Source organism: Kribbella koreensis (assembly GCF_039525325.1).
Lineage (GTDB): Bacteria > Actinomycetota > Actinomycetes > Propionibacteriales > Kribbellaceae > Kribbella > Kribbella koreensis.
The window spans coordinates 227476-341612 of the sequence record NZ_BAAAHK010000013.1 but is presented as its reverse complement, the minus strand read 5'-3'; the positions used below and the strand labels follow the sequence as shown (position 1 = coordinate 341612).

At 68.5% G+C, this 114137-nt stretch carries 104 protein-coding genes and 1 riboswitch (1 of these 105 running past the window's edge); of the genes, 61 read left to right on the top strand and 43 right to left on the bottom strand.

Annotation, left to right across the window (positions count from 1 at the left end; all coding sequences use genetic code 11):
- Positions 1-635 carry the 3' portion of an SDR family oxidoreductase gene (locus ABD116_RS25810; protein WP_343975378.1) on the top strand. 109 nt of this gene lie to the left of the window's left edge, so only the last 635 of its 744 coding nucleotides appear in the window; the start codon falls outside the window, past its left edge; its stop codon occupies positions 633-635.
- Between the two features lie 15 nt (positions 636-650).
- Here ABD116_RS25810 and ABD116_RS25805 read toward each other — a convergent pair whose 3' ends face one another.
- From ABD116_RS25805 to ABD116_RS25795, 3 genes are read right to left on the bottom strand one after another with little or no spacing between them, the layout of a single operon-like run.
- Positions 651-950 carry a thiamine-binding protein gene (locus tag ABD116_RS25805; RefSeq protein ID WP_343975375.1) on the bottom strand — a complete coding sequence of 100 codons (300 nt, stop codon included), beginning with the start codon at positions 948-950 and terminating at the stop codon, positions 651-653.
- Positions 951-959: 9 nt separating this feature from the next.
- Positions 960-2567 (bottom strand): MDR family MFS transporter, encoded by a 1608-nt coding sequence (locus ABD116_RS25800; RefSeq protein WP_343975372.1) that lies wholly within the window; start codon positions 2565-2567, stop codon positions 960-962.
- The gene (locus ABD116_RS25795) at positions 2564-3226 is read right to left on the bottom strand and encodes a TetR/AcrR family transcriptional regulator (RefSeq protein WP_343975368.1); all 663 of its coding nucleotides are present in this window, start codon (positions 3224-3226) and stop codon (positions 2564-2566) included. The genes ABD116_RS25800 and ABD116_RS25795 overlap by 4 nt, the downstream gene beginning before the upstream one ends.
- A gap of 135 nt (positions 3227-3361) precedes the next feature.
- Between ABD116_RS25795 and ABD116_RS25790 the strand changes: the two genes are divergently transcribed.
- Positions 3362-4987 carry a GMC oxidoreductase gene (locus tag ABD116_RS25790; RefSeq protein WP_343975365.1) on the top strand — a complete coding sequence of 542 codons (1626 nt, stop codon included), beginning with the start codon at positions 3362-3364 and terminating at the stop codon, positions 4985-4987.
- A gap of 49 nt (positions 4988-5036) precedes the next feature.
- Positions 5037-5744, top strand: a complete 708-nt coding sequence (locus ABD116_RS25785; protein WP_343975362.1) for a transporter substrate-binding domain-containing protein — start codon at positions 5037-5039, stop codon at positions 5742-5744.
- Here the strand turns inward: ABD116_RS25785 and ABD116_RS25780 are convergent.
- Positions 5704-6189: a methyltransferase family protein gene (locus ABD116_RS25780; RefSeq protein WP_343975359.1), complete on the bottom strand. Its 486-nt coding sequence runs from the start codon at positions 6187-6189 to the stop codon at positions 5704-5706. The two genes, ABD116_RS25785 and ABD116_RS25780, sit on opposite strands and share 41 nt — an antisense overlap.
- Positions 6182-6661: a MarR family winged helix-turn-helix transcriptional regulator gene (locus tag ABD116_RS25775; RefSeq protein ID WP_343975356.1), complete on the bottom strand. Its 480-nt coding sequence runs from the start codon at positions 6659-6661 to the stop codon at positions 6182-6184. Before ABD116_RS25775 ends, ABD116_RS25780 begins: the two co-directional genes overlap by 8 nt.
- Positions 6662-6701: 40 nt before the next feature.
- Between ABD116_RS25775 and ABD116_RS25770 the strand changes: the two genes are divergently transcribed.
- The 4 genes from ABD116_RS25770 to ABD116_RS25755 are packed head-to-tail and all read left to right on the top strand — an operon-like array spanning position 6702 to position 11144.
- Positions 6702-7880 (top strand): glycosyltransferase, encoded by a 1179-nt coding sequence (locus ABD116_RS25770; RefSeq protein WP_343975354.1) that lies wholly within the window; start codon positions 6702-6704, stop codon positions 7878-7880.
- 40 nt (positions 7881-7920) lie between these two features.
- A complete protein-coding gene (locus ABD116_RS25765) occupies positions 7921-9441 on the top strand; it encodes an alpha/beta fold hydrolase (RefSeq protein WP_343975351.1) in 1521 nt (506 codons plus the stop codon).
- Positions 9442-9489: 48 nt separating this feature from the next.
- Complete coding sequence (locus tag ABD116_RS25760) at positions 9490-9933, top strand: MarR family winged helix-turn-helix transcriptional regulator (protein WP_343975348.1); 444 nt, start codon at positions 9490-9492, stop codon at positions 9931-9933.
- Complete coding sequence (locus ABD116_RS25755) at positions 9930-11144, top strand: MFS transporter (protein WP_343975345.1); 1215 nt, start codon at positions 9930-9932, stop codon at positions 11142-11144. The genes ABD116_RS25760 and ABD116_RS25755 overlap by 4 nt, the downstream gene beginning before the upstream one ends.
- On the opposite strand, the gene ABD116_RS25750 is transcribed toward ABD116_RS25755, so the two are convergent.
- The 3 genes from ABD116_RS25750 to ABD116_RS25740 form a co-directional block, all read right to left on the bottom strand.
- Entirely contained in the window at positions 11145-11915 is a 771-nt protein-coding gene (locus ABD116_RS25750; protein ID WP_343975342.1) for a GAF and ANTAR domain-containing protein, read from the bottom strand.
- A gap of 220 nt (positions 11916-12135) precedes the next feature.
- The gene (locus ABD116_RS25745; RefSeq protein ID WP_343975339.1) at positions 12136-13989 is read right to left on the bottom strand and encodes an FtsX-like permease family protein; all 1854 of its coding nucleotides are present in this window, start codon (positions 13987-13989) and stop codon (positions 12136-12138) included.
- 144 nt (positions 13990-14133) lie between these two features.
- Complete coding sequence (locus tag ABD116_RS25740) at positions 14134-14574, bottom strand: OsmC family peroxiredoxin (RefSeq protein ID WP_343975336.1); 441 nt, start codon at positions 14572-14574, stop codon at positions 14134-14136.
- Between the two features lie 102 nt (positions 14575-14676).
- On the opposite strand from ABD116_RS25740, the gene ABD116_RS25735 reads away from it, so the two are divergent.
- The 3 genes from ABD116_RS25735 (at position 14677) to ABD116_RS25725 (ending at position 16405) form a co-directional block, all read left to right on the top strand.
- The gene (locus tag ABD116_RS25735; protein WP_343975333.1) at positions 14677-15267 is read left to right on the top strand and encodes a TetR/AcrR family transcriptional regulator; all 591 of its coding nucleotides are present in this window, start codon (positions 14677-14679) and stop codon (positions 15265-15267) included.
- A gap of 72 nt (positions 15268-15339) precedes the next feature.
- A complete protein-coding gene (locus ABD116_RS25730; RefSeq protein WP_343975330.1) occupies positions 15340-15891 on the top strand; it encodes a TetR/AcrR family transcriptional regulator in 552 nt (183 codons plus the stop codon).
- Positions 15892-15904: 13 nt separating this feature from the next.
- The gene (locus ABD116_RS25725) at positions 15905-16405 is read left to right on the top strand and encodes a DUF2867 domain-containing protein (RefSeq protein ID WP_343975327.1); all 501 of its coding nucleotides are present in this window, start codon (positions 15905-15907) and stop codon (positions 16403-16405) included.
- On the opposite strand, the gene ABD116_RS25720 is transcribed toward ABD116_RS25725, so the two are convergent.
- The gene (locus tag ABD116_RS25720; RefSeq protein ID WP_343975324.1) at positions 16393-16944 is read right to left on the bottom strand and encodes a TetR/AcrR family transcriptional regulator; all 552 of its coding nucleotides are present in this window, start codon (positions 16942-16944) and stop codon (positions 16393-16395) included. The two genes, ABD116_RS25725 and ABD116_RS25720, sit on opposite strands and share 13 nt — an antisense overlap.
- A gap of 90 nt (positions 16945-17034) precedes the next feature.
- Here ABD116_RS25720 and ABD116_RS25715 point away from each other — a divergent pair, with 90 nt between their 5' ends.
- A complete protein-coding gene (locus ABD116_RS25715) occupies positions 17035-19608 on the top strand; it encodes a bifunctional FO biosynthesis protein CofGH (protein WP_425552143.1) in 2574 nt (857 codons plus the stop codon).
- A gap of 35 nt (positions 19609-19643) precedes the next feature.
- On the opposite strand, the gene ABD116_RS25710 is transcribed toward ABD116_RS25715, so the two are convergent.
- Positions 19644-19952 (bottom strand): hypothetical protein, encoded by a 309-nt coding sequence (locus ABD116_RS25710; protein WP_343975321.1) that lies wholly within the window; start codon positions 19950-19952, stop codon positions 19644-19646.
- A gap of 152 nt (positions 19953-20104) precedes the next feature.
- Here ABD116_RS25710 and ABD116_RS25705 point away from each other — a divergent pair, with 152 nt between their 5' ends.
- Together ABD116_RS25705 and ABD116_RS25700 are read left to right on the top strand one after the other, a co-directional pair.
- Positions 20105-22033, top strand: coding sequence for a sensor histidine kinase (locus ABD116_RS25705; RefSeq protein WP_343975318.1), 1929 nt, complete (start codon positions 20105-20107; stop codon positions 22031-22033).
- On the top strand, positions 22021-22659 hold the full coding sequence (locus tag ABD116_RS25700; protein WP_343975315.1) for a LuxR C-terminal-related transcriptional regulator: 639 nt from the start codon (positions 22021-22023) through the stop codon (positions 22657-22659). Before ABD116_RS25705 ends, ABD116_RS25700 begins: the two co-directional genes overlap by 13 nt.
- A gap of 467 nt (positions 22660-23126) precedes the next feature.
- On the opposite strand, the gene ABD116_RS25695 is transcribed toward ABD116_RS25700, so the two are convergent.
- Together ABD116_RS25695 and ABD116_RS25690 are read right to left on the bottom strand one after the other, a co-directional pair.
- Positions 23127-23744 (bottom strand): hypothetical protein, encoded by a 618-nt coding sequence (locus ABD116_RS25695; protein WP_343975312.1) that lies wholly within the window; start codon positions 23742-23744, stop codon positions 23127-23129.
- Entirely contained in the window at positions 23737-25662 is a 1926-nt protein-coding gene (locus ABD116_RS25690) for an acyl-CoA dehydrogenase family protein (protein ID WP_343975308.1), read from the bottom strand. The genes ABD116_RS25695 and ABD116_RS25690 overlap by 8 nt, the downstream gene beginning before the upstream one ends.
- A 102-nt stretch (positions 25663-25764) precedes the next feature.
- On the opposite strand from ABD116_RS25690, the gene ABD116_RS25685 reads away from it, so the two are divergent.
- Genes ABD116_RS25685 through ABD116_RS25670 form a run of 4 tightly spaced genes read left to right on the top strand, consistent with a single transcriptional unit; the run spans position 25765 to position 28847 of the window.
- Positions 25765-26169 (top strand): TOBE domain-containing protein, encoded by a 405-nt coding sequence (locus ABD116_RS25685; protein ID WP_425552142.1) that lies wholly within the window; start codon positions 25765-25767, stop codon positions 26167-26169.
- Positions 26169-26954: a molybdate ABC transporter substrate-binding protein gene (gene modA, locus ABD116_RS25680; protein WP_343975302.1), complete on the top strand. Its 786-nt coding sequence runs from the start codon at positions 26169-26171 to the stop codon at positions 26952-26954. The genes ABD116_RS25685 and modA overlap by 1 nt, the downstream gene beginning before the upstream one ends.
- A gap of 13 nt (positions 26955-26967) precedes the next feature.
- Complete coding sequence (modB, locus tag ABD116_RS25675; protein ID WP_343975299.1) at positions 26968-27774, top strand: molybdate ABC transporter permease subunit; 807 nt, start codon at positions 26968-26970, stop codon at positions 27772-27774.
- The gene (locus ABD116_RS25670; RefSeq protein WP_343975296.1) at positions 27771-28847 is read left to right on the top strand and encodes an ABC transporter ATP-binding protein; all 1077 of its coding nucleotides are present in this window, start codon (positions 27771-27773) and stop codon (positions 28845-28847) included. Before modB ends, ABD116_RS25670 begins: the two co-directional genes overlap by 4 nt.
- Before the next feature lie 17 nt (positions 28848-28864).
- Here ABD116_RS25670 and ABD116_RS25665 read toward each other — a convergent pair whose 3' ends face one another.
- Complete coding sequence (locus tag ABD116_RS25665; protein WP_343975293.1) at positions 28865-29140, bottom strand: hypothetical protein; 276 nt, start codon at positions 29138-29140, stop codon at positions 28865-28867.
- 9 nt (positions 29141-29149) lie between these two features.
- On the opposite strand from ABD116_RS25665, the gene ABD116_RS25660 reads away from it, so the two are divergent.
- The 6 genes from ABD116_RS25660 (at position 29150) to ABD116_RS25635 (ending at position 38724) form a co-directional block, all read left to right on the top strand.
- Positions 29150-30217, top strand: a complete 1068-nt coding sequence (locus tag ABD116_RS25660) for a catalase family protein (protein ID WP_343975290.1) — start codon at positions 29150-29152, stop codon at positions 30215-30217.
- A 238-nt stretch (positions 30218-30455) separates the two neighbouring features.
- Positions 30456-33053: a class III lanthionine synthetase LanKC gene (gene lanKC / locus ABD116_RS25655; protein WP_343975287.1), complete on the top strand. Its 2598-nt coding sequence runs from the start codon at positions 30456-30458 to the stop codon at positions 33051-33053.
- A gap of 4 nt (positions 33054-33057) precedes the next feature.
- Positions 33058-33195: a SapB/AmfS family lanthipeptide gene (locus tag ABD116_RS25650; protein WP_012924049.1), complete on the top strand. Its 138-nt coding sequence runs from the start codon at positions 33058-33060 to the stop codon at positions 33193-33195.
- Between the two features lie 150 nt (positions 33196-33345).
- Positions 33346-35313: a prolyl oligopeptidase family serine peptidase gene (locus ABD116_RS25645; protein ID WP_343975278.1), complete on the top strand. Its 1968-nt coding sequence runs from the start codon at positions 33346-33348 to the stop codon at positions 35311-35313.
- A gap of 28 nt (positions 35314-35341) precedes the next feature.
- Positions 35342-37039: an ABC transporter ATP-binding protein gene (locus tag ABD116_RS25640; protein ID WP_343975275.1), complete on the top strand. Its 1698-nt coding sequence runs from the start codon at positions 35342-35344 to the stop codon at positions 37037-37039.
- Positions 37036-38724: an ABC transporter ATP-binding protein gene (locus ABD116_RS25635; protein ID WP_343975272.1), complete on the top strand. Its 1689-nt coding sequence runs from the start codon at positions 37036-37038 to the stop codon at positions 38722-38724. Before ABD116_RS25640 ends, ABD116_RS25635 begins: the two co-directional genes overlap by 4 nt.
- Before the next feature lie 105 nt (positions 38725-38829).
- On the opposite strand, the gene ABD116_RS25630 is transcribed toward ABD116_RS25635, so the two are convergent.
- Positions 38830-39429 (bottom strand): response regulator transcription factor, encoded by a 600-nt coding sequence (locus ABD116_RS25630; protein WP_343975269.1) that lies wholly within the window; start codon positions 39427-39429, stop codon positions 38830-38832.
- Between the two features lie 999 nt (positions 39430-40428).
- On the opposite strand from ABD116_RS25630, the gene ABD116_RS25625 reads away from it, so the two are divergent.
- A complete protein-coding gene (locus ABD116_RS25625; protein WP_343975266.1) occupies positions 40429-41070 on the top strand; it encodes a transglycosylase family protein in 642 nt (213 codons plus the stop codon).
- A gap of 88 nt (positions 41071-41158) precedes the next feature.
- Here ABD116_RS25625 and ABD116_RS25620 read toward each other — a convergent pair whose 3' ends face one another.
- Genes ABD116_RS25620 through ABD116_RS25610 form a run of 3 tightly spaced genes read right to left on the bottom strand, consistent with a single transcriptional unit; the run spans position 41159 to position 43003 of the window.
- Positions 41159-41806, bottom strand: coding sequence for a class I SAM-dependent methyltransferase (locus ABD116_RS25620; RefSeq protein ID WP_343975263.1), 648 nt, complete (start codon positions 41804-41806; stop codon positions 41159-41161).
- A 7-nt stretch (positions 41807-41813) separates the two neighbouring features.
- The gene (locus ABD116_RS25615) at positions 41814-42452 is read right to left on the bottom strand and encodes a Pr6Pr family membrane protein (protein WP_343975260.1); all 639 of its coding nucleotides are present in this window, start codon (positions 42450-42452) and stop codon (positions 41814-41816) included.
- Complete coding sequence (locus ABD116_RS25610) at positions 42389-43003, bottom strand: 2TM domain-containing protein (RefSeq protein WP_343975253.1); 615 nt, start codon at positions 43001-43003, stop codon at positions 42389-42391. Before ABD116_RS25610 ends, ABD116_RS25615 begins: the two co-directional genes overlap by 64 nt.
- A gap of 78 nt (positions 43004-43081) precedes the next feature.
- Here ABD116_RS25610 and ABD116_RS25605 point away from each other — a divergent pair, with 78 nt between their 5' ends.
- The 4 genes from ABD116_RS25605 to ABD116_RS25590 all read left to right on the top strand — a co-directional run bounded on the left by ABD116_RS25605 (position 43082) and on the right by ABD116_RS25590 (position 47192).
- Positions 43082-43681, top strand: coding sequence for a TetR/AcrR family transcriptional regulator (locus tag ABD116_RS25605; RefSeq protein WP_343975250.1), 600 nt, complete (start codon positions 43082-43084; stop codon positions 43679-43681).
- Positions 43678-44466, top strand: a complete 789-nt coding sequence (locus ABD116_RS25600; protein WP_343975247.1) for an Imm49 family immunity protein — start codon at positions 43678-43680, stop codon at positions 44464-44466. The genes ABD116_RS25605 and ABD116_RS25600 overlap by 4 nt, the downstream gene beginning before the upstream one ends.
- A gap of 69 nt (positions 44467-44535) precedes the next feature.
- The gene (locus ABD116_RS25595; protein ID WP_343975244.1) at positions 44536-45054 is read left to right on the top strand and encodes a P-loop nucleotide/nucleoside kinase family protein; all 519 of its coding nucleotides are present in this window, start codon (positions 44536-44538) and stop codon (positions 45052-45054) included.
- Positions 45055-45086: 32 nt separating this feature from the next.
- Positions 45087-47192 carry a molybdopterin-dependent oxidoreductase gene (locus tag ABD116_RS25590; RefSeq protein WP_343975241.1) on the top strand — a complete coding sequence of 702 codons (2106 nt, stop codon included), beginning with the start codon at positions 45087-45089 and terminating at the stop codon, positions 47190-47192.
- A gap of 103 nt (positions 47193-47295) precedes the next feature.
- On the opposite strand, the gene ABD116_RS25585 is transcribed toward ABD116_RS25590, so the two are convergent.
- A complete protein-coding gene (locus tag ABD116_RS25585; protein WP_343975239.1) occupies positions 47296-48309 on the bottom strand; it encodes a LacI family DNA-binding transcriptional regulator in 1014 nt (337 codons plus the stop codon).
- A gap of 368 nt (positions 48310-48677) precedes the next feature.
- Here ABD116_RS25585 and ABD116_RS25580 point away from each other — a divergent pair, with 368 nt between their 5' ends.
- Genes ABD116_RS25580 through ABD116_RS25570 form a run of 3 tightly spaced genes read left to right on the top strand, consistent with a single transcriptional unit; the run spans position 48678 to position 51126 of the window.
- Entirely contained in the window at positions 48678-49424 is a 747-nt protein-coding gene (locus ABD116_RS25580) for a sugar phosphate isomerase/epimerase family protein (RefSeq protein ID WP_343975236.1), read from the top strand.
- On the top strand, positions 49421-50518 hold the full coding sequence (locus ABD116_RS25575) for a Gfo/Idh/MocA family protein (protein ID WP_343975233.1): 1098 nt from the start codon (positions 49421-49423) through the stop codon (positions 50516-50518). Before ABD116_RS25580 ends, ABD116_RS25575 begins: the two co-directional genes overlap by 4 nt.
- Entirely contained in the window at positions 50518-51126 is a 609-nt protein-coding gene (locus ABD116_RS25570) for an SGNH/GDSL hydrolase family protein (protein ID WP_343975230.1), read from the top strand. Before ABD116_RS25575 ends, ABD116_RS25570 begins: the two co-directional genes overlap by 1 nt.
- 96 nt (positions 51127-51222) lie before the next feature.
- On the opposite strand, the gene ABD116_RS25565 is transcribed toward ABD116_RS25570, so the two are convergent.
- Positions 51223-51804, bottom strand: a complete 582-nt coding sequence (locus ABD116_RS25565) for an adenylate kinase (RefSeq protein WP_343975227.1) — start codon at positions 51802-51804, stop codon at positions 51223-51225.
- 121 nt (positions 51805-51925) lie between these two features.
- Here ABD116_RS25565 and ABD116_RS25560 point away from each other — a divergent pair, with 121 nt between their 5' ends.
- Together ABD116_RS25560 and ABD116_RS25555 are read left to right on the top strand one after the other, a co-directional pair.
- Positions 51926-54427: a glycoside hydrolase family 2 protein gene (locus tag ABD116_RS25560; protein WP_486336013.1), complete on the top strand. Its 2502-nt coding sequence runs from the start codon at positions 51926-51928 to the stop codon at positions 54425-54427.
- A gap of 82 nt (positions 54428-54509) precedes the next feature.
- Positions 54510-55265 carry a 3D domain-containing protein gene (locus ABD116_RS25555; protein WP_343975222.1) on the top strand — a complete coding sequence of 252 codons (756 nt, stop codon included), beginning with the start codon at positions 54510-54512 and terminating at the stop codon, positions 55263-55265.
- Here ABD116_RS25555 and ABD116_RS25550 read toward each other — a convergent pair.
- A complete protein-coding gene (locus ABD116_RS25550) occupies positions 55246-55839 on the bottom strand; it encodes a TetR/AcrR family transcriptional regulator (RefSeq protein WP_343975219.1) in 594 nt (197 codons plus the stop codon). The genes ABD116_RS25555 and ABD116_RS25550 overlap by 20 nt on opposite strands.
- 49 nt (positions 55840-55888) lie before the next feature.
- On the opposite strand from ABD116_RS25550, the gene ABD116_RS25545 reads away from it, so the two are divergent.
- Genes ABD116_RS25545 through ABD116_RS25525 form a run of 5 tightly spaced genes read left to right on the top strand, consistent with a single transcriptional unit; the run spans position 55889 to position 60510 of the window.
- Positions 55889-56446, top strand: coding sequence for a GNAT family N-acetyltransferase (locus ABD116_RS25545; protein WP_343975216.1), 558 nt, complete (start codon positions 55889-55891; stop codon positions 56444-56446).
- A 31-nt stretch (positions 56447-56477) separates the two neighbouring features.
- Entirely contained in the window at positions 56478-57440 is a 963-nt protein-coding gene (locus tag ABD116_RS25540) for a polysaccharide deacetylase family protein (RefSeq protein ID WP_343975213.1), read from the top strand.
- A 51-nt stretch (positions 57441-57491) separates the two neighbouring features.
- Complete coding sequence (locus ABD116_RS25535) at positions 57492-58847, top strand: APC family permease (RefSeq protein WP_343975210.1); 1356 nt, start codon at positions 57492-57494, stop codon at positions 58845-58847.
- A complete protein-coding gene (locus ABD116_RS25530) occupies positions 58844-59284 on the top strand; it encodes a hypothetical protein (RefSeq protein WP_343975207.1) in 441 nt (146 codons plus the stop codon). Before ABD116_RS25535 ends, ABD116_RS25530 begins: the two co-directional genes overlap by 4 nt.
- Entirely contained in the window at positions 59284-60510 is a 1227-nt protein-coding gene (locus ABD116_RS25525) for a glutathionylspermidine synthase family protein (protein ID WP_343975203.1), read from the top strand. Before ABD116_RS25530 ends, ABD116_RS25525 begins: the two co-directional genes overlap by 1 nt.
- Here the strand turns inward: ABD116_RS25525 and ABD116_RS25520 are convergent, their stop codons facing one another.
- Together ABD116_RS25520 and ABD116_RS25515 are read right to left on the bottom strand one after the other, a co-directional pair.
- Positions 60511-61971 (bottom strand): NAD-dependent succinate-semialdehyde dehydrogenase, encoded by a 1461-nt coding sequence (locus ABD116_RS25520; protein ID WP_343975200.1) that lies wholly within the window; start codon positions 61969-61971, stop codon positions 60511-60513. It abuts the gene before it with no gap.
- Positions 61972-62018: 47 nt separating this feature from the next.
- On the bottom strand, positions 62019-63098 hold the full coding sequence (locus ABD116_RS25515; protein ID WP_343975197.1) for an MsnO8 family LLM class oxidoreductase: 1080 nt from the start codon (positions 63096-63098) through the stop codon (positions 62019-62021).
- Positions 63099-63501: 403 nt separating this feature from the next.
- On the opposite strand from ABD116_RS25515, the gene ABD116_RS25510 reads away from it, so the two are divergent.
- The 4 genes from ABD116_RS25510 (at position 63502) to ABD116_RS25495 (ending at position 71039) form a co-directional block, all read left to right on the top strand.
- Entirely contained in the window at positions 63502-66381 is a 2880-nt protein-coding gene (locus ABD116_RS25510; RefSeq protein ID WP_343975194.1) for a type 2 lanthipeptide synthetase LanM family protein, read from the top strand.
- Positions 66378-66584 (top strand): hypothetical protein, encoded by a 207-nt coding sequence (locus ABD116_RS25505; RefSeq protein ID WP_343975191.1) that lies wholly within the window; start codon positions 66378-66380, stop codon positions 66582-66584. Before ABD116_RS25510 ends, ABD116_RS25505 begins: the two co-directional genes overlap by 4 nt.
- A 109-nt stretch (positions 66585-66693) precedes the next feature.
- The gene (locus ABD116_RS25500; RefSeq protein WP_343975188.1) at positions 66694-69615 is read left to right on the top strand and encodes a helix-turn-helix transcriptional regulator; all 2922 of its coding nucleotides are present in this window, start codon (positions 66694-66696) and stop codon (positions 69613-69615) included.
- Between the two features lie 194 nt (positions 69616-69809).
- Positions 69810-71039, top strand: a complete 1230-nt coding sequence (locus ABD116_RS25495; protein WP_343975186.1) for an ROK family transcriptional regulator — start codon at positions 69810-69812, stop codon at positions 71037-71039.
- Here the strand turns inward: ABD116_RS25495 and ABD116_RS25490 are convergent.
- Together ABD116_RS25490 and ABD116_RS25485 are read right to left on the bottom strand one after the other, a co-directional pair.
- The gene (locus tag ABD116_RS25490) at positions 71036-71776 is read right to left on the bottom strand and encodes an alpha/beta fold hydrolase (protein ID WP_343975183.1); all 741 of its coding nucleotides are present in this window, start codon (positions 71774-71776) and stop codon (positions 71036-71038) included. The two genes, ABD116_RS25495 and ABD116_RS25490, sit on opposite strands and share 4 nt — an antisense overlap.
- Complete coding sequence (locus tag ABD116_RS25485) at positions 71773-72459, bottom strand: DUF998 domain-containing protein (RefSeq protein WP_343975180.1); 687 nt, start codon at positions 72457-72459, stop codon at positions 71773-71775. Before ABD116_RS25485 ends, ABD116_RS25490 begins: the two co-directional genes overlap by 4 nt.
- Positions 72460-72516: 57 nt before the next feature.
- Between ABD116_RS25485 and lysX the strand changes: the two genes are divergently transcribed.
- From lysX to ABD116_RS25470, 3 genes are all read left to right on the top strand, one after another.
- A complete protein-coding gene (gene lysX / locus ABD116_RS25480; protein ID WP_343975177.1) occupies positions 72517-75870 on the top strand; it encodes a bifunctional lysylphosphatidylglycerol synthetase/lysine--tRNA ligase LysX in 3354 nt (1117 codons plus the stop codon).
- Positions 75871-75986: 116 nt separating this feature from the next.
- Complete coding sequence (locus ABD116_RS25475) at positions 75987-76949, top strand: hypothetical protein (RefSeq protein ID WP_343975173.1); 963 nt, start codon at positions 75987-75989, stop codon at positions 76947-76949.
- 68 nt (positions 76950-77017) lie between these two features.
- Positions 77018-77899, top strand: coding sequence for an alpha/beta fold hydrolase (locus ABD116_RS25470; protein ID WP_343975170.1), 882 nt, complete (start codon positions 77018-77020; stop codon positions 77897-77899).
- Here ABD116_RS25470 and ABD116_RS25465 read toward each other — a convergent pair.
- Positions 77870-78712, bottom strand: a complete 843-nt coding sequence (locus ABD116_RS25465; RefSeq protein ID WP_343975167.1) for a helix-turn-helix transcriptional regulator — start codon at positions 78710-78712, stop codon at positions 77870-77872. The genes ABD116_RS25470 and ABD116_RS25465 overlap by 30 nt on opposite strands.
- A gap of 103 nt (positions 78713-78815) precedes the next feature.
- On the opposite strand from ABD116_RS25465, the gene ABD116_RS25460 reads away from it, so the two are divergent.
- Both ABD116_RS25460 and ABD116_RS25455 read left to right on the top strand, forming a co-directional pair.
- The gene (locus ABD116_RS25460) at positions 78816-79514 is read left to right on the top strand and encodes an SDR family NAD(P)-dependent oxidoreductase (RefSeq protein WP_343975164.1); all 699 of its coding nucleotides are present in this window, start codon (positions 78816-78818) and stop codon (positions 79512-79514) included.
- Positions 79515-79544: 30 nt separating this feature from the next.
- Positions 79545-80237: an alpha/beta fold hydrolase gene (locus ABD116_RS25455; protein WP_343975161.1), complete on the top strand. Its 693-nt coding sequence runs from the start codon at positions 79545-79547 to the stop codon at positions 80235-80237.
- On the opposite strand, the gene ABD116_RS25450 is transcribed toward ABD116_RS25455, so the two are convergent.
- Entirely contained in the window at positions 80199-81572 is a 1374-nt protein-coding gene (locus tag ABD116_RS25450; protein WP_343975158.1) for an L-serine ammonia-lyase, read from the bottom strand. The genes ABD116_RS25455 and ABD116_RS25450 overlap by 39 nt on opposite strands.
- Before the next feature lie 77 nt (positions 81573-81649).
- Positions 81650-81742: riboswitch (glycine riboswitch) on the bottom strand.
- A 76-nt stretch (positions 81743-81818) separates the two neighbouring features.
- Positions 81819-82151 (bottom strand): DUF3817 domain-containing protein, encoded by a 333-nt coding sequence (locus tag ABD116_RS25445; protein ID WP_343975154.1) that lies wholly within the window; start codon positions 82149-82151, stop codon positions 81819-81821.
- A 98-nt stretch (positions 82152-82249) separates the two neighbouring features.
- Between ABD116_RS25445 and ABD116_RS25440 the strand changes: the two genes are divergently transcribed.
- The gene (locus ABD116_RS25440) at positions 82250-83713 is read left to right on the top strand and encodes an alpha/beta hydrolase (protein ID WP_343975152.1); all 1464 of its coding nucleotides are present in this window, start codon (positions 82250-82252) and stop codon (positions 83711-83713) included.
- Positions 83714-83773: 60 nt separating this feature from the next.
- Here the strand turns inward: ABD116_RS25440 and ABD116_RS25435 are convergent, their stop codons facing one another.
- From ABD116_RS25435 to ABD116_RS25415, 5 genes are all read right to left on the bottom strand, one after another.
- Positions 83774-84010, bottom strand: a complete 237-nt coding sequence (locus tag ABD116_RS25435; RefSeq protein WP_343975149.1) for a hypothetical protein — start codon at positions 84008-84010, stop codon at positions 83774-83776.
- Between the two features lie 178 nt (positions 84011-84188).
- On the bottom strand, positions 84189-84752 hold the full coding sequence (locus ABD116_RS25430) for a hypothetical protein (RefSeq protein ID WP_343975146.1): 564 nt from the start codon (positions 84750-84752) through the stop codon (positions 84189-84191).
- A gap of 25 nt (positions 84753-84777) precedes the next feature.
- The gene (locus tag ABD116_RS25425; RefSeq protein WP_343975143.1) at positions 84778-86196 is read right to left on the bottom strand and encodes an aminopeptidase P family protein; all 1419 of its coding nucleotides are present in this window, start codon (positions 86194-86196) and stop codon (positions 84778-84780) included.
- Positions 86197-86209: 13 nt separating this feature from the next.
- The gene (locus ABD116_RS25420) at positions 86210-86980 is read right to left on the bottom strand and encodes a putative hydro-lyase (RefSeq protein WP_343975140.1); all 771 of its coding nucleotides are present in this window, start codon (positions 86978-86980) and stop codon (positions 86210-86212) included.
- Between the two features lie 3 nt (positions 86981-86983).
- Complete coding sequence (locus ABD116_RS25415) at positions 86984-87712, bottom strand: GntR family transcriptional regulator (RefSeq protein WP_343975137.1); 729 nt, start codon at positions 87710-87712, stop codon at positions 86984-86986.
- A gap of 171 nt (positions 87713-87883) precedes the next feature.
- On the opposite strand from ABD116_RS25415, the gene ABD116_RS25410 reads away from it, so the two are divergent.
- From ABD116_RS25410 to ABD116_RS25395, 4 genes are read left to right on the top strand one after another with little or no spacing between them, the layout of a single operon-like run.
- A complete protein-coding gene (locus ABD116_RS25410) occupies positions 87884-89197 on the top strand; it encodes an NRAMP family divalent metal transporter (protein WP_343975134.1) in 1314 nt (437 codons plus the stop codon).
- Between the two features lie 10 nt (positions 89198-89207).
- The gene (locus tag ABD116_RS25405; protein WP_343975131.1) at positions 89208-89960 is read left to right on the top strand and encodes a LamB/YcsF family protein; all 753 of its coding nucleotides are present in this window, start codon (positions 89208-89210) and stop codon (positions 89958-89960) included.
- Entirely contained in the window at positions 89960-90565 is a 606-nt protein-coding gene (locus ABD116_RS25400; protein ID WP_343975128.1) for a 5-oxoprolinase subunit B family protein, read from the top strand. The genes ABD116_RS25405 and ABD116_RS25400 overlap by 1 nt, the downstream gene beginning before the upstream one ends.
- Positions 90565-91428, top strand: a complete 864-nt coding sequence (locus ABD116_RS25395; RefSeq protein ID WP_343975125.1) for a 5-oxoprolinase subunit C family protein — start codon at positions 90565-90567, stop codon at positions 91426-91428. The genes ABD116_RS25400 and ABD116_RS25395 overlap by 1 nt, the downstream gene beginning before the upstream one ends.
- Here the strand turns inward: ABD116_RS25395 and ABD116_RS25390 are convergent.
- The 6 genes from ABD116_RS25390 to ABD116_RS25365 all read right to left on the bottom strand — a co-directional run bounded on the left by ABD116_RS25390 (position 91425) and on the right by ABD116_RS25365 (position 98678).
- Complete coding sequence (locus ABD116_RS25390; RefSeq protein ID WP_343975122.1) at positions 91425-92426, bottom strand: proline racemase family protein; 1002 nt, start codon at positions 92424-92426, stop codon at positions 91425-91427. The genes ABD116_RS25395 and ABD116_RS25390 overlap by 4 nt on opposite strands.
- Positions 92423-93325 carry a dihydrodipicolinate synthase family protein gene (locus ABD116_RS25385; protein WP_343975119.1) on the bottom strand — a complete coding sequence of 301 codons (903 nt, stop codon included), beginning with the start codon at positions 93323-93325 and terminating at the stop codon, positions 92423-92425. The genes ABD116_RS25390 and ABD116_RS25385 overlap by 4 nt, the downstream gene beginning before the upstream one ends.
- Positions 93322-95502 (bottom strand): 2Fe-2S iron-sulfur cluster-binding protein, encoded by a 2181-nt coding sequence (locus ABD116_RS25380; protein WP_343975116.1) that lies wholly within the window; start codon positions 95500-95502, stop codon positions 93322-93324. Before ABD116_RS25380 ends, ABD116_RS25385 begins: the two co-directional genes overlap by 4 nt.
- Complete coding sequence (locus ABD116_RS25375; protein WP_343975113.1) at positions 95499-96656, bottom strand: NAD(P)/FAD-dependent oxidoreductase; 1158 nt, start codon at positions 96654-96656, stop codon at positions 95499-95501. The genes ABD116_RS25380 and ABD116_RS25375 overlap by 4 nt, the downstream gene beginning before the upstream one ends.
- Before the next feature lie 98 nt (positions 96657-96754).
- Positions 96755-97306 carry a helix-turn-helix domain-containing protein gene (locus ABD116_RS25370; protein WP_343975110.1) on the bottom strand — a complete coding sequence of 184 codons (552 nt, stop codon included), beginning with the start codon at positions 97304-97306 and terminating at the stop codon, positions 96755-96757.
- 316 nt (positions 97307-97622) lie between these two features.
- On the bottom strand, positions 97623-98678 hold the full coding sequence (locus ABD116_RS25365; RefSeq protein ID WP_343975107.1) for an SDR family oxidoreductase: 1056 nt from the start codon (positions 98676-98678) through the stop codon (positions 97623-97625).
- 71 nt (positions 98679-98749) lie between these two features.
- Between ABD116_RS25365 and ABD116_RS25360 the strand changes: the two genes are divergently transcribed.
- Positions 98750-99619: a LysR family transcriptional regulator gene (locus tag ABD116_RS25360; RefSeq protein ID WP_343975104.1), complete on the top strand. Its 870-nt coding sequence runs from the start codon at positions 98750-98752 to the stop codon at positions 99617-99619.
- On the opposite strand, the gene ABD116_RS25355 is transcribed toward ABD116_RS25360, so the two are convergent.
- Positions 99620-99799 (bottom strand): hypothetical protein, encoded by a 180-nt coding sequence (locus ABD116_RS25355; RefSeq protein ID WP_343975101.1) that lies wholly within the window; start codon positions 99797-99799, stop codon positions 99620-99622.
- A gap of 97 nt (positions 99800-99896) precedes the next feature.
- Here ABD116_RS25355 and ABD116_RS25350 point away from each other — a divergent pair, with 97 nt between their 5' ends.
- Both ABD116_RS25350 and ABD116_RS25345 read left to right on the top strand, forming a co-directional pair.
- The gene (locus ABD116_RS25350) at positions 99897-100559 is read left to right on the top strand and encodes a response regulator transcription factor (RefSeq protein ID WP_343975098.1); all 663 of its coding nucleotides are present in this window, start codon (positions 99897-99899) and stop codon (positions 100557-100559) included.
- Entirely contained in the window at positions 100559-101860 is a 1302-nt protein-coding gene (locus ABD116_RS25345; protein ID WP_343975095.1) for a HAMP domain-containing sensor histidine kinase, read from the top strand. The genes ABD116_RS25350 and ABD116_RS25345 overlap by 1 nt, the downstream gene beginning before the upstream one ends.
- Here ABD116_RS25345 and ABD116_RS25340 read toward each other — a convergent pair.
- Both ABD116_RS25340 and ABD116_RS25335 read right to left on the bottom strand, forming a co-directional pair.
- Complete coding sequence (locus tag ABD116_RS25340; RefSeq protein ID WP_343975092.1) at positions 101850-103100, bottom strand: DUF1501 domain-containing protein; 1251 nt, start codon at positions 103098-103100, stop codon at positions 101850-101852. The genes ABD116_RS25345 and ABD116_RS25340 overlap by 11 nt on opposite strands.
- Before the next feature lie 8 nt (positions 103101-103108).
- Complete coding sequence (locus tag ABD116_RS25335) at positions 103109-104389, bottom strand: DUF1800 domain-containing protein (RefSeq protein WP_343975089.1); 1281 nt, start codon at positions 104387-104389, stop codon at positions 103109-103111.
- Between the two features lie 120 nt (positions 104390-104509).
- Between ABD116_RS25335 and ABD116_RS25330 the strand changes: the two genes are divergently transcribed.
- From ABD116_RS25330 to ABD116_RS25315, 4 genes are read left to right on the top strand one after another with little or no spacing between them, the layout of a single operon-like run.
- Positions 104510-105631, top strand: coding sequence for an AAA family ATPase (locus tag ABD116_RS25330; protein ID WP_343975086.1), 1122 nt, complete (start codon positions 104510-104512; stop codon positions 105629-105631).
- A complete protein-coding gene (locus ABD116_RS25325; protein WP_343975083.1) occupies positions 105628-106002 on the top strand; it encodes a bpX5 domain-containing protein in 375 nt (124 codons plus the stop codon). The genes ABD116_RS25330 and ABD116_RS25325 overlap by 4 nt, the downstream gene beginning before the upstream one ends.
- 3 nt (positions 106003-106005) lie before the next feature.
- The gene (locus ABD116_RS25320) at positions 106006-107685 is read left to right on the top strand and encodes a hypothetical protein (RefSeq protein ID WP_343975081.1); all 1680 of its coding nucleotides are present in this window, start codon (positions 106006-106008) and stop codon (positions 107683-107685) included.
- Positions 107682-110393, top strand: a complete 2712-nt coding sequence (locus ABD116_RS25315) for a bpX6 domain-containing protein (RefSeq protein ID WP_343975078.1) — start codon at positions 107682-107684, stop codon at positions 110391-110393. Before ABD116_RS25320 ends, ABD116_RS25315 begins: the two co-directional genes overlap by 4 nt.
- Positions 110394-110406: 13 nt before the next feature.
- On the opposite strand, the gene ABD116_RS25310 is transcribed toward ABD116_RS25315, so the two are convergent.
- The gene (locus ABD116_RS25310; RefSeq protein WP_343975075.1) at positions 110407-110865 is read right to left on the bottom strand and encodes a MarR family winged helix-turn-helix transcriptional regulator; all 459 of its coding nucleotides are present in this window, start codon (positions 110863-110865) and stop codon (positions 110407-110409) included.
- Between the two features lie 125 nt (positions 110866-110990).
- Between ABD116_RS25310 and ABD116_RS25305 the strand changes: the two genes are divergently transcribed.
- The gene (locus ABD116_RS25305; RefSeq protein ID WP_343975073.1) at positions 110991-112175 is read left to right on the top strand and encodes an MFS transporter; all 1185 of its coding nucleotides are present in this window, start codon (positions 110991-110993) and stop codon (positions 112173-112175) included.
- Between the two features lie 26 nt (positions 112176-112201).
- Positions 112202-113029 carry an aldo/keto reductase gene (locus ABD116_RS25300; protein WP_343975070.1) on the top strand — a complete coding sequence of 276 codons (828 nt, stop codon included), beginning with the start codon at positions 112202-112204 and terminating at the stop codon, positions 113027-113029.
- 6 nt (positions 113030-113035) lie between these two features.
- Here ABD116_RS25300 and ABD116_RS25295 read toward each other — a convergent pair.
- The coding region (locus tag ABD116_RS25295; RefSeq protein ID WP_343975066.1) for a glycoside hydrolase family 113 protein at positions 113036-114137 on the bottom strand (1102 nt) is incomplete at its 5' end.

Sequence of the window (114137 nt, the reverse complement as noted above, 5' to 3'; positions counted from 1 at the left end):
GCCGCAAGGAACTGCTCGACCAGATCGCGACGGAGCACCCCGGCATCGACACGGTCGTCCTCGACGTCGACGACCCGGCCTCGATCCAGACGGCGTACGACGAGGTCACCACCCGCTTCCCCGACCTCAACGCCCTGCTGACCATGTCGGGCATCATGCGCCCGGAGAACCTGCTCGACCCCGGCCATCTGGACACGGCCGAGGCGACCATCACCACGAACCTGCTCGGCACGATCCGCACGATCGCGGCCTTCACGCCGTACCTGGTAACGAGGCCGGACGCCACGATCCTCACGGTGTCGTCGGGCCTCGCGTTCACGCCGCTCGCGCTCACCGCGACGTACAACGCCACCAAGGCCGCCGTTCACAGCTACACGCAGAGCCTGCGACTGCAACTGGCCGGCACCGGAGTCCAGGTGATCGAACTGGTCCCGCCACACGTCGCGACCACCTTGATGGGCATGCAGGACGCGCCGTCGGCGATGCCGGTCGAGGACTTCCTGACCGAGACGATGGCCATCCTGCACGACCGGCCCGACGTCGAAGAGGTCACCGTCCAGCGAGTCGGTTTCCTCCGCGACGCCGAGCGTGAGAACCGCCTGCCGGAAGCGATCGCGGCCCTCAACAGCCACTGACCGAGCGGCTGCGTACTAGTCGGCGAGCGCCTGCTCGATCCGCTCCACCTTGGCGGTGAGCTGGCCGGTGTAGCCGGGGCGGATGTCGGCCTTCAACACCAGGCTGACCCGGGGCGAGACGGCGGTGACAGCCTCGACGGCCTGCTTCACCACCGCCATCACCTCGTCCCACTCCCCCTCGATGTTGGTGAACATCGCGTTGGTCTCGTTCGGCAGGCCGGAGGCGCGAACGATCCGGACCGCCTCGGCGACCGCCTCGCTCACGCCACCGGTCTCGTCCCCGGCAGCCGGGCTGATGCTGAATGCAACGATCATGCAGCCAGCCTAGATGTCGTCCTGCAACCTGCCTGCTGCTTCTTCCTCGGCCCGGCGCTCGGCGCCCGTCGTGGTCAGCAGCACCTTCTCCTTGATGAACAGGACGGCGATCAACGCGAGCACCGCGAACGGCACCGACATCATGAACAAATCGGCCGTCGCATCGCCGTACGCGTTCTCGACGACCGCCCGCGCCTGCTCGGGCAGGTCAGCGATGTTCGGCACCGTGCCGCTGCCACCGGATGACGAGCCGCCGGGGTTGAGGGTCTCGGTCACCTTGTTGGCCAGGATCGCGCCGAGCACGCTGACGCCGATCGTGCCGCCCATGCTGCGGAAGAAGCTCACCGCCGACGTCGCAGCGCCCAGCTCACGAGCCGGTACGTCGTTCTGCGCGGCGAGCACCAGGTTCTGCATCACCAGGCCGATGCCGACGCCGAGCACCACCATGAAGGCCCACAGCATGTACTTCGACGTGTGCGCCTCGATCGTGCCGAACAGCGCCAGCCCGATCGGCAACAGCACGCTGCCGATCACCAGGTAGATCTTCCACTTGCCGTACTTCGTGATCAGCCCACCGGCGATCGTCGAGGCGACCATCATGCCGAGAATCAACGGCAGGCTCATCAGCCCGGCCTTGGTGGGCGAATAGCCCTGCGCGATCTGGAAGTACTGCGCCAGGAACACCGACCCGCCGAACATCGCCAGACCGACCAGCGCGCTAGCGATGATCGACAGGGTCACCGTGCGGTTGCGGAACAGGTCCATCGGAATGATCGGCTCCGGGTGCCGGCGCTCGACCAGAACGGCCGCCACCAAGGCCGCGACCGCCGCACCCACCAGCAGGAAGCTCCAGCCGGAGGCCCACTCGAACTTGTTGCCGGCGAACGACGACCAGACCAGCAGCGTGCTCACGCCGGCCGTGATCAGGAACGCGCCCCACCAGTCGATCTTCACCTCACGCCGTACGGTCGGCAGCTTCAACGTCCTTTGCAGCAAGACGATCGCGGCCAGCACGAACGGCACGCCAACCAGGAAGCAGGCCCGCCAGCCCAGCGGCGAATCGACCAGGAAGCCACCCAGGAGCGGGCCGCCGACAGTCGCCGACGCGAAGATGGCGCCGAAGATTCCGGAGTACCGGCCGAGCTCACGCGGCGGGATGATCGCCGCCATCACGATCTGCACCAGCGCGGTCAGACCGCCGGCGCCGAGTCCCTGCAGCACCCGGCTGCCCAGCAGTACTTCGATGTTCGGCGCGAAGCCGGCCACCAGCGAGCCGACCACGAAGAAGCTCAGCGACAGCTGGACCAGCAGCTTGTTGTTGTAGAGGTCGGCGAGCTTGCCCCACAACGGCACGGTGGCCGTCATCGTCAGCAACTCGAGGGTGACCACCCACGTGTACGACGACTGGCTCGCGCCGAGGTCGTGGATGATCCGCGGCAGCGCGGTCGAGACGACCGTGCCGGCCAGGATCGCGACGAACATGCCCATCATCAGGCCGGAGATGGCCTGGATCGTCTGCCTCGGGGTGAGTTGAGCGGGTGCTTCGGTCGCGATGCCTACCCCAGCGGACTCAACCGTCCCCGCCGGCTCCGGCGAGGACGAAGAGGTCGTAGTCATGCTTGACCTTTCTGATCGGTACGGGATTCCAGGGTCGGGTCGTAGTGCGGATCGAGGCCGGTCGCCAGCAGGCTGAAGCCCTCGTCGACGAGGCTTCTGATCGAGCGGTCCGAGCCGGCCTTGCGCTGCTCGACCGCCACCCGGACGGCCATCGAGGTCGCGCTGACGATCAAGGCCGGGAGCGGCGAGCCGAGCGGCTCGCCCATCTGGTCGCCCAGGGCCGCCGCGAGGTCGCGCTCGTCCTCACTGCCGAGCACCACGAACTGGGCCAGCAGGTTGGGCGACTCGGTGATCAGCCGGATCCGCTGCGCCAGCGCGGTCTCCTGGTCCTCGATCGACTCCAGGTCGTCGAGCACCCGGGCCACGATCGCCCGCATCGTGGCGAACGGCGACTCACCGGCCGGCGCCTCGCGGATCCGGCGCAGGGCCAGCTCGAGGTCGTCCGGGTCGCGGCCGAGGATGGCGTGCTCCTTGTGCGAGAAGTAGTTGAAGAAGGTCCGCACCGAGACGTCGGCCGCCTCGCTGATCTCCTCGACCGTGACGTTGTCCGGCCCCTTCTCCAGCGCCAGCCGGAGCGCCGCGGCGGTCAGTGCCGCGCGGGTCTCCCGCTTCTTGCGCTCCCGCCGGCCAGGCGCGGCGGCGGTCTCCTCGATCTCCATCACGCCTCCACGGTACTAAAACTTGCAGTCAGTGCAAATTCTTATTGCTGCAACTTTGCAGAACTGCACGATGGGGCACGTGACGCTGATCACCTGGGTTGCTACCGAAGGCATCCGAGCGGCTACGGTGCGTCGATGCGCCTTTTGGAGACTGACCCGTCCGTTATGTCCCGCCGCCGGTTCGCCGGCCTGACCGCCTTCACCTCCGCGGCCGCCCTCGGCCTCACCCAGATCAGCACCGCCTCTGCTGTTCAGAAGCGAACCTTCGTCCCCGCCGTCGTGGTCGGCACCGGCTACGGGTCCGCCGTCACCGCCCTGCGCCTCGGCGAGGCCGGCATCACCACGACGATGCTCGAGCTGGGCCAGTTGTGGAACAAGCCCGGTAAGGACGGCAAGATCTTCTGCTCGACCCTGAACCCGGACTCCCGCTCGATGTGGTTCAGCCGCCGCACCAAGGCACCGCTCGACACGTTCCTGTGGCTCGACGTGGTCAACCGCGACATCGGTACGCCGTACGCCGGTGTGCTCGACCGGATCGACTTCCCCAACATGGGCGTCTACGTCGGCCGCGGCGTCGGCGGCGGCTCACTCGTCAACGGCGGCATGGCGCCGACCCCGAAGCGCGCGTACTTCGAGAAGATGCTGCCGCGCGTCGACGCCGACCAGATGTACCGGCGGTACTTCCCGCTCGCCAACAAGATGCTCGGCGTCAACACGATCGACCCGCGCTACCTCGAGCAGACCCCGGTCTACCGCTACGCGCGCGTGTCCCGCCGGCACGCGCATCAAGCCGGCTTCAAGACGACCGTGATCCCGAACGTCTACGACTTCCGTTATCTGCAACGGGAAGAGCGCAACCAGGTCCCTCGGTCAGCGCTGGCCGGTGAGGTCATCTACGGCAACAACCACGGCAAACAGAGCCTCGACAAGACCTATCTCGCAGATGCGGTCGGCACCGGCAAGGTGACGATCCAGACCCTCACCCGGGTCACCGCGATCCGCCAGGACAAGACCGGCTATGTGCTGACCCTCGAGAAGATCGATGCCTCAGGCAAAGTTCTCCGCCGCAGCGAGCTGGGCTGCGAACACCTCTTCCTCGGCGCCGGCAGTGTCGGTACCACCGAACTGTTGCTCAGGGCCCGCGAAACCGATGCCCTGCCCAACCTCTCCGCGGCGATCGGCACCGGCTGGGGCAGCAACGGCAACGTGATGACGTCGCGCGCCAACCATCTGTGGGACCCGACCGGTTTCCTTCAGTCGACGATCCCGACGCTGGCCATCGACAACTGGAACGACCCGATCCACCCGGCCTTCGCGGAGATCGCGCCGCTGCCGATCGGCATCGAGACCTGGGCCAGCCTCTACCTGGCGATCACGGCCAGCCCCGAGCGCGGCCGCTTCAGCTACAACCCGTCGACCGATCGAGCCGAACTCCATTGGGGCGCGACGCAGAGCAACCCGTCGATCGCGACCGCGCGGGCGCTTTTCGACCGGATCAACCGCGCGATCGGTACGACGTACCGGCACGATCTGTTCGGCGGCAACCGGGAGTTCGCGGCCGACTTCTGCTATCACCCGCTCGGTGGTTGCGTGCTGGGCAAGGCGACCGACGACTACGGCCGGGTCCGCGGCTACCGCAACCTCTATGTGACGGACGGTTCGCTCATCCCGGGCTCGATCGGCGTCAACCCGTTCGTCACCATCACGGCCCTTGCCGAACGCAACATCGCCCGCGTGCTCGCCACCGACCTGCGAACCTGACGAGATCGCCGCCGAGCGACGGCCCTGGCGGGTTATACGCTCGGGCCTCGTGACTTCTTCTTTCGCAACCGATCTGGCTCCCACCGGCGTCCTGCGTGCCTCGATCAACCTGGGCAATCCGGTGCTCGCCCAGGGCACCCCGGACGAGCCGACCGGCATCACGGTCGACCTCGCCCGGGAGATCGCGGCGCGCCTCGGCGTACCGGTGGAGTTCCTCTGCTTCGACGCGGCGCGGAAGTCGTTCGAGGCGATGACGTCGGGTGCGGCCGACCTCTGCTTCCTCGCCATCGATCCGGCGCGGGAGGCGGAGGTCGCCTTCACTGCCCCGTACGTCGTGATCGAAGGCGTCTACGCGGTGCCGCAGGACTCGCCGCTCACGACTGTCGCATCGGTGGACAGCCCGGGGGTGCGGATCGGCGTGAAGCAGGGGTCGGCGTACGACCTGTTCCTGACTCGCACGCTGCAGAACGCCACTGTGGTTCGGGGTGCTGAGGGCACGGATGCTTTCCGCGCGGAGTCGCTGGAGGCGGCCGCGGGTATTCGGCAGCCGATCACGGCCTTCGTCGCGGCGAATGACGATGTCCGGCTGATCGACGAGCGCTTCATGCAGATCCAGCAAGCGGTCGGTACGACGAAGGATCGGCAGCCGGAGACCGTTGAGTTCCTGCGTGAGGTGGTCGAGGAGTTGAAGGCGAGCGGGTTTGTGGCGGAATCGCTCAAGCGGGCGGGACAGTCCGACGCCACGGTCGCACCCTAGGGATCCACGCGGGGACGGCCTTGCGGTAGTCGTCGTATTGGCTGCCGTAGCGCTGGCGTAGTACTGGCTCTTCGTACCAGCGCACGAAGGACGCCATCACCGCCCACGCTCCGATGCCGTAGAGGAGTAGGGCTGGGTCGAGGAAGAGCAGGGCCTGGCCGAGGATGGTTGTCACGACGCCGACGTACATGGGGTTGCGGACGAAACGGAAGTCGCCGCCGATCACCAGGCGCTCGGTCGGGGCGATCGGCGCGGGGGTGCCGCGGCCCTCGCGGACGAAGCGGATGAAGGCGCGCACCACGACGAGCACACCGGCGATGATCAAGAACATTGCCGGCCAGAACCTCGGGTCGTCCCAGCCATTGATCCCCCACGGGATCAGCCCGGCGACCACGCAGGGTGCGGCGAAGAAGAAGACCGTGCTGCCGAGGGCTGCCTTAATCATTGGTGAGCCTCGCGATGACGCGATCGGACAGCTCGCAGAAGGTCTGCAGCTCGGCCGGGGTGAGATCGGCGAACCAGCCGGCGACCGCCGCGAAGTCGCCCGCGTCCCTTTCCTTCCAGAAGGCCGCGCTGTGATTCGTTGCTGAGAGCAACTTGCGGCGCTTGTCGGCCGGGTCGGGCTCGACCTGCAGGAGGTCCTTGCGGACCAGGGCGGCGACGATCTGGGCGACGTTCTGATGAGTGCTGCCGAGCGCGGCCGCGGCTTCGGCCAGGGACGGCTTGCCGGCTGCCACGACGACTGTGATCAACGCGGCCTGCTGGGTGGTCAGACCGTCCTCGCGCAGTCGCTCGTCCATCGCGTACCGCAGTCGCTGCGCCAGGGCGAGCGTGGTCCGGAAGGCCCGGATCGACGGCTCGAGCGCCGAGGCCGGGCCGATCCCGAGCAGGTCTTCGGTCTTGTCTCGCGGTGACATAGGCAATATATTACCTATCATCATCGAAGGGGGCAAGACCGTGATCTGTTTACTGCCACACTGCGCCTACCTGTCCGAGACCTCGCGGATGCTCGAGCTCCACCGCGCCCTGACCGAGCTCGGCGTCCCGGTCCGTGTCACCACCCATGGCGGCCCGCACGAACGCCTGCTCGCAGGGATCCCGTACGACGTACTGGGTCCTGGCCTGTCGCCGGCGCGGGCGGCGCGCTTCGTCGGATCGGCTGTGGGGCTTGGGGATCCGGGGCAGAGCATGTACGAGGATGACGAGATCCGGTCGTACGTGCAGTTGGAGGCTGAGTACTTCCGGGCACATGGGGTCAGCGTGGCGGTCACCGGCTTTACGCTGACCTCGTTGCTGTCGTCGCGGCTGGCCGGCGTACGGGTTGTGACGGAGCATGCGGGGAGCTTCGTACCGCCGGTGTTCGAGCGGTACCTTCCGCCGGACCGGAAGCCTGCCGAGATGGATGCCTACACCTCGGGCTTCAACCGGGTGGCCGATTCTCTCGGCGTACAAGGCATTCCGAGCCTCGCGGCGTTGCTGCTGGGCGATCTCTCGCTGGTACCGGAGGTCGCCGAAGTTCTAGGCGTCTCCGCCACCGAACTCGCCGGCTGGAATCCGGACGGCGACCCCGGCTACCGCCCCGGCTCGCGACTGGCCGCCGTAGGTCCTCTCTTCGCACACCTCGACGTCCCACTCCCCGACCGAGTCCAGAAGTTCCTCCACCAGCCCGGCCCGACCATCTACCTGGCGATGACCTCGACCCCGCCCGCCCAGGTCCGCGCCGCCATCGCTTCACTCAGCGCACTCGACGCCCGCATCCTCGTCGCCGGGACGATCCACGACATGGTCGACCTCGCGACCGACCGGATCCTGATCGAAGGCATCCTCCCCAGCCACCTCGTCATGCCCCAGGTCGACCTCGCCGTCACCACCGGCGGCCAAGGCAGCGTCCAAACCGCGATGGCCAGCGGCACACCCCTCCTCGGCATCCCACTGCATCCTGAACAGGCACTCAACCTGGCCCTGGTCGAACGCCTGGGCGCCGCCCGTGCCGCAACCCCAACCGACAACCTCGCCACCCTCGCAGCCCAACTACTCGGCAGCAACTCCCCCAAAGCCGCGGCCGAACACATCCAGAAGCTGTACGCCGCCGCCGACGGCCCAGCCGAGGCCGCCGAACTCATCGCCTCGTTCTGAGGAAACGGCAAGGAAACGCCGGGACCGGTCGGATGACCTTATGAGAATCCGACCCTTGCTCGCCGCCGCGACGATGGCCGTGGCGATGCCTGCCGCGCACTTGTCTCCGGCCGGAGCCGCGCCACCGCCTATCTCGTGGAAGGCGTGCCCCAGCTATTCCGACGACGTGATCCGGAACCTGGGCGTCGCTCCGGATCAGCTCGCGACGTTCCGTACTTTGATGGACCGCCTCGACTGCGGCACGGTCAGCGTGCCGCTGGACTACGCCGATCCCGGCGGACGGAAGATCGACATCGCGGTCACGCGGCTCGCCGCCACGGGTCATCGCAAGGGCAGCGTCGCGGTACTGCCCGGCGGTCCCGGTGGCAGCGGATACCTCGACCCGATCCTGCGCGTCATGCTCCGCAACCAGGAAATGGCTTCGCTGAACGAGCAGTACGACCTCATCGGCTTCGATCCCCGCGGCGTCGGCTACAGCACCAAGGTCGCCTGCGAGCTCCCGATGAACGGCCCGGACAAACCGGGTCCGCTGACCGAAGCCATGGCGCGCAAGATCTACGAGACCCAGGTGGCGGTCAATCAGCGCTGCGCGAACTCGGATCCGGAGTTCATCGGGCAACTCACCACCGACACCGTCGCGAAGGACGTCAACCAGGTACGGGCCGCGCTCGGCGATCACAGGCTGAACCTGCTCGGCCTCTCCTGGGGCACCTACCTCGGGGCGGCGTACAGGAGCTTGTTCCCGACGTACACCGGCCGGGTCTTCCTGGACAGCCCGGCACCGCCGTGGACCGATTTCGACCGGCACATCGAGGAGAGTGCGGCGGCGATGGAGCGGAACTTCGGGCGCTTCGCGGCATGGCTGGCCGATCGGCATACGGCGTACGACCTCGGCACTACTGCCCGCCAGGTACGTGAGCAGGTGCTGCAGCTGGTCAAGGCGTACGACACCAGCCCCAAGCTGTACTCCGACCTGCCGCGACCGATCGACGGCTCGGTGATCGCCAACTTGGCCGGCCGCACCTCGGCCGAGTGGACCCGCGTGGGCCAAGCCCTGTCCGAACTGGCCACCGCCACAGGTCCGACCGCACCGCGGGCCGTCAAGCAGCTACTCGGTGGGCCGCCGCCCGCACCGCTCCCCGGCGCACCCGAGATGCAGAGCATGACCATGAACCTGGCTGTCACCTGCAACGAGGACAGCAGCCGTCCGACCTTCGCGAAGGCTTGGCACGACTATCAGAAACTCCAGAAGCGCCTCCCGGTGACCGGCCGGGGCTGGGGCACCACCGCCCTCTGCTCCGGCTGGCCGCTCCCAGCACAGCAAGCCACCCTCCGCCCGACCAACGGCTCCTTGATCCTCGCCGCTCATCTCTACGAGTTCATGTCCGTCTACGACTGGGCCCGCCAAACCCGAAAGGCCATCGGCGGCACCATCTACACGGTCGCCGACGACGCCCACGTCTCCACCACGAGAGTCCCGGCCTGTGCGGCAGAGGTCGTCACCTACTTCGACACCGGCCGCATCGACCGGGGCTGCCCAGGGCTTCAGCCACCGATCTGACTCACCCGCTCTGGATATACATAGCATTCCTATGTATAGTTGTCTCACGTGATCGCTTCGACAGATCTTTCTCAGCTCGGGGTCGACGTCGTCGTCGCCTCGGCGCGGTTGACCCGGCTGGCCAGCCGGGATGTGAGCGCGTTGCCGCATGCGGCGATGCGGCTGATGGGCCGGCTCGACGAGCTCGGGCCGACCCGGATCAGCGAGCTCGCCAAGGCGGACCGGTGTTCGCAGCCGACGATGTCCAACCTGGTCCAGCGCCAGGAGGAGAACGGCTGGGTACGCCGTGAGCCCGACCCCGCCGACTCCCGCGCCAGCCTGATCAGCCTCACCCCGGCCGGCCGTGCCGAGCTCGACCGCGCCCGGCACGAAGCCGGTGAGGCCATCGCCGCCCGGCTGAAGCACCTGCCGCAATCCGACCTCGAAACCCTTCAGGCCGCGGTCACCGTCATGCACCGAATTCTCAAGCCTCTGGAGGAGAGCAACCGGTGAGCAGCAACTCGTTCCTGAAGCAACCCAAGTCCGTCTGGGCCGTCGCGTTCGCGTGCGTGATCGCGTTCATGGGCATCGGCCTGGTCGACCCGATCCTCAAGCCGATCGCCGAGCAACTGCACGCGAGCCCGTCCCAGGTGTCGCTGCTGTTCACCAGCTACATGGCCGTGATCGGCGTCGCGATGCTGATCACCGGCGCGGTCTCCAGCCGGATCGGCGCCAAGCGCACCCTGCTGATCGGTCTGGCCATCATCGTCGTCTTCAGCGCGCTGGCCGGCCTGTCCAACTCGATCGGCATGATCGTCGCCTTCCGGGCCGGCTGGGGTCTGGGCAACGCCCTCTTCATCGCCACCGCATTGGCGACGATCGTCAACTCCGCCAGCGGTTCCGTCGCCCAGGCGATCATCCTGTACGAAGCGGCGCTCGGCGTCGGCATCGCGGCCGGTCCGCTCGTCGGCGGTGAGCTCGGCACGATCTCCTGGCGCGGCCCGTTCTTCGGCGTCGCGGTCCTGATGACGATCGCGCTGGCCGCCACCGCGTTCCTGCTCCCCGCGTCGCCGCCCGCTCCCCGGCGTACGTCGATCATCGAACCCCTGAAGGCACTCCGGCACCGGTCGCTCGCCACCGTCGCCGTCACCGCCCTCCTCTACAACTTCGGCTTCTTCACCCTCCTCGCCTTCACCCCGTTCCCGCTGGGCATGTCGGCCCGCCAGATCGGCCTGATCTTCTTCGGCTGGGGCATCGGCCTCGCACTCACCTCGGTCTTCGCCGCCCCCCGCCTGCAACGCCGCTTCGGAACTCTCCCCGTCGTGATGACGTCCCTGCTCCTCTTCGCAGCAGACCTGGCCCTCATGGGCCTCTACGCCCACCACCCGCCGGTACTGGCCGTAGGCGTGATCGTCGCCGGCCTCTTCCTCGGCGTGAACAACACCCTCATCACCGAAGCCGTCATGGCCGCCGCCCCCGTAGAACGAGGCACCGCCTCCGCCGCCTACAGCTTCGTCCGCTTCTCCGGCGGCGCCGTCGCCCCCTGGCTCGCAGGCAAACTAGGCGAGGAGATCAACGTCCAGATCCCCTTCTGGGTAGGCGCTTTCGCAGTACTGCTGGCGGTCTGCGTACTGGCCACCGGATGGAAGCCCCTGGCCCACCTTCGTACCCCGGTCGTCCACTCCGAGACCGAAGCAACCGCCCTCACAGCAGCAGACGCCTAGTCAGCTGTCGCCATCCGCCGGCCCGTCCGGGAGTATGCGGGTGGCGACCAGCCGGGCAGCGACCACCCGGAGCTTGACGTTGCCGTCCTGGGAGTACCGGCGCAGTACTGCGAACGCCTGGTCGGCGTCGATCGCGAACCGTTCCATCAGCACTCCCTGCGCCTGGCCGATGCGATGCCGGGCCTCGACAGCCTTGGCCAGGTCCGCGATCTGCACCACGTTCGACAGCGCCACAGCAGCGTGCCTCGCCAGCAGCAGCGCCGCGGCCTCGTCGCCGGTCGTGAACTGGTTCGGCGCAACCGCGTAGACAGTCAGCGCACCCACAGCCGAGGCACTGGTCGCGAGTGGGACGGTGAGCACGCTTCGCAGCCCGAGGTCAGCCACCTGCCGGCTCCAACGTGGCCAGCGTTGATCGGTGGCGGTGTCGGCGATCAGCACGCTGCCGTGCGCGCCCCTCAGTGGCACGGACGGCCCGCTTCCCTGGTCCAGTTGCAGTTGATCGGCCAGCTCTGCCCGTGGATCGATCGCGCTCGCCGAGGCGAGTCCGTGGCGGCGGAGAATCACTCCTGCGCAGTCACCGCCGGCGATACGTAGTACAGAGTCTTGTACCAGTCCCAGCGTCTCGGTGATCCCGGCTGCGTCGTAGAGCTGGGCCCAGCGCGCCACCTCACCGGCCGACACCACTGCATCGCTGGATTCGGGACGCGGCCCTGCGATCGCCGTCGCGGAAGCAGTCACCGATCGCCGGAGGCGAGTACGGATGAGCGCCATCGGCCCAACTCCCTATGCAATTTCCACTCGAGCAGAGCGACGCCGGGGTCTTGGGCAGCCAGTCACACCGAACAGAATCGGCGTGATACCTCCACCGTACCGCCATCCCACCATCCAGGCGCGTTCTCAGCCAGACTCTTTCCTGCCGGCGACCGACGCATGGCCGTCTCAGCTGACGGAAGTCCACCACATCGTCGTCTGTATGAGCTGCCGCGCCGGGCTACTCGCGGCCGCTGAGCAAGGTGATGGGTTGCGGCTTGGTTGCTAGCCAGGCGGTGGTGGCTGCGGTGGATCCGACGACGATGAGGGAGCCTCCCAGGATCAGGGCGAGTAGGCGCCAAGGGATTGCTACGACTACGACGCCGTAGGTGCTCGCGGTGCCGGTGGCTATGCCGGCCAGGGCTGCGGCTGCCACGATGCAGCCGAGGAGGACGCCGACGAGGACGACGGTCAGGGACTCGAGTAGGGCTATCAGGAGGACCTGAGGTCTGGTGAGGCCGGCCATTCTGGCTTGGGCGAATTCTCGGCGGCGGTCGGCGGTGGACATGACGATCGCGTTGACTACGGCGACCGCGGCGTAGACACCGGACAAGCCCATCAGTACCGCGAAGATGGCCGTGTTGCCGCGCTGCTGCGCTTCGCCCCGGCTCTGCGCCCAGTCGGCCACCGTACGCCCAGCCAGCCGGTGTGCTGCCGCCGTCAGGTCGGCGCCGTCGGCGAGTTTCACCAGCGTCTCCGTCCGGCCGGCCGGCGTCAGCGCGCGCGGGACGAAGAAGTTGTCACCGACGTCCAGCGTCTCGGGCAGGATCGCAACCACCTTCAGCTTGACCGTCCGGCCGTCGATGGTTGCCGCCAGCACCGAATTGAGTTTGTAGCCCTCGGCACTCATTCCTGGGCCGATGGCGATCACCGCGCCGGTCAGGCGGGCCAGCGAGCCCTTGCGGGGGCGGAGTTTGTGGGTCTGCTGCCAGGCAGTCGGGTCGATGCCGATCGCCTCGGAGTACGTGGTCCGGCGGTTGTGGCGGATGGTGATCGGCACGATGGTCTGCGGTGAGGCGACGGCGATTCCTGCGGTGGAGGCGACTTCGCCGGGTACGACGAGGTCGGCGGTGATGAGTTGGCGCTGTTCCTCGCCGACGGCCTTGGCGAGTGAGCCGAAAGTGCCCCAGAGGCCGAGCAGCAAGCCGGCCAGGACGATCAGCGGGGCGGCGGTGGCGGCGCTTCGGCGTACCGCGTGGAGGACGTTGGCGCGGGCCAGGTCTGCGACGACGCTGCCGCGGAGTACGAGCGCGGGGAGGCGGCCGACCCACGGTACGACGACCGGGCTCAGTTGGCTCAGCGCGACTGAGCCGCTGACCATCACCAGCAAGGCGATAGTCAGTCCGGCGACCAGATCACCGGCTGCCTGCGCGATGGCGACCAGCGCGGCCGTCGACACTGCGGCCGACAACCCCCAGAACCAGCGCCAGCCGGTCATCACCGGTCGGCCCTCTGGGAGGTCCGACAAAGCCTCCAATGCGCTGATCCGCGATGCCCGCCAGGCTGCGGCGAAGACACCGACCACGGCGGTGCTCACGCCGACGATCGCGGCGGCGTACAGGGCGCCTGGATCCCAAGGCGCAGTGAACCACTGTGGCAGCATCCCCAAGGAAACAAGGAGTTTCGATTGCGCGAAGGTGCCGAGCAGGCCGACCGGTACGCCGACCGCCGTCCCCACCAGGCCGAGCAACACCGCCTCGCCGAGCAACATCAGTCGGAGGCTGCCGCGTTGCGCGCCGACCAGTCGCAGCAACGCGAGCTCTCGCCGCCGCTGTACGACGGTGAAGCCGAAGGTCGTACTGACGATGAACACGGTCAGGAAGACCGCCAGCATCACCGTCATCCCGAGCAACGTCGCCGCACCCGCGTACCCGTCGCGGATGTGCGCCCGCTCGATTCCCGTCAGCCCTGCCGGTAGTACGGGCCGGTCGGTCGCCGCCATCACCTGCAGCGCCGACTGCACCAGCCCCACCCCGAGCGCCACCGCAACCACCGCCCCGGCGAACAACTGCCACCGGTCCCGAACCGCACCCACCGAAATCCTCAGCACACCACCACTCAACCGCCCAGCGCGCTCGCACACCCTCCCCCAAACGCCCGTCCCCGGTAGCGCAAGCGCTACCGGGGACGGGGAAGACCGGAGCCCACGCAATACACGGGTGCGGTGCGCGGGTGTGAGCTACTGCTCGAGGGCGACGTCCAGGGTGATTTCGACGCCGGTCAGGGCCTTGCTGATGGGGCAGGTGGCCTTTGCGTCCGCGGCTGCCTTGGCGAAGCCGTCGGCGTCGAGGCCGTCGACCTCGCCGCGGACCGTGAGCTTGATGCCGGTCAGCTTGAAGCCGCCGTCCGGGTCCGGGCCGAGCGTGACGTCGTCCTGGATCTCCAGGGCGATCGGAGTGCCGCCGGCCTCCGCGATCAGCGCGGAGAACTGCATCGCGAAGCAGGCCGAGTGGGCCGCGGCGATCAGTTCCTCCGGGCTGGTGGTGCCGTTCGCGTCCTCGGCCGCCCGCTTGGGGAAGGAGACCTCGTAGGTGCCGATCTTGGAGCTGGTCAGCTCGACCTGGCCGGAACCGTCTTGCAGGGTGCCGTTCCAGGCGGTGCGAGCGGTACGAGTAGGCATATCTGTCTCCCTAGAAAGTCAACCGCGAATACAGGTAGACTAACTAGTCACTCTTGCAGTCGTCAACCAAGCGAGAGCGCCGAGGATGGGATAGTGACGGAGATGACAGAGCACACCAGCGCCCCCGACCGCACCGTCCCCGTGCGGGACCGGTTGATCGAGTGCGCCAGCGAACTGTTCTACGGCGAAGGCATCCGGGCGATCAGCGCCGACCGGATCATCGCGGCCGTCGGCACCACCAAGGCGACGTTCTACCGGCACTTCCCCACCAAGGACGACCTCGTTCTCGCGTACCTCGAGCGCCGGGCCGACTGGGAACGGATCGCGGTGACGACCGCCGCCCAGGACGACGACCCACGCCGGGCACTGCAAGCGGTCGCCAAACTGCTGGCCGACTCCAGTTGCCAGCCTGGCTTCCGCGGTTGCCCGTTCATCAACGCCGGCGCCGAGTACGCCGATCCCACGCATCCGATCCGCCGCCTGGTCGAGGATCAGCGCAGTTGGTGGTGGACCTTTTTCCGGGGCCTGGCGACCCGGCTGGGCACCCCGGCGGGCAAGCCGTCGTACGCCGTAGCGGACCAGATGATGATGCTCCGCGACGGCGCCCTGGTCGCCGGCTACCTGGGCGACCCCACCCGGGTCGGAGACCGGCTGACCACGGCCTTCAACGCGATCGTCGACGCCGCCCTCTGAGTCGGCCCCTGGCACCAGTCAGGCACCGCCATCCTTGCTGGCCATACCAAACAGTATGGTATGGTCAGCGGCATGGTGGCACAGAAGGACTGGCTCGAGGCCGGGTTGAAGGTGCTGGCGGCCGAGGGCTCGCCGGCGTTGACGATCGAGCGGCTCACCGGCGAACTGGGCTTGAGCAAAGGGTCGTATTACCACCATTTCAAAGGGGCAGGCGGATTCCGGACCGCCCTGCTCGAGTACTTCGAGAGGCGGTTCACCACGCGACTGATCGACACCGTCGAAGAGCACCCCGACGCTGATGCGGCGAGCAAGCTGACCCAGTTGATGGAGCTGGTGCTGGCCGATGCGGACCACGTCCGGCTCGAGATCGCAGTACGGGCATGGGCCCTGCAGGATCCCGAGGCGAGGGCCGCGCAGGAGCGGGTCGATCACGCCAGAACCGCTTATCTACAAGAGCTTTGCCGCGGGATCGATAGCGTCGAGGAGCCCGAGCACCTCGCCCGGTTGCTCTACCTGATCCTGATCGGCGCCGAGCAGGTCGTACCACCGGTACCGGCGACCGAGTTGCGCGCGCTGTACGCGACCACGCTGACCCTGGCGACCGGCAAACCGTTCCTCACCTGAGAAGGAGCCCGCCATGCCGACGTACACCGATCTCCCTGAGCTAGCCGAGCTCCTGCCCGAAGCCGACGTCATCGACGTGAAGACGGCGACCGGATCGGTGACGCTGCGCGAGTTCACCGCCGGCGCCCTGAGCCTCGAGTCCCGCGCCGGCCAGGCGCTCTTCGCGCTCCGCGTCCCCGTCGCCAAACTGCTCCGACTCGAGATGACCGGAATGCCTTCCAGAACAAGGCTCCGCCCCGAGGACGTCAGCTTCACCCCCGGCGACCAGCTCGCGTTCTTCACGGTCGATCGCGGCGAAGAAGAGCACTACCTCCTGCTGAAAGTCACCGACAACCACCTCTTCGCCTACCTGGCGATCATCGTCGACGACTCCGGCCCCGTCCGCGCGTTCAAGGTGGTAACCCTCGTCCACTACCTCCGCACCGCCGGCCGCCTCTACTTCAACCTGATCCGCCCCTTCCACCATGTCGCAATCCGCTTCATGTGCCGCTCGGGCGTCAACTATCGCAAGTGAGTCAGTAGGGCCGTGAAGTCGGCTTGGTTATAGGGGCGGGCGCCGATGAGGGACTGGAGCAGGATGCCGTCGAGGGCTGCTACCAGGAGGCTTGCCTTTTGGGGGTTCGTGGTGAAGTTGCGGGCGATCTGGGTCAGGGGCTCGAGCCAGGCAGCAGCGGCGTCGCGGAGCGCCGGGCGGCGGGCTGCGAGGAGGTACAGCTCGTACTCCGCCAGCGTGCGGCCTCGCCGATAGACCAGGCAGTGCTCGATCAGTCGCGCAAGCTCGTCGGCGGGGCGGGCACCCATTTCGTTGACGCGCTCGTGGAGCTCGGCTGCCAGGTCGTCGGCCGCCCAGGTCAGCGCTGCCACCAGCAAGTCGTCGAGCGAGGTGAAGTGGTACGTCGTCGAGGCCAGCGAGACCCCGGCCTCGGCGGCGACCGCCCGATGGCTGACCCCGGCAACGCCGTCCCGCTCGATCACCGCCAGCGTCGCCGTCAGCAACTCCACTCGCCGCGCTTGCCCGCGTACGCGGCGTCCATCAACGCTCCCGACCTGCACGAATCGCAAAGTACCAGGACAGACGTACTGATTGTTTTTGACCCCCGGAATCGGCTGGATCCGCTCCGGAGGCGGCCTACGCTTCTTGTCGTGACTGACCCCCAGCAGCCCACAGCCACTCCCCCGAACGCCCCGATCAGCACCGCCATGCGGCGTGCGCTGAAGCGGGCCGACGACGGCAAGACGCTCGACCCGGCAGAGGTCGAGGTACTGCTGTCCGCCTCCGGCCCCGCGCTCGAGCAGTTGATGTCGACCGCCGCGCGGGTACGTGACCAAGGACTGGCCGACGCGGGCCGGAGTGGGATCATCACCTACTCCAAGAAGGTGTTCATCCCGCTGACCCGGTTGTGCCGGGACCGGTGCCACTACTGCACGTTCGCGACGACGCCGGGGCGCGTTCATTCGCCGTACCTGAGTCCCGACGAGGTGCTGGAGATCGCCCGCCAAGGCGCGGAACTCGGTTGCAAGGAAGCGCTCTTCACGCTCGGCGACGCTCCCGAGGACCGCTGGGACGCCGCCAAGACCTGGCTCGAGGAGGCCGGCTACGACAGCACCCTCGACTACGTGCGGGCGATGTCGATCCGGGTGCTCGAGGAGACCGGCCTGCTGCCGCACCTCAACCCCGGTGTCATGTCGTGGCAGAACCTGCAGCGGCTGAAGCCGGTCGCGCCGAGCATGGGGATGATGCTCGAGACCACCTCGCGGCGGCTGTTCGAGGAGAAGGGTCAGCCGCACTTCGGGTCGCCCGACAAGGACCCGGCGATCCGGCTGCGGGTGCTGGAGGATGCCGGTCGTTCGAACGTACCGTTCACCACCGGGCTGCTGATCGGCATCGGGGAGAACCTCGAGGAGCGGGCCGACTCGATCTTCGCGCTGCGCAAGATCGCCCGGCAGTACGGCGGGATCCAGGAGGTCATCATCCAGGGGTTCCGGGTGAAGCCGGATACGGCGATGCGCAACGACGCCGACGTACCGCTGGACGAGTGGCTGGCGGCGATCGCGGCCACCCGGATCGTGCTCGGGCCGCGGATGCGGGTCCAGGCGCCGCCGAACCTGGTCGACCTGGCCGAGGCGCGGTTGCTCCTCGACGCGGGTGTCGACGACTTCGGTGGTGTTTCGCCGCTGACCCCCGATCACGTGAACCCCGAGCGTCCCTGGCCGCAGATCGACGACCTGGCCAAGGTCACCGCCGACGCCGGTTTCACCTTGCGCGAGAGGCTCACCGCGCACCCGGAGTACCTGCGTGAACCTTGGCTCGACCCGCGCTTGATCTCCCATGTCGAAGCACTGGTCGACCCCGAGACCGGCCTGGCCAACGAGGACGCCTTCCCCAAGGGCCTCCCGTGGCAGGAGCCCGACGGCGGCTGGGACAGTGTCGGCCGTACCGACCTCCACACCGCCATCGACACCGAAGGCCGCCGCACCGAAACCCGTTCCGACTTCGACGCCGCCTACGGCGACTGGGACGTACTCCGTGAAGACGTCGCAGCCCGTCGGGCCGGTGAATCCGCGAGCGGTGTGAGTGCACCGGAGCGGATTGCAGCTGAGACGAAAGCGGCGCTTGCTGCTGCTGAGCGGGATCCGGCGGGGTTGTCCGATGCGCAGGCTCTGACGTTGATGACTGCGACCGGGCCGGCGTTGGATCAGCTGGCGAAGATTGCGGATGATCTGCGGAAGGCTGTGGTCGGGGACGATGTCACCTACGTGGTGAACCGGAACATCAACTTCACCAACGTTTGCTACACCGGCTGCCGGTTCTGCGCGTTCGCTCAGCGGCGGACGGATGCCGACGCCTACTCACTCTCGATGGACGAGGTCGCCCAGCGCGCCGAAGAGGCCTGGGTGATCGGCGCGACCGAGGTCTGCATGCAGGGCGGCATCCACCCCGACCTGCCCGGTACGGCGTACGCGGACCTCGTGAAGGCCGTCAAGGACCGTGTCCCCGAGATGCACGTGCACGCCTACTCCCCGATGGAGATCGTCAACGGCTCGGTCCGTACCGGCCTGTCGATCGAGGACTTCCTGATCTCCGTCAAGGAGGCCGGCCTGGGCAGCATCCCCGGCACCGCCGCCGAGATCCTCGACGACGACGTGCGCTGGATCCTCACCAAGGGAAAGTTGCCGACGGCAAGCTGGATCGAGGTGATCAGCACCGCGCACAAGGTCGGCCTGCCGTCCAGCTCGACGATGATGTACGGCCACGTCGACGCCCCGCACCACTGGGTCCAGCACCTGCGGACGATCGCGGCGGTCCAGGACCAGACCGGTGGCTTCACCGAGTTCGTGCTGCTGCCGTTCATCCACACCAACTCGCCGATCTACCTGGCCGGCGTGGCGCGTCCCGGTCCGACGTACGACGAGAACCGCGCGGTGCACGCGATGGCGCGGATCATGCTGCACGGCCGGATCGACAACATCCAGTGCTCCTGGGTGAAGCTCGGCACCGACGGCTGCGTCGACGTGCTGAACGGCGGCGTCAACGACATCGGCGGCACCCTGATGGAGGAGACCATCAGCCGGATGGCCGGCTCCAAGCACGGCTCCCGCAAGTCCATCGAGGAGCTGACCCAGATGGCCACCGCCGCCGGCCGCCCCGCCCGCCAGCGCACCACCACCTACGGCGAGGTCCCCCAGACCTCGCACACGGCGCTCGAACTGGCCTGAAGAGACTTGGCCTGACAGCTTGCGGTAGCTCCCGCTCATCGGGCGGCGTCGAGATCGACGGCGGTACGGTTCCGTCGCTTGGCGCCGACCCGATGGCCGAGAGTGATCAGCCCGAAGCCGATCAGGTAGATACCGGCCGTCACAGCCAGGTAGTCGAGCGGCACCTTGTCCGGATCGGCCGAGAAGGCCGCGGTGTTGTCGCCCACCCACGATCTGAGCAGGTACAGGGTCTGGAACGTGAACGAGTAGCCGAAGATCGCGATGTAGGCGACGTACGCCGCCAGCCGGTTCTTCACGAAGAAGCCGAGCGGGAACGCGAACAGAACGGTGACGATGGCAACCATGGGGATCCCCCTCCAAAGCGTTGTGCTGACTCCCTCAAGGTGCCGCCCGGACCACCCTCACCACATCGGTGCCATCGCCGGACTCCGCTCGTCCCGGGCCCTTAAGTGCTGGCACGGGTGCGCTCGCGACCAGCCGCCGCCATCATGAAGAGGTGTCCCGCGCCAGACGGCTAGTAGTGCTCGCGACGATCCTGTACGCCGCAGCGCTGGTCCTGCGCGAGCTGCTGGCCCTCGGTCCCGCCTCGGTCGGTACTACGGAAGTACTGGCCACGACGGCACTACTGCTCCCGTCGCTGGCCCTCGGCTGGCTGGTGGCCATCAGGGCACCCGGCAACCCGCTCGGCCCGGCCCTGGCCCTGACCTCCGCCATACCGGCGCTCGTCTTCGCCGTCGAGGACTGGGGCGCGACCTACACCACGAGCAACCCTTGGCCGGGCGCCCGACTCGTCTCGGTCGTCGGCGCCGGCGCGTGGACCTGGCTGTTCATCGGGTTCGCCGCAGTGGTGCTGCTCTTTCCGGACGGACTGCTGCCAGGCCGCTGGTGGCGAGCGGTGGCCGTCGCAGTACCAGTGACCGCCTTGCTGGTGAACTTCACCGTCTCCACTGACAGCGGGACGTTCAGCGAGGCCAACCTGGGCAAGCCGCCGTTCGTCCTGCCCGGGCCGCTGCGAGTCGCCTTGATCGTCGTGGCGTTCAGCTCGTTCCTGGCCGTTCTGCTGGCAGCGGCGTCAGGGTTGGTGGTGCGCTTCCGGCGTGGCGACGAGGTCACCCGGCTCCGGTTGCGATGGCTGATGCTGGCGGCCCTGAGCGTGCCGCTGCTGCTCGGCGGGAGCTGGGCCGCCATCGCCCTGGGCGCTCCGGACACGTTCGCCTACACGTTCTTCCTGGTCGCGATGCTGATCCTCATCCCCGCGGCGATCGCGCTGGCCATCCTGCGGCACGATCTGTTCGATATCGATCGGCTGCTGGGCAGTACGGTCAGCTGGCTGATCACCACGATCACCTCAGCGGTGATCTTCGCCGGCATCGTCGTTGCCGTGGACAACTTGTTTCCGGGGCGACAGCGCGCGGGAATCGCCGGCGCCGCCTTCGTCACGGCGCTGGTCCTGGTACCGCTGCACCAGTGGCTGCACCGGGCGGTCGGGCGGCTCGTCGATCCTGACCGCTCCGTCGCGTTGGCCCAGATCCGGGACTTCGTCCGCCAGGTCCGGGACGGTCAGGCCGAGCCGGAGCAGGTCGAGCAGGTGCTCCGCAAAGCCCTTGACGACCCTTCGCTCCAGCTCCTGCTGCAGCGACCCGGGGATCAGCTCCCCCTCCCAGAGACCGCGATTCCCTTGCAGACAGGCGATTCGACCGTCGGAGCGCTCGTCCTGGGGAGCACCTCGGCCCGCCGCGTACGCCGGGCCCGCGAGGCGGCCGTCGAGGCGCGGCTGCCGATCGAGGTGAGCCGGTTGCGGCTGGAACTGCAGGACGCGCTGGCCGAAGTGCGGGCCAGCCGGTCGCGGTTGATGTCCGAGGTGAACGCCGAGCGCCAGCGCCTCGAGCGGGATCTGCATGACGGCGCCCAGCAGCAATTGATTGCCCTGGGCATGCGTTTGCGGTCGTTGCAGCATCGGCTCGGCGGGACCCATGACGACGAGATCGACGAGCTGGTCGGGACACTGGAGCAGACGGTGGGTGAGTTGCGGCGGATCGCGCACGGGGTCCGGCCGAGTCGGCTTGACGACGGGCTGGCGGTGGCGTTGCGGCGGTTGGTACAGGAGAGTTCGGTGCCGGTCGATCTCGTAGTACCGGAGCTGGAGGTCGGCGAAGGGGTGGCGACGGCGGTGTACTTCACGGTCGGCGAGGCGATCGCCAACGCGCTCAAGCATGCTGAAGCGACGAGGATCTCGATCGAGGTCGCCGTCGCCGCGCAGCGGTTGTGCGTCGTCGTGCGAGACGACGGCATCGGCGGCGCGAGGGAAGGATTCGGGCTGACCTCGTTGCGGGACCGGGTGGCATCGGTCGGTGGCTCGCTGACGCTGGACAGTCCGCCGGGTGCGGGCACGTCGATCAGGGCGGAGATCCCGTGCGCGTCGTGATCGGTGAGGATTCCGCCTTGTTTCGTGAGGGTCTGCGCGGGTTGCTGACCGAGAACGGGCACCAGGTGGTGAGCGCCGTGGCGACCGCGGACGAGCTGGTCGAGGCAGTCCGGGCGGACGAGCCCGACCTCACGATCATCGACGTCCGGATGCCGCCGACGATGACGGACGACGGCGCCCGCGCGGCCGGCGTACTGCGATCCGAGGCGCCCGACCGGCCGATCCTGATGCTGTCGCAGCACATCGAGACCAGGCACGTGGTCGATCTGGTCGCCACCGCCGGCTTCGGCTACCTGCTCAAGGACCGCGTACTACGAGTCGCCGACTTCCTCGACGCGATGCGACGCGTCGCCGACGGCGGCTCAGCACTCGACCCCGCGATCGTGGCCGCCCTGATGACGCCGACCCGCGCGAACGACCCACTCGCCGCTTTGTCGGCCCGCGAACGCGAAGTCCTCACCCTGGTGGCCGAAGGCCTCTCCAACGCCGCCATCGCCGCCCGGCTGGTCCTCGCCGAGCGCACGGTCGAAACCCACATGCGCAGCATCTTCCAGAAGCTCCGCATCGACGACCATCCCGACAGCCATCGTCGGGTGCTCGCGGTCCTCACCCATCTCACCGCCTGAAGCTTTTCCCGAAGTACTGGTCCCCAGTTCTCAACCAGTACTTCGGGAAAAAGAAACGCCGACCGTGTCGGGCGTCGGTCACCACCTCACTGGCGACCGGCGCCCCGGCGACACGGCCGGCGTCCTGCTTTGCCCCGAGAGGGCGGTTCGGCCCGAAGGAGGGAGGACCGCTGACTCATTCCGTGACCGGCAGGGGAGGTACAGTCCGGTCGCGGACGGGAATCGCGGTACCGCCTGAGCCTTTCGCCAGCGACCCGTCCGTCGCCGACAACTGAACGTTGTCACGGGGTAGCTGACCGCCGCCATGAGCGCGGTCAAACATTTGCATTGATCTAGCGCAGAGCGACGCTCCGTATACCCGCCGTCGCTTTCCGTACCCGCCAGTAGACAAGTTGCCTACCGCAACAACAATCCAACGCTCAACCACTCCCGACCGGTCCAGTCCGGTTAGGGGGTGGGAGCAACGATCAGTACGGGTAGGTGTCGTCGCGGCGGGTTGGGTCCAGGTCCCAGAGGGAGAACTGGACCACCTTGTGGGATTCTTCGCCGCCGGCGGGGGTGAGGCCGAAGTTGTCGTAGTCCTTGGAGCCGAGGCCGTCGAGGTAGCCGAGGAGTTCGAAGGCTGAACGAGCGTCCTCGATGTCGTCGATCACCTCGTCGTTCTGGGCCTCGTCCGCGCGGCTGCGGACGTAGGCGACGAACGCCTCGGGATCGGTCACCACGAAGTCGTAGCGGGCCTGGTAGCTGAGCCGGATCCCGTTCTCCGGGACGATCGCCTCGTCCAGGTCGTCCAGGTCGCCGCGCTCGACCATCTCGCGGTAGTCGTCGGGGTCGTCGAAGTCGTCCGGCCCCAGCGGCAGGTCGTCGAGCTCGTCGGGGTCGTAGGAGTCGATGCCGAGGAAGATGTCTCCCCAGCCGCGCTCGTGGACCGCGTCGGCGAGGACCCGGGCCTGGACCCGGACGTTCTCGATCGCCGTGGTGGCCCGCAGGTCGTGCAGGTCCAGGGCGTCGGCTTGCGCCAGCAGCACCTTCGCCAGTTCGCGGGCGGCCTCGGCGGCCGATGCGGGCTCAATCGGCTCACTCATGCTGAGACGGTACAACCATCGGCACATCGACCGCCGCGCCCGGTACGCCGAAAGCGTCCACCAGCTCCCCGGCGTACGGCCGGACGACCGCGCAAAGTTCGTTCACCAGGGCCGTGATCGCCTTCGACCGGGCCCCCGACAACCGCCCGTGCTCGATGTACCAGGCCCGCTCCGACTCGATCGTCACCAGCGCGTGCAGATCGTAGAGATCCCGCAGCCGTTCCCGCGCGGCACCTTCCGGCGCAGCCTGTACTGCGGCCAGGAACGCCTCCGCCACCACCCGCTCCACATGCGCCCGGCCGGCCGCGATGACGTGATCCTGGCACCGGTTGAACGCCTCGAACGGTTCGACTCCATCATCGATCCCGCGCTTGAGCCGGCGAGCCACCCCCGCCAGCATGTGCTCCTCCCGGAAGCGCAGCATGCCGGAGTGGTAGGCATCGTCCCGCAGCCCGGCGTCGGGGTCGGCCGCGTCGTTGCGATTCGGCACCACGTCGCGCAGCCGCTCGATCAGCGTCCGCAGCGCCGTCTTCTCCACCGCGATCTCGACCGCCTGCGCCGCGATGAACCGAGCCGTCCCGAGCGGGTCGAGCTTGCCGAACGACTCCCGGTAGTTGGTCAGCAGCCCCTTGGCAACGAGCTGCATCAACACCGTGTTGTCGCCCTCGAAGGTGGTGAACACATCGGTGTCCGCCTTGAGCGTCGCCAGCCGGTTCTCCGCCAGGTATCCCGCGCCACCGCACGCCTCGCGGCACATCTGGATCGTCTCGGTCGCGTGCCAGGTGCCCAGCGCCTTCGTACCGGCCGCCTGCGCCTCCAGCGCGCGCTGGTCGTGGTCGTCCTTCACACCGTCGCCACCGAACAGCCGGACGAACTCCTCCACCAGCTCGGCCTGCGCGAAATGCAGCGCGTACGTCCGCGCGAGCAGCGGCAGGAGCCGGCGCTGATGCATGCGGTAATCGAGGAGCAACGCCTCGTCCGCACTGCCGGGCGCGCCGAACTGGCGGCGGCGGTCGGCGTACCGGATGGCGATCGTCAGCGCGACCTTGCTCGCGTTGATCGCGGCGCCGCCGACCGAGACGCGGCCCTGGACGAGGGTGCCGAGCATGGTGAAGAAGCGCCGGTCCGGGTTCTCGATCTCGCTGCTGTAGTTGCCTTCCGCATCGACCTGCGCGTAGCGGTCGAGCAGGGCGGTCCGCGGGACCCGGACCTGGTCGAAGACGATCCGGCCGTTGTCGACGCCGTTCAGGCCCAGCTTGGCGCCGCAGTCGGAGAGGGTGACGCCGGGGAGCGGGTCGCCGTCCTTGGTCCTGATCGGGACGAGCAGGCAGTGCACGCCATGGGTCTCGCCGCCGACGACGAGTTGGGCGAAGACGGCGGCCATCCGGCCGTGGCGCGCCGCGTTGCCGATGTAGTCCTTGCGGGCGGCGGGGGTTGGGGTGTGGATGACGAATTCTTCGGTGGCCGGGTCGTACGTCGCCGTCGTACCGAGTGCCTGGACGTTGGAGCCGTGGCCGGTCTCGGTCATCGCGAAGCAGCCGAGCAGGCGGCCCTCGATCGCGTCGGTGAGGTACTCGTCGTGATGCCGGCTCGTGCCGAGGTGCAGGATCGCGCCGGCGAACAGGCCGAACTGGACGCCCGCCTTCACCATCAAGGACAGGTCGCCGAACGCGAGCGTCTCGAAGCCGGCGATGAAACCGCCCAGGTCGCCCTGGCCGCCGAACTCCTTGGGGAAGCCGCGGCCGGTGTGCCCCTCGGCGGTGATCTGCTGCATCACCTCGAGCACCTTGTCTCGGTACTCCGCTCTGCTCAGCTCCAGTCCGGCGTCGAGCAGACCGGCGTTCGCCGCCAGCCCGTCGCGGACCAGATCCCGTGCCGCTTTGTGCGGTCCGTCCAGATACTCGCGCAACCCCGTCATAGACCAAACGTATGCCGGTCGCGCTGCAGGGTCCGTAACGACGCTCACGTTGGCAGGCGGTAAGCGAAAATGGCACACAGACTGCGCAGATGCGGCGATAAGATGCGGTTCGTGCCGAATTTGCGGATCAGTGAGGCTGCTGCGCTGCTCGGAGTCAGTGATGACACCTTGCGCCGGTGGGTCGATCAGGGGCGGTTGCCGGTAGTACAGGAGAGCGGCCGGATGGCTGTCGAAGGGGCGGCGCTCGCGGCCTTCGCGCAGGAGCTGGCCGAGTCGCCGGAGCCGGGCAACACCACGGCCGCGTCGGCCCGCAATCGCCTGCGCGGCATCGTCACGCGCGTCGTCAAGGACGGCGTGATGGCTCAGGTGGAGCTGCAGGCCGGTCCGTTCCGGGTCGTCTCGCTGATGAGCCGGGAGGCGGCGGACGAGCTCGGCCTGGAGCCGGGCGTGATCGCCGTCGCGTCGATCAAGTCCACCCATGTCGTCGTCGAGATCCCGGAGGCCTGATGTTCCGCCGTACCCTTGCAACCGCCGTCACCGCCATAGCCGCCCTGACCGTGGTGAGCTGCGGTGACGACACCCCGGCGGCCTCGTCTCCGAGCAGCAGCTCCAGCAGTACCGCGAACCTCTCGGGCACGATCAACGTGTTCGCGGCGGCGTCGCTGACCGGTACCTTCACCCAGCTCGGCAAGGACTTCGAGGCCGCGCACCCCGGCGTCAAGGTCGTCTTCAACTTCGCCGGCAGCTCCGCCCTCGCCGAGCAGATCAACCAGGGCGCCCCCGCCGACGTCTTCGCCTCGGCCGCCCCCAAGAACATGGACCAGGTCACCGACAAGGGCACCCCCACCACCTTCGTGAAGAACGAGTTGGAGATCGCCGTCCCCAAGGGCAATCCCGGCAGGATCACCGGCCTCAAGGACTTCACCGACAAGAACCGCAAGATCGCCCTCTGCGCCGCCGAGGTCCCCTGCGGCGCCGCCGCCGGCAAGGTCTTCGAGGCCGCCGACCTGACCCCCGCCCCCGACACCCTCGAAAAGGATGTCAAGGCAGCCCTCACCAAGGTCAGCCTCGGCGAGGTGGACGCCGCCCTCGTCTACAAAACAGACGTCCTCTCCGCCAAGGACAAGGTAGAAGGCATCGAATTCCCCGAAGCCTCCGCAGCAATCAACGACTACCCCATCGCCACCCTGACGAAGGCAAAGAACGCCGACGGAGCCAAGGCGTTCGTCGACTACGTCCTCTCACCCGCCGGCACCGAGGTCCTCACCGACGCCGGCTTCGAAGGTCCGTAATAGCTTGACCCAGGTGAAGAGGCGGCGGCAGCGGGTCGGCGGGCGGTTGCCTGCTGTACTGCTGCTGCCCGCCCTCCTCGGGCTCGCCTTCCTGCTCGTCCCGCTCATCGGGCTGTTGGCTCAGGCGCCCTGGTCGACCTTGCCGGAGCGGTTGTTCAGTGTTGCTGTTGGGGAGGCGTTGAAGCTTTCGCTGATTTGTGCGACGTCGGCGACGGTGATCTGTCTGGTGCTCGGGGTGCCGTTGGCTTGGTTGCTGGCGCGGGCGGAGCTGCCTGGGCGGGGGATCATCCGCGCGTTGGTCACCGTGCCGCTCGTGCTGCCGCCGGTGGTGGGTGGGGTGGCGTTGCTGCTGGTGTTGGGGCGGCGGGGGCTGGTGGGTGAGCAGCTGGATCTTTGGTTCGGGTTCAGTTTGCCGTTCACGACGGCGGGGGTGATCGTGGCTGAGGCGTTTGTGGCTATGCCGTTCTTGGTGATCTCGGTGGAGGGCGCACTGAGAGCAGCGGATCCTCGGTATGAGGAAGCGGCCGCGACGCTGGGAGCTGGGCGGTGGTTGACGTTCAGGCGGGTGACCTTGCCTTCGATCGCGCCGGGGATCGTGGCGGGCGCAGTACTGTGCTGGGCCCGGGCGCTGGGTGAGTTCGGGGCGACGATCACCTTCGCGGGCAACCTTCCGGGGCGTACTACGACGATGCCGCTCGCCGTCTATCTCGCGTTGGAGTCCGACCCGGACGTCGCCGTAGTACTCAGCATCGTTCTCCTCGCCGTGTCGGTCGTCGTGCTCGCCTGCCTGCGTGAGCGTTGGATCAGCGGGCTCCGATGACCCTGTACGCCGACCTGCACGTGACCCGTGACGCCTTCCGGCTCGACCTCGACCTCACCGTCGAGCCAGGCGAGGTAGTCGCCCTGCTCGGCCCGAACGGCGCCGGCAAGACCACCGCCCTCCGAGCCATCGCCGGCCTCCTCCCGATCACCGACGGCAGCATCCGCCTCGGCGACATCCTCTGGGACGAGCCACCGAAAACCTTCCGCTCGGCCGACCATCGCCCGATCGGAGTCGTCTTCCAGGACTACCTGCTCTTCGACCACCTGAGCGCCCTCGAGAACGTCGCCTTCGGCCTCCGCGCCCGCGGCACCGACAAACGCACGGCCCGCGCCACCGCCGCCCGCTGGCTCGAAACAGTCGGCCTGGCGGAGTACGCGAGAACCCGCCCCCGCTCCCTCTCCGGCGGCCAAGCCCAACGCGTCGCACTGGCCCGCGCCCTGGCCACCTCCCCCGACCTACTCCTACTCGACGAGCCCCTAGCCGCCCTCGACGCGAGCACCACCCTCCACATCCGCGCCGAACTCGGCCAGCATCTCCAGCGGTACGACGGCCGCACCCTCCTCGTCACCCACGACCCACTGGACGCGATGGTCCTCGCCGACCGGCTGGTCATCGTCGAAAACGGCAAGGTCGTCCAGGAGGGCCCGCCCACCGAGATCGCCCGCCGCCCGCGCACGGAGTACGTCGCCCAACTGGTAGGCCTCAACCTGTACCGAGGCACCGCTACCGGCACGACCGTCAACCTCACAGACGGCGGCAAGCTGACCATCGCCACCCCGTCAGAAGGCAAGGTCTTCGTAGCCTTCCCACCCTCAGCCGTCAGCCTCTACCCCGAGCCCCCCACCGGCACCCCACGCAACACCTGGCCGATGCAGGTAGCCGGCATCGAACAACACGCCCACACAGTCCGGGTCCGCCTGACCCCCGGCCGCTCCCCCGGCCGCTCCCCCGCCCCCGCAACGCTCCTGGCCGACATCACCACCGCAGCAGTAGCCGACCTCCACCTCACCCCCGGCCAAAACCTCCACGCCACCCTCAAAGCCACCGAGGTCCAGACGTACCCCGCCTGACGCACGGGTAGTGGGCATCACCCCCGCAGGTCGGCGACGTACTCCTTGGCAGACGCCAGGATCTCGACGATCTTGGCCCGCTCGCCGGTCGAGAAGCGGCGGACCTGAAGGTCGAGAACTGCCTGGGCCTGGATCTCGTCCAGGCCGAGGTGCCGGGACAGCGCCTGCAGCGCGACGTCCGTCGAGGCGGCGTTCGCCACGATGTCGAGCAGTTCGACGCGGCGATCGACCGCCACCAGGATGCCCTCGAAGATTCGTACCCGCTGTTCAGCCGCTTCCAGCTCCGCTGTCATCCTCCGATCATGCCGGGCCCACGGAGCACGGGCCGGGCCAAGGGGCGGTCGGTTGCCTGGCGCAACGGTTGGGAGGGCGGATACTGGGTCCGACCGCTGGATCCGGTGATGGGAGACGTCGTGGCCGAGCCGAGTACCGAATGGCGTGAAGTGATCGAGGCCGGGGAGGCTGAGCGGCACGAGGCGCAGGGGAAGGCCTTTGCCGAGATGCAGGGGCGGAAGGACGAGAAGTTCGGGACCGGGCGGGCGTTGCACCGCAAGCAGGTGGCGGCGTTGCGGGCGACGTTGGACGTACCGGGCGACCTGCCGGCGCACGCCAAGCAGGGCATCTTCGCGATCCCGAACAAGTACGACACCTGGCTCCGGCTCTCCAACGGCGGCTTCAACCGGGCGCCGGACAGTACTCCGGACATCCGCGGCTTCTCCATCAAGGTGCTCGGCGTCAGCGGCAAGGGCGCGCTCGGCGGCGAGGCGGCCTCGCAGGACTTCGCGCTGATCAACCACGAACGGTTCAGCTCGGCGACCAGCGAGGACTTCGCCAAGGTCGTCACCACCGGCGGCAGCACACCGGGCAAGCTGCTGCTGCGGGTGCTCAAGAACCCGGGAATGATCCCCCAGCTCAAACTCGTGCAGGCCGCGCTCAAGGAGCCCTTCAGCGGCTTCGCCACGCACGACTTCTTCAGCGCCGCCCCGGTCGCCTTCGGCCCGTACGCCGTCCGCGTGAAGCTCGCAGCCGCTTCCGACCAGGTCGATGCCAAGGCGAGCGAGGACTGGGCCGCCGACATCTACCGACGACTCGACCAAGGCCCGCTCGTCTACGACTTCCAGGTGCAGTTCTTCACCGACGAGGAGCGGACCCCGATCGAGGACGCCGCCCGGATCTGGGACGCGCCGTACCTGACCGTCGGCAAGCTGACCGTCCCCCGTCAGCACCCCGAGCCGGCCTTCGACAAGGAGGTCGAGTCGGCCAAGTTCGACCCCTGGAACGCGCTCGTCGAGCACCGCCCGCTGGGTGAGGTGATGCGCGCCCGCAAGGTCGCCTACTTCGCCAGCCAGCAGCACCGCTCGGCCGAATAGTGGTCCTACGAGGATTGCGCCGACAAGTTACGCCCTGTTACGTCACCGCCACGAACTGGCATGATGTAACAGGAGTTTCACCGCTCAAAGTGATCGCGACGTAACAAAGAGTGGTTATATACCCATCCGTAGGATGTGAGTTCTTCACGGCCTAGTCGTGACGTCATGCACTACGCCAGCCCTCCTCCCGTTGCCCAAGATGTGCCGGGCACACCGATGAGAGGGGGGACGAATCGCCATGGAAAGTTACGAGCTCTACTGCCTGGCCGACCGGCGGTTCTACGACTCCCCGACCAACCGCGGTGCCGAGCACCCGGACTTCGCGCTCTGTTCGCGACCGGTCCCGGACGGCTGGAGCCACGTCCCCGGCGAGACCTGGATGCACTACGCGCCGGACGGTCTCGAGCTGCCGGCCCAGGGCTGGAAGATCCATGTCTCCTCCGGGCTCGAGGACGCGGAGAAGACGCTGGCCGTGGTGTGGGACTACTGCGTCCCCCGCGGCATCGCGTTCAAGTTCCTGCGCAACGAGCCCGTGATGCTGATGGTCAACTCGAAGTCCGCCCCGCGCGGTTCGAGCGGCAAGCTCGTCACCATCTACCCGGCCGACGAGGCCCAGCTGGAGCTCGTCCTCAAGGAGCTCGACGATCTCCTGCAAGGGGTCCGCGGGCCGTACATCCTCAGCGACCTCCGGTACGCCGAAGGCCCGCTCTTCGTCCGGTACGGCGCCTTCATCAGCCGGTACTGCCTCAACGAAGGTGGCGAGCGCGTGCTCGCCCTCGCCGACGACAGCGGCCGGCTCGTTCCGGACCATCGCGGCCCGACCTTCTCGATGCCGCCGTGGATCGCCCTGCCGCCTTTCCTGCAAGAGCATCTGGACGCCCGCAACGCGGTCACCACGAACGAGCTGGCCTACACGATCGAAGGCGTCATCCAGTTCTCCAACGGCGGCGGCGTGTACCTCGGCCACCACAACGAGACCGGCGCCAAGGTCGTCCTGAAGGAAGGCCGGCCGCTCGCCGGGCTGGACATGAGCGGCCGCGACGCGGTCGCCCGGGTCGGCCACGAACGCGACATCCTGCAGCGCCTCGACGGCCTCGACGTGGTCCCGAAGGTGCACGACTACTTCGAGCTGGGCGAACACCACTTCCTGGTCCAGGAGTTCGTCGACGCGAATCCGCTCCAGCGCGAACTCGTCAGCCGCTACCCGCTGACCCACCCGGACGCGACCGAGGCCGAGCTGGCCGAGTACGCCGAATGGGCCGCGCGGATGGTCACCGACGTACAGGCAGCGGTGGCTCAGCTGCATGGCCGAGGTGTGGTCTTCTGCGACCTTCATCCGGATAACGTGCTGCTCAGCAGTGCAATTGCCGACCCCCACCCCACCGCCCCGGTCGGGGGTGACCGGATGGTGCTGATCGACTTCGAGGTCGCGACACTCGTCGAGGACCAGGCGCGATCGGCCCTCGCGCACCCCGGATACGCCGCTCCCGGCGACCGGCAAGGCCCGGACGTCGACCTCTACGCGCTGGCCTGCATCACCCTCGGCCTGTTCGCGCCGCAGACGACGATGTTGCTGAATCTCCACCCCGGCAAGGCTTTCCAGCTCGCCGACATGATCGCCGAGACCTTCCCGGTACCGCGCCAGACGCTCGACCAGGCAGTCCGCACGATCGTCGGGCCCGAGCTGACCAGCGACCCGGAGATGGAGTCGCTCGCGCTGCCGGGGCAGGCGGAGTGGACCGACGTACGAGCGGCGCTCACCAAGGCGATCGTGGCCAGCGCGACTCCCGAGCGCGACGACCGGCTGTTCCCCGGCGACATCGCCCAGTTCCAGCCCGGCGGTGGCACCAACTTCGCGACCGGCGCGGCCGGCGTCCTTTACGCCCTCGACCAAACCGGAGCCGGGCGCTTCCCGGAGTACGAGGACTGGCTGCGCAAGCACGCCCTCACCAGCGAGATCGGCCCCGGCCTGTACGACGGGCTGCACGGCGTCTCGCATGTCCTCAACAGTCTGGGTCATGAGCAGGACGCCCTGGACCTCGTCGAGCGAACGCTGTCCGACCAGCTCGAGACGCGTGAGCTCGGCCTGCACAGCGGCCTGGCCGGCATCGGCCTCAACCTGCTGCACTTCACCGGCGAGCCAGTACTGCGGGCGAAGGCGATCCACGTGGTCGACCTGGTCGCAGACCGGCTCGGCGAGGTCGCCGACGTACCGGAGACCAGTGGCGGCGACAAGCCTCGGGCCGGGCTGATGTACGGCTCGTCCGGACCGGCCCTGCTCTTCCTCGAGGCCTACGAGCTGACCGGTGACACCGGCCTCCTCGACCTCGCGGAGATCGCCCTCGGGCAGGACCTCCGGCGCTGTGTTCAGACTCCCGACGGAACCGTCCAGGTGAACCAGGGCTGGCGCACTCTTCCTTATCTGGAGGAGGGTTCGGCCGGTATCGCGCTCGTCCTGCGAAGGTTCCTCGAGCTCCGGCCCGAGTCGGAGCTGGCCGCGCAGCTCGATCCTCTGCGGCGGGTCACCCGCTGCTCCTACTACGTCCAGCCAGGCCTGTTCATGGGTCGCGCCGGTCTTCTCCTCGCCGCTCCGGCGCTCGGGGTCGAGACCACCGACCTAGTGCGCGGACTCGGCTGGCACGCGATGCCGTTCGAAGGCGGTCTCGCGTTCCCCGGCAACCAGTTGCTCCGTCTCTCGATGGACCTGGCGACCGGATCGGCCGGCGTCCTGCTGGCCCTGGGTGCGGCGCTGCACGAGCAGCGCGTCACCCTCCCGTTCCTCGGACCTCCCCAGTGGTCCGAGTCCCCATCCCTACTCACCTCGAAGGAGGTGTAAACAAATGGCACTTCTCGACCTTCAGGGTCTGGAGACCCCCGGCTACGGCCACGGCGGCCACCACCACGGTGGTTCCACGCTGACCGTTCTCGGCTGCGGTTCCCAGCGTCCGAGCAACCTGAGCCTTCTGCTCTGCCACTGATTCGGGCAACGAGGCAGCGCCGCCGGACGTCGGTGAGTGATGACCAAGGCGGCGTGAACCTCAGGTTCCGGGGGCCCTGGGTGGGCAGCATTCCCACCCAGGGCCGAACCTGCGTTACCCCCAGGTCTGCCCGCGACGGGAGGAGGCACCGTGCACGACCTCGACCTCAGCTACCCCGATGCCGAGCGGCTGCCGCTCGTCGATCACCTGCACGGCCACGCGATCCCTGATCCGTATCGCTGGCTGGAGGACGCCGCTACGCCGCAAACCAAGGCCTGGCAGGCGATCCAGGACCAGCTCTGGCTGAACCACGCGACCACGCTCCCCGGGCGGTACAAGCTCCGCAACCGGGTCCGAGCCCTGTCCAGCGTCGGTTCCGTCTCCACTCCTGTCTGGCGAGGCGACCACTGCTTCGTCGTTCGCCGCTCCGCCGCGCAGGAACATCCGGTCCTGTACGTCGATGACGCGGTCCTGCTCGACCCGCAGCAGCTCGACCCGACCGGCCGCACCACGCTGGACAGCTGGCAGCCGTCTCCTGACGGATCCCTCCTCGCTTTCCAGATCTCCCAAGGTGGCGACGAACAGTCGATTCTGCACGTCCTCGACGTCGCCACCGGCATGGTCGTCGACGGTCCGATCGATGGCTGCCGCTACTCCCCTGTCGCTTGGCTGCCGGATGGGAAGTCCTTCTACTACGTACGATTCCGGCAGGTACTACGGCGTGAGGTCGGCCGGTCCGACGACGAGCGGGTACTTCCCGGCGAAGCGGCGTACGGGCTGGATCTGAGTGCCGATGGGCGATGGCTGACGATCTCGGCCGCGCGTGGGACCGCGAACGATCTCTGGCTCGCCGACCTCACCACGGACCGTCCTCCGGCGGTCGTCCAGCAGGGCGTCGACGCGATCACCGTGATGTCGGTGGGCCGCGAGGGGCGCTTGTACGTCGTGACGACCCGCGATGCGCCGACCGGGAAGATCTGCGTCGGCGATCCCGAGGATCCGGCCGTCTGGCACGACTTCGTCCCCGCCGATCCGGACGCGCCGTTGAGCAGTCTGGCCATCCTCGACAAGGTGGTGCTGGTCGGGCGGACCCGGAACGCCATTGGTGAGATCGCGATCCACGACCTGGTCACCGGGCGGTACCTGGATGATGTCCCGTTGCCCGGCGTCGGCTCGGTCGGCTCGCTGGCCAGCCGTCCGGAGGGCGACAACCAGGTCTGGTTCTCCTACACCGACAGCGTCACGCCGTCAGCCGTCTACCAGTACGACGCGACCTCGCACCAGACGACTCTCTGGTCGCCACCGCCCGGTGCGATCGGTGTCGCCGACGCGGACTCGCGGCAGGTCGACTTCACTTCACCGGACGGTACCGAGCTGCAGATGCTCATCGTCGGCAAGCCTGGCGAGCACGGCCCACGGCCCGCAATCCTCTACGGATATGGCGGTTTCGGGCAGTCGTTGACCCCGACGTACTCGGCCTTCGCGCTCGCCTGGGTGGCGGCCGGTGGCATCTTCGTCACGGCGACGCTGCGCGGGGGCGGCGAACGCGGCGATGACTGGCACAAGGCCGGCATGCTCGACCAGAAGCAGAACGTCTTCGACGACTACCTCGCCGCTGCCGAGACGCTGATTGCCGAAGGCTGGACCACTCCCGATCAACTGGCCCTCTGCGGCGAGTCCAACGGCGGTCTCCTGGTCGGCGCCGCCATCACCCAGCGCCCAGAACTCTTCGCCGCCGCGGTCCTCTCTGCCCCCTTGCTCGACATGGTCCGCTACGAACACTCCGGCCTCGGCGCAAGTTGGGTGCCGGAGTTCGGCTCAGCCGCCGATCCCGCGGCGCTGGCGAACCTGCTGTCCTACTCGCCGTACCACCGAGTGCGGCCCGGCGTGAAGTACCCCGCCGTCCTCTTCACCGTCTTCGGCGGCGACACCCGCGTAGATCCCTTGCATGCAAGGAAGATGTGCGCCGCCCTCCAACACGCCACCGAAGGCACCCACCCCGTCCTCCTCCGCTTCGAACAGGACACCGGCCACGCCGGGGGCTCCGCCTCCAAGGGCATAGGCCTAGCCGCAGACATGCTCGCTTTCCTAGGCCACCACACCGGGCTGACCCGATGATCGCCACCCACCCCAGCGGACTGCTCCGATGACCACGTCACTCCGCAGTGGCCCCGTGGCATATGGGAACGGCCCCGCCAGCTTTGGTGCTGTCGCCCGGCACGCGCGGGGGTGGTTGCCGCTGATCGGCCTGACGGCTCTCGCTGGTAGCGGCGTGGCGCTTGCTTTGCCTTCTGTGCTTGGGCATTCGGTGGACGCGATCGTTGCTGGCGACAACTACGGCAAGTGGTTCACTATCGCCGCCGCGCTCATCACCACCGGCATCTTCTGCAGCTTGATCGACGCCTTCGCCGGTACCGCCTGCGTCGCCGGTACCACCGCCTGGCTCCGGCACAGACTCGTCAGCCAGGTCGTCAACGGCGGCCCCGAAGGCACCCGCGAATTCGACCCCGGCGACCTCGTCAGCCGCGTCTCCGGCAATGCCTCCGACGCCGCCCAAGCAGGCCCGGCCGCCGTCACCACGGTCGCCGCAATGGCACCCCCGATCGGCAGCCTCGTCCTCCTCGCCCTCATCGACCCCTGGCTGGCCGTGGCCTTCTTCGGTGGCGTCATCCTCGTCATCGGCGTCCTCTTCGTCTTCGCCCGCCGTACCGCCGAGCTCAGCCTCGCCTACCAGGAAACCCAGGGCCGCATCTCCGCACTCCTCACCGAAGCAGTAGCCGGCCTTCGCACCATCAGCTCCGCCGGCACCACAGCCCGCGAAGAACGCCGCATCCTCGGTTTCCTCCCTGATCTCCACAAGCACGGCCTCGAGACCTGGAAGGTCCTCGCCCGCTCCGGCGCCCAAGCCGCCATCGTCGGCCCGCTCGTCCTGGTCGCCGTCCTAGCCGTCGGTGGCCTCCAACTCGTCGACGGCCACATCACCGCAGGCGAACTCTTCGCCGCCAGCCAGTACGCCGTACTCGGCGCCGGACTCGGCAGCCTCACCGGCGTGATCGGCGAGATCGCCCGAGCCCGCGCGGGCATCCAGCGCGCAGCCGAGGTCTTCGCCATCACCCCCGTCACCCACGGGCTACTCCAACTACCGCCCGGCCCCGGCCGCCTGACCTTCGACGGCGTCACCGTCTTCGGCGAAGAGTCAGCCCTCTTGCAGGATGTCCACCTCGACCTCCCCGGCGGCGCGACCGTCGCAGTGGTCGGCCCCAGCGGCGCAGGCAAGTCCATCCTGGCCGGGCTGGCCGCCCGCCTGCGCGACCCCCATTTCGGTCAGGTCCTGCTGGACGGCGTACCGATCCAGGCCCTCAACCGGCAAGCCCTCCGTACTGCCGTCGGCTGCGCCTTCGAGCGGCCGACCCTGGTCGGCACGACCGTCGGGGATGCCATCTCGCACGACGCCGTCGGCCCGGTCCGGACCTTGGCCGCGGCCCGCGCCACCCATGCGCACGACTTCGTCAGCCGCCTCCCCGAGGGCTACTTCACTCCGTTGCCCAAGGCCCCTATGTCCGGCGGTGAACGCCAACGCCTCGGCCTTGCCCGGGCCTGGCCCGCAAGCCGCCTACTGGTGCTCGACGACGCGACCTCGAGCCTCGACACCGCGACCGAGATGCAGATCAGCAAGACCCTCACCGAGGACCGCCACCGCCGAACCCGCCTGATCGTCACCCACCGCACAGCGACCGCCGCCCGTGCCGACCTCGTCGTCTGGCTCGAGAACGGTCGAGTCCGCGCGGTCGACACCCACCAGGAGCTGTGGCAGCACGCCGACTATCGCGAGGTCTTCGGATGAACCGAGAGCTCCGCTACGGCGCCGCGGCCCTCCGCAAGCGGTCCACGATCAAGCTCGCACTCTGGTCGATCCCCGACATCCTCCCGACGGCCGTCTACGGTGTCGCGGTCGCCCACGCCACCGACAACTTCCTCGACGGCCGTGCCTGGCAAGGGATCGCCTGGCTCGGCGGCCTGATCGCAGCGGCCTGCTTCGGCGCCGCCGGCTCCCACCAGGTCTACGGCCGCCTCGGCCACCTCGTCGAGCCGCTCCGAGACGACCTCGTATGCCGCGTCGTCGGCGGCGCCCTGCGAACCGGTGACGAGGCAGCGGTGGCCCGGCTCAACCGCCAGGTCGAGATCGTCCGCGACACCTTCGCCGGCCTGGTGCTGGTGATCCGCAACTTCGCCGTCACGCTGCTCGGAGTACTGGTCGGGCTGCTGTCTTTGGCGCCATTGGTCGCGGCGTTCGTCGTACCGCCGTTCCTGATCGGTTTTGCGTTGTCGCTGGCGGTGCTCGGGATGGCGGCCGATCGGGTGCGGGCGTCGTTGCAGGCCGATGAGGAGTTGGCGACGGCGGCGGGGATGGCGTTCAGCGGCGTACGGGACATCACTGCCACGGGGGCTGAAGAGTTCGCCGAAGCCCTTGTAGGGAAGCCGATCGAGGCACAGGCGGCTGCCGAGCGGTCCCTTGCGAAGGTGGCCGCGCTGCGGACCTTGTGCTTCGCGGTCGGCGGTTGGGCACCGCTGCTGATCCTGATGGCCGCAGGTCCTTGGCTGGTCGGCCGCGGGATCAGTACCGGCACGCTGCTCGGTGGGCTCACCTACGTGCTCGTCGGCCTGCAACCCGCGTTGAGCACCGTGATGGGTGCGCTTGGCGAGAGCGGGCTGCGGTATGTCATCACGCTCGGCCGCATCCTCGATTCGGCGGCGCCGACGCCCGAGCCGCGGCCAGTCGATGAGGTGAACGGGTACCAGCTTCGCCTGCGTGGTTTGACCTTCGCGTACGGACCGTCGGCGGATCCCGTGCTCGAAGAGCTCGACCTGACCGTGGCCGAGGGAGAGCATCTGGCCGTGGTGGGGCCGAGCGGCATCGGCAAGTCGACTCTGGCCGGACTCGTCTGCGGGATGCTCGCGCCGACGAGTGGCCGGGTGTCGCTCGGCGACGTACCGCCCAGCGAAGTACCGGTGGGGCGGCTGGCGGCGACGCGGGTACTGATTCCGCAAGAGGCGTACGTCTTCAGCGGACCGTTGATGGAGAACCTCACCTACCTGCTGCCCGACGCGACGATCTCCGAGGTCATGCAGGCCGTCGAGGCCGTCGGCGCCGGGCGGCTGGTCGATCGGCTCGGCGGCTTCGGCGCCCGGGTACGACCGGGCGAACTGTCGCCGGGCGAACGGCAGTTGATCGCGCTCGCTCGCGCCTACCTCTCGCCCGCGCCGTTGGTCGTCCTCGACGAGGCGACGTGTTTCCTCGATCCGGAGGCCGAGCGGCGTGCGGAAGAGGCTTTCGCCAAGCGGGGTGGCACGTTGATCGTGATCGCGCACCGGATCAGTTCCGCGTTGCGCGCTCGCCGCATCCTCGTCCTGGACGGTAACAAGGCCGCGATCGGCACCCACCAGACGCTGCTGCGGACCTCACCGCTCTACCGCGAACTCCTCGGCCACTGGCAGCCCGCTTCCGACCAGATCCAGCCGGCATCCTGAGCCGCCAAATCCAGCCGACGTCTCGAGCCGCCAGATCCAGCCTGCGTCCTGAGCCGTCAAATCCAGCCGGCGTCGAGCCGCCAGATCCAGCCTGCGTCTTGGGTGTCAGATCCAGCCGGCGTCCTGGGCCTTGCGGATCGCCTCGATCCGGCTGCGCGCGCCCGTCTTGGCGAGGATGCGGGACAAGTAGTTCCGCACGGTGCCGGCGCTCAGGCTGAGCGTCCGCGCGATCTCCTGCGCGGTCGCGCCGGTCGTCACCTGCCGGAGCACTTCGCACTCGCGGTCGGTGAGCGGATTGTCACCCGCCTTCAGCGCGGCGACCGCCAGCCGGACATCGACCACCGGCAACCCCTTGGCCACATCGCGAACCGCCTCGGCCAGCTGGTCGGTCGACGAGTCCGTCGCGATCAGCCCGATCCGCGGCGCCTGCTTGACCAGCGCGAGGCTGGTCGCGGCGATCGCCTCGTGGTCGATCAGCACCAGCACGCCGGGCCCGGTCAGCTTGCGGCACAAGTCCTCGATCCCGAGCTTGCCGGGCAGTTGCGGATCGAGCAGCACCACATGCGGTCGCCGTCCGATCGCGACCATCACCTCGTCCGAGGACTCCACCTCGGCCACCACGTCCAGGTCGTTCTCTCGGGCCAACACCGCGGCCAGTGCACCTCGCACCATCGTGCCGCGGTGGCCGAGGACTACTCGGATCACCGCACGCCCCCATCACGTCGATTGCCTCAGCACGGCACCGCCCAGGCGTCGGCCCGGTCCCGTCCCTGGGTCAACGAGCGAACACGGCAGAGGGCACGCACAAATCCGCCCCCACCCCCAAAGCAAGCGCTTGTCCACCCACCGAGAACGCCCCTCACAACCCGCCCACCCCCACCACCGGCACCCTCACCCCAACCGGCAACCTCGCCCCCCCCAACCGGCGACTTTGAACCCCAACCGGCGACCTTGAACACCAAGCGGCAGCCTCGCCCCCCAAGCGGCGACCTTGAACACCAAGCGGCGACCTTGAACAAGAAATAGCGTGTTCAAGCCCACCAACTCCTGTTCACAGTCGCCGGATGCCGAGCAAGCCCACCACTGGTGGGCTCGAACACCCGGCGGTGGGCTTGAACAGCCGGCGGTGGGCTTGAACAGCCGGCGGTGGGCTTGAACAGCCGGCGGTGGGCTTGGACAGCCGGCGGTGGGCTTGGACAGCTGGCGGTGGGCTTGGACAAGAAATAGCGTGTTCAAGGTCACCGGATGGTGTTCAAGGTCGCCGCTCGGGGGCGGGCAGGTTGCTGAAACAGGTCGTTCTCCGGCGGGAAACCGTTCTGTTGTTGGGTTTTCGGGATCTTCGAAGTCTGCGAAATCTTCTGCGGAAATGCTGATCCCTCTTGCGCTCCGGCGCTGCTTCGAGCACGATGGGCCGATCACCGTTACCGATGCGTGATCATTCGGACGCTGTCTCGTGATCTGCCCGGATGCCCGTCCCCTGCACCCCCGAAGGGAGTGGTACCTCACCAGACTGCGGAGCCCGGTACGGCCGTAGCTGTTCGAGCGGCCGGCGATCCGAGCCTCACGCACCCAGGTGACGTCCACCTTCACCTCACTCCGGCCGCACTTGCCCGGAGCGCTGGTTCTCGGGGCAAGTGCGCAACGCGGCTGAATCATCCGGGCTGAGAAATCCACCATGCCCAGCTCATGAGGAGCAGAACCCTGATGTCCAAAGCACGACATGCCCGCCCCCGGCGAAGTACCCGCCGGGTAGTCCGGACCCTCTCGATCGCCGGCCTCGGCGCCGGGATCACCGCCGCAGGAGCGGGTGGCGCGTTCGCCGCCGACTACAAGGTGAAGGCCGGTGACACGCTGTCGGAGATCGCCCAGGCCAACGGCGCCGACTGGCACCAGCTCGCCAAGCTCAACAATCTGAAGAACCCGGACCTGATCCTGATCGGTCAGACCCTCAAGCTCGACGGCGTGACCGCGACCGCCGTCCGGCAGACCGAGAAGAAGCGGGTCGTGCACAAGACCCGGACGGTCAAGAAGTCCACGATCCACAAGAAGAAGTACAAGGCTCGCCCGACCCGCTCGAACGATCGCCCCTCGACCGGCAGCGGCAATGCGAACCTCAGTGGCGCCTGGGCCAAGGTGGCCAACTGCGAGTCCAGCGGCAACCCCAAGGCCGTGAACCCGGCGGGCTACTACGGCCTGTTCCAGTTCGACCTGCAGACCTGGCGCAGCGTCGGCGGCACCGGCAACCCGACCAAGGCGTCGGCGGCCGAGCAGCTGATGCGTGCCAAGAAGCTCTACGCCCAGCGTGGCGCCTCCCCGTGGCCGGTCTGCGGGAAGTACCTGCGCTGACCCTCTGAGCTACTGCGGCCCGCGGGCAGACCCCAACCCTCGCCCGCGGCCGCAGTCCTCTCAGCGGTTCGGAACCAGCGGTTCGGAATCAGCGGTTCAGGACCAGCATCTGGTCCGCGCCGACCTGGAACTCGTACGGCACCTTGCGGATCTCCGATCGCACCGGCCGCAAGTCGTCCAGCAGGTCGGGCAAGTACGGGACCGCATCGCCGGCACCCTGCTGGACGAGCGGGAAGATCCGTACTTCGGAACGGCTGACCCGGACGAGTTCCTTCAACGCGGCGAGATGCCAGTCGCGGTCGTACTTGTCGGCCCAGGTGAAGAGCAGGTGCGAGCACAGCACCAGATCGAACCGCCCGTCCTCGAACGGCAACTCCGGCAAGCTGCCCGCGACGTACCGCTCGGGCGCCGTGGTCACGTCCTGCAGGAACCGGTCCGCGGCCTCGATCCGCAGATCGTCCTTGCGGCCCGGATCGCCGTACCAATGCCAGACGAAGCTGGCCGCGTGCTGGTCGACGATCTGCGCGCCCTGCGGCAGGCTGCGGCGTACCGTGTCGACGAGCTCCGGCGTCGGCAGCTCGTAGGCCTGATCGACCGCGACGGCGTCGACGCCCCGGGCGGCCGCCTCGGCGGTGAAACTCGAACCGCCCGCGCAACAGTCCAGGATCGAATCGGGTAACTCGGTCAAATCGAACATCGCCTCGTACTCGGCGTACGAGCGAGATGTCACCAACACGTGGGCACTACCTCTCGACGGATTGCCTGCTGAGCCGGCGGTCGAGAAGGGTGGCCCCGGCTGCCAGAGCGAGGAACAGTAGCGCGACGAACAGACAGTTCAGCAGGACCCTGCCGTAGCCGTGCAGGCCGACGTCGATGAACGGGTACGGATAGAAGCCCGTCCCCTCGCCGCGGATCAGCGTGAACGCCACCCAGAGCAGCGGATAGACGATCGACCACGCCACGATCCGGCCGTCGGTCTGCCCGCGCGGGCCGGTCAGCAACCACCCCAGTACGCCGAGCAGCGGAGTGGCCGTATGGACCAGCAGGTTCGCGACCCACGCCCAGCCGGACAAGCTGTCGCTGCCGGCGAGCACCAGGTGGTACACGATCCCGGTCACCGCGATGCAGAGCACGCCGTTGAGCCGCAGCGTCTTGAACAGCGTGCCGTCGCCGCCGCGGCCGAGCGCGAGCAGCAGGCACGTCCCGCCGAGCAACAGGTTGGACTGGATCGTGAAGTAGGCGAAGACATTCAGAACCCGCTCGGGATTCTCTTTGTAGAAGCCGTCCCCGCTCGAAGTCGCGGTGACCAGCAACTGGATCAGGACACCGAGGAAGACGATGAGTGCCGTGACTCCGGACCAGATCCGTCCTTGCTTTCGCATGGTGGCAATGTACGGCTTGCAGGTGGGTCAGACGGGGAGGTCGCACCGCTGTAGCTGAACGAGACGAAGCCGTCGATCACCAGCACGATCGTCCAGGTCCAGGCCGGGCCGAGCAGCGCGTCGAACCCCTTGCCGGACAGCAGGCCGAGCGCGATCATCACGCCGACTCCGACAACGTACGCGAGCAGGTGGTGGTACCAGCCGGAACGCTCGTGTCGCGCCTTCTCGCGGGTCCCCTTCTTCGGCTTGAGCGGCCGCGGCCCGCCGGCGAACTTGTACGCCGCCCAGCCGTCCGCCCACTTCAGGCTCCGATGACCGAAGCCGACGCTGACCCCGATGAAGATCGCGGCCAGCGAGTGCTTGAACGCCGGCTCCCCACCGGACCGGATGTCGATCACGCTCGCGACCAGCATCACCACGTCCACCAGCGGGACCATCGCGAGCAGCACCATGCCCAGCCGCGGCAGGCGCAGCAGATAGCGCGACGTCATCCCGGCGGCGAGCAGGACCCAGAAGCCGATCTCACAGCCGGCGATCACAGCGAGCAGCACAAGGATTCACCCCTCCGTTTATTTCGTACGCTTGTGTTTATATGATCGACTCTAACACGGCTGTGCTAAAAAGGGCAGATGCCGAAGATCGTCGACCACGACACCCGCCGCGAGGAGATCGCCCAGGCGCTCTGGCGGGTGGTCCGCCGCGACGGGATCCGCGCGGCGTCGGTGCGCTCCGTCGCCGCCGAGGCCGGCTGGTCCGCCGGCGCGGTCCGCTACTACTTCCCCGACCAGGCCGGCCTGATCGCGTTCGCGATGGACCTGGTCTCCCGCCGGGTCGGCGACCGGATCAGGGCGCTCGACACGACCGGCCCGCTGACCGACGTCGTACTGCGCTTCCTGGAGGAGGTGATCCCGCTCGACCCCGAACGGCAGGCCGAGTTCGACATCTGGCTCTCCTTCATCGCCCAGGCCCAAGCCGAGTCCGGCGCCGGCGGCCTGCGCGAAGTACTGGCCCCGGTCCACCAAGGCCTCCGCGACCTCTGCGCCTCTCTACTGACTTCCCTGTCCCAGGCCGGCGTCCTGCGCCCCGACCTCCACGTCGACCTGGAGACCGACCGCCTCCACGCCCTGATCGACGGCCTCTCCCTGCACGCAGCGGTCGACCCCACCGCCAGCACCCCCGACCGCATCCGGGAGATCCTCCGCAGACACCTGATAGAACTCCAGCCGTGACCGCCACCATCGACCGCCACGGCCCACGCGACGACCTAACCTGGTTCCAGGAGTACCTGGACGACCTGGACCCACTCGAGTGGCAGATCGAAGCATTGGGCACCCGGCCCCAGCACGTGAAGCTCGTCATGACCGACGCCGCCAAGGAGCTGGGCTTGCGCCAGCTGCTCACCCCGAACGACGAGCGGCTGACTGATCTCTTCGAGCTGTACGTCCGTAGCGGTGCCGCCACCCTGGCCAGACAAGCGGCCGGACCCGGCACCTTCACGGTCACTCTCGCCGGCCAGGAGATGGAGCTCGGCCGCGCAACCGAACGACGCGATCCCGGCTTCCTGGAGAAGCTCGCGGCGCTGGGAGCAGCAGCATTCGACGATCAGCAGTCGCTGGAGCTGACCGCCGCCGGCCTCGGCCACTCGACGGCGCTGCACGCCTTTCATGCGCTGGTCACCGGCGACCCGCATGCGGGTGAGCTGCTGCGGTCGGCGATCGAGGAGCTCGACCTCAGCCACTGTCTGCTCGGTCCGTGGAACGAGCACATCGAGTTGCCGCTGCTGAAACTCGCCCAGGCAGTGCTCGACGGAGGGTTCGAGGAGCAGCTCGTCGCGACACTTGGGTCGCACCGGCATTGGTACGAGAACTGCGAGGCCAACCCGGGTGAATCCAACGCGCGGGACCCGCTCGGGTTCGTCGCGTTCGGGCCGGTCTGCCTGGCGGCCATCGCGCGGCAACGTGGGATCGCCTTCGCCGTCAGGTCGGAGTACCTGCCGGAGTGTCTCGTTCGGTGATCGGCCGGGTGCCGAGAAGATTCGCTGAACCCTGACTAAAAGGTTGTCCTGCGTGGCACGATCCCCTACATGGAGACCGAGGGGGTGATCGTCGTCAGCGGGATCATGGCGGCAGGGAAATCCACTGTCTCCCAACTGCTCGCCGAACGATTCCAGTACGGCGTCCATCTGCACGGTGATGTCTTCCGCCGGATGATCGTCAGCGGCCGGGCCTCGGCCGCGACCGACAACGGCGAGGAAGCGCAGAAGCAACTCAAGCTGCGCTACCGGATCGCCTGCCAAGTCGCCGACAGCTATGCGCAGGGCGGCTTCACGGTGGTACTCGAGGATGTCGTGATCGGCGAGCTGCTGCGCGAGTTCCTCGACGGTATCGAGACCCGGCCGCGCTATCTGGTCGTCCTCACTCCGCGCCCCGACGTGATCCACGACCGGCTCGGCTACGGGCACGAGCATTCGGTCGACGAGCTCGACTACGAACTGCACGCCTTCAGCCCGCGCCGCGGCCTCTGGCTGGACAACTCCGACCTCTCTCCGCACGAGACCGTCGATGCCATCCTTGGACGGCTCGACGAGGCCAAGTTCGAGTAGTCGGCGACGCTACCCGGGGGTAGTTTGGCTGGATGGCGACCGTCCGGCGTACTTCGTGCAACCTGTGTGAGGCCATCTGCGGTGTGCTCGTGACCGTCGAGAGCGGCCGTGTCACCGACATCCGCGGCGACGAGGCGGATCCGCTGTCCCGCGGACACATCTGCCCGAAGGCCGTCGCGCTGCGCGACCTCCAGGACGACCCCGACCGCCTCACCCAGCCGGTACGCCGGACCGCCACCGGCTGGCAAGAGCTCAGCTGGGACGAGGCGTACACGCTCGTCGCGACCCGGCTGCGAGAGGTCCAGCAGGAATCCGGCCGGAACTCGATCGGCGTCTATCTCGGCAACCCGAACGTGCACAGCGTCGGCGCGATGACCCACATGCCGACCGTGGTCCGGCTGCTGAAGACGCGCAACCGGTTCAGCGCGACGTCGGTCGACCAACTGCCGCACATGCTCGCGGTCCATCTGCTCTACGGGCATCAACTGATGGTCCCGGTCGCCGACATCGACCGGACGTCGTACCTGCTGATGCTCGGCGCGAATCCGCTCGCGTCCAACGGCAGCATGATGACGGCGCCCGGCTTCGGGCGGCGGCTCAAGGAGGTACAGAAGCGGGGCGGGCGGGTCGTGGTGATCGATCCACGACGGACCGAGACGGCGGCGGTGGCCGATGAACATCAGTTCGTCCGGCCGGGTACGGATGCTGCTTTTCTGCTGGCGTTGATTCACGTCATCCTGGCCGACGGGGTTACTGAGGTGGCTCCGTACGTCGATGGTCTCGAGACCGTCGAAGAGGTGACGCGGGAGTGGACGCCGGAGCGGGCAGCTGGGGTGACGGGGATTGCGGCGGAGGATATCCGGCGGCTGGCACGGGAGTTCGCGGCCGCTGACAAGGCTGCTTGTTACGGGCGCCTCGGGGTGTCGACGCAGCAGTTCGGGGCGATCTGTCAGTGGGCCGTGCAGGTGCTCAACATCATCACCGGCAACCTCGATCGGCCGGGTGGGTCGATGTTCCCGCGGCCGGCGGTCGATACGTTGCGTGGGATCGGGCGCGGGCACATTGGTGTCTGGAGGAGCCGGGTGCGGTCGCTGCCGGAGTTCGGTGGCGAGCTGCCGGCGTCGGCGATGGCCGAGGAGATCCTGACGCCGGGCGACGGGCAGATCCGCGCGATGGTGACGATCGCCGGCAACCCGGTGCTGTCGACTCCCAACGGACGGCGGCTGGACGAGGCGTTGCCGACGCTGGACTTCATGGTGTCGATCGATCCGTACATCAACGAGACGACACGGCACGCCGACGTGATCCTGCCGCCGACGCCGCCACTCGAGCGGGAGCAATACGACTTGGCGTTCCACCAACTCGCAGTACGGAACACTGCGCGGTGGAACGACGCCGTGCTGCCGCGGCCGTCGGAGTCCCGGCACGACTGGGAGATCTTCCGGGGGCTGGGGCTTGCGTTGCTGGGTCCCCCCGGGCTCAACCGGCAGAAGCTGCTCGCGGCCGCGCGACTGCGCCTGTCGCCGCGGCGCATCGTCGATCTTGGATTGCGGATCGGGCCTTACCGGTTGTCCGTACGCAAGCTGCGAAAGTCCGTCGGCGGGGTGGATCTCGGGCCGCTGCAACCGGCGCTGCCTGGTCGGCTCTATACGAAGACCAAACGCATCGACCTGGCCCCGGCGATGATCCTCGATGATCTGCCACGCGCTTTCACCGCGCTGTTCTCGGATGCCCTGGACGACGGGCTGCTGCTGATCGGGCGGCGGCACCTGCGCAGCAACAACTCCTGGATGCACAACTCGGCCCGCCTGGTGAAGGGCAAGCCGCGCCACCAACTGCTGATGAACCCGTCGGATCTGAAGGCCCGCCAACTGTCGGACGGGCAGCTGGTGGACATCACCTCGGCCGCCGGCACCATCTCGGTCGAAGTTGCCTCTAGCAACGACATGATGCCGGGCGTGGTCAGCCTTCCGCACGGCTTCGGGCATGGCCGGAAGGGCGCGCAGCTGTCCGTCGCCAACCAGGTCGCCGGCGCGAGCGTCAACGACATCACGGACAGCGCGCTCACTGACCCCGTTGCGGGAACCGCTGCCCTGAACGGCGTACCGGTCAAGGTGACGGCCGCCCCACCCAACTGACCCACTCCGGCGACCTTGAACACCATCCGGTGACCTCGGACATGAAATGCGATGTCCGCGGTCACCACTTCGTGTTCAAGGTCACCACTTCCGTACCGGAACTTCAGGCGGGTGGCGGCCCCGAGCTGCCGCGCACGACCAGCGCGGGGGTGGAGTAGAGGTGCGACTGCGGCATCGCGCCGTCCAGCAGGTCGAACAGGCGATGGGCGACCTCGGCACCGTAGGCAACGATGTTGTGGCTCATCGCGGTCAGCGTCGGATGGGTCAGCCGGCACAGGGTCGAGTCGTCCCAGGCGACCAGCGTGACATCGGCCGGCGAACGCAGCCCGAGCTCGTTCACCACCGACAGACCGGCCACGGCCATCAGGTCGTTGTCGTAGATGATCGCCGTCGGACGGTCCTTGCCGGCCACCAGCTCCCGCGTCGCGGCAGCGCCTCCCTCACCGGAGAAGTCGGTGTGTACGACGTGCTCCTCCAGCCCGAGTCGCCGGCTCACCGCGGCGAACGCCTGGTCGCGGATCCAGACGTGACCGTGTTCGGGCGGCCCGGCCACCCGGGCGATCGACCGGTGGCCGAGCGATGCGACGTGTTCGACGGCGGCGTACATCGCCGTCGTACCGTCGGTCCACACGCACGCCAACCCGTCCGCGAGTGCTGGGTCCCCGACCAGCACCGCGGGCAGTTCGAGCTTGCGCAGCAACGGAATCCGCGGATCGTCGACCCGCAGATCGACGACGAGCACTCCGTCGACCCGGCGCTCGGCGGCCCACTTGCGGTAGGTCGCCATCTCGTCAGCCAGGTCCGGTACGACCTGGAGAGCGAGCGCGTACGACCGGTCGCTCAGCACGGACTCCACGCCACCGACGAAGCCCATGTAGAACGGCTCCTCACTCAGGGTCTTGGCGGTGCGGGCCAGCACCAGTCCGAACGTCTCACTGCGCGCGGCCGACAACTGCCGCGCCGCCCGGTTGGGCACCCACTCCAGTTCCTCGGCGACCTTGAGCACACGAGCCCGGGTGGCCTCACTGACCCCCGGCTGGTTGTTCAGCGCGTACGACACCGCGCCTTTGGAGACGCCGGCCCGTCGGGCAATCTCCTTGATCGTGATTCGGGGCACGATGGCCTCCTTCGAACGGGCGGTCCGAACCGTGACGGGCGGTCCGGTAAGCCCCCATTCTGCGACCACCGTGTACTCCCTGTCTCCAGGTAAACGCTCTCCACCACCCTCCGCAATCATTTGATCAAACATCCGCGGTCTGGACACGAAACGTAGTCAACCGGCTACCGGGCCTGTGGATCCGCTCGGCGACGCCATTCGGCAAACGCTTGCCTTCAGCGGGTGAAGGCGGCTCGACTGGTGGTTATGGGGTGGTCCGGGGGTGGCTGGCTGGGATAGGCTGCGGCGAGTTACTTAACCGGTTCGGCTAGTCCAGTCCGGGAGCTCTCATGGGCAGCGGGAGACCCCGAAGACGAGGAGAGAAAAACATGGTCGCAGTGGACAATCTGTCCCTACAGCTCTACACGGTCCGATTCAAGCTGGAGGAGGACTTCGACGCCACGCTCGCCCGGATCGCTGAGATCGGGTATCGCAAGGTCGAGCCCTTCGGTGTCGTCGGCCTGGCCGACCAGCTGGCCGAGGCGCTGCCCAAGTACGGTCTGTCGGCCCCCACCACGCACGCCGGCCTGCTCCGCGACGAGAGCGGCCCGATCTTCGAGGTGGCCAAGAAGCTCGGCATCGGCACCGTCATCGACCCGTACGTCGATCCCGCCCGGTGGCAGTCCGCGGACGACATCCTGGCGACGGCCGCGGCGCTGAACGAGGCCGCCAAGGTCGCGGCCGACCACGGCATCACGGTCGGGTACCACAACCACCACTTCGAGCTGGAGTCGGTGATCGACGGGGTGCACGGCCTGGAGATCCTGGCCGACAACCTGTCCGACGACGTCGTCCTCGAGCTCGACACCTACTGGGCCGCGGTCGGCGGCGCCGACGTACCGGCGCTGCTCGGCCGGCTCGGCGACCGGGTGAAGGCACTGCACATCAAGGACGGCGACGGCACCCTGAACAACAAGGCGCAGGTCGCGGTCGGCGCCGGCTCCATCGCGGTCAACGACATCCTGAAGGCGTCGCCGGGCACGCTGCGCGTCGTCGAGCTCGACGACTTCGAGGGCGACATCTTCGACGCGGTCGAGGGCAGCTTCGCCTACCTCACCGGAGAGGACGTCGAATGAGCGCTGTCGGCGTAGGCGTGATCGGCGCCGGAGTGATCTCCGACGCCTACATCAAGAGCATGCAGAGCTTCCCCGACCTCAAGGTGGTCGCGATCGGCGACCTGCGCCCGGAGGCCGCGGCGGCGAAGGCAGCGGAGTACGGGATCGAGGCGCACGGCGGCCCCGAGGCCGTGCTCGGCCACCCGGACGTGGAGATCGTGGTCAACCTGACCATCCCGATCGCGCACGTCGAGGTCGCCCTGGCAGCCATTGCCGCAGGCAAGCACGTGTGGAGTGAGAAGCCGTTCTCGCTCGACCAGGAGAGCGGCCTCAAGCTGCTCGCGACCGCGTCCGACGCGGGCCTTCGGCTGGGCTGTGCGCCCGACACGATCCTCGGGCCGGGGCTGCAGCAGTCGCGCCGGATCATCGAGCGCGGCGACATCGGCCAGCCGCTCACCGCGCTGACCCTGATGCAGTCCCCCGGTCCGGAGTCCTGGCACCCGAACCCGGCTTTCCTTTTCCAGGAAGGCGCGGGGCCGCTGTGGGACATCGGTCCGTACTACCTCACGACGCTCGTGCAGCTCTTCGGGCCGGTCGCGGCGGTCGCCGGGATCGGGTCGAAGTCGCGGGACAAGCGCACGATCGGGTCCGGGCCGCTGGAGGGTCAGCAGTTCGACGTGACCGTGCCGACCCACGTCAGCGCGATCGCGCGGTTCGAGTCGGGACAGTCGTCGCAGAGCATCTTCAGCTTCGACTCGCCGCTGCCGCGGGGCGGGTTCGTGGAGATCACCGGCGCCGACGCGACGCTGGCGCTGCCGGATCCGAACCAGTTCGACGGTGAGATCAAGATCCGTCGCCGGGGCGCCGAGGACTGGGAGGTCCTCGAGACCACCAAGGCGACGGCCGAGCGCGGCACCGGCGTACTGGAGATGGCGCGCGCGATCCGCGAGGACCGCCCGCACCGGGCCACCGGAGCGCTCGCGTTCCACGTCGTCGACGTGATGTCGTCCATCACGCAGTCGATCGACACCGGCTCCTTCGTCGACGTCACCAGCACCGTCGAGGTCCCGCCCGTCCTGCCGGACGACTGGGACGTACAGGCCTCGACCATCTGATGACAGCACTCCTGGATCCCCGGCGGACCATCGTGTTCGCCGGGGACTCCGTCACCGACTGCGGCCGCCGGGACGACCCGGCCGGCCTCGGCGACGGCTACGTGAAGAACCTGTACGACGAGTTGGGCCAGGACCGCCCAAGGATCGTCAACGCCGGCATCTCCGGTCACCGGGCGGCCGATCTGGCCGCCCGCTGGCAGACGGACGTCCTCGCGTACGAGCCGGATGTCGTCTCGATCCTGGTTGGGATCAACGACACCTGGCGCCGGTACGACGAGGACGACCCGACGTCGGCCGAGTCGTTCGAGCACTCGTACCGCGCACTGCTGGAGCCGCTCCGGAGCACGCAACTCGTCCTGATCGAGCCGTTTCTCCTGGCGGTGAAGGAAGAACAGCATGCCTGGCGCGAAGACCTCGACCCCAAGATCGAGGTCGTCCGCCGCCTCGCGACGGAGTACGACGCCCTTCTCGTCCCCGCGGACGTGGAGTTCAACCGGCAGGCCGCGGTCGTCGGCGCAACCAGTCTGGCCGACGACGGAGTGCATCCGACCGCGGCTGGGCATGCGCTGCTGGCCGAGCTCTGGCACCGGACGGTCCGGGATCGCTAGCCGCCACGGCCGTCAGCAGGCAGGACCGGCCCCCGGACGGCGTCAAGCCTCAGGACAGTGCGCCGAGGCCGACCGGGGGCAGGCGGCTGGGCGTGGTCAGGCGGCTGGGCGGAGCAGGTCGGCGACCTGGCGGATGCGTTCGCGGACCGTGTCGATCTCCGCGGACGCGTCGACCTCGTGGCGGATGCCGCGGCCGGCGTACAGGGCGAGCAACGGAGCAGTCTGGTCGTCGTACACCTGGAAGCGGCGGCGGATGACCTCCTCGGTGTCGTCCGAGCGGTGCTCGATCTCGGCCCGCCGGAGCAGACGATGAAGCAGGTCCTCGGGGTCGACCTGCAGGATGACGGCCGCGTCGAGCGATCGGCCCTGCGCGGCCAGGATCTCGTCCAGTACTGCGGCCTGGTCGAGCGTCCGCGGGTAGCCGTCGAGGAGGAAGCCGCCGCGGGCGTCGCCGGCAGCCAGCCGCTCGCGAACCATCGCGTTGGTCACCTCGTCGGGGACGTACTCACCGGCATCGAGGAAGCGTTTCGCGGTCCGGCCGAGCTCGGTCGCGGCGGCGACCTGGGCGCGGAAGATGTCGCCGGTGGAGACCACGGGCACACCGAGCCTCTCGGCGAGGTGGCCGGCGTGCGTTCCCTTGCCGGCTCCCGGCGGGCCCATCAGGACGACAGTCGTCACGGCGGTCTCCCAACCATCGGTAGCCCTCCAGATTAGGGAACCTTCGGCCTTTGCGGTACGGCGTAGGTCACTCCGTTCCGTGCACGTAGGATTTCTTCAGTCCGTCAAGTAATCGTTCCGAATGTCCCGAAAGAGAGAACCGGCTGTGACATCGACGCTCAGGACTGTTTTGCTGACCACCGCGGGCGGGGTGGCATGGACCGTGCGGGCAGTGGAGGGGCCGGTGCCCGATGGGAACAGCGCGTTGTTCGCCGCGCCGGTCGCGGCGAACGTTCCCGGGGAGGTCTACAGCGATCTGCTGGCGGCCGGGGTGATTCCCGATCCGTTCGACGGAGACAACGAGGGCAAGCTGCACTGGATCGGGAAGACCAGCTGGAGCTATCGGACGGACTTCGACTGGGAGCCGGACGAGCACGCGGTGCAGGAGATCGTTGCCGAAGGGCTGGACACGGCGGCGCGGGTGGTGCTCAACGGGACCGTGATCGGGTCGACCTGCAACCAGCACCGGTCGTACCGGTTCGATGTCACCGGGTTGCTGATTGCCGGGCACAACGAGCTGGTCGTCGAGTTCGCCTCGCCGGTGGCGACGGCGAACCGGCTGCGGGAAGAGTCGGGGATGTGGCCGCACACGAATCTTCATCCCTACAACGCGATTCGCAAGATGGCGAGCAACTTCGGCTGGGACTGGGGCATCGACGTCGCGACGGCCGGCATCTGGCGGCCGCTGCGGATCGAGTCCTGGACGGGCGTACGGATCGACGCGGTCCGCCCGCTCGCCGGGCTCGATCGCGACCGCGGCGTCCTGGACAGCAAGGTTTCGCTCGCCTGGTCTCCGGGCGCTGAGGGCGACGCCACGATCACCGTCGAGGTCGGTGGCACCACCACCGAGATGACCGTTGCCGCGGGCACCGAAGAGGTCGGCGTCACGTCGACCATCGACGCGGTCGACCGGTGGTGGCCCCGTGGGCACGGCCAGCAGCCCTTGTACGACGTGACGATCTCGGTTGCTGCAGGCAACCACGCCGACGCTTGGCGAGCTCGCGTCGGCTTCCGGACCGTCACGATGGACGTCGCCCCGGACAAGGACGGCGGCCCGTTCGTCTTGTCGGTCAACGGCAAGCCGATCTACATCCACGGCGCCAACTGGATCCCCGACGACGCCCTGTTCACCCGGCAGACCCGGGAGACCTACGCGCGCAGCATCCAGGACGCCGTCGACGCCAACATGAACCTGCTCCGGGTCTGGGGTGGCGGTCTCTACGAGAGCGAAGACTTCTACGACCTCTGCGACGAGCTGGGCGTGCTCGTCTGGCAGGACTTCCTCTTCGCCTGCGCGGCGTACTCCGAGGAGGAACCCCTGTGGAGCGAGGTCGAGGCGGAGGCCCGCGAGGCTGTCACCCGGCTCAGCAGCCACGCCAGCCTCGCGCTCTGGAACGGCAACAACGAGAACATCTGGGGGTACGTCGAGTGGGGCTGGCGCGAGCCGCTCGGCGGTCGGTCGTGGGGCGAGGGCTACTACATGGAGCTCCTCCCCCGGATCGTCGCCGAACTCGACCCGCGGACGCCGTACTCGGCCGGCAGCCCGTTCTCGTACGACCGCTACATCCATCCGAACGACGAGCGCAACGGCACGATGCACATCTGGGATGTGTGGAACCAGGTCGACTACTCCTACTACCGCAAGTACAAGCCGCGTTTCGTCTCCGAGTTCGGGTTCCAGGGACCGCCGGCCTGGTCGACGCTGACGAGTGTGGTGCACGACGAGCCGCTCGACCCGTACGGCGAGCAGATGCTCGTGCACCAGAAGGCTTTCGAGGGCAACCTCAAGCTGGAGAAGGGGCTCGGCGATCATCTGCCGATGTGGAAGACGATGGATGACTGGCACTGGACGACGCAGCTCAACCAGGCGCGGGCGATCGCCTATGGCGTCGAGCACTTCCGCAGTCTGTTCCCGCTGAACACGGGCGCGATCGTCTGGCAGCTCAACGACAACTGGCCGGTCGTTTCATGGGCCGCCGTTGACGGCCACGGGGTGCGGAAGCCCTTGTGGCACACGTTGAAGCGGGTGTACTCCGATCGGCTGCTGTCGGTGCAGCCGCGGGAAGACGGGTTGGTTGTTGCCGCGCACAACGATACGGATGTTGCGTGGAGCACCGAGGTGACAGTCCGGCGTCGCAGCACGGCGAAGGGTGGCGAGGTGCTCGCCAGCGAGACCTTCGTCCTCGAGGTCGGGGCGCGGGACGGGGTGCTGAATTCACTGCCCGAGTCGGTTGCGGTGGCGGGTGATGCGGCCGCCGAGTATGTGGAGGTGCGGGCGGCTGGTGGCGGTACGGCGTACTGGTACTTCGTGGAGGACACGCAGCTGCAGGTGGTCGGCGACGCCTACACGGCCGAGGTGGCGGCGACTGCTGACGGGTATGACGTGACCGTGACGGCGACCGCGCTGGCGAAGGATCTCGCGCTGTTCCCGGACCGGCTGGAGAAGGATGCCAAGGTCGACAGTTGCCTGGTGACGCTGAACGCGGGTGAGTCGCACACCTTCCACGTCACCAACGCGTCAGCTCCTGTGACGCCGATCGGCAAGCCGGTACTGCGCTCGGCCAACGACCTGATTGCTTTATGACGAGATCTTGACTAAGTGATCGACAGACCTCCTACTGGGTGCTGACAGCTCTGCTTCCGCCCCCACTGGAGGTCTGTCCGTCATGCCCAAAACCCATGCATTCAAGGCGATTTCGGTCGCCTTCCTCAGTGTCGCGGCCTTGCTGGCCGCCCCGGCGACGGCCTCGGCCGCGCTTCCCGCCTGTCAGCACTTCTACACCGGTACGATCCCTGACCGGCCCGTGTCGGGTGGCCATGGCAACGGGACCACGGCACCGGCGTACAGCCTCGCCGGGCGGTTGCCGGCGCCGACCGGGATCAACGGCGGACTCGGCACGGACGGCAAGGTGACGTTCACCTTCAACCGGGTGACGGGCGCCAAGGCGTACCGGGCGTTCAAGAACGGTCAGGCGCTCCAGTGGATCAGCGACTGGGGTCAGGCGACGCTGCAGGTCACCGACTCGTCGCCCTGCAACGGCGCGCACTACCAGGTCTACGCGATGTCGCAGGAGGACACAGCGGCGTCGTCGATCGGCCAGATCACCACATCGTTCCGGCTCAACTCGGCCAACCGGCTCGCGGCGTACACGATCCCTGTCGGCACCACGTTCAACTACCGCGTCTCGGCGTACAACGACGTCGCCCAGACAGCCCTCGGCTACAACGCCGGCACCGGCATCTGCGCCGTCGACGCCCGCATCATCCCCTGGGGCACCCGCCTCTACGTCCCCGGCTACGGCCACTGCTACGCCGCCGACATCGGTAGCTGGATCAAGGACGACATAGTCGACGTCTGGTTCCCCCCAGGCCCATCAGCCGACAACTGGGGAATCCAACGCCTCAACCTCGTCGTGGAGTAAGCGCCTCGAGATGCGCGTCCAGCAACTGCCGTAGCCGTTTGTGCGGGAACGCTCTGGGATCGAAGAGGGCTTGTACTACGAGGCCGTGGGTGAAGGCGGCCAGGCCTGCCACCAGATCGTTGGGGTTGCCTGGTGGTAGGTCGCCGTCTTGCTGGGCCTGGAGTACGAGGGGTTTGAGGCGGGCTCGCCAGCGGGTGTAGCGGGACATTTCCATGATGCGGAGTTCGGGGTCGGCCAGGGCCGCGTCCCAGGAGCTGACCCAGACTCGGTTGAGTTCGGTGGCTTCGGGGGTCAGGGGTAGTACCGCGGCCAAGGCTTGTTTGAGGGCTTCCAGGCCGCGAGCGTTTTCGGTCGGGGGGACCAGGGCCCGGGTGCGGGCTTCGGCCAGTTCCAGGGCGTGGACGATCAGGGCCTGCTTGGAGGGGAAGTAGTGGGTGACCAGGCCTGTGGTCGCGTTCAGCTCCGCGGCGACGGCCCGGAGAGTCAGGCCACCGAAGCCTTCGGTGGCCAGGACTCGCCAGACGGCGGCGGAGACGTCTCGTCGTCGGGCCTCGTGATCCAGCTTTGCCGGCATCGTCCTATAGTAGGTACATAACAGTTGATATGTACGCCGGGGAGGCAGCATGTTGTTCGGTTCGAGGCTTGCTGAGGGTGCCGAGTTGCGGGGACTCGAGCCGTGGCAGGCGGCGGAGTTTCTGGCGCATATCGATGAGGCGCGGGCGAATATCGAGCCTTACGTGTCGTTCGTCGATGTGGTGGTCGATGAGCAGGGGGCGCGGGAGTTTCTGCAGCGGTATGCGGAGCGGCAGGCCGCGGACAGCGGGCGGCTCTACGGGATCTGGCTGGAGGGGAAGCTGGTCGGCGGGCTGCTGTTCCGGACCTTCGAGGTGCGGACGGGCTGTTGTGAGATCGGCGCCTGGTTGTCCGCGGAGGCGGAGGGACGAGGGCTGATCACCCGGGCGGTGCAGCAGTTGATCGACTGGGCGATCGAGGTCCGCGGGATGAACCGGATCGAGTGGCGGTGTTTCACCACCAACGAGCGCAGCGCGGCGGTCGCCAAGCGGCTCGGGATGACGCTCGAGGGGACCCTGCGGCAGGACTTCCCGTACCGCGGCGAGGTCCACGACAGCCAGGTCTGGGCGATGATCCGCGACGACTGGGAACACCGCCCCTGGAAGTGACGACCCGGCGCGCGAGGCATACTCGGGCATCGTGACTGTTCACTGGGGGATCAGGATCGCCGCGCTCGCCGCCGCCGCGTCCGTCGTACTGGCCGGTTGTGGCGACACCGCGGCACCGCGGGGCACAGCAGCCGGTACGCCGACGCTGGGCGGCCCCAGCCACCAGACCCCGAGCAGCACACCACCCAGTACGCCCGGTACTCCGAGTACGCCGACCACCGCCGCGAGCACCCCGCCCAAAGCCAGCCAGCCGACCCAGCCCAGCGGACCGGCGACCACACCCGGCGCGACGGGACGGCCTGGTGAGTCGCACGAGACCAACCTGATGCCGGTGATCCAGCACGGGCCGCGCGACAAGAAGTGGGTCGCCCTGACCTTCGACGCCGACCTCACCGCGCTCATGCGCAAGCGCCTACAGCACGGCAAGGTGAAGTCGTACTACAACGAAGCCCTGATCACGAAGCTCCGCCAGCAGCACGTCCCGGCCACGCTGTTCCTCACTGGCATGTGGATGGAGCAGTACCCCGACCGTGTCCGCGAACTGGCCGCAGACCCCCTCTTCGAGCTCGGCACCCACACCTACGACCACAAGGGCTTCACCAAGCACTGCTACACACTCGGCACCGTCGACCGCAAAGACATGCTCAGCGACGTACGCAAAGCGGTCACCATGCTCGACCAGCTGGACAGCCACGCCACCAGATGGTTCCGCTTCCCCGGCGGCTGCTACGACGGCACCGCCCTGCATGAGCTCGCCCCAGCCGGCGTCACCGCTGTAGGCCTCGACGTACCGGGCGCCGACGGCTTCGCCAAGTCCCCGAAGCCGATCGTCAACCAGGTGCTCACCCACTGCCAGAACGGCTCGATCGTCGTCCTCCACATGCACGGCGGTGACAACGCGCCGTACACCGACGAAGCGATCACCCCGATCATCGCCGGGCTGCGGGCCAAAGGCTTCCGGTTCGTCACGGTGACCCAACTGATGAACGGCTGACAACAGCGCCTGACGGACAGCGGACCACTGGGGTGGCACTCTGGGGGGACGATGACGACGACAGCTGATTCGCGGTCCCGTGGGCGGAGCCTGCGACGGGATGCGCTGGGGTTGGGCACGTCCACCGCGATCGGGATCTCCTCCTCCGCACCGGCGTACTCGCTGGCCGTGGCGGTCGGACTACTGGTCGCGTACGTCGGTACGGCGGCTCCCATGGTCCTGGCACTCGCGGCGGTGCCGGTCGTCCTGGTCACGCTCTGCTTCCGCGAGCTGAACAGGGCCGAGCCGGACTGCGGTACGACGTTCCCCTGGACCGAGAAGGCGTTCGGGCTGGGTGTCGGCCGCATGGTCGGCTGGACCACGGTCATGGCCTGCGTACTGGTCATGAGCAACCTGGCCCAGGTCGCCTCGATCTACACCTACGTGCTGCTCGGCCTGGACGGCGCTGCCGGCTCCCGTGGCGCACAGGCCGGTCTGGGCGCCGTGTTCATCGTGGTGATGGCAGTGCTCGCCTACCGCGGTATCCAGATCGCAGCGTGGACCCAGGCGATCCTGCTGACGGTAGAGGTCGTCGCGCTGCTCTGGTTCGCCATCAACGCGTTCTACGAGGCCGGCACCCTCAGCCTCCCCACGGACACCGGCCAGGGTAAGTGGGCTACCGGCGTACTGGTCGCAGTGTTCCTCTACTGGGGCTGGGACTCGTCCTTCAGCGTCAATGAGGAGACCCGTGACCCCCGGCGTACCCCTGCCATCGCAGCACTCATCGCCAACGGCTTCCTGGTCCTCCTGTACGTCGTAGTCGCCTGGTCAGCCATCGCCTACGCAGGGGTAGGCCCGCTGGCCGACATAGCCGACGACGACTTCTTCTCCGTGCTGAGCAACGACCTACTCGGTACTGCGGGCGGCAAGCTCCTCATCGGCGCAGTACTCGTCTCAGCGCTCGCCTCCACCCAGACGACCATCCTGCCGACCGCGCGGACGATGCTGTCGATGGCCAGGCGCGACGCGTTCCCGGGGCGGTTCGCCCGGATCTCCACTCGCTTCCACACCCCCAGCGTCTCCACCTTCGTCTTCGCCGTCGCCAGCCTGGTCATCTACGTGACGCTGGTGCTCACCTCGGACGCAGTACTGGCTGACGCCGTCGGGGCCGTCTCGGTGCTCGTGTCGATCTACTATCTGGCCACTGCGATCGCGGTACCGGTGTACTTCACCGGGGCGATCGAAGGCCGAGTACTGCAGCGGGTAGTCGTCCCCCTACTCGCGGCGGCGTCGTTCGTCGTAGTACTCGTCCTGGCTGTCTCTGACGTCGGTACCGGGCCTCTGGTTGTGGTGGGTGTAACGATGGTGGTCGGCGCGCTGATCATGTTCTCGATGAAGCCGCCGGCCGAGGGGGAAGGCAGGGCATGACGCAACCACCAGCAGACAAGGCGCGGCGCAGGATGCGCAGCGCGGGCATAACGCTCGGGCTGACGGCCCTGGTCGCCGCGTCGCTGACCGGCTGCAGCAGCGGGGACGACGAGAAGGCGGACTACGCCGCGATCTGCGTCGACCCGGAGACCCAGCAGCGCACCGACGACGACAAGTGCAAGGACGACCGCGAGTACCACGGCTCCGGCGCCGGCTTCTTCTGGTTCTACATGGCCACCCGGGGCGGCTTCCTGGTGCCACCGGTCGGCGGGCGCTACAACGCCGGGGACGGCAGCTACACCAGCTCCAACCTGCGCAACTCCTCCGGTGGTACGGCGACCATCCAGCGCGGCGGGCTGTCCACCAAGGGCGGCAACATCGGCACCATCGCCCGCGGCGGCTTCGGCAAGGCGAGCAAAGGGAGTCACGGCGGCTGATGTGGCGGCACTCGATCAAGCCCCGCCCGGGCTGGAAGGACAAGGTCGTCGAGCAGGGGCTGGTCTTCCCGATGACGGACCTGCCGGACGGCACCCAGACGCCGTACTGGAACGAGAGCGCCTGGTACGAGGTGACCATGGACGAGGTGCTGCACCTCGAGCGGGTCACCGAGGAGCTCTACGAGATGTGCAAGCACGCCGCCTCGGTGATGGCGTCGGGTGACCGCTTCAGCGACGCCCAGCTCGGCCTGGCGTCCGGCACGCTGCCGATGGTCCGCGAGTCACTGAAGCGCGACGACCCGTCGGTGTACGCCCGGTTCGACCTGGTCTGGAACGGGGTCGAGCCGAAGATGCTGGAGATCAACGGCGACACCCCGACCGGGCTGGTGGAGTCGGCGGTGATCCAGTGGAACTGGCTGGAGGACGTCTTCCCCGACGCCGACCAGTGGAACTCGGTGCACGACCGGCTGGTCAAGTGGTGGAGCGATCAGCGCGCGGCCGGTACGTTCCCCGGCAACGAGGCACACTTCTTCAACTCGGCGGCCGAGACGACCGGCGAGGAGGCGATGACGGTCGCGTACATGCGCGACACCGCGGCGATGGCCGGCCTGGCGACGTACGGGCATGAGATCGAGGACCTCGGCTGGGAGTCGGAGCAGCGCGCGTTCGTCGACTACGGCGCGCGGAAGATCCGGACGGCGTTCAAGCTCTACCCGTGGGAGGACATGCTCGACGAGGAGTTCGGCAAGTACATCCTGTCCGGGCTGGAGCGTGAGCCGGTGCGCTGGATCGAGCCGATCTGGAAGACGATGCTGTCCACCAAGGCGATCCTCCCGGTCCTCTGGGAGCTCTACCCCGACCACCCGAACCTGCTGCCCGCGTACTTCGGTACGCCAGGCGACCTGCTCGAGTGGGTGGCCAAGCCGCTGCACGGCCGGGAGGGCAGCAACATCCGGATCCACACCATCACCTCCACCGAGGACGATGTGCACGACGGGCCGTACGACACCGACACGATGGTCTACCAGGAGTGGAGTCCGCTCCCGTCGTACGAGGGCAACCGGGCGGTGATCGGCAGCTGGGTCGTCGACGGCGTCGCGGCAGGCATGATGGTCCGCGAGTCCGACGGGCCCGTCACCGACTACTACGCGCGGTTCGTCCCGCACGCGATCGGCACCGAGGCTCGTCCGGACGAGGAGACCATCCAGAAGTGGCTCGCGGAGTAGTCAGTCCACCGCGACCGCGACGTACTTGATCTCCAGGTACTCGTCGATGCCGACCGTGCCGCCCTCGCGGCCGAGGCCGGACTGCTTGACGCCGCCGAAGGGCGCCGCCGGGTTGGAGACGATGCCCTGGTTGAGGCCGATCATGCCGGTCTCAAGTCGTTCGCTGACCCGCAGCGCCCGGCCGATGTCGTTGGTGAACAGGTAGGAGACCAGCCCGAAGTCGGTGTCGTTGGCCATCGCGACCGCTTCGTCCTCGGTCTCGAACGCGGTCAGCGGCGCGACCGGGCCGAAGATCTCCTCCTTCTGCAGCCGGGCGGACTTCGGTACGCCGGTGAGCACGGTCGGCGGATAGAAATATCCCTTGCCCTCGGCAACCGTTCCCCCGGTCAGCACCTCGGCGCCCTGCTCGATGGCGTCGTCGACCAGATCCTTCACCTTGTCGCGTTGCCTGGCGTCGATCAGCGGGCCGAGGTCGACCCCGTCCTCGGTCCCCCGCCCCACCTTCAGCCCGGCCATCCGCGCGGTCAGCCTGGTGGCGAACTCGTCGAGCACCGACGAGTGCACGTAGATCCGGTTGGCCGCCGTGCAGGCCTCGCCGCCGTTGCGCATCTTGGCCAGCATCGCGCCGTCGACCGCCTTGTCCAGGTCGGCGTCCTCGAAGACCAGGAACGGCGCGTTGCCGCCGAGCTCCATGCTGGTCTTCAGCACCTTCTCGGCCGCCTGCTCGATGAGCTTCACGCCGATCCCGGTCGAGCCGGTGAAGGACAGCTTGCGGGCGCGGCCGTCGCGGATCAGCGGCTCCATCACGCCACCGGCGTCGTGGGTGGTGACGACGTTCAGTACGCCGGGCGGCAGGCCCGCCTCGGTCATCAACTCGGCCAGCTTCAGCATCGACAGGGGTGTCTGCGAGGCGGGCTTGATCACCATCGTGCAGCCGGCGGCGACGGCCGGCCCGATCTTGCGGGCGCCCATCGCGGCCGGGAAGTTCCAGGGGGTGATCAGCAGGCAGGGCCCGACCGGCTGGCGCATCACCAGCAGCCGGCCCTTGCCGTTCGGGGCGACCTGGTAGCCGCCCTCGATCCGGACGGCCTCCTCGGCGAACCAGCGGAAGAATTCGGCGGCGTAGGCGATCTCGCCCTTCGACTCCGCGACCGGCTTGCCCATCTCGAGGGTCATCAGCAGGGCCAGTTCGTCGACCCGCTCGGTCATCAGCTCATAGGTCCGGCGGAGGATCTCGCCGCGCTCCCTGGGGGCCGTGGCCGCCCATTCGGCCTGCGCGGTGACGGCGGCGTCCAGGGCGGCCAGTCCGTCGGCAGGGCTTGCGTCTGAGACCTGGCACAGCGTCGTACCGGTGGCTGGGTCTTCCACGGCGAGGGTCTTACCGCCCTCGGCCGGTCGCCACTTGCCTGCGATGAAGAGTTCGGTCGGACAAGCCTCGACGACTTCCTGCTCCCGCGACATCGGCACGCCTTTCGCTAGTGGACATCGCCCACTTTAGGCCGGTGTGCTCAGGCAGTCGCGACGAAGTGCGGGGTGTGCCGGGGGACGCTGCGGATGGCCCGGGTCAGGCCTGCGGCGACAGTACGGAGGATGGCCGACCGGACGAGGCTGTCGAAGGCCAGCGGGACCAGCATGAGCTCGTCGGCGCCCGTACTGGCCGCAACCGATGCCAGACCGGCTGCAACACCAGCGCGGGTCCCCACGACGTACCCGGGCTCGTCGAGCAGCCGCTCGGCCTTGCTCCGCTCGCGACCGGTGATCGGCGGCTCCAGCAACTCCATGAGCTCCGCCGGCGTCGCCCTGTTGGCTGCGGTCCTCAGACGCGACTTCACCCGCACGTACTCCCCCAGCCGGATGACTGCCTCCTCATCGGTGTCAGCGGCAACCACTGCCACGGTCACCCCGACGTACGACTTCCCCGTCGGCCCTGTCGGCTCGAAGTTGTCCCTGTACGCCGCAGCCGACGCCAGCGTCCCTGCCGGCGCAGTGTGATGCCCCAAGAACAACGGCAGCCCCCGTACTGCGGCCACCTGCGCGCTGGCCGGGTTATCCGTCATCACGAACACAGGCGGCGGCAACCCAGCCAAAGCCAGCCGCACGTCGCCAACCGGTGCACGTCCCGGCAACCCATCCCTCAGGAACCGGCACAACTCGTCCAGCCTCTGGGGGAACGTGTCCCACCCCTTCTCGCTAAGCCCAAGCGCCGCGGCCGTACTAGGCGGCACAGCCGGCGCTTTCCCCACCCCCAGGTCGATCCGGCTCGGGTACGCCGCAGCCAGCGCCGCGAACTGTTCCGCGACCACCAGCGGCCGGTGATTCGTCAGCAGCACACTCCCCGACCCCAGCCGGATCCGGTCCGTCCTGGCCGCCAGTACAGCCGCCAACACGGCAGGGCTTGCGCCACCGGCCCCTCGGACGCCATGCTGCTCTGCAACCCAGAACCTCCGGTAGCCAAGATCATCGGCGGTCTGAGCCACCTCCACGGTCTCCCGAAGCGCAGCCGCCGCAGACTGCCCAGGCAACTGCGGCACCACATCGAGCACCGAGTGGGCTGACACCGGAAGTCCGGGCGACGCGAGGCTGTACACCCGCTCACCGTCGCAGCCCCGAAGATATTGCACATGGGGGCTGAGCCCCCATGTTTCCGCCGGCCCCCACCCACGGTCGAGGCCAACGGAAAGCCCGCGAAATTGGGTACCGGCAGCCCTTCCAGACCCGGCCGGCCGTCCGGCATCGTTCATGGCGTCGGGAATTCGGCACCACCCAGTGACCGAATGACCGACAAGATCCACCGATTCCTGTGCCGTACGGCCTTCCACCAGAGGACGTCCGGCCCAGGCGATGCTGGACCGCGGGATGGCTACCCCCAGTCGACATCCCGCGGTACAGCACACCTCCGTCCAGCCGTCACCAACTCGTTACCGCGCTCGTACGGAATATGGGGGATCCGTACCCATGGCAGGGCCGGTCCCTCGATGGCACTCTGAGCGCGTGCTCAACTCCGCAACCGCCGGGACCTCCCGGACCGACCAGTCGACAGCCTGGTGGTCTGCCGGGATGGGCCCGCACGAGCAGGGCCTGTCCATGCCCGCCTGGGCGGAGTACGTCGAACGCAGTACGGCCATGCCGGTCAGTAGGGAATCGATGACACAGGGTTGGCAGCAAGCCCTGGTCCGCTGCCTCGAACCTCTGCTGGCAACGGCTCGGCAGGACCTTACCGCGGCCGGGCAGGACGGCGTACTGACCGAGGAGTTCCTGGACCGGCTGGGGCTGCGCCTGGTGCGGCTGGCATCGCGGACCCTGGTGCTGGAACTCTCCCGCGCCCGCAACCGCGGCGAACTGGCCGGCGACACCCCGGCCGAGCGTTTCCTCGACTTCACCCACCGGCTCGTCGGAGGGAGCGAGCTGGCGGAGTTCCTGGCCGCATACCCGGTGCTGGCCCGGGTCCTGGGCGAGGCGTGCCGACAGTCGGTCGAGGGCCACCTCGAACTGCTGGCCCGCCTCGCCGAGGACCGCGAGCAACTGATCACCGACCTCCTCGACGGCGAGGACCCCGGCGCCCTGGTCTGCATCGAGCCCAGCGGCGACCCCCACCGAGGCGGCCGCTGCACAGCCACCCTCACCTTCGCCGACGGCACCAGGCTCGTCTACAAGCCCCGCCCGCTGGACCTCCACCAGCACTTCAACGAGATCGTCGGCTGGCTGAACGACAAGACCACGCTGGATCTGCAGACGGCCCAGGTACTACGGCGTCCCGGCTACGGCTGGCTCGAGTTCATCTCCCACACACCTTGCTCCGACCTGGCCGCAGTACGCCGCTTCTACCACCGTCAGGGCGCCCTACTGGCGTTGCTGTACGTGCTCGACGGCACCGACATGCACTACGAGAACCTCATCGCCAGTGGCGACCAGCCGGTTCTGGTGGATATCGAGACACTGTTCCACCCAAGCGCTGCAATGAGTGGCGTACGCAAGCAAGATCCGGCCCAGACCGCCTTGCTCAGTTCGGTTTCCCGGACCGCGCTACTGCCCATGTTGATCACCGGCGAGCACGGTGTGGTCGACCTGTCGGGCATGGGTGGCGATGCGGACGGCCTGACTCCCAACAACGTCGTCGACTGGGAGGACACCGGCCTGGACTCCATGCACCTCGTCCGCCGCCCCCGCCCGACCCGCGTCAGCCACAACCGTCCCCACCTGGACGGCGTCCCGACGGAGCCCCGCGACCACGAGGTAGCTCTGCTGACCGGTTTCCGGACCGCGTATGAGGCGATCGCCCGGAACCGCGATGACCTGCTTGGCGCAGCCGGCCTCCTGTCTCGCTGCGCGTCGGACGAGATCCGATACGTGGCACGGCCGACGCAGCTTTATGCGACGCTGCTCGACGAGTCGACGCATCCGGATGCTCTGCGGGATGCGGGCGGACGCGGGCGCCTCCTGGACCTGCTGTGGGAAGCCGACGAGAACCTGCGTCGGCTGGTGCCCTACGAGCTGGCCGAGTTGTGGTCAGGCAACGTTCCCTTGTTCACCGCGAGGCCGGACAGCCGGACCGTCTGGGCCTCGGACGGCGCCAGCGTGCCGGACCACCTTGCCGACAAGGGAATTGCGGCAGTAGAACGCAAGATCCAGGCGATGGGCGAGATCGACCAGCACCGCCAGCAATGGATGATCTCCGCCTGCTTGGCTACTCGCCCCGAGCCGGTCGTCCACGTCAGTACCACCAGCGGGCGTGGGCTGGGCTCCGCGGAAGCCGACCCGGACCAACTGCTCGCTGCAGCCACCGACATCGCGGACGAGATCATGGCGCAGGTCCACAGCGACCACGGCGGCCCTGCGAACTGGCTCGGCCTCGAACTGCTCGACGACCACCACTGGTCCGTCCTGCCGATGGGCGCCGGCCTGTCCAACGGCTATACCGGTACCGCCTTGTTCCTGGCGCAGATCGGGGCACTCACCGGCGCCGAGAAGTACTGCGAACTGGCCCGTGACGCGGTCCGTCAACTCCCCATGGTGCTGGAGGTCCTCGCCGCGAACCCCGATGCCGCGCAAGCCGTCGGGCCAGGACTCCATGGCCTGGGTGGCATCAGCTACGGGCTGAAGCGGCTCAGTGTTCTGCTCGACGATTCCGATCTGGCCAAGTGGCTCATCACCTCGCTACAGCTGATGGAGCGAATCACCCCGGAGGCTGGGGACTTCCCTTCTTACGGTGAAGGAGCCGCGGGCGGGTTGACCGCAGTACAGGGAATACCTGAGGCTGCGCGACTTGCGGCTCGCTATGCCGACGAGCTTGTTGCCGCCGTGGATCACGGAGCACGAGGAGCAAGTGGCTTTGCCCGCGGCTATGGGGGAGTCGCGTGGGCGCTGGCGCGGTACGGGAACACCGAGGGGGCCCGAGCCGCGATCGACCTCGAACTGGACGACACCGCGGCCGGCGCCGGATGGTGTTCCGGCCAGGCGGGCGCAGTACTGGCTCGACTCGCTGCTGGGGCTCCGGCAGATCTCGAGGCCTACCTGCGCCGAACCACCCAACGACCGGTGCTCGCCGACATGAGTCTTTGTCATGGCGAGCTCGGAGCGATTGAGCCACTTCTGTGGCTGAACGAAAGCGAACACCCAGCCATTGAGGCGGTCCGGCGTCGCCGGACCGGGCTGGTGCTCGCCGCAGTACAGCAGCACGGGCCGCAATGTGGCACGCCGCGAGCCGTTCCCTCACCCGGTCTGCTGACCGGCCTGGCAGGTATCGGCTACGGCTTGCTCCGCCTCGGCTTCCACGGGCAGATCCCGTCCGTACTGCTGCAAGAACCAGCGGCCGCAGATCCGGCGCCCAGCACAGCACCGGCTCGGCCATCATTCGACAGGGGAACATCATGACCGCCCAGCACCAGAACCCGAACCACGAGAACCCGATCCCGACCGACGCCGAGCACACCGACCCACTCGGACCGATCAACCTTCCGAAGCAGGGCAAGGTCGGAGCCCGCGCGCTTGCTCTGATCGGCACAGCCAGCATTGCCACGCTGGCCGTCTACGGCGCCGTCGACACCTGCGGCACGTTCACGACGATCCAGGGCTGACCCGCTTCCGGCCGACCGATTCAACCAAGCGTTTGACTTTACCGGCCGGTCGGCCGGGACGGGCCGGTTTCACTGCGGTCGCATCGCCGCCCGATTAGAGTTTGCTGGCATGCAGACCCATGCGCCCGGAGTGGTCGGCAGGGACGGGGAGATCGCACAACTCACCCGCCTGCTGATCGCGACACGCGACGGTCGCGGCGGTGCGGTCTTCGTGATCGGTGAGCCCGGAATCGGCAAGAGCCGGCTGGCCGCGGTGGGGACGACGACCGCTCTCGACCACGGCATGGTCACCCTGCGCGGACGAGCCGGCGCGATGGGCAGCACGGTCGCCTTCCGGCCCTTCGCGGAAGCACTGCTGTCCCTCATCCGCCGAGGCGGAATGCCCGCGCCTGAGCTTCTCGGACCGTACCGGCGGGTGCTCGGACGCCTGGTTCCGGACTGGGACTACGGCGACAGCGCCGAGACCGCGACCTCGGCCGTACTGCTCGGAGAAGCACTGCTCCGGCTGCTCGAACTGGTAGGTCGCGACCGCGGCTGCCTACTGGTGCTCGAGGATCTGCACGGTGCGGATCCGGAGACCTTGGCCGTGATCGAGTACCTGCTCGACCATCTCGAGGACCTGCCCGTCATGGTGGTCGCCACCGTCCGGGCAGAGCGTTGTGCTGCCCGCGAACTGGCTCAACTCGCCGCCCAGCGCGGTACGGCGACTGTGATCGAGCTCGGACCGCTGAACCGCGAGAACGTTCGCGACCTGGCCGCCGACCGGCTGGCCGTCAAGCCGGACAGCGTTCCCGATCAGCTCGCCGAGCGACTGTGGGCCGACAGCGCCGGAATCCCTTTCATCGTTGAGGAACTGCTGCAGGAAGCCAGCAGGTCTGGGCAACTCCTGTCCGGCACGGACGGCACTGTCCAGGTGGTCGACCACCTGGAGATGACCGTGCCGGCCGCTGTCGTGCGCAGTATCAGCAGCCGCACTGACCAGCTCGGACCGCAGTCACGGGAGCTCCTGCTGCTGGCCGCAGTCATCGGTCATCGCTTTCCGCTGAGTGTTGTCCGGCGTGCCAGTGGGATCGACGAGCGGTTGCTGCTGGCCACGTTGCGAGCCGGACTGGCGGCCCAATTGGTCGGGCCGGACGAACCGGTGCCCGACTGGTACGCGTTCCGGCATCCGTTGACCGCCGAAGCACTGCTGTCCACCCTGAGCCCGACCGAACGCGCGACCCTGGCGCGTCGGTGCGCCGAGGCGATCGAGTCCCTCCATCCCGGGCTTCCCGGGGAATGGTCCCCGATCGTGGCGGAGCTGTGCCAGACCGGTGGCGATCTGGTCCGGGCCGGTCGGCTGTTCGCCGAGACCGGACGCAAGTCGTTCGACGAGGGCTCGATGGGGACCGCGGTCAAGCTGCTGGAGCGCGCTTACCACCTGCTGGCCGACGACGACGACATCGGCTACCGGTCCGAGGTGCTCTGTTCGCTACTTCTGGCCCTTGGCGAGACCGGCCAGTTCGAGCACCCGATGAGCCGGCCGGAGATGATCGACGAGCTGGCCGACCACGGGCTGGAAAGCCGCAAGGTGGCCGCGCTGCACGTTCGGCTGGCCGAGTTCGAGCACACGGCCGGACGCTGGTCGGCCGCGATGGCCCACGTGGCCACGGCGCGCTCCTTCCTCGGACCGGATGCGGGCGACGCCGACCTCGCTCCGGTGGACGCGATCGCCGCCGCCATCGAGATGACCCAGACGAGTCCCGGCCGGCTCAAGTCCGCGGCCACGCTCGGCACCCGGGCTGCGGAGGCAGCACAACGAGCGAACCTGCCGGCCGTCGAGGTCGACGCCTGGCTGCTCCTCGGCATCCTGGCCCGCGAGCACGACCTGGCTCAGTCGATCCGCTACTTCGAGCGCGCCCGGCAGGTCGCCACCGACAACAACATGGGCCTGCAGCGCGTCAGCGCCCACATCTTCCAGGCCGGCTCGATCTGCCTGGCCGACGGGAGCGTCGCCGAACTGGAGCGGGCCAGACACCAGGCCCTGCGGATCGGCGCGATCCCGAACGCCTACGAGGTCGACGGCGTACTGGCGCAGCAGGCCGTACTCCGGGGCGAGTACGACCGGGCCGCGGTGATGATCGAGGAGTGCCTGGAGGTGACCCGGCGACTCAAGCTCGGCCGCGGCGCGCCGTACGTGCTGGTGACCAAGGCTGTTCTTGCAGGCCACCAGGGCCGACGATCCGAGATGGAACAGACTCTCGGCGAGCTCGCGGCCTACGGCGAACGGGCGTCTCACGAGCTACCGCTGTCCTACGGGCTGGCCCGCACCTTCTGCGCGCTGCTGGAGGAGAACCACAGCCTGGCCGAATCCGAGATGGCCCAGGCCCTCGCCTACGACGCCCAGAACCCGACCATGTTCCACATGGCCGGCAAGAACGGCCTCGGCCTGCTGCTCGGGGTCATGGCCGGCCGAAACGGATGGGCGCACTTCGAGGCCGTTACGGCCACAGCCGTGAGCGGGATGCGGTGGAACCGGCAGTTCGTGCAGTGGGCTCACGCCATCCTGCTCGGGCGCGATGGGGAGCTCGGGAAGGCGAACGAGATGGCCGAGCTCGCCTTGGAGACCTCGGCGCTCTATCCGATGGCCCAACATCTCGGTCTGCGGTTGGTGGCCGAGCCGGCGGCTGCTGATGGGTGGGGCGAGCCGGTGGTCTGGCTTCGGCAGGCTGAGGACTACTTTCATAATGCTGAGGTGCCGGCGGTGGCGAGTGCGTGCCGGAGCATGTTGCGGCAGCTCGGGGCGACGGTGTCGCAGCGGCGTACCGGGTCTGATCAGGTGCCGGCTCATCTGCGGCAACTGGGGATCACTACGCGTGAGTTCGAGGTTGTGCAGTTGCTGGTGGACCGGATCGGGAACAAGTCGATCGCGTCGCGGTTGCACATCTCGCCGCGGACGGTGGAGAAGCATGTCGCGAGCTTGATGACGAAGACTCAGCAGCCGGATCGGGAGGCGTTGAGCAGCTTTGCGCGGACGGTGCTGCAAGACTGAAGTTGCAGGACTGATCCCGGGGCCCGTGCGTGTGCTGGGCGCCCGGAGGGCGTTCGGGTGATAGTTGTCGACTCACGGAAATTCCGGGCGACCGCCCGCCTTGGAGCTCCGGCGGCACGCGCGCAACTGGCCGGATAATTTATGAACGCTCGCTTTATATATAGGATGGGCGAGTGGCAGGCAAGGGGTCGGACATGAGCAAGGGAACGGTCGGCGGCGGCGGTACGACGATGCTGCGGCGGATCAACGTCGCTGCTGTGCTGGACGCGGTCCGCCGCTCGGCACCGGCACCGCTGCGAGTCGCCGAACTGGTCGAACGCACCGGACTGGCCAGGCCGACGGTGGCCCAGGCCGTCGACGAGCTGCTGGACGCCGGCTGGCTGCAGCAACACGGCCCTGATTCCGCGGACCGTTCGCTGGGTCGCCCGGCCATCCGGGTCTCTCTGCGCGGGCGCGCGGCGCCGGTGCTCGGGCTCGACGTCGGCCCGCACCGCGTCACCGTCGGGGTCTCCGACCTGGCCGGCCGCAAGCTTTCTCTGGTACGCCGGTCCGGCCCGGGCTGGACGGCCCAGGAGCTGCTCGGCGTCATCAGCGAGGTGATCACCGAGGCACTGGCCGAGGCTGAGGTCCCCGCCGAGGACATCGCTGCAGCCGTCGCCGCCAGCCCCGGCATCGTGGACGAGCACACCGGACGGGTCCAGCTGGTCCCGTCCGTACCGGGCTGGTCCGCGATCGACCTGACCAAGCATGTCCGCAGCCTGCTCGACTGCCCGGTAATGCTCGACAACGACGCCAACCTGGCCGCCCTGGCCATCGCGGCGGCCCGCGGCGGTACGGGCACTCTCCTGGCCGTCCAGTGGGGTGAGCGGCTCGGTGCCGGCATCGTGATCGACGGCCGGCTCCACCGCGGTACGGGCGCGGCCGGTGAGATCGGCTTCATCGCCACCGCTCCGGACGACGTGATCAACCCCGAGGACAGCCGAGGCCCCCTGGAGCGCGCAGTCGGCTCCGAGGCGATCGCCGAGCTGGGCCGTCAGGCCGCGCTCGCCAACCCGGACTCCCGCCTAGCGGAGCTCGGTGCAGACCAACTCGGCACAGCTGACGTGTTCGCCGCAGCGGCTGAGCGCGACCCGGTTGCCCAGGCAGTCGTCCAGCAGGTCGCCCGCGACTTCGCCAGAGCGCTGGCGCCCGCAGTACTGGTCCTGGACCCCACTGCCGTCGTCATCGGTGGTGGTGTCGCCCGGGCCGGCGCAGTGCTGCTGGACGCCATCTCAGACCAGCTCCGGCTGCTCACCCTCAACCACCCCAAGCTGGAGCTCTCTGCCCTGGCCGAGGACGCCGTAGTCACCGGTGCGATGCGGATGGCCCTCGACGAGGTCTGGCAGCGCAAGCTCCCCACCCCCGCACTCACGACACCCGCCTAGAACCCAGCGAGCGCCTTGGCGATGGCGTCAGGGCGGTCCAGGTGGATCAGGTGGGCAGAGTCGGGCAGTACTTCGACAGTGGCATTCAACCTGTCAGCAAGTGCTCGCTGCCCGGCTAGCCACCCCTGAGCGGTGAAGCGAGAGCTGCCGCCGGTCGCCACCAGGACGACAGTGGGCGGCAGTACGGCCGGTGGGGACTCCAGTAGCCGGGCAACCTCGGCCGCGAGCTCCCAGCTGCCGGTCAGCTCGTCCCAGAACAGCAGCCACGAGCCGGCAGCGCCGTACCGGCGTCGAGCTGTCGCCCTGGACAGCAGGTCGTTGTTCCGCATGCTGCCGACCCGGATGAGCAGCCGCCGGGCCGTAGTACCGATCAGCTGCGGTACGCCGAACCGCCCCAGCCCCCGCAACACCGCCCTCACCAAGCGGTCCCCCACCGTCCCTGGGTAAAGCCACCGCCATCCGGTCTCCGACGTGAGGCTCGTGTCGATCAGCACCAGCCGCTCGACCTCCTCCGGATGAGTGAGCGTCCACCGCAGCACCGCCAGCCCGCCGATCGAGTGCCCGAGCAACCCGACCGGCAGCGTCAGCCCCCGGCGCAGCTCCGACACCGGCGCCGTGATCGGCGTCAGCCACGGGTCCAGCACCTGGATGTCCCTGTCGGGCAGCAACGAGAGGACCTCGCCGAACTCCTCCGGAGCCTCGGCCAGACCCGGCACCATCACCCAGCTGCTGGTCATCGGCGGAGCGCCTGTTTCAGACCGGGCATCACCGTCGCCAGCATCAGGCAGACCAGTACCACCGACGCGCGCTGGAGGATGCCGGGCGGGTGCGCGTCATCGCCGCGCAGCTCCTGGATGCCGATCGCGACAGTGAGCCAGATCTGGCTGGCGAGGGCCGCCCCGGCGGCCACTCCGGCCGTCCAGCCCCATCGCCCGCCCGGGCCGACACGCCGCAGTACGAGGAGGATGAAGACCGCCATCGCGACGCAGCCGATCCCGGCGATGGTCGACAACGTCGCATGGAGGAACAAGGCGAGACCGGCCCGGCCGCTGTCCTCCGACTCCAGGCAGGCCTGGCTCAGCGACGGCGCACAGTCGAGCGGGAGGAACACGGTGAACATCGTCCCGACACCGAACAGCGCGGTGCTGACCAGCAACCCGGCGACGTCGCGGTGCATCCGGGCGGCCGAGCGGGCCAGCACGGCCGCGACCACCAGCAGGATCCCGGTGGCGAGGTCCATCGCCCGGGCATAGCTGCTGGTCGGCTGGTCCAGCGCCGCCAGTTCGCTGAGCATCGAATTCCGCAGATCGAGCGGAAACCCGGCCGCCAGCTCGAGCAGCAGGCTGCAGTAGAGCACTCCCGCGGCGACCATCAGGCCCCGGACCAACCGGTACGGGAACAGGGCGGGGACGACCATCATGACCGAAGAGTTGCATATGAGACCAAAGTCAACACCTGAGGATGGGATGATCGCTGGGTGTCGTCGGAACAGGTCATCCCGCAGTGGCAACAGCGCGCGGCCGTCTGGGTCGGGCGGGTCGTCATATTCGCGTCGATCTGGTCGTTCCTCGCCATCCCGTTGCACCTGTTCGCACCGGCCTATGTGAAGCGCGTCGACCAGGCCTTCGACTTCTTCGGTATCCCCGCCGGGCACACGTTCTTCTCGGCCGTCTACCTGGCCGTCGTCGGCAGCGCGCTGCTGCGCGGCAAGCGGGCCGCACTGCTCTGGGTCCTGTGGGTCTTCGAGGCGCTCTGGCTGCTGACCTCGATGGCCGCGGTCGGACTGGCCAGCGTCCGGCTGGCCAATCCGCGCGACCAGGACCTGATCCAGGAGTTCGGCGAGGCCAAGCCACAGGATCTCGAGTTGGCCATCGCCCGGGTGATCGTGGTGGCCGCGCTGGTCCTGCTGCTGTGGAAGATCCGCGCCTCGTTCCCGGCCCGGCTGGCACCCGGTACTCGCAGGCTCGCGGTCGGCGCCCTGATCGGCGGCCTGCTGATCTCGATCACGGTCAGCATCATGCTGACCCAGGCCTTCCCCCGGACGCTGACCGGCCAGAAGGAGAAGATCGGCTGGGCGGTGATCGCCGCCCTCGGTCAGAGCCGCAGCAAGATGGGCGAGGGACACGAGGGCCACGGCTGGGTCGGGCTGACCGTCGGCGCCATCTCGGCGGCCTCGCTGGTGGTCGCCTTCGCGATCTTCCTCCGCTCGGTCCGCCGGGTCCGGTACCTCAGCCAGGCCGAGGAGCTCCAGGTCCGCCGGCTGCTGCTCGAGTACGGCGAACGCGACTCGCTCGGCTACTTCGCCACCCGGCGCGACAAGGCCGTCGTCTTCGCGCCCGACAACCAGGCGGCGATCGCCTACCGGGTCGTCAACGGCGTCAGTCTCGCCAGCGGCGACCCGATCGGCGATCCGGCGGCCTGGCCCGGCGCGATCCAGCGCTGGCTGGCCGAGGCGCAGAACTACGGCTGGTCCCCTGCTGTGCTGTCGGCGAGCGAAGAGGCCGCGCACGCGTACGTCGACGCCGGTCTGCGCGCGCTCGCGATGGGCGACGAGGCGATCATCGACGTCGCCGACTTCACCCTCGAGGGCCGGACCATGCGACCGGTGCGGCAAGCCGTCACCAGGGCCCAGCGAGCCGGGTACCACGCCGAAGTCGTCCGGCATGGCGACCTCTCGCCCGAGGCGCTCTCGGAGTACGTGAAGCTCGCCGAGAAGTGGCGGGGCGCGCAGACCGAGCGGGGCTTCTCGATGGCGCTCGGCCGGCTCGGCGACCCCGCCGACGCACGGTGCGTGATGGTCATCGCGCGCGACTCCGACGGCGCGGTACGGGGTCTGCTCTCGTTCGCTCCCTGGGGTGTGCGCGGCGTCTCGCTGGACCTGATGCGGCGCGATCCCGAGTCCGTGAACGGCCTGATGGAGTTCATGGTCAACGCGCTGGTCGAGGCCTGCGGCGATCTCGGCGTACACCACATCTCGCTGAACTTCGCGATGTTCCGGGAGATCTTCAGCGACGCCGAGCGGGTCGGCGCCGGGCCGGTGCTGCGACTCACCAACGCGCTGCTGACCGCCGCGTCGAGGTTCTGGCAGCTGGAGAGCCTGTACCAGTCCAACGAGAAGTACTTGCCGCGCTGGTCCCCGCGGTTGATCTGCTACTCCCGCGGCGCGTCGCTGGCCCAAGTACTGCTGGCCGCCGGTACCGCGGAAGGCTTCCTCCCGGCGCCTCGGCCATGGACCCGCGTCGACAGCGCGGAGACCGCCGAGCGGCACGCGATCATGGCTGCCGACGGCGGACAGTTCGCTGCGGCCGTACGGGAGCAGGAGCAGGAGCTGCTCAGGCCGGTGCTGCCGGATCGCAGGCTGACCGAGCAGGAACAGATCCGGCGCTGCAAACTCGCCGAACTCGTTGCCAAGGGCATCGATCCGTATCCGGTCACGGTACCGCGAACCGAAACCCTGGAACGGATCCGCGCGCTCCACCAGAACCTGCCACCCGATCACCACACCGGCCACGAGGTCTCCGTCACCGGCCGGGTGATGCGGATGCGCAACCATGGCGCGCTCTCCTTCGCCTTGCTGCAGGACGGTCTGTCCAGCCTGCAGGTGATGCTGTCGGCCGGCGCGACCGGTGAGGAATCCGTCGACAACTGGCGGCGCCTGGTCGACATCGGCGACCACGTCAGCGTCACCGGCGAGGTCGTCACCAGCCGCCGGGGCGAGCTGTCGGTCGCCGCTACCGAGTGGGTGATGGCAGCCAAGTGCCTGCATCCCCTGCCGGACAAGCGAAAGGGCTTCACCGACCCGGAGGCGCGGGTCCGGCAACGGCACCTCGACCTGGTGATGAACCCCGAGTCGCTGCAGATGATGCAGCATCGCAGTACCGCCGTCCGGGCGTTGCGGAACGGGTTCGAGTCGCGTGGCTTCATCGAGGTCGAGACGCCGATGCTGCAGGCGGTGCACGGCGGGGCCAACGCGCGGCCGTTCGTCACCCACATCAACGCCTACGACACCGACCTGTTCCTGCGGATCGCGCCGGAGCTGTTCCTCAAGCGGCTCAGCGTCGGCGGGATGGGCAAGGTCTTCGAGCTGAATCGCAACTTCCGCAACGAGGGCGCGGACGCCACCCACAACCCGGAGTTCACCTCGGTCGAGGCGTACCAGCCGTACGCCGACTACAACGTGATGCGCGAGCTCACCCGCGAGCTGCTGATCGAGGCCGCGACGGCGGTCCACGGCAAGCCGATCGTGAAGCGCCCCGACGGCGAGCTCGACATCTCGGGCGACTGGCCGGTGATCACCGTGCACGACGCGGTCGGTCGCGCTACCGGCGTACCGATCGACTCCGGTACCTCGATCGAGCGTTTGCGTGAACTGTGCGCGGAGCACGGCGTGCATGCCGGCTTCGACCTGACAGCGGGCGAACTCGTGCTCGAGCTGTACGACGAACTGGTCGAGCCGACGACCACCCTGCCGACCTTCTACACCGACTTCCCGCTCGAGACGTCGCCGCTGACCCGCACCCATCGCAACGACCCGCGGCTGGCCGAGCGCTGGGACCTGGTCGCCTTCGGCGCGGAGATCGGTACGGCGTACTCCGAGCTCGTCGACCCCGTCGAGCAACGGCGACGGCTCACCGAGCAGTCGCTGAAGGCTGCGTCGGGCGACCCCGAGGCGATGTCGCTGGACGAGGACTTCCTCAGCGCGCTCGAGTACGCGATGCCGCCGACCGGTGGGCTCGGCATCGGCGTCGACCGGGTGATGATGATGCTGACCGGCCAGAACATCCGGGCCACCCTCGCCTTCCCGTTCGTCCGGCCGGCGCCCCGAATCTGATCGGAACCGCCCGGACCTCTGCTGCGTCTGACAGGTTCTGGCCTCGGGGTCGCGGGGAATCCCTTTGCCACTTAGGGTTTGCTGACAAGGGGAACATCGAGGACCTGGGGGCATTCATGCGCAGAACTCTGTCCATTTCCGTCGGCATCGCCATGCTGGCGCTGGTGGCGGGCTGTGGCGATTCCGACGACGACAAGACATTGTCGAGCGTCGAACCGACGACCAGTACGTCGTCGACCGACCCGACGACCGCGCCGACCTCGGCGCCCACTTCGGCACCGACGCCGACAGTGCCGCCGAAGCCCGCGGGGCCGTTGACGCAAGCGCAGTACCAGGGCGTGCTGCTCGAGCTCGACAAGCGGCTGGACAGCGAGATCGGCGCGCTGGGACGGGTCAAGACCGAAGACAGCCTGGACACCGCGCTGGACAACCTGACCCAGGCGCTGAACGCCGAGTCGCTCAAGCTGGGATCGATCAAGCCACCGGCCCGGGCGATCCCCGCGAACCGGGTCCTTCAACTGCGCTTGAGGAATGCGGCCACCGCGATGAGCAACGGTGACACCAGCGACATCGGCTGCGGCGGGCTCGCGTACGTCTCGCAGGCACTCCAGCGCCAGCTCACCGCGACGCTGAACCCGGCGGTGGTCCAGCTGCGGACCATCGGGCTGATCGTCGGCCGGACGCTGCCGGACCTCGGCCCCGAGCCGACCGACAACCGCCCGTCGAACGGTGACGTCATCGTGCGTACCGGCAACGGCGGGTCCGGCGCGCTGCGGGTCAAGAACGGCTCGTCCAGCGACGTGGCCGTCTCGATCGTCCCCACCGGCAAGGCCCCGGGCAAGCCGCACATCATGATGTACGTCCAGGCCAAGAAGACCGCCACGGTCCGCCGGATCGGCGGCGGCTACCAGCTGTACATCAAGAGCGGCAAGGACTGGAACCCGAAGCGGCGCCAGTTCAGCTCGGACTGCTCGTTCAAGAAGTTCGACCAGCCGTTCGGCAAGAACCAGGGCTGGGAGGTCCAGCTCCAGGCCTCGGTCCTCGGAAATGCCTCGTCGAGCGAGGTCGATCCGTACTGATCTTCTCAGGTATGTGACATCGGCCATGTCACGATGACAGGAGGCCACCCCGGGGTGACCATGAGTTCATGAGCGCTACTGCGACCGTGACCGTGGCCGGTGTCCCCGGGGTGGAGATCGCGTACGACCGCAAGGGCGCGGGTCCGCCGCTGGTACTCCTGCACGGCATCGGTCACCACCGGCAGGCATGGGACCCGGTGATCGAGCAGCTGGCCGAGTCGCGCGACGTGATCTCGCTCGACTTCCCCGGTTTCGGCGAGTCTCCCGACGTACCGGCCGGCATCCCCGACGAGGTCGACTCCTTCGCCCACGCCGTCGAAGCCTTCTGTACTGCGCTCGATCTCGGCAAACCCGACGTCGCCGGCAACTCGATGGGCGGCCTGGTCGCCCTGCGCCTCGGCCAACTCGGCTCGGTCCGCTCGGTCACCGCACTGTCCCCGGCCGGCTTCTGGTCTCCTCGCGAACGTTCCTGGGCCCTCAATGTCCTGGCCAACATGCGCCGGGTGGCTCAACGCACCCCCGACTCAACCATCCGCCGGATGGCCCGCACCGCCGCCGGCCGCCGCGTGATGACCGGCATGATCTACAACCACCCCGCCCAGCGCGCCCCCGAGGCAGTGGTCGCCGAAACCTTCGCCCTCCGCACCGCCACCGCCTTCGACCGGGTGGCCCGCCTGGGCAAATCCGGAGTCACCTTCGACGGCGACGTACCGGACCTCCCCGTCACCATCGCCTGGGGCACCCACGACCGAATCCTCCTCCCCCGCCAGGCGGCCCGGGCCCACCTCCAGATCCCCGAGGCCCGGATCATCCCGCTCTACAGCTGCGGCCACGTCCCCATGAACGACGCCCCCGACCTAGTAGCCCGAACCATCCTCAACACCTCGGCGTCAGCCTCAACGTCGGCCTCGGCCTCGGCATCAGCTGAGGGCTTGCAGGCCGAGGACTGAGAGCAGGCGGAGTTTTTCGGCGGCTTCTGTGTCGGGGGCGGCCGTGTAGATGACCAGGCGGAGGTCACTGCCAGGGGCGGTGAGGACGTCGCAGTCGAGGAGCATCTCGCCGAGTTCCGGGTGGTTGATGGTTTTGACGTTGGACTCATGAAAGCCGACGACGTGGTCGTCCCATAGCGCCGCGAAACGGGGGCTACCGGTGCGCAGTTCCTTGATGAGGTCGCGGAGGTCGGCGTCGTTGGGGTAGCGGGCGGTGGCGGCGCGGAGGTCGGTGACCATGGCCCGGGTGAAGGCGGCCGCCTGCTCCGGGGTTTGCGCCACGCGGTCGAAGCCCGCGATTCCGGGCCGCATGAAGTGCCGCCAGATGATGTTGCGCTCGCGGCCCCGGAAGACGGACGGGTCGCCGATCAGCGCCGACCAGAGCGGGTTCCAGCTGATCATCGTCCAGGAGGCGGCGCACACGCAGATGGGCGCACCCTCGAGCTGGCCGATCAGCCGTTGCACCCCGGGCGGGATGTACGTCGAGATCGCCCCGGGCCGCGGTGGCGTCTGACCGGCCAGCACGAACAGGTGGTCCCGCTCGGAATCAGTCAACCGCAGCGCCCGGGCCAACGCGGTCAGTACCTGGGCCGACGGCGCGGACGACCGCCCCTGCTCGAGCCGGAGGATGTAGTCGACCGACAGCCCGGCCAGTAGCGCCAGCTCCTCACGCCGGAGCCCCGGCGCCCGCCGCCGCCCGCCCGCGGGCAGGCCCGCCTCGGCGGGAGTCACCCGATCCCGCCACGCGTGGAGCGTCTTGCCTAGTTCAGCCACCCGTCCAGTATCTCCCGCAACCCGCGCTTCAGCCTGGGTACTGCCAATCCCCAGGACAAAGCGTGCACTACCTGCACCGTCGCGAAGCGACGAGATTGGAGCCATGACAACAACACTCATCACCGGGGCCAACAAGAGCCTCGGCTACGAAACAGCCCGTCAACTCGTTGCCCTCGGCCACACCGTGTACGTCGGTGCGCGCGACCCCGAGCGTGGACGCAAGGCGGCCGACGAGCTCGGTGCCCGCTTCGTCCAGCTGGAGGTGACCGACGACGAGTCGGTCCAGAACGCCGTCAAGCAGGTGCAGGAAGAGGCCGGCCACCTCGACGTACTCGTCAACAACGCCGGCATCCCCGGCCCCTTCAAGCCCGCCGACCAGCTCACCGCCGACGACTTCCAGACCGTCTACAACGTCAACGTCTTCGGCGCCTTCCGCGTCCTGAACGCCTTCCTGCCGTTGCTCAAGGCAAGCGACAACCCCGTAGTCGTCAACGTCAGCAGCGGCCTGGGCTCCATCGGTATGGCCACCGACCCCACGGTCCGCGAGGCCGCCTGGATCCCCGCCCCGATCTACAGCTCCTCCAAGGCCGCCCTCAACATGCTCACCGCCCAGTACGCCCACCTCAACCCCGAAATGCGCATCAACGCCGTGGACCCCGGCTACACCGCCACCGACTTCAACGGCCACCGAGGCCACCAGTCCATCCCCGAAGGCGCCGCCAGCATCGTCCGCCTGGCCACCATCGACAAAACCGGCCCCACAGCCACCTACCAACGCAACACAGGCCTCGTCCCCTGGTGACAGCGGCCCGGGTCTGAGAGCCTGGCCCGCATGTCATCTCTCGTGTTGCTGCATGGACTAGGAGCTACCGGCCGGGTTTGGGACGGGTGGCCGCAGCCGCGGATCGCGCCGGACCTGCCCGGGCACGGGAGTGCACCTACGCTCCCGCGGTACACCTTCGAGTCGATGGCGGGCGCGGTTGCGGAGGCGCTGCCGGTGCGGGAGGGGTTGGTGGTCGTCGGGCATTCGCTCGGTGGGGTGATTGGGCTGGAGTTGGCCAGTGGGCGGTACGGCGTGCAGGTGGATCGGGTGGTGGCGTTGGGGGTGAAGGTGAGCTGGTCGGCGGATGATCTGGGGCGGGCGGGGGCGCTGGCGCAGAAACCGATCGGGTGGTTCGAGAGTCGGGACGAGGCGGCTGCCCGGTTTCTCAAGGTGTCTGGGTTACAAGGGCTGGTCGAGCCGGACAGCGGCGCGGTTGAGCATGGGATCAAGCAGGTCGATGGGCGGTGGCGGCTGGCGATGGATCCGGGGACCTGGGCGGTGGGTGCGCCGGGTATGGAGAAGCTGATCGCGGCTAGTCAGGCGGAGGTCGTGCTGGCGCGCGGTGAGCTTGATCCGATGAACACGGATGCCGAGCTGACCGCGCTGGGCGGGCACGTCGTCACGCTGGCCGGGTTGGGGCACAACGCGCACGTGGAGGATCCGTCAGCACTCGATCACGTTCACGGCCAGGCCGCCACGTGAGGTCTCCTTGTACTTGATCTTCATGTCGGCGCCGGTCTCGCGCATCGTCTTGATCACCTTGTCGAGCGAGACGACATGGACGCCGTCGCCGTGCATCGCCATCCGGGCGGCGTTGATCGCCTTCATCGACGCCATCGCGTTGCGCTCGATACAGGGGATCTGAACCAGCCCGCCGACCGGGTCGCAGGTCAGGCCGAGGTTGTGCTCCATCGCGATCTCGGCCGCGTTCTCGACCTGCTCCGGAGTACCACCCAGTACTTCGCACAGCCCGGCGGCCGCCATCGAGCAGGCCGAGCCGACCTCGCCCTGACATCCGACCTCGGCGCCGGAGATCGACGCGTTCTCCTTGTACAGAACGCCGATCGCCGCGGCCGCCAGCAGGAACCGGACCACGCCGTCCTCCGATGCCCCCGGCACGAAGCGACGGTAGTAGTGCAGCACGGCCGGAATGATCCCCGCGGCACCGTTCGTCGGCGCCGTGACGATCCGGCCGCCGGACGCGTTCTGCTCGTTCACCGCGAGCGCGAACAGGTTGACCCAGTCCATCACCTTCAGCGGATCGACCGACCACTTGTCGCCGCTGAGCTTCTTGTGCAGCGCGGCCGCCCGGCGCGGGACCTTGAGACCGCCCGGCAGCGTGCCCTCGGTCTCACAGCCCTCGTCGACGCAGTCCTGCATCACCTGCCAGATGTGCAGCAGGCCCTCGCGGATCTCGGGCTCGGTCCGCCAGGCCAGCTCGTTGGCGAGCATCACCTCGCTGATCGGCAGGCCCGACTCCTGGCAGCGGACGAGCAGCTCGTTGCCGGACAGGAACGGGTACTTGAGCGGAGTACGGTCCGCGACGATCCGGTCACCGGCCGCCGCGTTCTCGTCGACGACGAAACCGCCGCCGACCGAGTAGTACGTCCGCTCCCGCAGACAGGTGCCGTCAGCGGCCCGGGCCACGAAGGTCATCCCGTTCGGGTGGTACGGCAGCGCCTTGCGCCGGTGCATGATCAGCTGGTTGTTCTCGTCGAAGACGATCTCCCGCTGACCGGCGAGCCGGAGCCGGCCGGCCGCGCGGATCGCGGCGACCCGGCTCTCCACCGAGCGGGTGTCGACCGTCTCCGGGTCCTCACCCTCCAGCCCGAGGATGACCGCCTTGTTGCTGCCGTGCCCGTGGCCGGTGGCGCCGAGGGAGCCGAAGAGTTGCGACTCGACGGCCGTTGTACGGTCGAGTAACCCGTCCGCGGCCAGGCCGAGCGCGAAGGTGCGGGCGGCTCGCATCGGTCCCACGGTGTGGGAGCTCGACGGGCCGATCCCGATACTGAACAGGTCGAACACGCTGATCGCCATGCTGGAGGCCTCCTGGTCGCCATTGACCGATTGGTATGCCTCCCCGCTCTGTCAGGCAGTGTGCCTTCCAGAGGTGCCTCGCCCGCACGGTGAAGGTGCCTGAGAGATTCTTGGGGAGAGTTGCTCCTACGGCGCCCGGGTCAGGCCCGGGTCTCTCCCGCACGGGTTCATGCGGCTGCTGATTTCACTACTCGCCGCGACGGTACGGCGGACCGGCCGCGCGCGTCAATCCGGCAGCGGGTGAACTCAGGACAACCGGTTGGTGCGCTGCGCCCAGAGCTCGAAGAACCAGGTGAACAGTGGCGGGATGCTGGCGGCCAGAGCGGCCAGCGTGACCGGGACCGTCCAGCGCAGCTGCTTGCGGACCGCGAGCACCGTGATCACGTAGGCGATGAAGATCGTGCCGTGCACCGGCCCGAAGATCTTCACGCCGATCTCGTTGTCGGACAGCACGTACTTGAACAGCATCCCGATCAGCAGCCCGGTCCAGGAGATCGCCTCGGCGATCGCCACGGCACGGAACACCGTCGCGTGCTTCGATCCGGCCGGAGTCTCAACAGCGGTCGTCGTCTCAGTCATCAGATCAGTGACCCTAACAAGTCCCCCAAGGCGAGCCGGGGGTTCGGGCCGGGTCTGTCCCCGATGCGCACGGGAAGGCGTTTGCCCAGGATCGGGGGATGAAGCTCATCACGTGGGGTGCGATCGCCGGCGTCGTCATCGCCGGCCTGGTCGCGCCACCGGCAACCGCCGTACAACCGAAGTCCTTGCAGTGGACCGACTGCGAGGTCAAACCCAAAGAGGATCCCAAGCTCGTCGCCGGCTCCGAATGCGCGACCCTCCAGGTCCCGGTGGACTGGAACCACCCGGACGGACCCACCTTCGGCCTGGCGATAGCCCGCCGTACTGCGAAAGACCCGTCAACCCGCATCGGCACCCTGGTGTTCGGCCCGGGCGGCCCCGGCGACTCCGGGGTCGACCGGATCCGGACCGGTATGACCCGCTTCAGCGACGCCCTGGAGGACAGGTTCGACATCGTCAGCTTCGACCCCCGTGGGATCGCCCGCAGCAACCCGGTCGTCTGCTCGGCCGCGTTGCTCGCCAAGCAGCCCTCGCCGCAGATCAGCAGCCGCGCGCAGTTCGACCAGACCATCCGCTACAACCGCGAACTGGACCAGGACTGCCGCACCCACACCGGGCCGGTCTACGACCACATCGACACCCTGCAGACGGTTCGCGATGTCGACGCGATCCGCGCGGCGCTGGGTGAGACCAAGATCAGTTTCCACGGCAGCTCGTACGGGACCATGCTCGGTGAGCTGTACGCCGAGAGGTACCCGCACCGGCTGCGCGCGCTCGTCCTGGAGAGCGTCTTCGACCACGGCGACTCGACAACCGGTGAGTTCCTCGACGCGCAGGCCGCGACGGCGCAGGACTCGTTCACCGAGTTCGTGAACTGGTGCGAAGAGGCGACCGCCTGCTCGCTACACGGGCGCGACATCCACGCGCTGTGGGCGGAACTGCTCGCCCGGGCCGGTCGTGGCGAGCTGCCGGATCCACGGCAGGCGAGCGTGAAGGCGACGCCGTTCACGCTGACCTTCGGGGTGTTCCGGATGCTCTACGAGCCGCAGTGGGCCGCGCTGGCCGACCTGTTGAAGCGGCTGGAGACGAGCGCCCCACCGACGGGCGAACCCCCGGTACCGACCGGGCTGGCCCCGAACACGCTCGCACCGTTCTGCCGGGACCTCAGCCTGCCGGTCCGCACGTATGGTGAGTTCTCAGCGCACGTACGACGGCTCGCGCGGAACAACCAGGACCTGAAGATCCCGCCGACGCTGCTCGCGGTGACCAACTGCCTCGGGCTGCCGAAGGCCGTGAATCCCCAACAGGACTTGAAGATTCGCGGCCTCAAGACCCCCGCGCTACTCGCGAACGCGCTTCACGATCCGGCCACCGGCTACAGCTGGGCGACCAGTGTCGCGCGCCAGCTCGGCGAGCAGGGGGTGCTGCTCACGTACGAGGGCTGGGGACACGGCAGCTATACCAAGAGTCCTTGCGTAGGGCAAGCAATCGACAGCTACCTGATCTCACTGACCGTTCCGCGACGCGGCACGACCTGTCCGGCGGTACCGCCGGCGTCCTGATGACGATGGGGCTCCTCGCCGGGCATGGCGAGGAGCCCCATCATTGTTCCCAACCGGCTGTCAGACGGAGACGAGGTGCGCTTCCTGGACACGGGTGAGCGATCCGCTGCGGAGCACCTCGCTGGACAGCTCGAGGAGCCGGGCGCACGCGCGCTCGAGAGCCTCGGCCTGGGACCTGCAGCGGTCGACGAACCAGTACGGATCGTCGGGCTGCGGATCATCGGTGTCGTCGATGTCGGCGAACCAGTGCTGGTCGCCGGCGCAGGTGCAGTGCACCACCCGCACTCGCAGGTTCATCACGAAAATCCCCCCGTGCCGTAAATCCCTGGGATCCCCCCCGGGTTCCCAGCCGGGGCCAGCTCGGCCGGTGCGCAGCCGCGGCCCCCCACTACCGCGCACCGGGCCGAGATTGACCCTCCCCCGCTCCTTACATCGTGCTGGACGGCCCGGTGTTACTACTTGTGACCGAATTATTTTAAGTGATTGCTTGACTACGCTCAGTCGTTGCCGCGACCACGTTCTGCGAGAACACCAGCAGCACGAACCAGAGCACCGCCACGAACGCCAGCCCGGCCGACAACAGGCCCAGCAGGCCCACGACGTCTCCCATCCGATCGCCGCCCGAGACGACGAGCTGCCGCGGCCCGATCAGCAGACTCATCACGATCGAGACCGCCTCGGTACCCCGCAACCAGCGGGCCCGCTGCTCCAGTGAGCGGTCGCCGGCCCGGTCGGCCAGCCGCATCAGTCCGGTGCAGGTCAGGACGATCACCATCCCGCCGATGACGATCAGCGACGCCAGCCGGAGCTCGCCACCGACGATCGCGCGACCACCCAGCAGCGGGAGCAGCTCAGGCAGAGACGCCAGAGCGCCGACGAAGGCGAAGCCGGCGGCCAGGCGGAAGGCGTTGTCGAGTTTCCGGAGGCGGCACAGCCCGAAGTACAGCATCAGCCAGCCGGCCAGATCGACCACGACATCGAAGTTGTCGTAGCGGAAGTCCAGGAGGACGACGATCATGCCCCAGCCGATCAGCTTCATGCTCTGACGGTACGCACCGGGTAGGTCACCGTGGGAGATGACTGCGGGTCCACGCCTCCAGTCCGTCGGTGGTGATCGGGAGGGCTTCGGTGAGGATCTCGAGGCGGTCGGAGTGGACGACCACGTTGTCCTCGATCCGGATGCCGATGCCGCGGAGTTCGGGTGGGATGGTTTCGTCGTTGGGGTGGAAGTACAGGCCTGGTTCGACGGCCAGGGCCATGCCGACGTCGAGGTCGGCGGCGAAGTAGGTCTCGGGGCGGGCCGCGTCGCAGTCGTGGACGTCGAGGCCGATGTAGTGGCCGAGCCCGCAGACGACGTACCGGCGGTGCTGTTGCCCGTCCGGGCCGAGCGCCTCGTCGAGCGAGACGTCGAGGACGCCCCAGTCCTGCAGGCCCTCGATCAGCACCCGCATCGCCTCGTACTGGAAGGCCCGGTACGGCGCACCCGGGCGAACCTCTGCCAGCGCGGCGACCTGAGCCTTGTGCACCAGGTCGTGCACCTGCCGCTGAGCCGGCGTGTACTCACCAGTCACCGGGAAGGTCCGCGTCACGTCAGCGGTGTAGAGCGTCCGCGTCTCCACCCCGGCGTCGAGCAGGATGACGTCACCCTCGCGGACGGCACCGTCGTTGCGGACCCAGTGCAGCACCGGACCGTGGTTGCCAGCAGCAACGATTGAGGCGTAGCCCGGCCCGTTACCCGCAGTACGCGCGCGCCGGTCGAAGGTGCCTTCGAGCCACCGCTCGCCGCCGCCACGCACAGCCTCGGGCAACTCACTCGCCACATCGCCGAACGCCTGCACACTCGCTGCAACCGCCTCGCGCAGCTGGTCGAGCTCCCAGTCGTCCTTGATCCGCCGCAGCTCGGCCAGCACCTGCCGAAGCTCCTGCGCGCCGCTACCTCCGACGAACGCGTCCAGCAACGGCTCCACGCCGTACGTCGTGAGCATCGCCGGTACTGCGCCGCGCACGGCCGAAGGCAGCTCCTCAATGGGCCGGCACGGCAGCTGCAACGCGTCGGACCAGTCCTTCAACCCTGGTACCGGCCCGATCCACAGCTCGCCGTCGCGCGCGTTGGCGAAGAAGTCCGCCTCGCCCGGCCCAGCCGTCTCGCGCAGATAAAGGGTCGCGTCGCCATCACCGGAGATGACCAGGACCGAGCCTTCGGCCTGACAACCCGTCAGCCAGACGAAGTCGCTGTCCGCCCGGAACCGGTAGTCGGTGTCGTTCGACCGCACCGGCGCGCGCCCGGCCGCAACCGCGATCCGGCGCCCCGGCAGCGCGGCACTCAGCTTCCGCCGGTGCTCAGCGGCCGCATCAGCCAGCCCCTCCGGCAACACCACCGACCGGTCGACCGGCCCCCAGTCCCGCGCGATCGACGCCCGGAACCCGGCCGCGTCGATCGGCCGGTAGGACTTCCGCTGCTCTTCGGTCCGGTCTTCACTCATCTACTGCTCCCCCTCAGGGCTCGCGATAAACGGCATCCGGCACGTCGGTCACGAACATGTGCCCAGGGGCGTGGGTGATCGCAAACGGGGGCCTGACTTCCATCAACGCAGCTTGGGGTGTCACTCCGCAAGCCCAATACACCGGAACATCGCCAGGCTCCGCATCTACCGGGTCCCCGAAGTCGGGTCGCGCGTTGTCCACGATCCCCAGCGCCTCGGGCGAACCCACGTGAACAGGAGCTCCGTGCACCCTCGGCATCCGCGCTGTCACCTGCACCGCGGTCGCCACCAACGCGGCCGGGATGGGCCGCATGGACACCACCAGCGGGCCGCTCAACCGCCCGGCCGGACGGCACTCGCGATCGGTTCGGTACATCGACACGTTCTTGCCCTGCTCGAGATTGCGGACCGGGACCCCAGCGTCGAGCAGCGCGCGTTCGAAGCTGAAGCTGCAGCCGATCAGGAAGCTCACCAGGTCGTCCCGCCACAGGTCCACGACATCGGCCGGCTCGTCCACCAGCTCCCCGTCCCGCCAGACCCGGTACTTCGGAAGGTCGGTGCGCAGGTCCGCACCCGGCGCCAAGACCGTGCTCGTCGAGCCAGCATCGGTGACGTCGAGCAGCGGCACCGGTTTCGGGTTGCGCTGGCCGAACAGCAGCATGTCGTACGCCCAGTCGCGCGGCAGCACGACGAGGTTCGCCTGCGTGAAGCCGGGCGCGTGGCCGGAGGTCGGAGCGATCAGCCCAGCCCGGTACTGCGCTCGCGCGGCGGCCGGGGTCAGCATGCGTCACCTCGCTTTGAAGGCGTCCAGCAGTCCTTGCTCGGAGTCGCGGAGATAGGTGTCGAGCGCTTCGGCGGCCTCGTCGTACTTGTGCTCGGAGAGCAGCTCGAACAGGCCACGGTTGCGCGCGATGTACGGCTCGTGCAGCTCCTGCGGCGTCGCGATGACATGGAAGAGCAGGCGGAGCTCGGCCAGCAGGCGACCGGTGATGTCATCGAGGCGACTGCTGTCGGCCAGGCCGATGAGGTGCCGGTGGAACTGCATGTTCGCAGTACCGACTGCTGCCCAGCGGTCCGTGAGCGCGGCGGCCTCGGCCGTCTCGACCTCGGCCAGCAACGGCTCGAGCCGCTCGTCGGGAAGCTCCGGCACGCGATCCGCCAGGCCACGGACGACGTCGACCTCGAGGACGCGGCGGAGGCGGTACAGATCGACCACGTCCTGCTCGTCCAGCTCCGGCACGAAGACGCCGCGGTGCAGCTTGTAGACCAGCAGCCCTTCGTGGGTGAGCAGCCGGAACGCCTCGCGCAGGGTGTTGCGGCTGACGTCGAGGACCTCGGTGAGCTCGATCTCGGACAGCTGCGCGCCGGGCCGCAGCGCACCCTCGGTGATGCTGCGGCGGAGGATGTCCGCCGCGCGCTCGGCGGAGCTGCTGCGATCCTGCCGGGCCACGTCCGCGGCGACACCCCGGAGCCAGGCCTGCCGGCCCTCGTCGTCGCCGCGCTGACTGATGGACATCTCTGCATCATCGCTCACTCCCCGGTGCGGTGGGAAATTTCGATTCAACAAGAGTCTTGCAGGATTGTTGAACAATCTCTACTCTCAAAGTCACTCAAGGCGTTCAACCACCTACCGACCGTCTGCAGGAGAACCGACCGAAAGCTTTCTGAAGATCCAGGAGCCACCGCCATGCCGAAACCCCCGACCAAGCCCCTCTCCAAGCCGGCCCGCCGCCAGCCGACCCGCAGTACCGGCCACTCGTCCGGCCGGCAGCTGCCACCGGCCGCAGGCAAGAAGACGCCCGACACCGCGATGAAGGCGAGCACCAAGTCGACGCTGATCGGCGCGATGTTCCTGATGGCCACCTCGGCCATCGGCCCCGGGTTCATCACCCAGACGACGACCTTCACGGTCTCCCTCGGCGCCGCCTTCGCGTTCGCGATCGCCGTCTCGATCCTGGTCGACATCGCGCTGCAGCTGAACGTGTGGCGGGTGATCGGCGTCTCCGGCCGGCGGGCCCAGGAGCTCGGCAACCTGGTCGTGCCCGGCCTCGGCTACGTGATGGCGGCGCTGCTGTTCATCGGCGGCCTGGTCTTCAACATCGGCAACGTCTCCGGCACCGGGCTCGGGCTGGACGCGATGCTCGGGCTGGATCCCAAGCTCGGCGGCGCGCTCTCCGCATTGATTGCCATCGGCATCTTCTTGTCCAAGCGGGCCGGCGTCGCCATGGACCGGGTCGTGCTGGTGCTCGGCGGCCTGATGATCCTGCTCACCACGTACATCGCGATCACGTCCGGCCCACCGGTCGGTACGGCGCTGAAGAACGTCGTCCTGCCCGACCAGATCCAGTTCCTGTCCATCACCACCCTGATCGGCGGCACGATCGGCGGCTACATCGTGTACGCCGGTGCGCACCGCCTGCTCGACTCGGGCGTCTCCGGCCCGCAGCACATCCGCGACATCAGCCGCGGGTCGATCACCGGCATCCTGATCACCGGCGTGATGCGGATCGTGCTGTTCCTGGCGGTGCTCGGTGTCGTCGCGGGCGGCACGGCGCTGGACCCGAAGAACCCGGCCGCCTCGGCCTTCCAGCACGCGGCCGGCGAGTTCGGGCTGAGGGCCTTCGGGGTGGTGCTCTGGGCGGCCGCGATCACCAGCGTCATCGGCGCGTCGTACACGACCGTCACCTTCGTGACGTCGCGGACCAAGACGACGGACAAGACCCGGACCATCCTGGTGGTCGCGTTCATCGCGGTCAGCACGGTGATCTACCTGTCCGTCGGCACGGCGCCGACGCAGTTGCTGGTCTTCGCGGGCGCCTTCAACGGGTTGCTGCTGCCGGTCGGCATCGGTGTGCTTCTCTGGGTGGCATGGCAGCGCAAGGATCTGCTGCGCGGGTACCGGTACCCCAAGTGGTTGCTGTCGCTCGGCGGCGCGGCCTGGCTGCTGACGATCTACCTGGCCGTCCGGTCGGTCAAGCCTGTGTTCGAGTTGTTCGGTTAGGAGCGGTGTGATGGACCTCAATGCCGATCTGGGTGAGGGCTTCGGCTCGTGGACGATGGGTGACGACTTCGCGCTGCTGGAGGTCATCACGAGTGCGAACATCGCCTGTGGTTTTCATGCCGGCGACCCCTCGATCATGCGCCGGGTGACCGCGCACGCGGTCGAGCGTGGAGTCGCGATCGGCGCGCACGTCGGGTACGACGACAAGCCCGGCTTCGGCCGCCGCTTCCTCGACGTCGAACCCGCGGTACTGCGTGACGAGGTCGTCTACCAGATCGGCGCGCTGGACGCGTTCGCCCGGATCGCGGGCGATCGCGTCCGGTACGTGAAACCGCACGGCGCGCTCTACAACACGATCGGCACGCACGAGGAGCAGGCGGCGGCCGTGGTCGGCGCGATCGTCGACTACGACCCGTCGCTGCCGGTTCTCGGGCTGCCCGGATCCGCCTGGCTCCGGCTGGCCGCCGAGGCCGGACTGCCGATCGTCCACGAGGCCTTCGCCGACCGCGCCTACACGTCGGAAGGGACCCTGGTGTCCAGGCGCGAGGCCGGTTCGGTCCTTCACGACGGCGCCGAGATCGCCGCCCGCTGTACCGCGATGGCGACCGGCGGGGCGATCGAGGACAGCTCCGGCGGCTTGCTCCAGCTGACGCCGGGCTCGATCTGCGTGCACGGCGACACCCCGGGCGCGGTCGACATCGCGCAACAGGTCCGGAAAGCACTGGAGGGAGCGGGCGTCACGGTGAGCCCGTTCGGCCACTGATGCGCATTCTGCCCGCCGGCGACCACGCCCTACTGGTGGAGCTCGAGAACCTCGACGAGGTCCTCGGGTACTACGCCGCGCTGGCCGGCTCGCCACCCGCCGGGGTCGTCGACATCGTCCCGGCCGCCCGCACCGTCCTGGTCAGCACCGACGGCACCGACCTGACCGCGCTGACCAGGGCCCTGCGTGCCGTGCGGCCGATCGGCGGCGGGTCGTTCGGCGGTGAGCCGCTGGAGATCCCGGTCGTCTACGACGGCGAGGATCTCGACGACCTGGCCGGCTATCTCGGCTGCTCGGCCGAGGACGTCGTCAAACGCCACACGGCCGAGGACTGGACGGTCGCCTTCTGCGGCTTCTCGCCAGGCTTCGGCTACCTCACCGGCACCGGCTCCTGGGACGTCCCGCGCCGCGAGTCCCCCCGGACCAAGGTCCCCACCGGGGCAGTCGCCCTGGCCGGTGAGTTCAGCGGTGTCTATCCGCGCGAATCCCCTGGCGGCTGGCAACTGATCGGCCACACCACCTTGAGGATCTTCGACCAGGGCCGCGAACCGGCAGCGTTGTTCCAGCCCGGGCGCCGGGTTCGCTTCGTGCAGGCGGACGACTGATGAGTCGCGCGACGGGCGAAGGTCCGGCGGCGACGGCGGCCGCCCTGACCGTTCTGGAGCCGGGGCCGTTGGCAACGATCCAGGATCGCGGGCGGGCGGGGCAGGCCGCGCTGGGGGTGCCGCGGTCCGGGGCGTGCGATCGGCGGTCGTACGAGCTGGCGAACCGCTTGGTCGGCAACGCGCCGGGGGCCGCCGCGATCGAGGTGACCTTCGGCGGGCTTGCGCTGCGGGCCGAGGCCGAGGTGGTGGTCGCCGTGACGGGTGCGCCTTGCCCCGATGCGCCGCTCAACGCGCCGAGCACGCTCCGCGCCGGTGATGTGTTGCGACTGGGAGCTCCACGCAGTGGCCTGCGGACGTATGTGGCAGTCCGGGGTGGCATCGGGGTCGAGCCGGTGCTCGGGTCGCGGGCGACAGATCTGTTGTCCGGGCTCGGACCGGCTCCCCTGACTGCCGGTGATGTACTGCCCGTCGGCTGCGAGCACGGCCCGATGCCCGGAGTCGACCTTGCAGCGGTCGCGGATCCGGTCGCGGGCGACCTCGTAGTACGGGTGATTCCGGGGCCGCGGCAGGACTGGTTCGCTCCCGGCGCCTTGCTCGGGCGACGCTACGCGGTCAGCAGCAACAGCAACCGCATCGGCGTACGCCTCGAAGGCACCCCGCTCGAGCGAATCCGTGAGGGTGAGCTGCCGAGCGAGGGGATGACGCTGGGGGCGCTGCAGATGCCGCCGTCGGGTCTGCCCGTGCTGTTCCTCGCCGATCACCCGGTGACCGGCGGCTACCCGGTCATCGCCTACGTGGCCAGAGCAGATCTGGACGCCTGCGCCCAGCTCCGCCCTGGTCAGTCCCTCCGCTTCACCAGCTAGAGGACGAACCCCGTAGGAAATGGATCGGTGGGATCCAGCAAGTACTGCCCCATTCCAGTGATCCACGCCCGTCCAGTGACAGTCGGTACGACGGCAGGCCGGTCGCCCACCGTCGTCTCCTCCAGCAGCCGGCCGGTGAAGCGCGTACCGATGAACGACTCGTTGACGTAGTCCCGGCCCAGCGCCAACTCGCCGCGAGCATGCAACTGCGCCATCCGGGCACACGTACCGGTCCCGCAAGGCGACCGATCGAACCACCCCGGGTGGATCGCCATCGCGTTGCGCGAGTCAGCACCATCGGTACCAGGCGCGGTGAACTGCACATGCTTGCACTCGTTGATCGACGGATCCAGCGGATGCACCGGCCGGTCGGTCGCGTTGATCGCGTCCATGATGTCCAGCCCCGCCTGCAGGATCCGGTCCTTCTCCGACCGGTCGAACGGGATGCCGAGTTGCTCCAGCGGCAGGATCGCGTAGAAGTTCCCGCCGTACGCGAGGTCGTACGTCACCTCACCGAGGCCATCCACCTTCACCGTCGCATCAAGCGCATGCGAGTACGCCGGTACGTTCTGAATCGTCACGTGCTCGGCCCGACCGTTGCGCACGGCAACATCCGCCACCACGAGCCCGGCCGGCGTATCCAGCCGCACCTGCGTCAGCGGCTCGGTCACCGTCACCATGCCCGACTCGACCAGCACCGTCGCGACGCCGATGGTCCCGTGCCCGCACATCGGCAGGCAGCCGGACACCTCGATGTAGAGGACACCCCAGTCCGCGTCCGGCCGGGTCGGCGGTTGCAGGATCGCGCCGCTCATCGCCGAATGCCCCCGCGGCTCGTTCATCAGGAACAGCCGCAGGTCGTCGTCGTGCGCCAGGAAGTACTCGCGCCGCTCGGCCATCGTCGTACCGGGGATGACGCCGACGCCACCGGTGATCACCCGGGTCGGCATCCCCTCGGTGTGCGAGTCGATCGCGCTCAGGGTCCGGATCGACCTCATACCAGCGACTCCACGGCCTTCTTCATGTCCTGCTCCAACTGCGCGAGATGCTCCGGTACAAGCGGTCCGCGCGGCGGCCGGCAGGGACCGCCGTACCGGCCGACGTAGTCCATCCCGTACTTGATCGCCTGCACGAACTCGACCCGCGAGTCCCACCGGAAGGCCGCGACCAGCGGTTCGTACAGCTCACGTGCCTGCTTGAGGTCGCCGGCCAGCGCAAGGTCGTACAACCGGACCGACTCCGCCGGAAACACATTCGGGAAACCGGCGAACCACCCGGTCGCCCCCATCAGCAGCGCTTCCAACGTGAGGTCATCCGCCCCGGCCACAACCGTCAAGCTCGGTGCCACCTCGCGGATCTCCAGAATCCTTCGCACATCGCCCGTGAACTCCTTCACCGCAACGATGTTCTCGATCTGCGCCAGCTCAGCCAGCAGGTCCGGCGTCAGATCCACCTTCGTGTCATGCGGGTTGTTGTAAACCATCACCGGCAGCCCAGCCTTGGCGACCTCGGTGTAGTGATGAATCACCTCGCCCCGGTTGGCCCGATACATGGTCGGCGGCAGACACAACACCCCGTCCGCCCCATCCTCTGCGGCCTTCTCAGCCCAACTCCGCGCCTGATGCGCCCCCGCCCCATGCACGCCGACGACAACGATCCCGTCGTCCCCCACGGCCTCGATCGCCGTCCGCGCCACCTGCCGCCGCTCGTCATCCGTCAACGACGAGTACTCCCCCAACGACCCGTTGGGCCCGACTCCCCGGCATCCGTTCTCCACCAACCACCGGCAATGCTCCGCATACCTCTCATAGTCCGGCCGCAACCCCGCCGGCGCCGACGCGTCCTCCGCATACGGCAATGCGGTAGCAACAATCACACCATCAAGCTTCTCGCTCACAAATCCTCCAGTACGTCCGCAGCAGCCAAATCCCTCATCCGCACAGGCACCCCAATCGGCCGCCCGTACCCGTTCTCCACTCCACAGAGCGCGCTCACATTCCGCCCGCAAACCCGCCCCTGGCACATCCCCAACCCAGCCCGAGAGCTGAGCTTCAAAGTCCGCTCCCCCACCACGTCCCGCTCCCCGACAGCTTCTTCGAGCTCGCCCCGCGACACCTCTTCACACCGACAGACCAACGTCGCGGCGGCACTCCACTCCAACCACCCGCCCCGCACCGGATAAGCAGCAGCCAACGCCGCCGCCAACCGTTTGCCCCGAGCGACTCGGCGTCGCCCCGTTGTTGCTCGACCGGGGAGGGAAATAGCTCCATTCGGGGGTAAACCACTCCCCGGTACTGGCGAAATTCCTCCCCGGTCGGAGGCACCGGCCGCGGCCAGGCCAGCCAGGTAGCCCCCGGCCGCGGGCAGGCCGGCCAGGTAGCCCCCGGCGGCGGCGAGGCCGGCCAGGTGGCCTTCGGCTGCGGCGAGGTTCGCGCCGCCGATTCCGGTCAGTTCGCCTGCGGCGTAGATGCCGGGGGTGGTGGTCTGTTGGTCCTCGTCCACCAGTACCGCGGGCCCGCCGTCTGGGCCAGTGCCCAGGGTGCAGCGGGCGGATACCGCGAGCTCGAGGTTTGGGGTGAAACCGAAGCCTAGGCAGACCGCGTCGACTTCGACGCGCTCTTCTGTGCCCGGGATCGGGGTCCAGTCGGCGCCCAGGCGGGCTGTGGTTACGGCCTCGACGCGGTCGGTGCCGTGGGCGGCTACGACGGTGCGGCCGTGATGGAAGGGGATTCGGTGGCGGGCCAATAGGGTCGCGTAGCCGAGGCCTTCGGTGAGTTTGGTGGAGGCGGCCAACGGGTCGGTCAGCCAGCCACGCAGGACTGTGGAGGGCTTGTTGGCTTCCAGGAGGCCGACGACCTCGGCGCCGACGCCGAGCAGGGACTCGGCGACCGGCAGTAGGAAGGGCCCGGTACCGGCTACTAGTACTCGGCTGCCGACCGCGATGCGTTGCCCCTTGGCGAGAGCCTGCGCTGCGCCGGCGCTGTAGACGCCCGGCAGATCCCACCCAGGGAACGGCAGCACCCGGTCATACGCACCCGTCGCCAACACCAACGCCGAAGTCCCGACCGCCCACACCCGCCGTCCAGCCGAGTCAGCCGCACCGGTTTGCAGCCAGACCCGCGTCCACTGCCCAGCCGCGACGCCAGTGGCCCCGACCGCCGAGACACCAGCGGCCGAAGCACCAGCGGCCGAGGCACCGGCGGCCGAAGTACCGGCTGAGGAGGTGGCGGCGGAGGAGGTGGCGGCGGCGGAGGTGGCGGCGGCCGAGCTGGTAGCGGCGGTACCCGCCGGGGCGGCGGTGGTAGCCGCCGGGGCGGTGGCGGGGCGTTCGAGGGACCAGACGGAGGTTTCTGTCAGGTGGGTGATTCTCGGGTCGTTGGCGATGCGGTCGCGTAGTCGGGTGAAGGACGACCAGCCGTGTTGCAGTCTCTCCGGGCGGCGGGCTCGGAACTCGTCGGGTAGCTGGCGGTTGAACTGGCCGCCGACGCTCGGCGCGGCATCGATCAGTAGCACCGAGGCGCCGGCGTCGGCCGCGGCCACGGCAGCGCTCATCCCAGCCGGCCCAGCCCCAACCACCACAACAGGCACCGCCTGTACTCCGTTGCCCAGGGCACTTTGTGCTCCGTCTGAGCGTTTGCCCTGCTCCGAAACACTCACACCGAGCACAAAGTGACCATCGACCGGACCCGAGGGTGAGGGTGAGGGCGGAGGAGAGAGCGGAGGCGGAGGTGTCGGCGGGGGGTCGGGGTGGGGTGCGGGCGCTGGTAGCGCTGCGCCGGGTTGAGTGGTGATTGCGTCGTCCGGGCGGACTACGCGTTGGCAGGCTCGGACGTCGGGTAGGCCGTTGACGACTACCAGGCAGTCGAAGCAGGAGCCGATTCCGCAGAAGACGCCTCGGGGATTGTCGCCGGCTCGGGTGGTGCGCCAGGAGTCGCGGCCGGTGGCCATCAGGGCGGCGGCGACGGTTTGGCCTGGTAGGGCTTCGAGGGGCTGGCCGTCGAGGGTGATGGAGAAGGGCTCGCCGGGGCGGGGCTCGGCGGGGTCGCCTTCAGTCGAGCGCAGGTGCGGGCTCATGAGACACCCAGCAAGGCTGGGCGATCGACGCGGAAGGGCAGCGGGTCGACGTGGGGTGCGAGGCCTAGGAACAGTTCGGTGAGCAGGCGACCGGTTGAGGCGGCCAGGCCGATGCCGGCGCCCTCGTGGCCGGTGGCGTGCCAGAGGCCGTCGACACGCGGATCGGCTCCGATCACCGGGAGATGGTCCGGCGCATAGGGCCGGAAGCCGCCGTACGCCCGCATCACCGGCACCTCACCAAGGAACGGAAACAACCCAACCGCCTTCCGCGCCAGCTCCCGCAGTACCCGGACCCGCACCGAGTCGTCGAACCCGATCCGCTCCCGGCTCGACCCGATCAACACCGTCCCGGCCCGAGTCGACTCCACCACCGTCGACGTCTGCAGGTCCGCATCCCCGCTACCAACAGCCCCGACGTAGTCGGCGTCATAAACCTTGTGCCGTACGCATTCCGGCAGCGGCGCGGTCACCAGGATCATCCCCCGCCGAGGCAAGATCTCCACCGGCCCGCCCGCCAACACACTGAACGCCCCAGCCCAAGGCCCGCACGCATTCACCACGGCCCGACACGCAAAGTCCCCCGCGGACGTCGACACCCCAGACACCCGCCCGCCGGCGGAGCGGAGTACCGACTGAACCGTCACGCCACCAAGAACAACCCCACCACGAGCCCGTACTGCGGCCAGCAACGCCGTCGCCGCAAGCACCGGCTGCAGCTGAGCGTCATCCGGGTAATGCACCGCAACGGTGACGGAAGGAGTCAGCAACGGCTCCAACTCAAAAGCCTCTGCCGGCTTGAGCACCCGCGCATCAACCCCAGCAGCCCGTTGCGCAGCAGCGAAATCCTCCAACGGCCCCGGCTCGCCCGTCGCAACGACCAGCCCGCCCTTCGGCTCCCACTCGACATCCGCGACCTGCCGAGGCAGGCGATCCAATACCGCGAGCCACTCGGCACGAGACGCGATCGCCAGGTCGAGCTCAGCCCCCGGCCCCTTGTCGGAGACCAGGATGTTGCCCTCGCCCGCAGCCGTCGTACCGGACGCAGGCGCCCCGCGGTCCAGCACGAGCACCCGGACCCCGGCAGCCGACAGGGCCTCGGCGCAAGCGGCACCCACGATGCCCGCCCCGACCACCACGACGTCGACCTCAGCCATCAGCACCTCTCGCCCAACCGTTCAGTAAAATGAACGATTCGAGCGTACGTCCGCCACCCACTCCAGGTCAACGGCACCCCTCAGGGGCCCAGTCGACCTCAGTCCAAGTGGAGCCCGTCCAGCGTGGCCGGCTGCACGTCCGGCGGGTACTCGAGCAGCAGCACCGACCGGACCAGCCCGTCGAGCGCCTCGTACTCGTGCGCCCCATTGGCCCGGAAGGCCAGATAGTCCCCGGCGCCCAGCTCGAACTGCTGCCCCTGCGCCCCGATCCGCAGCCGCCCAGCCAGTACGACGTGGTGCTCCGTCCCCGGATGCCCGGCCGACCGCTGGATCGCCCCCGCCCGGATCTGCTGGTCGTAGACCTCCAGCAACGACCCGGGATGCTCCAACCGCCGCAGCATCCGCAGATCAACCGCCTCCCCACTCAGCACATCGACATCCGCCGACTGCACGTGGACCAGGTCCGACGCCGGCGGCTCGTTCAGCAGCGACGACACCGGCACCCCGAGAGCGTTCGACAAACTGAACACCGTCTCGATCGTCGGATTGCCCGCGCCCGACTCCAGCTGCGACAGCGTCCCCTTCGCGATCCCCGACCGCCGGGCCAGCTCCGACAGCGAGATCCCCTGCTCATCCCGCCGCGCCCGCAAGTTGGCTCCCAGTACGCGCCCGGCACCCTGGCCCGAACCTTGACCCACCCGTTGACCCACCACAGCCCGGAGCATGCCACACCCACCCCCTTCCCCGCCCCGCCCCATTTCGGGGGTTAACCCCTCAGTTGGTGGGTTGTCACCCCTGATTCCCGGGTGGCAACCCACCAACTGAGGGGTTAACCCCCGAAATGACACGAGGCGGGGCGCGGCGGCCAGGGCGGGAGCGGGGTGAGGCAGAGGCGGGGGCGGGTGAGGCGGGGGCGGGGTGAGGCAGAGGCGGGGGTGGGTGAGGCGGGGGCGGGGCGGGATTGGGTCACGGGATGATGCGGGTGTTGCGGAGGGTTTCGAAGATGCCGAAGAACATCGCCTCGGTGTCGACGTACTCGTGGAATCCGGCCCGCCGCGCCTTCGACCCATCAGCGAAGAAGTCGTAGTCCCACCCGAACACGAAGTCCGCGAAGGGCCACGACGAGACATCGGCGTACGGCGTCCCCGCCGGCCCGTGCCCAGCCTGGAGCTCCTTCCAGAGCGGCTCCTTGTCCGCCATCACCGTCGACAGCGACATGTGCAACGGCGGCGCCACCTCCAGATCGAACCAGCCGGCCAGCTTCGGCCACAGCTCGTTCCACCGGAACAGATCGCCGTTCGTGATGTTGAACGCCTGATTCGCCGCCGCGGGCGAGGTCGCCGCCCAGACGGTTGCCTTGGCCAACAACCCCGCGTCGGTCATCTCCAGCAGGCTGTTGTACGCACCAGGCTTGCCGGGGAAGCGCAACGGCACCCCCGACGCCTTCGAGATCGACGCATAGACAGCGATCGCGACCGCCAGGTTCATCGGATTGCCCAGCGCCGCCCCGCCGACGACGGACGGTCGCAGCGCCGACCACTCCCACCCGGCCACAGCCGCTCGCGACTCCAGGAACTGCTGTTGGTCGACGTTGAACTCCGGCGGCAGATGCGGCGGATCGTCCTCACGCGCGGGAGTCTTGAACGGCCCGAGATGAGCGCCGTACACCTTGTACCCCTGCATCAGACTCACATGCCGCAATCCACGGGCGACCGGCTCGATCGCGTCGACGACGTTCACCAGCATCGCGAGGTTCGGCGGAACGAGCTCGGCCCAGGTCGGGCGGTCCTGGTAGGCGACGTAGAAGACATGCGTCACCTCAGTCAGCCCGGACAGCTTCGAGCCGGTGTCATCGGGGTCCAGCAGGTCGACCGCGACCTGCCTCACCCGGTCGGACGAGACGCCACCTCGCCGGGACAGCCCGATCACCCGCCAGTCCGGCAGCGACTCCAGGTGCTCGACCAGGTTCGTACCGATCACTCCGCGCGCACCGACCACCAGCGCGACCTTCGTCTGCTCCATATCCCCAGCCTGTGGCTAACCCTGTGGATAAGTCCAACGCATAGTTATCACCGATCCCATAAGCTCTGTTCATGGCGACGCTCCGGCAGCTCGAATATCTGGTGGCCGTCGTCGACCTGGGCTCCTTCACCAAGGCCGCCGACCTGCTGCACGTCACCCAGCCCGCGCTCTCCCACCAGATCCGCGCGCTCGAGCGCTCCACCGGCAGCCCGCTCCTCGAGCGCCTCCCGCGGGCGATCCGGCTGACCCCGACCGGCCGCGCGATGCTTCCGCACGCCAGAGCCGCCCTCGCCGACGCGGAGCGGGCCACCTGCGCCGCACGCCAGGCGGCCGGTGCGGAGGTCGGCGAGCTGCAGATCGCGACCCTCTACTCGATCAGCCTCGGCATCCTCCCGATCGCGCTCAAGGCCTGGCGGCGGTCCCACCCCGACGTCGGCATCCGGCTCTTCGAGCACCGGCATACCGACGAGCTGATCGAGGCGATGAGTGCCGGCCAGGCTGATCTCGCGGTCGGCCCGACGCCGAAGGACTGGGCGGGCAGCACCCACGTCCTCGGCAAGGAGGAGCTGGTCGTGGTCGTCGCCAAGGACGATCCGGTCGCCGGCCGCAAGTCGATCCGGTTGAAGGACCTGGCCGATCGCAGTTGGGTCCACTACACGCCGGGTCACGGGCTGGCCGACGTACTGAATCAGGTCTGCGCGAAGGCCGGGTTCGAGCCCAAGGCGGCTGTCCACACCGAGCAGACCGCGGCCGCTCCGGCGCTGGCGGCTGCTGGGTTGGGGCCGGCGTTGGTGCCGTCCAACATCCTGCCGCCCGGGTTCGACGGTCAGGTACTACGGACCGAGCCGCCCACCCGACGGACGCTCACCGCCTACACGCGCGGCAGCCCGGATCCACTCGCGGCGGCGTTCATCGAAGTACTGAAGGAGACGTGGATCTAGCTACTGCTGGGGACGGTTGCCGACGATCGCCGCGATGGGTGGGATGACGGCGGCGACGGCGCTCATGCCGATGGCGGCCGGGATCGAGAACAGCCGGACGACGAACCAGGCGAGCACGATCAGGCCGATGCAGGTTCCCATCAGCCAGAAGTAGACCTTGTGCTTGTCCCGCTTCGCCACGATCCCAGTCTCCCACCAAGTCGCCGAACCTGAAGGTGCGCTGAAGGCCGCGCGTGCGTAGTGCGGGCGAAGCGCCCGGCGATGGCACGATGGGCAGATGGTGGCGAGAGTCCTCGTGGTCGAGGACGCGGAGGCGATCCGGACCGCCGTCGGGATCGCCCTGGAAGAGGCCGGCTGCGAGGTACTGACCCGCGCCGACGGCGAGACGCTCGAACGCGACCTCGCCGCCTTCCGCCCCGATCTCGTCCTGCTCGACGTGATGCTGCCCGGCCGGGACGGGTTCGCCCTGCTCGAGGTCGTTCGCGAGGTCTCGAATGCCGGGATCGTCCTGCTCACCGCGCGGGACGCCGTCGAGGACAGGTTGCACGGCCTGCGGACCGGCGCCGACGACTACGTGGTCAAACCGTTCGTACTCGCCGAGCTGATCGCCCGCGTCGAGGCGGTGTTACGCCGGATGGGCCGGCTGCGGACAGTACTGGAGATCGGCGACCTGGCCATCGACGTCGAGGCCAGCTCGGTGACCCGCAATGGCAAGCCGCTCGACCTCACAGCGACCGAGCTGAAGCTGCTGAGCTTCCTCGCCGGACGCCGGGACAAGGTGGTCGGCAAGGCGCAGATCCTCGCCGCCGTCTGGGGGTACGACGACTACGCCGCCAACCTCGTCGAGGTCCACGTCAGCGCCCTGCGCCGCAAACTCGGCACGCCTCCCCTGCTCCACACCATCCGCGGCGCCGGCTACATCCTGCGAGCCCCTTCGTGATGTCACTCCGCAGGCGCGTGACGATCACCGCACTACTGGTCCTGCTGATCGTCCTCCCCATCACCGGCCTCGCCGTGAAGGCGATCTTCGACGCCCAGGCCGAGCGCAACCTCAACACCCTGCTCAACGGACGTGCCCAGCTCGCCCAGCAACTCGCCAGGCAGAACGTCGCCCCCAACAACCTCGTACGCCGGATCGACGCCGACGGTATCCGGGTCACCCTCACCCTCCGCAACGGCCAAGTGATCGGCGCCCCGCCGCTCGACGTCGCCAAGGGCACCCGTCAGGTCAAGACCACCCTGACCGCCGGCCAGCGCACTCGCGGCGCCACCCTCATCCTCTCCGCCGACACCTCACTGCTCGAAGGCGCAAGCCGAACCCTGCGACGCGTCCTCTTCATCGCCGGCGCCGCAGCCCTCCTCATCACCGCCGTCGCCCTGATCCTCGGCATGCGCGTCGCCCTCGCACCCCTCGACGCGATGACCTCCCTCGCGCGCTCGATCGCCGCCGGCCGCCGTGGTGGCCGACTGCAACCAACCCGCCGCGACACCGAACTCGGCCGGACCGCAGCCGCCTTCGACGAGATGCTCGACTCGCTCGAAGGCAAGGAGCAGTACATGCGCCAGTTCGTCGCCGACGCCGCCCACGAGCTCCGTACGCCGGTCACCGGCCTGCAAACCGCCGCCGAGACCCTGCTCCAACTCGGCCCCGACGCCCCGACCGAACGCCGCGAGGAACTCGAACTCCTCCTGGTCCGCGAATCCCGCCGCGCCGGCACCCTCGTCGCCGATCTGCTGGAGCTCGCCCGGATCGACGCCGGCCTGGTACTACGCCGCCAACCCGTCCTGCTCAAACACCTCGCCCAGACCCAAGCCGACCGGGTCCGCCTGATGGCCCCCGGCCACACCATTCAGGTCACCGGACCAGAGCTGGAAATCCAGGCGGACCCCGATCGCCTCACCCAGATCCTCGCCAACCTGCTCGACAACGCCCGCAACGCCACCGGCGACCACGGCCTCATCGAGGTCGTCCTCAGCAACGCCACCGGCGACAGTCAAGTTGCCCTCAGCAACCACTTGGGCGGCGTGAGGCTGATCGTCCAGGACAACGGTCCTGGCGTCCGGCCGGAGGATCGCGAGCGCATCTTCCAGCGGCTCGTCCATGGCGAACGCAGTCGCGGCTCCGGCCTGGGCCTCCCGATCGCCCGAGGTTTCGCCCGCGCCCACGGCGGCGACCTGATCGCCATCGATCGCCCGGACGGCAAACCCGGCGCGGCGTTCCTGCTGACCCTCACACCTTGAGCAGGCCATCGACGTTCCCGCTGTGCCCGTCCAGTATCTTCTCGCCATCAGCACCCAGTACGTCGCGCAGCACCGTCCCGTAGACGTCGCGGAAGTCCGTCGTCGCCACCAGGTCGCCGTTCGACAAGTCGGTCAGGCTCGGCTGCGCTCCGTAGAACCCACCGTTGACCTTGTCGCCCAGCATGAACAGCGGCCCGGCCGTCCCGTGATCGGTGCCGTCACTGCCGTTCGCATGCACCCGCCGGCCGAATTCGGAGTAGACGAGCACGACGACCTGCTTGCCACGATCGGTCTTCCGCATCCGTTGCACGAACGGCGTCAGCGCTCCATCGAGTTCGCCGAGCAACCGTTCCTGGGTGCCGCGTTCGTCCGCGTGCGTGTCGAATCCGCCGAGCGAGACCGAGTACGCCCGGGTCGGTACGCCTGCCTCGACGAGTCCGGCGACGAGGTCGAGTTGGGCGCCCAGTTGGGAGCCGCCACCGGCCGAGGCTCCCTTGGTGCGAGCTTCGTCCTCGTCGTCGTCGCGGTCGGCCTGGTCGTGGACGGCACCGCCGAGTACGCGTACCGCGTTCTGGAGGTCGGCCAGCGACTTTGCCGCGGCGGCTTGCCAGTGATCGTCGTTGGGGCTTGCCTTGGCTAGCGCAGCGTACGCAGTACCGAGCTTGCCGGTGGGTAGTTTCAGGCCCCGGACGGGTAGTGACGCTGCCGCCGTCGTCGCCCCTGCCAGCAACGGCGGCAGCGTCGGCTCCACAGACACCGCGTGCAGCGGATCGGCGCCGGCCACGTCGAGCCAGCGCCCCAGCCAGCCGGTCGGTACCGGCGTCTTCGGCGACGCGGTCTGCCAGATCGCCATCGACCGGAAATGACTCCGGTCCGGCTGTGGATAACCGACCCCGCGCACGATCGCGAGCGCCTTGTCGTCCCACAGCCCCTTCAGGCCCTTGAGCCCCGGGTTGAGCCCGAGCCCATCGCCCAGGTCGAGCACTTCGTCCGGCTCGTACGCGAGGTCGGGCCGGGCCTTATGGTACTCCGGATCGTCGGCCGGCACGACGGTGTTGAGCCCGTCGTTGCCGCCGTAGAGAGTGACGACGACGAGGACGGAATCCTCACTGTGCAAGGGATTCTGCACCGCCGCGCTCATCAGCTCGGACCAGCTCACCTGGGTCGCCCCCACGGCGAGCGCTCCGGCCGCGGTGACTCCGCTCATCGTCAGGAACCGGCGTCGGGTCAGGTTGTCCATGATTCTCCTCAACCGCTCACTACGTACTCGGGCGCGCAGGCCGCCACGGCGATCAACTGCGCGGGATCCGTCAACCCTGCAAGGGCATTCCGCGTCCGATCCGTCCATGCATCGACACCAAGCAGAACCCGTACGCCGTCCACACGCGCGCTCGACTTCTCCAACTGCCCGAGATCCGCTTGCTTCGCCAGCAGTTGAGCAAGCTGCAACCGCGCCACCCCGGCCGACGTCGTCAGCCAACTCGCCCCGGACGGCCACCCGCCGACACTCGGCGGCCGGAACGGAACCTGCCCCATCCCCTTCAACCCAGCAAGCACCTTCAACCTCGTCTTGTCATCAAGCGCCGACGGCCGGATCCCAAGCGCACGCATCAGCCCCACGGCCCACTCCACCGGCTGCTTCACCATCGCCGAAGCACTGTCCCTGAAGGCCGGATCCGCCGCGATCGTCGTCAGCACCGCCTGGATATCGCGCCCACTCCCGTACGCCGCAACCAACCGCTCGACCATCGCGGCCGGAGGCGGCGTCGCCGAAACGAGCCGGAACCAGATCCGCCCCACCACAAACGCGGCCGACTCCGGCTTCGCCAGCGCCAAGTCGGCAAAGCCCGCCGCATCGAAGTCACCCGTCTTGCCGAAGATCGTCTTCGGATCCCCGTCATGCCGCTTGGCCCGGAAGACCGGCTTCACCGAAGTACGGCGTACCGTCCATCCCGTCAGCGCCCGCGCGCCCTCGAACACGTCGACCTCGGCGTAGTGCCCGATCCCCAGCGTGAAGAGCTCCAAGAACTCCCGCGCCAGATTCTCGTTGGGCGACCCCTTGCGATTGTCATTCCCATCGAGCCACTTGATCAGCGCCGCATCCACGATCATCGCCCGCGCCAGCCCAGTAAAGCTCCCGCGCCCCTGCGCCCGGAACACCTGGTTCTGCGCCAACATCAACTGCGCACTCCGAACCTTCTGATTACTGGTCGCAAAGTGCCCATGCCAGAACCAGGCCATCCGCTCAGTTGCCCGCTCGCCGGCCACCATCCGCTCCAGCCACCAACCCGAAACCTCGAGTTCCTGCCGGGCCCGAGACTTGTTGGCGGCCTTCTTGGCCTCTTTGTCCCCCTTGGCCGCCACCCCGAGCGCCGGCAAAGCAGGCGGTGCCACCCCACCCTCGGCCGCGGTACCGAACAACCGCGCCACCGTCGTCTCGAACCCGACACCCAGCGCCCCCGGCCGAGGACCGAACCCGAACCGATCATGCAACCGCCGCACAGCAGCCCGCTCCGAAATCTCACCCATACCCCCGATCCTGGCCACGCCACCGCCCGCTCACCAGGTTCCAGCGGTGATCTTCAGCCAACCCACAGCCTGTGGATTATTCGCGGAGCCCGGACACCCGATCGGCCTAGACTCCGGGCCATGTCACTCGAAGTCGATGCCCGCGCGGTCAACACAGCAGTCGGCCTGGCCCGGGCCGGCCTGGTCGATCGTGAGCTGATCGCCGAGGTGGTCGTCCTGTGCGCGGTCGCCGGCGAGCACCTGCTGGTGATCGGCGCTCCCGGGACGGCGAAGTCCGAGGCCGTCCGGCGGGTCGCGGCAGAGCTCGGCGGCAGCTACTTCGAGTACCTGCTCGGCCGGTTCACCGAGCCGAACGAGATCTTCGGCCCGGTCGACCTGCGCCGGCTGCGTGAGGGCATCGTCGAGATCGAGACCGCCGGGATGCTGCCCGAGGCGGAGATCGCGTTCCTGGACGAGGTCTTCCTCGGCTCGACCGCGATCCTGAACACGCTGCTCGGTGTGCTCAACGAGCGCACCTTCCGCCGCGGCAGCACGTCGCTCACCGTTCCGCTCCGGGTCTGCGTCGGCGCCGCGAACACGCTGCCCGAGGACCACACGCTCGCCGCCTTCGCCGACCGCTTCCTGGCCCGGCTCTTCGTCGAGCCGGTCGCCGACGCACGCCTGGAGGAGCTGCTCGAGGCCGGCTGGCGCGCAGACCACGCGGTCGCCAAGCCCGGTTCCGACGACCTGCTCGGCTCGGTCGACCGCCTCGCCGCCGCCGCTCAACGGGCCGACCTCACTCAAGTACGACCACTGCTCGGTACTGCGATCAGACGCCTGCGCGGCGCCGGAATCGCGTTGAGCGATCGCCGGGCGGTCCGCGCCCAGCGCCTGATCGCCGCCGCGACCGTGCTCGACGGCCGATCCGTGGCGTCCGAAGCAGACCTCTGGGTCCTCCCGCTCATCGCTCCGACCGCGGACACCCAGGTCCTGGCCCGGGAAACCCTCGCCGACCTGCTGACCCGGTCCCGCAACAGCAGCCTGGTCCACTCCGCCGAAGAGCTCTCCCGCGGTGCCGAGGCCCGCGCCGAGCGACTCCACCAGACCGGCACCACACTGCTCGAAACCCTCGACACCACCCCGGACGCCCGCCTCCGGCTGGAAGCCACCCTCCGGGAGATCGACGCGACCTTCGCCCACACGGACCTCCCACCCGCCCTCGCGGACCTTCGCACCACCCTCATCACCAAGCTGGAACCGTGACCCAGTCGGTCGAGGTGGTGTGGCGACGACGGGAACCGCCGTTGCCGGTGGCCGGCGTCGTCGCGGGCGGGAGCGTGGCCGAGTTGTTGCGAGAGGCAACCATCGCGCGCTTGGCGGAGCGGGAGTACCGGGCAGTGAGTGGGGAAGGTTGGCTGGTGGTGCTCGGGGAGGAACTGCCTTGGGCCGACGGGGCGATCTACCTCGGCTGGGACAGCGGCGTACTCGTGCCGACAACCGCCGAGCCGACTCCACCGGTCGCGTTGCTACGTGGCGCATTGCCTGACGGTCAGCTCGTGGTGTTGCTGCCGGAGCAGGTGCTGGTGTCCGATGCACCGGTACGACCTGCCGACCCGGCCTTGCTGGGTGCGTGAGGCGTGCAGCTACCTCCTGCCCTGCAGCCCTGGGCCGAACCACTGTCGGTCCTCGACGCCGAACTGGCCGTCGCACTCGGCCCGCTCGTCCGCCAGCTCGACCAGCTCATCACCCGGCAAGACCTCGGCGCCGGCACGCATGGTCCGCTCGACGGTTACGACGGAATCACCCGCCAGGGCTCGCCAACCCGGATGCTCATCTCCGAGTGGGCACTGGCCGACGCCGTCCCCGACGAGTTCCTCCGCCGCGCCGTCAACGCGGAGCTCCTCTACCTCGAGCCGTCCTACCAACAAGACCGTGCCCGAGCCTCCATGGCAGTACTGGTCGACACCGGTCCAGACCAACTCGGCGCCGCCCGGCTCGTTCAGCTGGCCACCCTGATCGTCCTCCTCCGCCGGGCTGCTGCCCGCGGCCAGGACCTCTCCTTGGGTGTCCTCACCGCCACCCCCGGCGCCTGGCTCACCGGCGATCCCAAACACCTACTCCATAAGTGGCTGACCTCCAGGACTCCGACGGACCCGTCCCCGACCGCAGTGGCCGCCTGGACCACCGCCCCAGCCGAGGAGACCGACACCAACTTCGATGAGGTGTGGGTTCTGGCCGGGTCGCGGCTGGCCAAGGCGTTGCCTGGGACGCGGCGGGTCCTGGTGACTCGGGAGTGTGCCTGGGATGAAGCCGGTGCGACCGCGGCCGAGGTGCGGCTGGCAGGCGATCGGGTCGAGCTTGCGCTGCCTCGGCACGACCTGGGGATCAGGGCCCTGCGTGGGGCCGCTCTGCGACCGGCGGCAGGCAGCTCAGGCGTTCCGACCGGTGCGCGCTTCGGCACCTTCACCGGCTCACCGCGCCGACTGATTGCCAGAGGCAACGAATCGGACGAGCTCGTCGCCCTCACCCTCACCGGCAACCCGAAGACACGACCCAAGCAGTACAAACTCCCCGGCCCGGTCCTCGCCGCCGGCTGCTTCAGCCGGCGCACCATGGCTCTGTTCCTGCAAGACGGCCATCTGCAGATCAGGTCGTTCGGCAAGACCCTCGGCCGCCTCAACCAGCTGTCCGTCCCGCTGTCCGACCTCGAGCTGACCGATGCCGACATCAACGACCTGGCAGAACTCGACCTGCCGGCTCTGTACTTCGCTTCCGGCGCGGTCATCTTCCGCCTCGGCGCCCACTGGTGGCGACTGTTCCCGGGCGATCCGGCCATGCCCGCCGACGTCATCGCCGTAGCCACCGGCGACAAGCTCGACGAACCGCTTCAGGCCGAGCGGTACGGCGAAGATGTGGTCGTGTCGCCGGCCTGGGCCAGACTCGCGAACACCGAGCGGGTGATCCTCGGCCGGGACAACCTCGTAGCCCGCTTCGACGGCGACTCCTGGTGGCTCCGGCAGGTTCATCACGCGTCCGACGCCACCGAGTTCGCGCTCGAGATTCCCACCGGCGCCGAGCCTTTCGGCGTCCTCACCCTCGACAACGAGCCGTCGGTCCTCTGCCACACCAAGTCGGACGGCACTACCCAGCTCTGCACGATCGACGGCCACCGCACCCTGACCCATCTCCCCCGGGCGCATCGCACCCCGTCGCTGCACCCCTTCGACCCGTTGCTGGCCCTGGAGCTCGGCGACCGCATCGATGTCGTCGACCTGTCCGACGGCTCCCTGGTCGCCACCCTGCGCGGTGACGAATGACCACCTCGTACTCCGACCGAGCCGCGTTCCGCGGTACGACGCTCGCCCACGCCCTGCTCCTCGACGTACCGACGATCGGCGCCGCCGAGGCCCGCCGGCGAGTCCTCGCCACGTGGCAACCGGACTCGACCCTCCGAGCTCTCCCAGACGGCACCTGGCTCCTGACTCTCCCCGAACCACTGCCAGTACGAGCCGAGTACGCCGCCGGCCTCCCGCTCGTCAAGCACCCCACCGGCTGGGTCGCCCCCGGCCTCACACCAGTCGACACCGCGCATGCAGCCGACCACATCTCGATTCCCCAAGCCGGCCGCGTCATCTCGATCCCCGTGACCGCGACCACCGAGGTCGATACCCGCGACTGGATCGACCTGTCCGCCCTCCCCGTCCACCGCCTCACCCCGCTGGACCGCGCGCCCGAGCAGCCCCAACTCCCGATCGCCGCGCCCACCCCGCCAACCCCCGACCTTCGCAAAGCCGCCCGCCTCGGCACGCCCTCCGCCGACTCCGCCACCTTCCGCCGCGGCCTCACCGAAACCGCCGCCTCCAGCCCCACCGACGGTAGGTGGGCCAAAGTCATGCGCCGCGTTCGGAAGCTCGCCACCGCAGCATTCCTGGCCGCCGTCGTGGTGGGCATGTTCGCGACCTCGGGCGGTCCTCGGCACCACCTGAAGGTCCTCGTGGCCGTCGCCGCGGCGATCTCCGGGATCCACTTCCTGATAGCGAAGGACGAAGCCAACTCCGGCCGGGCACCAGTCTCGAACGGTCCGCGACCCGGCGAGCCAGGCCTCCTCCGCCAGCTCTGGTCGACCATCGTCCTGCGATCCCCCGCCGGACGTTTCCTCGAACGCAAGCAGCAGCGCTACCTCCAGGAGCTGACCCGGAGATTCGAACGCCGCGATTTCGACCAGGCTCTCCGCGACGCGATCGGCCTCAACGGCACGGCGCTGGCCGGGCTCGCCTCCCTGCGCCTGCCAACCCCTCGAACCTCCATCAAGCCCGGCAGCTCACAACCGGCCACCGGATCGAGCTTCAGCAATTTCTCCAACGCCTACGAGCACCTCAGGAGCCTCTACCTCGAAGCGGCCCGCACCCTGCAGGCTTCCGGCCGAATCGACGAGGCAGCCTTCGTCTACGCAGACCTCCTCGACGACACCCGCGCCGCGGTCGACCTCCTGGAACGCCACGACCGCCTACCCCTCGCCGCCCAACTCGCCGAGAGCAAAGGCCTGGAAGCACCCCTCGTCGTCCGCCTCTGGTGGCGAGCCGGTGACCGCACCCGTGCCGTTGAGATCGCCCGCAGCCGCGCAGCCTTCGCCTCCGGCATCGAACGCCTCCACGCCGTCGACCCCGCCCTTGCCCGCGACCTACGCGTCGCCTGGGTCGACTACTGCCGCCAAGCAGGTGACCCGGTAGCCGCTGTCGAGGCAGCCTGGCCGGACGCGACCCTGCGCCCCACGGTCATCACCGACATCGCCACCGGGATGGCGATGGGCGGCCCGCGCGCCGCCTACCTGTTCGCCCACCTGGTGACCGAGCACGCAACGCCCGAGAACCTCGACCGTGCTCTGGCCTTGCTCGATTCGGAGGATGTCGAGGCCAAGCAGCGCTTCACCTCCGCCTTGGTGGGCTTACGTAGTACAGACCGGATGCACGACAAGCGCCTCGCCACCGCGGCCCTCCGCTCCCTGCTGCGTTACGGCTCAGCCGACCAGGAGCCCGTACGCCGAGCCGTCGCCGTACTGCGAGATCGCTGCGACCCATTGGTCCGCGCAGACCTCCCTCGCCTGCAAGCCAACTCGGCAGCCACCTCCGGCCAGTCCGTGTCCTTCAGCCTGGAGGACGAGCCTGGTGCCCTCCCGGTGTACGACGCGGCCGCGCTGCGAGGGGGCGCAGTACTGGTCGCCCACGGCGAGCAAGGAGCACGTCTACTCACGCACGACGGCCGGACCCGCGCGCGATGGGATCTGCCGGTGCACTCGCTGGTAGTCGCCGACCACGGCGGCACCGCTCTACTGGTGACGAAAAGCCAATCCCTGCAGACGATCAACCGCCTCGACCTCGCCACCCGGACCATCCGGCCGTGGACCACGCTGCCCAGCTGGCAGCTGCTGGAGTCGTACGACGGCGGCACCGTGACGGTGATCGACGAGGACGGCCTCTCCTTCGTCGACACCCTGTCCGCGCGACCCAAGATCCTGTGGCGCGAGCTCGACCCCCTGCACGGCATCCTGGCGATCAACCGCACACCTCAGAACCTGACCCTGCTCGCCAGGGTGAACTTCGCCGAGCGCTTCGTGAAGCCCCAGCTCCAGCTCTTCAGCTGGGAACTCCCGTCGATGACGCTCCGGAACCGGCGAACCCTCCGGCCCGAGGAGCCTGGCTGGTCGCAGGCGGCCCTTCCCGGTCAGGCTGTCATCGCCGGCGACGAGCTCACGACGTACCGGGGACAGCAGAGCCCGGCTGGGCGCGAACTGCCAGGCCGCGAGCTGATCAGCAGCGGCAACGCGCTGGGTCTGCTCACCGAAGAGGGACACCTGACGATCGAGGTCGACGGCCGTGAGATCGCCGCCATCGACTGCCCGGTCCACCCCGGCCTGCGGGAGCGCGACGGCCTGGTCACGCTCTGGCTCCCGGACGGCCGGATCGCGGTCATCGACCCGGCCGGGCCGACTGTGCTCGCCAACTTCCGGACCAGGCGCGGAAGCTAACCTCGAGGCGGTGTTAGACCTTCCCGGCCGGCAGGGCGAGTTGGGCGAGGGCGTCGACCAGCGGGGCTAGCTCCGGGAACTCGGCGGCCTTCTGCAGGGCAGCGGTCAGCACTTCGTCGTGCGTCGGCTCGGCCTCGGCCAGGAGGGCGCGACCGGCCTCGGTGACCTCGGTGTAGATGCCTCGGCGGTCGGTCGGGCAGAGGTAGCGCTCGAGCAGGTGGCGGTCCTCGAGGCGGTTCACCAGGCGGGTGGTCGCCGACTGGCTGAGCACGACCGCGTTCGACAGCTGGTTCATCCGCAGGTGGTGCTCGTCCTGCCGGGCGAGGGCGTCGAGTACGGAGTACTCGCTGACGGACAGTCCGTGCTGCTTCTGCAGCGCGCGCTCCAGCTCGTCCTCGATCCGGGCATGGAGGGCCGCCAGCGTCCGCCAGCCCTGGGCGCGCGCCTCGGCCGCGTCGTCTGAATACCCCACAACTCCTCCTCGACTTGAACCAGACCGTTGCATGATGCAGTATAGGGCTCATGCAATAGCCCGCGTCTGCAACTATCGCGGACGCCGGTAACAGTCATAAGACTACATTCGAGGAGAAGAGAGCCATGCCTGCCGCGTTACTGGCGCTGGCCATCGGTGCCTTCGGGATCGGCACCACCGAGTTCGTCATCATGGGTCTGCTGCCGGAGGTCGCCACCGACTTCGGCGTCAGCATCCCGTCGGCCGGCCTGCTGATCTCCGGCTATGCCCTCGGCGTCGTCGTCGGCGCCCCGCTGCTGACCGCGATCGGATCCAAGATCTCCCGCAAGACCGTGCTGGTCGCGCTGATGGGCGTCTTCATCGCCGGCAACCTGATCTCCGCGCTCGCGCCGACGTACGGCGTGCTGATGACCGGGCGGATCGTCGCGGCGCTGTCGCACGGAGCGTTCTTCGGCGTCGGTTCGGTGGTCGCCGCGTCGCTGGTGCCGAAGGCCAAGCAGGCGAGCGCGATCGCGTTGATGTTCACCGGATTGACGGTCGCCAACGTGTTCGGCGTACCGGGTGGGACTGCGCTCGGGCAGGCGTTCGGCTGGCGGTCGACGTTCTGGGCCGTCACCGTGCTCGGCGTGATCGGGCTGCTCGGCATCGTCTTCCTGGTACCTCGGCAAGGCGTCAGCGAGGGGCCGGGACTGCGGAGCGAGCTGGCCGTGTTCCGCAGTCTGCAGGTGTGGCTGGCGCTGGCGATGACGGCGCTCGGGTTCGCCGGGGTGTTCGCGTCCTTCACCTACATCGCGCCGATGATGACCGAGGTGGCCGGCTTCTCGTCCGGCGCGGTCACCTGGCTGCTCGTCCTGTTCGGCGGCGGGCTCGTGGTCGGCAACCTGCTCGGCGGCAAGCTGGCCGACCGGTCGTTGATGCCGAGCCTGTACGCGATCCTTGCGGCGCTGGCCGTAGTACTGGTGGCCTTTGTTTTCACGGCTCATGGACGGGTACCGGCAGCGGTGACGATCGCGCTGTTCGGCGCGGCCGGCTTCGCGACCGTGGCGCCGTTGCAGAAGCGGGTGATGGACAAGGCGGCCGGCGCACCGGCGCTCGCCTCTGCCGCGAACATCGCGGCCTTCAACCTCGGAAACGCTGTCGGCGCCTACCTCGGCGGCCTCACCATCGAGCACGGCCTCGGCTACACGGCACCCAACTGGGTCGGCGCCGCGCTGGCTGCCGCCGGCCTCACGGTCGCCCTCACCTCCGGCCTGCTGGACCGGCGGCGGCGTACCGCAACCACTGCGGAACCTGCTCTCACCACTGTCTGAACACCACTTCTGAAGGTAGATATCTGATGATTCCCACCGTGAAGCTCAACAACGGCGTCGAGATGCCGCAGCTCGGATTCGGCGTCTTCCAGGTGCCGGACGACGAGACCACGGCCGCCGTCACCACCGCGCTGGAGGCCGGCTACCGCAGCATCGACACCGCCACGGCCTACCAGAACGAGGCGGCCGTCGGGAAGGCGCTCGCCGTCTCCGGCATCGCCCGCGAGGAGCTCTTCATCACCACCAAGCTGTGGAACGCCGACCAGGGCTACGAGCAGACGCTCAGCGCCTTCGAGCGCAGCCACAAGCTCCTCGGGCTCGACTACCTGGACCTGTACCTGATCCACTGGCCGGCCCCCGAGCTCGGCAAGTACGCTGACAGCTGGCGCGCGCTGGAGAAGCTGGCCGCCGATGGAGTCGTCCGCGCGATCGGTGTCTCCAACTTCCAGCCGGCGCACCTCGAGCAGCTCGCGTCGAGCTCGTCGGTTGTGCCGGCCGTCAACCAGGTCGAGTTGCACCCTTACCTGCAGCAGGCCGAAGTACGGGCCTATGACAACGAGCACGGGATCGCCACCGAGGCGTGGAGCCCGCTGGCCAAGGGCGGCTCGCTGCTGACCGAGCCGATCGTGACGGCGCTGGCCGCGAAGTACGACCGGACCGCCGCCCAGGTCGTACTGCGCTGGCACCTGCAGCTCGGCAACATCGTGATCCCGAAGTCGGTCACCCCGGCGCGGGTCCGGGAGAACTTCGCGGTCTTCGACTTCGCCCTGACGGATGCGGACCTGGACTCGCTGGCCGGGCTCGACCGCGGCGAGCGGACCGGGCCGGACCCGGACACTTTCAACGTCGTCTGAGGCTGGTCAGCAGGTCGCGTAGAAGTCACTGACGGCATGGAAGGACTTCTTCGGTTCCCAGCGGTACTTCGACGCTGGGTCCGAGGAGGTCTGCCGGATCACCTTGCAGAGACTGAACGCGGCGATGTCCTCGTCGTACTTGCGTTCTTTCCGGTGTGGCGCGTCGGGTGAGATGAACGTGTACATCGCGGCGCCGAGGAATCCCTCCTCGGTGAACACCTCGAGCATGTGCCGCAGATGGTCGGCCTGCTCCTGCTCGTCGCGGTAGTAGCCGGGCTTGATCTGGACCGGGTCGACGGTGAAGTCGACGATGTCCCAGCCCATCCCGCCCAGCTGCGGGGCGCCGGTGAAGGTGCAGCAGCCGAACTCGAGGATCATGATCGGCTTCTGCCAGCGTTTGAACGGCGCGAGCTCCTTCGTGTGCCCGGTGCGGTCCGCGTGATAGGAGTAGTAGTCCAGCCCGACGATGTCGAACAGGCTCCAGTCGATCTCCTCCAGATCCGACGCGGCGCCGTACGTGATCCGCCCCTTGAAGTTGCTCCTGGCAACCTTCACCGCCTTGGCCACGTACACACCGAGCTTCCGCTGCAGCTCGGCCATGTCGAACTCCCCCTTGGTCAGGTACTCGACCCGCTCGAAGAAGTCCGCCCCCGGCACGATCCCCGGCGTGAACAACATGAACTCACACCCGACCACCAAGATCACCTCCTGCCGGTACTTCCCCCGCAGCCGCTCCACCACCCGAGCCGTCTCCCGCAACTGCTCCAACGCCTCTTCCTGAGGCTGATCAAACGCCCGAGGCTGCACGGAAACCTTCAACCCAGCCCTGAGCGCCTCCTCCGCGGTCTCCCCCAACCGTTGAACATCGCTCCCATAGACGCTCACCCAATTGGCATTCAACCGCTCCTTGATCGCCCGCACCTCCCCCCGCATCAGCCCCCGGCTCCATCGCACCCGACTGTCGTCCCCCAGAAACCCGGTACCGACGTCGTACGCAACCCCCTTGAACGCCAGCCCCCGCCCACCGCTTGGCGCGGCCTCCGCCCCACCTCCCGCGCCCGCCGCCGCGCCAGCGGCTCCCCAGCCGGCAGCAGCGGCGGCTGCTGCT

What these genes read in the sequence shown, in the direction of transcription:
- ABD116_RS25580 (WP_343975236.1), top strand. Translation starts at nt 48,678, where the DNA reads ATGGTCGCAGTGGACAATCTGTCCCTACAGCTCTACACGGTCCGATTC.
- ABD116_RS25535 (WP_343975210.1), top strand. Translation starts at nt 57,492, where the DNA reads ATGACGACGACAGCTGATTCGCGGTCCCGTGGGCGGAGCCTGCGACGG.
- lanKC (WP_343975287.1), top strand. Translation starts at nt 30,456, where the DNA reads ATGGAAAGTTACGAGCTCTACTGCCTGGCCGACCGGCGGTTCTACGAC.
- ABD116_RS25410 (WP_343975134.1), top strand. Translation starts at nt 87,884, where the DNA reads ATGCCGAAACCCCCGACCAAGCCCCTCTCCAAGCCGGCCCGCCGCCAG.
- ABD116_RS25500 (WP_343975188.1), top strand. Translation starts at nt 66,694, where the DNA reads ATGCAGACCCATGCGCCCGGAGTGGTCGGCAGGGACGGGGAGATCGCA.
- ABD116_RS25560 (WP_486336013.1), top strand. Translation starts at nt 51,926, where the DNA reads ATGTCCCGAAAGAGAGAACCGGCTGTGACATCGACGCTCAGGACTGTT.
- ABD116_RS25435 (WP_343975149.1), bottom strand. Translation starts at nt 84,010, where the DNA reads ATGAACCTGCGAGTGCGGGTGGTGCACTGCACCTGCGCCGGCGACCAG.
- ABD116_RS25335 (WP_343975089.1), bottom strand. Translation starts at nt 104,389, where the DNA reads ATGGGTGAGATTTCGGAGCGGGCTGCTGTGCGGCGGTTGCATGATCGG.
- ABD116_RS25380 (WP_343975116.1), bottom strand. Translation starts at nt 95,502, where the DNA reads ATGAGCCCGCACCTGCGCTCGACTGAAGGCGACCCCGCCGAGCCCCGC.
- ABD116_RS25730 (WP_343975330.1), top strand. Translation starts at nt 15,340, where the DNA reads ATGGTGGCACAGAAGGACTGGCTCGAGGCCGGGTTGAAGGTGCTGGCG.
- ABD116_RS25800 (WP_343975372.1), bottom strand. Translation starts at nt 2,567, where the DNA reads ATGACTACGACCTCTTCGTCCTCGCCGGAGCCGGCGGGGACGGTTGAG.
- ABD116_RS25530 (WP_343975207.1), top strand. Translation starts at nt 58,844, where the DNA reads ATGACGCAACCACCAGCAGACAAGGCGCGGCGCAGGATGCGCAGCGCG.
- ABD116_RS25375 (WP_343975113.1), bottom strand. Translation starts at nt 96,656, where the DNA reads ATGGCTGAGGTCGACGTCGTGGTGGTCGGGGCGGGCATCGTGGGTGCC.
- ABD116_RS25490 (WP_343975183.1), bottom strand. Translation starts at nt 71,776, where the DNA reads ATGACCAGCAGCTGGGTGATGGTGCCGGGTCTGGCCGAGGCTCCGGAG.
- ABD116_RS25550 (WP_343975219.1), bottom strand. Translation starts at nt 55,839, where the DNA reads ATGCCGGCAAAGCTGGATCACGAGGCCCGACGACGAGACGTCTCCGCC.
- ABD116_RS25545 (WP_343975216.1), top strand. Translation starts at nt 55,889, where the DNA reads ATGTTGTTCGGTTCGAGGCTTGCTGAGGGTGCCGAGTTGCGGGGACTC.
- ABD116_RS25695 (WP_343975312.1), bottom strand. Translation starts at nt 23,744, where the DNA reads ATGAGTGAGCCGATTGAGCCCGCATCGGCCGCCGAGGCCGCCCGCGAA.
- ABD116_RS25595 (WP_343975244.1), top strand. Translation starts at nt 44,536, where the DNA reads ATGGAGACCGAGGGGGTGATCGTCGTCAGCGGGATCATGGCGGCAGGG.
- ABD116_RS25330 (WP_343975086.1), top strand. Translation starts at nt 104,510, where the DNA reads ATGTCACTCGAAGTCGATGCCCGCGCGGTCAACACAGCAGTCGGCCTG.
- ABD116_RS25635 (WP_343975272.1), top strand. Translation starts at nt 37,036, where the DNA reads ATGAACCGAGAGCTCCGCTACGGCGCCGCGGCCCTCCGCAAGCGGTCC.
- ABD116_RS25690 (WP_343975308.1), bottom strand. Translation starts at nt 25,662, where the DNA reads ATGACGGGGTTGCGCGAGTATCTGGACGGACCGCACAAAGCGGCACGG.
- ABD116_RS25400 (WP_343975128.1), top strand. Translation starts at nt 89,960, where the DNA reads ATGCGCATTCTGCCCGCCGGCGACCACGCCCTACTGGTGGAGCTCGAG.
- ABD116_RS25590 (WP_343975241.1), top strand. Translation starts at nt 45,087, where the DNA reads ATGGCGACCGTCCGGCGTACTTCGTGCAACCTGTGTGAGGCCATCTGC.
- ABD116_RS25790 (WP_343975365.1), top strand. Translation starts at nt 3,362, where the DNA reads ATGCGCCTTTTGGAGACTGACCCGTCCGTTATGTCCCGCCGCCGGTTC.
- ABD116_RS25430 (WP_343975146.1), bottom strand. Translation starts at nt 84,752, where the DNA reads ATGAAGCTGATCGGCTGGGGCATGATCGTCGTCCTCCTGGACTTCCGC.
- ABD116_RS25575 (WP_343975233.1), top strand. Translation starts at nt 49,421, where the DNA reads ATGAGCGCTGTCGGCGTAGGCGTGATCGGCGCCGGAGTGATCTCCGAC.
- ABD116_RS25455 (WP_343975161.1), top strand. Translation starts at nt 79,545, where the DNA reads ATGTCATCTCTCGTGTTGCTGCATGGACTAGGAGCTACCGGCCGGGTT.
- ABD116_RS25360 (WP_343975104.1), top strand. Translation starts at nt 98,750, where the DNA reads ATGGCGACGCTCCGGCAGCTCGAATATCTGGTGGCCGTCGTCGACCTG.
- ABD116_RS25555 (WP_343975222.1), top strand. Translation starts at nt 54,510, where the DNA reads ATGCCCAAAACCCATGCATTCAAGGCGATTTCGGTCGCCTTCCTCAGT.
- ABD116_RS25520 (WP_343975200.1), bottom strand. Translation starts at nt 61,971, where the DNA reads ATGTCGCGGGAGCAGGAAGTCGTCGAGGCTTGTCCGACCGAACTCTTC.
- ABD116_RS25685 (WP_425552142.1), top strand. Translation starts at nt 25,765, where the DNA reads ATGCGGTTCGTGCCGAATTTGCGGATCAGTGAGGCTGCTGCGCTGCTC.
- ABD116_RS25445 (WP_343975154.1), bottom strand. Translation starts at nt 82,151, where the DNA reads ATGACTGAGACGACGACCGCTGTTGAGACTCCGGCCGGATCGAAGCAC.
- ABD116_RS25650 (WP_012924049.1), top strand. Translation starts at nt 33,058, where the DNA reads ATGGCACTTCTCGACCTTCAGGGTCTGGAGACCCCCGGCTACGGCCAC.
- ABD116_RS25440 (WP_343975152.1), top strand. Translation starts at nt 82,250, where the DNA reads ATGAAGCTCATCACGTGGGGTGCGATCGCCGGCGTCGTCATCGCCGGC.
- ABD116_RS25470 (WP_343975170.1), top strand. Translation starts at nt 77,018, where the DNA reads ATGAGCGCTACTGCGACCGTGACCGTGGCCGGTGTCCCCGGGGTGGAG.
- ABD116_RS25415 (WP_343975137.1), bottom strand. Translation starts at nt 87,712, where the DNA reads ATGTCCATCAGTCAGCGCGGCGACGACGAGGGCCGGCAGGCCTGGCTC.
- ABD116_RS25750 (WP_343975342.1), bottom strand. Translation starts at nt 11,915, where the DNA reads ATGGCGCTCATCCGTACTCGCCTCCGGCGATCGGTGACTGCTTCCGCG.
- ABD116_RS25365 (WP_343975107.1), bottom strand. Translation starts at nt 98,678, where the DNA reads ATGGAGCAGACGAAGGTCGCGCTGGTGGTCGGTGCGCGCGGAGTGATC.
- ABD116_RS25670 (WP_343975296.1), top strand. Translation starts at nt 27,771, where the DNA reads ATGACCCTGTACGCCGACCTGCACGTGACCCGTGACGCCTTCCGGCTC.
- ABD116_RS25570 (WP_343975230.1), top strand. Translation starts at nt 50,518, where the DNA reads ATGACAGCACTCCTGGATCCCCGGCGGACCATCGTGTTCGCCGGGGAC.
- ABD116_RS25350 (WP_343975098.1), top strand. Translation starts at nt 99,897, where the DNA reads ATGGTGGCGAGAGTCCTCGTGGTCGAGGACGCGGAGGCGATCCGGACC.
- ABD116_RS25665 (WP_343975293.1), bottom strand. Translation starts at nt 29,140, where the DNA reads ATGACAGCGGAGCTGGAAGCGGCTGAACAGCGGGTACGAATCTTCGAG.
- ABD116_RS25640 (WP_343975275.1), top strand. Translation starts at nt 35,342, where the DNA reads ATGACCACGTCACTCCGCAGTGGCCCCGTGGCATATGGGAACGGCCCC.
- ABD116_RS25305 (WP_343975073.1), top strand. Translation starts at nt 110,991, where the DNA reads ATGCCTGCCGCGTTACTGGCGCTGGCCATCGGTGCCTTCGGGATCGGC.
- ABD116_RS25795 (WP_343975368.1), bottom strand. Translation starts at nt 3,226, where the DNA reads ATGGAGATCGAGGAGACCGCCGCCGCGCCTGGCCGGCGGGAGCGCAAG.
- ABD116_RS25450 (WP_343975158.1), bottom strand. Translation starts at nt 81,572, where the DNA reads ATGGCGATCAGCGTGTTCGACCTGTTCAGTATCGGGATCGGCCCGTCG.
- ABD116_RS25625 (WP_343975266.1), top strand. Translation starts at nt 40,429, where the DNA reads ATGTCCAAAGCACGACATGCCCGCCCCCGGCGAAGTACCCGCCGGGTA.
- ABD116_RS25780 (WP_343975359.1), bottom strand. Translation starts at nt 6,189, where the DNA reads ATGATTAAGGCAGCCCTCGGCAGCACGGTCTTCTTCTTCGCCGCACCC.
- ABD116_RS25460 (WP_343975164.1), top strand. Translation starts at nt 78,816, where the DNA reads ATGACAACAACACTCATCACCGGGGCCAACAAGAGCCTCGGCTACGAA.
- ABD116_RS25740 (WP_343975336.1), bottom strand. Translation starts at nt 14,574, where the DNA reads ATGCCTACTCGTACCGCTCGCACCGCCTGGAACGGCACCCTGCAAGAC.
- ABD116_RS25475 (WP_343975173.1), top strand. Translation starts at nt 75,987, where the DNA reads ATGCGCAGAACTCTGTCCATTTCCGTCGGCATCGCCATGCTGGCGCTG.
- ABD116_RS25300 (WP_343975070.1), top strand. Translation starts at nt 112,202, where the DNA reads ATGATTCCCACCGTGAAGCTCAACAACGGCGTCGAGATGCCGCAGCTC.
- ABD116_RS25345 (WP_343975095.1), top strand. Translation starts at nt 100,559, where the DNA reads ATGTCACTCCGCAGGCGCGTGACGATCACCGCACTACTGGTCCTGCTG.
- ABD116_RS25395 (WP_343975125.1), top strand. Translation starts at nt 90,565, where the DNA reads ATGAGTCGCGCGACGGGCGAAGGTCCGGCGGCGACGGCGGCCGCCCTG.
- ABD116_RS25420 (WP_343975140.1), bottom strand. Translation starts at nt 86,980, where the DNA reads ATGCTGACCCCGGCCGCCGCGCGAGCGCAGTACCGGGCTGGGCTGATC.
- ABD116_RS25710 (WP_343975321.1), bottom strand. Translation starts at nt 19,952, where the DNA reads ATGGTTGCCATCGTCACCGTTCTGTTCGCGTTCCCGCTCGGCTTCTTC.
- ABD116_RS25765 (WP_343975351.1), top strand. Translation starts at nt 7,921, where the DNA reads ATGAGAATCCGACCCTTGCTCGCCGCCGCGACGATGGCCGTGGCGATG.
- ABD116_RS25735 (WP_343975333.1), top strand. Translation starts at nt 14,677, where the DNA reads ATGACAGAGCACACCAGCGCCCCCGACCGCACCGTCCCCGTGCGGGAC.
- ABD116_RS25725 (WP_343975327.1), top strand. Translation starts at nt 15,905, where the DNA reads ATGCCGACGTACACCGATCTCCCTGAGCTAGCCGAGCTCCTGCCCGAA.
- ABD116_RS25775 (WP_343975356.1), bottom strand. Translation starts at nt 6,661, where the DNA reads ATGTCACCGCGAGACAAGACCGAAGACCTGCTCGGGATCGGCCCGGCC.
- ABD116_RS25340 (WP_343975092.1), bottom strand. Translation starts at nt 103,100, where the DNA reads ATGGACAACCTGACCCGACGCCGGTTCCTGACGATGAGCGGAGTCACC.
- ABD116_RS25505 (WP_343975191.1), top strand. Translation starts at nt 66,378, where the DNA reads ATGACCGCCCAGCACCAGAACCCGAACCACGAGAACCCGATCCCGACC.
- ABD116_RS25615 (WP_343975260.1), bottom strand. Translation starts at nt 42,452, where the DNA reads ATGCGAAAGCAAGGACGGATCTGGTCCGGAGTCACGGCACTCATCGTC.
- ABD116_RS25525 (WP_343975203.1), top strand. Translation starts at nt 59,284, where the DNA reads ATGTGGCGGCACTCGATCAAGCCCCGCCCGGGCTGGAAGGACAAGGTC.
- ABD116_RS25805 (WP_343975375.1), bottom strand. Translation starts at nt 950, where the DNA reads ATGATCGTTGCATTCAGCATCAGCCCGGCTGCCGGGGACGAGACCGGT.
- ABD116_RS25315 (WP_343975078.1), top strand. Translation starts at nt 107,682, where the DNA reads ATGACCACCTCGTACTCCGACCGAGCCGCGTTCCGCGGTACGACGCTC.
- ABD116_RS25405 (WP_343975131.1), top strand. Translation starts at nt 89,208, where the DNA reads ATGGACCTCAATGCCGATCTGGGTGAGGGCTTCGGCTCGTGGACGATG.
- ABD116_RS25495 (WP_343975186.1), top strand. Translation starts at nt 69,810, where the DNA reads ATGAGCAAGGGAACGGTCGGCGGCGGCGGTACGACGATGCTGCGGCGG.
- modA (WP_343975302.1), top strand. Translation starts at nt 26,169, where the DNA reads ATGTTCCGCCGTACCCTTGCAACCGCCGTCACCGCCATAGCCGCCCTG.
- ABD116_RS25425 (WP_343975143.1), bottom strand. Translation starts at nt 86,196, where the DNA reads ATGAGTGAAGACCGGACCGAAGAGCAGCGGAAGTCCTACCGGCCGATC.
- ABD116_RS25390 (WP_343975122.1), bottom strand. Translation starts at nt 92,426, where the DNA reads ATGAGGTCGATCCGGACCCTGAGCGCGATCGACTCGCACACCGAGGGG.
- ABD116_RS25485 (WP_343975180.1), bottom strand. Translation starts at nt 72,459, where the DNA reads ATGATGGTCGTCCCCGCCCTGTTCCCGTACCGGTTGGTCCGGGGCCTG.
- ABD116_RS25605 (WP_343975250.1), top strand. Translation starts at nt 43,082, where the DNA reads ATGCCGAAGATCGTCGACCACGACACCCGCCGCGAGGAGATCGCCCAG.
- ABD116_RS25660 (WP_343975290.1), top strand. Translation starts at nt 29,150, where the DNA reads ATGCCGGGCCCACGGAGCACGGGCCGGGCCAAGGGGCGGTCGGTTGCC.